Source organism: Microbulbifer sp. MKSA007 (assembly GCA_032615215.1).
Lineage (GTDB): Bacteria > Pseudomonadota > Gammaproteobacteria > Pseudomonadales > Cellvibrionaceae > Microbulbifer.
On the sequence record CP128433.1, the window covers coordinates 3,952,501 to 4,067,843 of the forward strand.

Annotated in this window: 109 protein-coding genes and 1 pseudogene (2 of these 110 only partly in view); 25 read left to right on the forward strand and 85 right to left on the reverse strand. The window is 48.5% G+C overall.

Annotation, left to right across the window (positions count from 1 at the left end):
• The 11 genes from csrA to QT397_20505 all read right to left on the reverse strand — a co-directional run.
• Positions 1-38, reverse strand: the 5' portion of a protein-coding gene (gene csrA, locus QT397_20455) for a carbon storage regulator CsrA (GenBank protein ID WNZ55210.1). Its footprint begins 157 nt before the window's first position; 38 of the gene's 195 nt are visible here — the first part of the coding sequence; its start codon is at positions 36-38; the stop codon falls past the left edge of the window.
• 229 nt (positions 39-267) lie between these two features.
• Positions 268-1,500, reverse strand: a complete 1,233-nt coding sequence (locus QT397_20460) for an aspartate kinase (GenBank protein ID WNZ55211.1) — start codon at positions 1,498-1,500, stop codon at positions 268-270.
• Positions 1,501-1,632: 132 nt separating this feature from the next.
• Positions 1,633-4,242, reverse strand: coding sequence for an alanine--tRNA ligase (alaS, locus tag QT397_20465; protein ID WNZ55212.1), 2,610 nt, complete (start codon positions 4,240-4,242; stop codon positions 1,633-1,635).
• A gap of 72 nt (positions 4,243-4,314) precedes the next feature.
• The gene (locus tag QT397_20470; GenBank protein ID WNZ55213.1) at positions 4,315-4,662 is read right to left on the reverse strand and encodes a histidine triad nucleotide-binding protein; all 348 of its coding nucleotides are present in this window, start codon (positions 4,660-4,662) and stop codon (positions 4,315-4,317) included.
• 4 nt (positions 4,663-4,666) lie between these two features.
• Complete coding sequence (locus tag QT397_20475; GenBank protein WNZ55214.1) at positions 4,667-4,852, reverse strand: Trm112 family protein; 186 nt, start codon at positions 4,850-4,852, stop codon at positions 4,667-4,669.
• 139 nt (positions 4,853-4,991) lie between these two features.
• Positions 4,992-5,825, reverse strand: coding sequence for an alpha/beta hydrolase (locus tag QT397_20480; protein ID WNZ55215.1), 834 nt, complete (start codon positions 5,823-5,825; stop codon positions 4,992-4,994).
• Positions 5,826-5,863: 38 nt separating this feature from the next.
• Complete coding sequence (locus tag QT397_20485) at positions 5,864-6,874, reverse strand: fructose-bisphosphate aldolase class I (protein ID WNZ55216.1); 1,011 nt, start codon at positions 6,872-6,874, stop codon at positions 5,864-5,866.
• Between the two features lie 48 nt (positions 6,875-6,922).
• Positions 6,923-8,401: a glycerol kinase GlpK gene (gene glpK, locus QT397_20490; protein ID WNZ55217.1), complete on the reverse strand. Its 1,479-nt coding sequence runs from the start codon at positions 8,399-8,401 to the stop codon at positions 6,923-6,925.
• Positions 8,402-8,500: 99 nt separating this feature from the next.
• Entirely contained in the window at positions 8,501-8,986 is a 486-nt protein-coding gene (locus tag QT397_20495) for a regulatory protein RecX (protein ID WNZ55218.1), read from the reverse strand.
• Positions 8,987-10,021: a recombinase RecA gene (recA, locus tag QT397_20500; GenBank protein ID WNZ55219.1), complete on the reverse strand. Its 1,035-nt coding sequence runs from the start codon at positions 10,019-10,021 to the stop codon at positions 8,987-8,989.
• 174 nt (positions 10,022-10,195) lie between these two features.
• A complete protein-coding gene (locus tag QT397_20505; GenBank protein WNZ55220.1) occupies positions 10,196-10,708 on the reverse strand; it encodes a CinA family protein in 513 nt (170 codons plus the stop codon).
• 709 nt (positions 10,709-11,417) lie between these two features.
• Between QT397_20505 and QT397_20510 the strand changes: the two genes are divergently transcribed.
• Complete coding sequence (locus QT397_20510; protein WNZ55221.1) at positions 11,418-13,451, forward strand: glycoside hydrolase family 16 protein; 2,034 nt, start codon at positions 11,418-11,420, stop codon at positions 13,449-13,451.
• A 516-nt stretch (positions 13,452-13,967) separates the two neighbouring features.
• Positions 13,968-16,700, forward strand: a complete 2,733-nt coding sequence (locus QT397_20515) for a discoidin domain-containing protein (GenBank protein ID WNZ55222.1) — start codon at positions 13,968-13,970, stop codon at positions 16,698-16,700.
• A 162-nt stretch (positions 16,701-16,862) separates the two neighbouring features.
• Here QT397_20515 and QT397_20520 read toward each other — a convergent pair whose 3' ends face one another.
• Both QT397_20520 and QT397_20525 read right to left on the reverse strand, forming a co-directional pair.
• Positions 16,863-17,150 carry a GNAT family N-acetyltransferase gene (locus QT397_20520; GenBank protein ID WNZ55223.1) on the reverse strand — a complete coding sequence of 96 codons (288 nt, stop codon included), beginning with the start codon at positions 17,148-17,150 and terminating at the stop codon, positions 16,863-16,865.
• Positions 17,147-17,296 (reverse strand): hypothetical protein, encoded by a 150-nt coding sequence (locus tag QT397_20525; GenBank protein ID WNZ55224.1) that lies wholly within the window; start codon positions 17,294-17,296, stop codon positions 17,147-17,149. The genes QT397_20520 and QT397_20525 overlap by 4 nt, the downstream gene beginning before the upstream one ends.
• 31 nt (positions 17,297-17,327) lie before the next feature.
• Here QT397_20525 and QT397_20530 point away from each other — a divergent pair, with 31 nt between their 5' ends.
• Positions 17,328-17,933, forward strand: coding sequence for a tRNA-uridine aminocarboxypropyltransferase (locus tag QT397_20530; protein ID WNZ55225.1), 606 nt, complete (start codon positions 17,328-17,330; stop codon positions 17,931-17,933).
• Positions 17,934-17,975: 42 nt separating this feature from the next.
• On the opposite strand, the gene QT397_20535 is transcribed toward QT397_20530, so the two are convergent.
• Positions 17,976-18,746 carry a sulfite exporter TauE/SafE family protein gene (locus QT397_20535; protein WNZ55226.1) on the reverse strand — a complete coding sequence of 257 codons (771 nt, stop codon included), beginning with the start codon at positions 18,744-18,746 and terminating at the stop codon, positions 17,976-17,978.
• Between the two features lie 3 nt (positions 18,747-18,749).
• The gene (locus QT397_20540) at positions 18,750-19,538 is read right to left on the reverse strand and encodes a TauD/TfdA family dioxygenase (protein WNZ55227.1); all 789 of its coding nucleotides are present in this window, start codon (positions 19,536-19,538) and stop codon (positions 18,750-18,752) included.
• A 550-nt stretch (positions 19,539-20,088) separates the two neighbouring features.
• Here QT397_20540 and QT397_20545 point away from each other — a divergent pair.
• Complete coding sequence (locus QT397_20545; GenBank protein ID WNZ55228.1) at positions 20,089-20,757, forward strand: FecR domain-containing protein; 669 nt, start codon at positions 20,089-20,091, stop codon at positions 20,755-20,757.
• A gap of 270 nt (positions 20,758-21,027) precedes the next feature.
• Here the strand turns inward: QT397_20545 and QT397_20550 are convergent, their stop codons facing one another.
• From QT397_20550 to QT397_20610, 13 genes are all read right to left on the reverse strand, one after another.
• The gene (locus QT397_20550) at positions 21,028-22,797 is read right to left on the reverse strand and encodes a hypothetical protein (GenBank protein ID WNZ55229.1); all 1,770 of its coding nucleotides are present in this window, start codon (positions 22,795-22,797) and stop codon (positions 21,028-21,030) included.
• Between the two features lie 981 nt (positions 22,798-23,778).
• Positions 23,779-24,711 carry a hypothetical protein gene (locus QT397_20555; protein ID WNZ55230.1) on the reverse strand — a complete coding sequence of 311 codons (933 nt, stop codon included), beginning with the start codon at positions 24,709-24,711 and terminating at the stop codon, positions 23,779-23,781.
• A gap of 406 nt (positions 24,712-25,117) precedes the next feature.
• The gene (locus QT397_20560; protein WNZ55231.1) at positions 25,118-25,237 is read right to left on the reverse strand and encodes a transposase; all 120 of its coding nucleotides are present in this window, start codon (positions 25,235-25,237) and stop codon (positions 25,118-25,120) included.
• A 156-nt stretch (positions 25,238-25,393) separates the two neighbouring features.
• Positions 25,394-25,780 carry a hypothetical protein gene (locus tag QT397_20565; GenBank protein WNZ55232.1) on the reverse strand — a complete coding sequence of 129 codons (387 nt, stop codon included), beginning with the start codon at positions 25,778-25,780 and terminating at the stop codon, positions 25,394-25,396.
• Positions 25,781-25,790: 10 nt separating this feature from the next.
• Positions 25,791-26,051, reverse strand: a complete 261-nt coding sequence (locus QT397_20570) for a hypothetical protein (protein WNZ55233.1) — start codon at positions 26,049-26,051, stop codon at positions 25,791-25,793.
• A 198-nt stretch (positions 26,052-26,249) separates the two neighbouring features.
• A complete protein-coding gene (locus QT397_20575; protein WNZ55234.1) occupies positions 26,250-26,549 on the reverse strand; it encodes a hypothetical protein in 300 nt (99 codons plus the stop codon).
• Positions 26,550-27,074: 525 nt separating this feature from the next.
• Positions 27,075-28,439: an IS4 family transposase gene (locus tag QT397_20580; protein WNZ55235.1), complete on the reverse strand. Its 1,365-nt coding sequence runs from the start codon at positions 28,437-28,439 to the stop codon at positions 27,075-27,077.
• 154 nt (positions 28,440-28,593) lie between these two features.
• Positions 28,594-29,139 (reverse strand): suppressor of fused domain protein, encoded by a 546-nt coding sequence (locus QT397_20585; protein ID WNZ55236.1) that lies wholly within the window; start codon positions 29,137-29,139, stop codon positions 28,594-28,596.
• A 166-nt stretch (positions 29,140-29,305) separates the two neighbouring features.
• Entirely contained in the window at positions 29,306-30,862 is a 1,557-nt protein-coding gene (locus QT397_20590; protein ID WNZ55237.1) for an IS1182 family transposase, read from the reverse strand.
• 151 nt (positions 30,863-31,013) lie between these two features.
• Positions 31,014-31,289, reverse strand: a complete 276-nt coding sequence (locus QT397_20595; protein ID WNZ55238.1) for a hypothetical protein — start codon at positions 31,287-31,289, stop codon at positions 31,014-31,016.
• 16 nt (positions 31,290-31,305) lie between these two features.
• Positions 31,306-31,713 carry a hypothetical protein gene (locus QT397_20600; protein ID WNZ55239.1) on the reverse strand — a complete coding sequence of 136 codons (408 nt, stop codon included), beginning with the start codon at positions 31,711-31,713 and terminating at the stop codon, positions 31,306-31,308.
• 67 nt (positions 31,714-31,780) lie between these two features.
• Positions 31,781-32,407: a hypothetical protein gene (locus QT397_20605; GenBank protein ID WNZ55240.1), complete on the reverse strand. Its 627-nt coding sequence runs from the start codon at positions 32,405-32,407 to the stop codon at positions 31,781-31,783.
• A gap of 108 nt (positions 32,408-32,515) precedes the next feature.
• Complete coding sequence (locus QT397_20610; GenBank protein ID WNZ55241.1) at positions 32,516-32,785, reverse strand: hypothetical protein; 270 nt, start codon at positions 32,783-32,785, stop codon at positions 32,516-32,518.
• Between the two features lie 321 nt (positions 32,786-33,106).
• Between QT397_20610 and QT397_20615 the strand changes: the two genes are divergently transcribed.
• Positions 33,107-34,048, forward strand: a complete 942-nt coding sequence (locus QT397_20615) for an IS110 family transposase (protein ID WNZ55242.1) — start codon at positions 33,107-33,109, stop codon at positions 34,046-34,048.
• A gap of 28 nt (positions 34,049-34,076) precedes the next feature.
• Here QT397_20615 and QT397_20620 read toward each other — a convergent pair whose 3' ends face one another.
• The 20 genes from QT397_20620 to QT397_20715 all read right to left on the reverse strand — a co-directional run bounded on the left by QT397_20620 (position 34,077) and on the right by QT397_20715 (position 47,637).
• Positions 34,077-34,343, reverse strand: a complete 267-nt coding sequence (locus QT397_20620) for a hypothetical protein (GenBank protein WNZ55243.1) — start codon at positions 34,341-34,343, stop codon at positions 34,077-34,079.
• Positions 34,344-34,391: 48 nt separating this feature from the next.
• The gene (locus tag QT397_20625; protein WNZ55244.1) at positions 34,392-35,756 is read right to left on the reverse strand and encodes an IS4 family transposase; all 1,365 of its coding nucleotides are present in this window, start codon (positions 35,754-35,756) and stop codon (positions 34,392-34,394) included.
• A 172-nt stretch (positions 35,757-35,928) separates the two neighbouring features.
• The gene (locus tag QT397_20630) at positions 35,929-36,360 is read right to left on the reverse strand and encodes a hypothetical protein (protein ID WNZ55245.1); all 432 of its coding nucleotides are present in this window, start codon (positions 36,358-36,360) and stop codon (positions 35,929-35,931) included.
• A 58-nt stretch (positions 36,361-36,418) separates the two neighbouring features.
• On the reverse strand, positions 36,419-36,775 hold the full coding sequence (locus QT397_20635; GenBank protein ID WNZ55246.1) for a hypothetical protein: 357 nt from the start codon (positions 36,773-36,775) through the stop codon (positions 36,419-36,421).
• 40 nt (positions 36,776-36,815) lie between these two features.
• Positions 36,816-38,165 carry an IS4 family transposase gene (locus QT397_20640; protein ID WNZ55247.1) on the reverse strand — a complete coding sequence of 450 codons (1,350 nt, stop codon included), beginning with the start codon at positions 38,163-38,165 and terminating at the stop codon, positions 36,816-36,818.
• A 167-nt stretch (positions 38,166-38,332) separates the two neighbouring features.
• The gene (locus QT397_20645; GenBank protein ID WNZ55248.1) at positions 38,333-38,767 is read right to left on the reverse strand and encodes a hypothetical protein; all 435 of its coding nucleotides are present in this window, start codon (positions 38,765-38,767) and stop codon (positions 38,333-38,335) included.
• 120 nt (positions 38,768-38,887) lie between these two features.
• On the reverse strand, positions 38,888-39,295 hold the full coding sequence (locus QT397_20650; GenBank protein ID WNZ55249.1) for a hypothetical protein: 408 nt from the start codon (positions 39,293-39,295) through the stop codon (positions 38,888-38,890).
• Positions 39,296-39,401: 106 nt separating this feature from the next.
• Positions 39,402-39,710 carry a hypothetical protein gene (locus QT397_20655; protein ID WNZ55250.1) on the reverse strand — a complete coding sequence of 103 codons (309 nt, stop codon included), beginning with the start codon at positions 39,708-39,710 and terminating at the stop codon, positions 39,402-39,404.
• 152 nt (positions 39,711-39,862) lie between these two features.
• On the reverse strand, positions 39,863-40,162 hold the full coding sequence (locus QT397_20660; GenBank protein WNZ55251.1) for a hypothetical protein: 300 nt from the start codon (positions 40,160-40,162) through the stop codon (positions 39,863-39,865).
• Between the two features lie 262 nt (positions 40,163-40,424).
• Positions 40,425-40,760 (reverse strand): hypothetical protein, encoded by a 336-nt coding sequence (locus QT397_20665; protein ID WNZ55252.1) that lies wholly within the window; start codon positions 40,758-40,760, stop codon positions 40,425-40,427.
• A gap of 130 nt (positions 40,761-40,890) precedes the next feature.
• Positions 40,891-41,103: a hypothetical protein gene (locus QT397_20670; GenBank protein ID WNZ55253.1), complete on the reverse strand. Its 213-nt coding sequence runs from the start codon at positions 41,101-41,103 to the stop codon at positions 40,891-40,893.
• An 84-nt stretch (positions 41,104-41,187) separates the two neighbouring features.
• Positions 41,188-42,552 carry an IS4 family transposase gene (locus QT397_20675; GenBank protein ID WNZ55254.1) on the reverse strand — a complete coding sequence of 455 codons (1,365 nt, stop codon included), beginning with the start codon at positions 42,550-42,552 and terminating at the stop codon, positions 41,188-41,190.
• Between the two features lie 169 nt (positions 42,553-42,721).
• Complete coding sequence (locus QT397_20680) at positions 42,722-43,354, reverse strand: hypothetical protein (GenBank protein WNZ55255.1); 633 nt, start codon at positions 43,352-43,354, stop codon at positions 42,722-42,724.
• Positions 43,355-43,629: 275 nt separating this feature from the next.
• Entirely contained in the window at positions 43,630-44,232 is a 603-nt protein-coding gene (locus QT397_20685) for a hypothetical protein (protein WNZ55256.1), read from the reverse strand.
• A gap of 459 nt (positions 44,233-44,691) precedes the next feature.
• Positions 44,692-45,231: a hypothetical protein gene (locus QT397_20690; GenBank protein ID WNZ55257.1), complete on the reverse strand. Its 540-nt coding sequence runs from the start codon at positions 45,229-45,231 to the stop codon at positions 44,692-44,694.
• Positions 45,232-45,377: 146 nt separating this feature from the next.
• On the reverse strand, positions 45,378-45,662 hold the full coding sequence (locus tag QT397_20695; protein ID WNZ55258.1) for a hypothetical protein: 285 nt from the start codon (positions 45,660-45,662) through the stop codon (positions 45,378-45,380).
• Between the two features lie 99 nt (positions 45,663-45,761).
• A complete protein-coding gene (locus tag QT397_20700; GenBank protein ID WNZ55259.1) occupies positions 45,762-46,313 on the reverse strand; it encodes a hypothetical protein in 552 nt (183 codons plus the stop codon).
• A gap of 74 nt (positions 46,314-46,387) precedes the next feature.
• Positions 46,388-46,750 carry a hypothetical protein gene (locus QT397_20705; protein ID WNZ55260.1) on the reverse strand — a complete coding sequence of 121 codons (363 nt, stop codon included), beginning with the start codon at positions 46,748-46,750 and terminating at the stop codon, positions 46,388-46,390.
• Between the two features lie 27 nt (positions 46,751-46,777).
• Positions 46,778-47,251 carry a hypothetical protein gene (locus QT397_20710; protein ID WNZ55261.1) on the reverse strand — a complete coding sequence of 158 codons (474 nt, stop codon included), beginning with the start codon at positions 47,249-47,251 and terminating at the stop codon, positions 46,778-46,780.
• 86 nt (positions 47,252-47,337) lie between these two features.
• Positions 47,338-47,637: a hypothetical protein gene (locus tag QT397_20715; protein ID WNZ55262.1), complete on the reverse strand. Its 300-nt coding sequence runs from the start codon at positions 47,635-47,637 to the stop codon at positions 47,338-47,340.
• A gap of 210 nt (positions 47,638-47,847) precedes the next feature.
• Between QT397_20715 and QT397_20720 the strand changes: the two genes are divergently transcribed.
• Positions 47,848-48,033, forward strand: a complete 186-nt coding sequence (locus QT397_20720) for a hypothetical protein (GenBank protein WNZ55263.1) — start codon at positions 47,848-47,850, stop codon at positions 48,031-48,033.
• A 78-nt stretch (positions 48,034-48,111) separates the two neighbouring features.
• Here the strand turns inward: QT397_20720 and QT397_20725 are convergent, their stop codons facing one another.
• Positions 48,112-49,320 (reverse strand): transposase, encoded by a 1,209-nt coding sequence (locus QT397_20725; protein WNZ55264.1) that lies wholly within the window; start codon positions 49,318-49,320, stop codon positions 48,112-48,114.
• A gap of 370 nt (positions 49,321-49,690) precedes the next feature.
• Between QT397_20725 and QT397_20730 the strand changes: the two genes are divergently transcribed.
• Positions 49,691-50,770, forward strand: a complete 1,080-nt coding sequence (locus QT397_20730) for an integron integrase (protein ID WNZ55265.1) — start codon at positions 49,691-49,693, stop codon at positions 50,768-50,770.
• A gap of 59 nt (positions 50,771-50,829) precedes the next feature.
• Here QT397_20730 and aroC read toward each other — a convergent pair whose 3' ends face one another.
• Together aroC and prmB are read right to left on the reverse strand one after the other, a co-directional pair.
• Positions 50,830-51,906: a chorismate synthase gene (gene aroC / locus QT397_20735; protein ID WNZ55266.1), complete on the reverse strand. Its 1,077-nt coding sequence runs from the start codon at positions 51,904-51,906 to the stop codon at positions 50,830-50,832.
• 173 nt (positions 51,907-52,079) lie between these two features.
• Positions 52,080-53,003 carry a 50S ribosomal protein L3 N(5)-glutamine methyltransferase gene (prmB, locus tag QT397_20740; GenBank protein ID WNZ55267.1) on the reverse strand — a complete coding sequence of 308 codons (924 nt, stop codon included), beginning with the start codon at positions 53,001-53,003 and terminating at the stop codon, positions 52,080-52,082.
• A 341-nt stretch (positions 53,004-53,344) separates the two neighbouring features.
• Between prmB and folE the strand changes: the two genes are divergently transcribed.
• Positions 53,345-53,887 (forward strand): GTP cyclohydrolase I FolE, encoded by a 543-nt coding sequence (gene folE / locus QT397_20745; protein WNZ55268.1) that lies wholly within the window; start codon positions 53,345-53,347, stop codon positions 53,885-53,887.
• A 54-nt stretch (positions 53,888-53,941) separates the two neighbouring features.
• Positions 53,942-54,286: a 5-carboxymethyl-2-hydroxymuconate Delta-isomerase gene (locus QT397_20750; GenBank protein ID WNZ55269.1), complete on the forward strand. Its 345-nt coding sequence runs from the start codon at positions 53,942-53,944 to the stop codon at positions 54,284-54,286.
• Here QT397_20750 and QT397_20755 read toward each other — a convergent pair.
• The 7 genes from QT397_20755 to QT397_20785 form a co-directional block, all read right to left on the reverse strand.
• Positions 54,283-55,161 carry an alpha/beta hydrolase gene (locus QT397_20755; protein ID WNZ55270.1) on the reverse strand — a complete coding sequence of 293 codons (879 nt, stop codon included), beginning with the start codon at positions 55,159-55,161 and terminating at the stop codon, positions 54,283-54,285. The two genes, QT397_20750 and QT397_20755, sit on opposite strands and share 4 nt — an antisense overlap.
• Positions 55,162-55,282: 121 nt before the next feature.
• Positions 55,283-55,735, reverse strand: coding sequence for a phosphohistidine phosphatase SixA (gene sixA / locus QT397_20760; protein ID WNZ55271.1), 453 nt, complete (start codon positions 55,733-55,735; stop codon positions 55,283-55,285).
• A 125-nt stretch (positions 55,736-55,860) separates the two neighbouring features.
• A complete protein-coding gene (locus QT397_20765; protein WNZ55272.1) occupies positions 55,861-56,343 on the reverse strand; it encodes a DUF4389 domain-containing protein in 483 nt (160 codons plus the stop codon).
• Positions 56,344-56,356: 13 nt separating this feature from the next.
• Positions 56,357-57,388 (reverse strand): NAD(P)H-dependent glycerol-3-phosphate dehydrogenase, encoded by a 1,032-nt coding sequence (locus QT397_20770; GenBank protein ID WNZ55273.1) that lies wholly within the window; start codon positions 57,386-57,388, stop codon positions 56,357-56,359.
• A gap of 246 nt (positions 57,389-57,634) precedes the next feature.
• Positions 57,635-59,554 (reverse strand): molecular chaperone HtpG, encoded by a 1,920-nt coding sequence (gene htpG / locus QT397_20775; protein ID WNZ55274.1) that lies wholly within the window; start codon positions 59,552-59,554, stop codon positions 57,635-57,637.
• Between the two features lie 99 nt (positions 59,555-59,653).
• Entirely contained in the window at positions 59,654-60,856 is a 1,203-nt protein-coding gene (locus QT397_20780; GenBank protein ID WNZ55275.1) for a serine hydrolase domain-containing protein, read from the reverse strand.
• A 240-nt stretch (positions 60,857-61,096) separates the two neighbouring features.
• Positions 61,097-61,699, reverse strand: coding sequence for a peroxiredoxin C (locus tag QT397_20785; GenBank protein ID WNZ55276.1), 603 nt, complete (start codon positions 61,697-61,699; stop codon positions 61,097-61,099).
• 332 nt (positions 61,700-62,031) lie between these two features.
• Between QT397_20785 and QT397_20790 the strand changes: the two genes are divergently transcribed.
• From QT397_20790 to bfr, 3 genes are all read left to right on the forward strand, one after another.
• Positions 62,032-62,244 (forward strand): bacterioferritin-associated ferredoxin, encoded by a 213-nt coding sequence (locus tag QT397_20790; GenBank protein WNZ58573.1) that lies wholly within the window; start codon positions 62,032-62,034, stop codon positions 62,242-62,244.
• Positions 62,245-62,813: 569 nt separating this feature from the next.
• Positions 62,814-64,133, forward strand: a complete 1,320-nt coding sequence (locus QT397_20795) for a DUF2254 domain-containing protein (GenBank protein WNZ55277.1) — start codon at positions 62,814-62,816, stop codon at positions 64,131-64,133.
• A gap of 305 nt (positions 64,134-64,438) precedes the next feature.
• Positions 64,439-64,930 (forward strand): bacterioferritin, encoded by a 492-nt coding sequence (gene bfr, locus QT397_20800; GenBank protein WNZ55278.1) that lies wholly within the window; start codon positions 64,439-64,441, stop codon positions 64,928-64,930.
• Between the two features lie 110 nt (positions 64,931-65,040).
• Here the strand turns inward: bfr and grxD are convergent, their stop codons facing one another.
• Complete coding sequence (grxD, locus tag QT397_20805; protein ID WNZ55279.1) at positions 65,041-65,373, reverse strand: Grx4 family monothiol glutaredoxin; 333 nt, start codon at positions 65,371-65,373, stop codon at positions 65,041-65,043.
• A 317-nt stretch (positions 65,374-65,690) separates the two neighbouring features.
• On the opposite strand from grxD, the gene QT397_20810 reads away from it, so the two are divergent.
• From QT397_20810 to QT397_20830, 5 genes are all read left to right on the forward strand, one after another.
• Positions 65,691-66,875 carry an acetylornithine transaminase gene (locus QT397_20810; protein ID WNZ55280.1) on the forward strand — a complete coding sequence of 395 codons (1,185 nt, stop codon included), beginning with the start codon at positions 65,691-65,693 and terminating at the stop codon, positions 66,873-66,875.
• Between the two features lie 22 nt (positions 66,876-66,897).
• On the forward strand, positions 66,898-67,812 hold the full coding sequence (gene argF, locus QT397_20815) for an ornithine carbamoyltransferase (GenBank protein WNZ55281.1): 915 nt from the start codon (positions 66,898-66,900) through the stop codon (positions 67,810-67,812).
• Positions 67,813-68,619: 807 nt separating this feature from the next.
• A complete protein-coding gene (locus QT397_20820) occupies positions 68,620-71,559 on the forward strand; it encodes a ribonucleoside-diphosphate reductase subunit alpha (protein WNZ55282.1) in 2,940 nt (979 codons plus the stop codon).
• A 412-nt stretch (positions 71,560-71,971) separates the two neighbouring features.
• On the forward strand, positions 71,972-73,216 hold the full coding sequence (locus QT397_20825) for a ribonucleotide-diphosphate reductase subunit beta (protein WNZ55283.1): 1,245 nt from the start codon (positions 71,972-71,974) through the stop codon (positions 73,214-73,216).
• A 312-nt stretch (positions 73,217-73,528) separates the two neighbouring features.
• Positions 73,529-73,915, forward strand: coding sequence for a DUF2750 domain-containing protein (locus QT397_20830; protein WNZ55284.1), 387 nt, complete (start codon positions 73,529-73,531; stop codon positions 73,913-73,915).
• A 152-nt stretch (positions 73,916-74,067) separates the two neighbouring features.
• On the opposite strand, the gene QT397_20835 is transcribed toward QT397_20830, so the two are convergent.
• Both QT397_20835 and QT397_20840 read right to left on the reverse strand, forming a co-directional pair.
• Entirely contained in the window at positions 74,068-74,511 is a 444-nt protein-coding gene (locus tag QT397_20835) for a hypothetical protein (protein ID WNZ55285.1), read from the reverse strand.
• Positions 74,512-74,604: 93 nt separating this feature from the next.
• On the reverse strand, positions 74,605-75,135 hold the full coding sequence (locus QT397_20840) for a redoxin family protein (GenBank protein WNZ55286.1): 531 nt from the start codon (positions 75,133-75,135) through the stop codon (positions 74,605-74,607).
• A 72-nt stretch (positions 75,136-75,207) separates the two neighbouring features.
• Between QT397_20840 and QT397_20845 the strand changes: the two genes are divergently transcribed.
• The gene (locus QT397_20845; GenBank protein ID WNZ55287.1) at positions 75,208-76,146 is read left to right on the forward strand and encodes an alpha/beta hydrolase-fold protein; all 939 of its coding nucleotides are present in this window, start codon (positions 75,208-75,210) and stop codon (positions 76,144-76,146) included.
• An 86-nt stretch (positions 76,147-76,232) separates the two neighbouring features.
• Here the strand turns inward: QT397_20845 and QT397_20850 are convergent, their stop codons facing one another.
• Positions 76,233-77,450, reverse strand: a complete 1,218-nt coding sequence (locus QT397_20850) for a hypothetical protein (GenBank protein ID WNZ55288.1) — start codon at positions 77,448-77,450, stop codon at positions 76,233-76,235.
• A 638-nt stretch (positions 77,451-78,088) separates the two neighbouring features.
• Between QT397_20850 and QT397_20855 the strand changes: the two genes are divergently transcribed.
• Positions 78,089-78,697 (forward strand): class I SAM-dependent methyltransferase, encoded by a 609-nt coding sequence (locus QT397_20855; GenBank protein WNZ55289.1) that lies wholly within the window; start codon positions 78,089-78,091, stop codon positions 78,695-78,697.
• A gap of 137 nt (positions 78,698-78,834) precedes the next feature.
• Here QT397_20855 and QT397_20860 read toward each other — a convergent pair whose 3' ends face one another.
• Complete coding sequence (locus tag QT397_20860) at positions 78,835-81,051, reverse strand: hypothetical protein (protein ID WNZ55290.1); 2,217 nt, start codon at positions 81,049-81,051, stop codon at positions 78,835-78,837.
• Positions 81,052-81,540: 489 nt separating this feature from the next.
• Here QT397_20860 and QT397_20865 point away from each other — a divergent pair, with 489 nt between their 5' ends.
• Positions 81,541-82,212, forward strand: coding sequence for an SIMPL domain-containing protein (locus tag QT397_20865; protein ID WNZ55291.1), 672 nt, complete (start codon positions 81,541-81,543; stop codon positions 82,210-82,212).
• Between the two features lie 68 nt (positions 82,213-82,280).
• On the opposite strand, the gene QT397_20870 is transcribed toward QT397_20865, so the two are convergent.
• From QT397_20870 to QT397_20880, 3 genes are all read right to left on the reverse strand, one after another.
• The gene (locus QT397_20870; protein WNZ55292.1) at positions 82,281-82,949 is read right to left on the reverse strand and encodes a DNA-3-methyladenine glycosylase I; all 669 of its coding nucleotides are present in this window, start codon (positions 82,947-82,949) and stop codon (positions 82,281-82,283) included.
• 305 nt (positions 82,950-83,254) lie between these two features.
• Positions 83,255-85,438, reverse strand: coding sequence for a S9 family peptidase (locus QT397_20875; GenBank protein ID WNZ55293.1), 2,184 nt, complete (start codon positions 85,436-85,438; stop codon positions 83,255-83,257).
• Between the two features lie 84 nt (positions 85,439-85,522).
• Positions 85,523-86,902: an SLC13 family permease gene (locus tag QT397_20880; GenBank protein WNZ55294.1), complete on the reverse strand. Its 1,380-nt coding sequence runs from the start codon at positions 86,900-86,902 to the stop codon at positions 85,523-85,525.
• Positions 86,903-87,299: 397 nt separating this feature from the next.
• On the opposite strand from QT397_20880, the gene QT397_20885 reads away from it, so the two are divergent.
• Together QT397_20885 and QT397_20890 are read left to right on the forward strand one after the other, a co-directional pair.
• A complete protein-coding gene (locus tag QT397_20885; GenBank protein ID WNZ55295.1) occupies positions 87,300-87,896 on the forward strand; it encodes an SLATT domain-containing protein in 597 nt (198 codons plus the stop codon).
• Between the two features lie 74 nt (positions 87,897-87,970).
• Positions 87,971-88,471 (forward strand): TrmH family RNA methyltransferase, encoded by a 501-nt coding sequence (locus QT397_20890; GenBank protein WNZ55296.1) that lies wholly within the window; start codon positions 87,971-87,973, stop codon positions 88,469-88,471.
• Here QT397_20890 and QT397_20895 read toward each other — a convergent pair.
• The 3 genes and pseudogenes from QT397_20895 to purL form a co-directional block, all read right to left on the reverse strand.
• Positions 88,468-89,352 (reverse strand): aldo/keto reductase, encoded by an 885-nt coding sequence (locus QT397_20895; GenBank protein ID WNZ55297.1) that lies wholly within the window; start codon positions 89,350-89,352, stop codon positions 88,468-88,470. The genes QT397_20890 and QT397_20895 overlap by 4 nt on opposite strands.
• A gap of 203 nt (positions 89,353-89,555) precedes the next feature.
• On the reverse strand, positions 89,556-89,879 hold the full coding sequence (locus QT397_20900) for a TfoX/Sxy family protein (protein ID WNZ55298.1): 324 nt from the start codon (positions 89,877-89,879) through the stop codon (positions 89,556-89,558).
• A 394-nt stretch (positions 89,880-90,273) separates the two neighbouring features.
• Positions 90,274-94,138, reverse strand: a pseudogene (gene purL, locus QT397_20905) (phosphoribosylformylglycinamidine synthase).
• A 413-nt stretch (positions 94,139-94,551) separates the two neighbouring features.
• Here purL and mltF point away from each other — a divergent pair.
• Both mltF and QT397_20915 read left to right on the forward strand, forming a co-directional pair.
• Complete coding sequence (gene mltF / locus QT397_20910) at positions 94,552-96,030, forward strand: membrane-bound lytic murein transglycosylase MltF (protein ID WNZ55299.1); 1,479 nt, start codon at positions 94,552-94,554, stop codon at positions 96,028-96,030.
• 94 nt (positions 96,031-96,124) lie between these two features.
• On the forward strand, positions 96,125-96,529 hold the full coding sequence (locus QT397_20915) for a hypothetical protein (GenBank protein ID WNZ55300.1): 405 nt from the start codon (positions 96,125-96,127) through the stop codon (positions 96,527-96,529).
• Positions 96,530-96,554: 25 nt separating this feature from the next.
• Here the strand turns inward: QT397_20915 and QT397_20920 are convergent, their stop codons facing one another.
• From QT397_20920 to sdhC, 16 genes are all read right to left on the reverse strand, one after another.
• Entirely contained in the window at positions 96,555-97,208 is a 654-nt protein-coding gene (locus QT397_20920) for a TIGR04282 family arsenosugar biosynthesis glycosyltransferase (GenBank protein WNZ55301.1), read from the reverse strand.
• Positions 97,201-97,875 carry a TIGR04283 family arsenosugar biosynthesis glycosyltransferase gene (locus tag QT397_20925; protein WNZ55302.1) on the reverse strand — a complete coding sequence of 225 codons (675 nt, stop codon included), beginning with the start codon at positions 97,873-97,875 and terminating at the stop codon, positions 97,201-97,203. The genes QT397_20920 and QT397_20925 overlap by 8 nt, the downstream gene beginning before the upstream one ends.
• The gene (locus QT397_20930) at positions 97,875-99,350 is read right to left on the reverse strand and encodes an FAD-dependent oxidoreductase (protein WNZ55303.1); all 1,476 of its coding nucleotides are present in this window, start codon (positions 99,348-99,350) and stop codon (positions 97,875-97,877) included. Before QT397_20930 ends, QT397_20925 begins: the two co-directional genes overlap by 1 nt.
• 7 nt (positions 99,351-99,357) lie before the next feature.
• Positions 99,358-100,041 (reverse strand): TVP38/TMEM64 family protein, encoded by a 684-nt coding sequence (locus QT397_20935; protein ID WNZ55304.1) that lies wholly within the window; start codon positions 100,039-100,041, stop codon positions 99,358-99,360.
• 32 nt (positions 100,042-100,073) lie between these two features.
• Positions 100,074-101,021 carry an arsenosugar biosynthesis radical SAM protein ArsS gene (gene arsS / locus QT397_20940; GenBank protein ID WNZ55305.1) on the reverse strand — a complete coding sequence of 316 codons (948 nt, stop codon included), beginning with the start codon at positions 101,019-101,021 and terminating at the stop codon, positions 100,074-100,076.
• A 5-nt stretch (positions 101,022-101,026) separates the two neighbouring features.
• Complete coding sequence (mtnP, locus tag QT397_20945) at positions 101,027-101,926, reverse strand: S-methyl-5'-thioadenosine phosphorylase (protein WNZ55306.1); 900 nt, start codon at positions 101,924-101,926, stop codon at positions 101,027-101,029.
• 435 nt (positions 101,927-102,361) lie between these two features.
• Entirely contained in the window at positions 102,362-103,081 is a 720-nt protein-coding gene (locus QT397_20950; protein WNZ55307.1) for a M12 family metallopeptidase, read from the reverse strand.
• A 479-nt stretch (positions 103,082-103,560) separates the two neighbouring features.
• Positions 103,561-104,433, reverse strand: a complete 873-nt coding sequence (sucD, locus tag QT397_20955) for a succinate--CoA ligase subunit alpha (protein ID WNZ55308.1) — start codon at positions 104,431-104,433, stop codon at positions 103,561-103,563.
• Between the two features lie 2 nt (positions 104,434-104,435).
• Positions 104,436-105,602, reverse strand: a complete 1,167-nt coding sequence (sucC, locus tag QT397_20960) for an ADP-forming succinate--CoA ligase subunit beta (protein WNZ55309.1) — start codon at positions 105,600-105,602, stop codon at positions 104,436-104,438.
• 161 nt (positions 105,603-105,763) lie between these two features.
• The gene (lpdA, locus tag QT397_20965) at positions 105,764-107,206 is read right to left on the reverse strand and encodes a dihydrolipoyl dehydrogenase (protein ID WNZ55310.1); all 1,443 of its coding nucleotides are present in this window, start codon (positions 107,204-107,206) and stop codon (positions 105,764-105,766) included.
• 65 nt (positions 107,207-107,271) lie between these two features.
• Positions 107,272-108,471, reverse strand: a complete 1,200-nt coding sequence (gene odhB / locus QT397_20970; protein WNZ55311.1) for a 2-oxoglutarate dehydrogenase complex dihydrolipoyllysine-residue succinyltransferase — start codon at positions 108,469-108,471, stop codon at positions 107,272-107,274.
• A 46-nt stretch (positions 108,472-108,517) separates the two neighbouring features.
• Positions 108,518-111,349: a 2-oxoglutarate dehydrogenase E1 component gene (locus QT397_20975; GenBank protein WNZ55312.1), complete on the reverse strand. Its 2,832-nt coding sequence runs from the start codon at positions 111,347-111,349 to the stop codon at positions 108,518-108,520.
• A gap of 211 nt (positions 111,350-111,560) precedes the next feature.
• Positions 111,561-112,265 (reverse strand): succinate dehydrogenase iron-sulfur subunit, encoded by a 705-nt coding sequence (locus QT397_20980; protein ID WNZ55313.1) that lies wholly within the window; start codon positions 112,263-112,265, stop codon positions 111,561-111,563.
• A 19-nt stretch (positions 112,266-112,284) separates the two neighbouring features.
• On the reverse strand, positions 112,285-114,057 hold the full coding sequence (gene sdhA / locus QT397_20985; GenBank protein ID WNZ55314.1) for a succinate dehydrogenase flavoprotein subunit: 1,773 nt from the start codon (positions 114,055-114,057) through the stop codon (positions 112,285-112,287).
• Positions 114,058-114,060: 3 nt separating this feature from the next.
• On the reverse strand, positions 114,061-114,429 hold the full coding sequence (gene sdhD / locus QT397_20990) for a succinate dehydrogenase, hydrophobic membrane anchor protein (protein WNZ55315.1): 369 nt from the start codon (positions 114,427-114,429) through the stop codon (positions 114,061-114,063).
• Positions 114,423-114,797, reverse strand: a complete 375-nt coding sequence (gene sdhC / locus QT397_20995; GenBank protein WNZ55316.1) for a succinate dehydrogenase, cytochrome b556 subunit — start codon at positions 114,795-114,797, stop codon at positions 114,423-114,425. Before sdhC ends, sdhD begins: the two co-directional genes overlap by 7 nt.
• Positions 114,798-115,236: 439 nt before the next feature.
• Here sdhC and gltA point away from each other — a divergent pair, with 439 nt between their 5' ends.
• Positions 115,237-115,343, forward strand: the 5' end (the start) of a protein-coding gene (gltA, locus tag QT397_21000) for a citrate synthase (GenBank protein WNZ55317.1). Its footprint extends 1,183 nt past the window's final position; only the first 107 of its 1,290 coding nucleotides appear in the window; the start codon lies at positions 115,237-115,239; its stop codon lies beyond the right edge, outside the window.

A 115,343-nucleotide genomic window follows, 5' to 3' on the forward strand; every position in this document is an offset into this window, starting at 1 on the left:
ATCAGCGTTTCGCCAATTCGGCGGGTTAAAATCAACATTACCTACTTCTCCTTGATCATCCTGTGATAAAGAGCAGCCGGCGTTCCCCTGGAACTGCTCTTACTTGGTCATCATAACCGGATGGCGGTGCACAAAAGGCTAAAAACTAACCTTCACACTCTTCAGTATTGACCAGTCGAACAAAATCTCAACAGGTTGCATGCTACGTCGAGCCACTGAATTGTAATTGGTTGTTTTTTCCGCCTGCAGGCCGGCTATAAAATCTCGCTACCTTTCTTTGTCTGAAAGCTCAAATTCGCTATGCAGCGCCCGGACAGCCAACTCTAAATAACGCTCGTCAATAATCACTGAGATCTTAATTTCAGAAGTAGTGATCATTTGGATATTAATATTGTCTTCACCCAGGGCACTAAACATACGACTAGCCACATTTGCATGTGAACGCATACCTACGCCAACAATAGAAACCTTGGCGATCTTGTCGTCTGTGATCACCTCCCGCGCACCAAGTTCCGCAGAAACTCGCTCTAAAACATCACGAGCCTTACCTAAATCATTGCGGTGAACAGTGAAGGTGAAATCAGTCGTGCCATCGACAGCACTGATATTTTGAACAATAACGTCGACTTCGATATTTTCAGCGCCGACCGGTGCCAGGATTCGGCATGCAACCCCAGGGGTATCCGGCACTCCACGAATTGTCAGTTTTGCTTCATCGCGATTAAACGCGATACCGGATACAACTGGCTGTTCCATATCGTTATCTTCCTCATCCAGGCTAATCAGGGTTCCGTTACCCTCTTCAAAAGTTGAGAGTACGCGCAGGGGAACCTTGTATTTACCGGCGAACTCTACGGCGCGGATCTGCAGAACCTTGGAGCCAAGACTGGCCATTTCCAACATTTCTTCAAATGTGATTCGATCGAGTCTGCGTGCACTGTCGACCACTCGAGGGTCAGTGGTATAGACCCCGTCCACGTCGGTATAAATCTGGCACTCGGTAGCATCTAACGCCGCAGCTAACGCCACACCCGTCGTGTCAGACCCGCCGCGCCCAAGTGTGGTGATATTGCCGTCGTCATCCACCCCCTGAAAACCAGCCACAACTATGACTTTGCCTTCATCGAGATCGGTGCGCATTCGCTCCACATCGATACTTTGAATGCGAGCTTTGGTATGAGCATTATCCGTAAGAATTTTTACCTGCCCACCCGTGTAGGAACAGGCGTCATAACCACGCTTCTTCAGAGCCATGCTCAAAAGAGCAATTGTGACCTGCTCTCCTGTGGAAACCAGAACATCCAATTCTCTGGGGTCTGGTTTTTCCTGGATTTGATAAGCGAGATCAATCAGGCGATTTGTTTCACCACTCATGGCAGACAATACGACAACCATGTCATGTCCCTGAGCGCGAAACGCGGCGACTTTATCGGCCACAGCTTCAATTCGCTCAATTGAGCCAACTGAAGTCCCGCCATACTTCTGCACGAACAAACTCATAACTTACTGTGTTTCCTTAGCTCCACAATAAGTACGCTTCCTGCCCAACTCGTGCAGGCGCGCACTTAATCACCAAACCTCTGCGAAATCAACTCAACTACGAATTCAGACCACGAATTTGACAAAACTTAACTAGTTTAAGGATTGCTCAATCCAATTTGGCACTTCTTTCAGCATATTAGGGAGCGCGGACACATCCGTTCCACCACCCTGGGCCATGTCTTTTCGACCGCCACCCTTGCCGCCCAGCTTCCCGGCAGCAAAGCGCATAAGGTCACCCGCAGAAAGCCGATCTGTCAGGTCTTGGGTCACTGCGGCAACCAAAGCCACCTTTTCATCGCCCGGAGCCGCCAGCAGCACCACGCCGCTGCCCAGCTTGTTCTTCATTTGATCCGCCAAATCTCTCAGTGATTTGGGGTCAGCTCCGTCAATAGAGGTTGCCAGCAACTTAAAGCCCGCCAATTCAATAGCCTGAGTGGAAAGGTCTCCACCAGCACCGCTGGCCAACTTGGTTTTTAACTGGGCAATCTCTTTTTCCAGCTTTCGATTGTTAAGCAGCAGCTGTTCAACTTTGTCAGCCAAGGAGTCCGGACGCGCCTTAAGCAGAGTCGCTACATGCTCCAGACGCTGCTGTGCCTGATCGAACAGAGACATTGCGTGAGCGCCAGTAACCGCTTCGATTCGACGCTGGCCGGAAGCAATGCCGCTTTCCCCAACAATGCGAATCAAACCGATATCACCGGTGCGCTTCACGTGAGTACCGCCACACAACTCAACGGAAAAAGCCTTGTCATCGGATTTGCCCATGGAAAGTACACGTACAGTATCGCCGTACTTTTCGCCAAATAGAGCCATAGCGCCCATCGCTTTTGCAGACTCAATATCGGTTTCGTGAGTTTCAACTGGGGTATTTGCGCGAATTTGGCTATTAACCAGGGATTCAATCGCGTGCAGTTGCTTTGCCGTTACGGCTTCGGGGTGGGAGAAGTCAAAGCGCAGGCGCTCGGAGTCCACCAGGGAGCCCTTCTGGGTGACATGCTCGCCCAGCACTTTGCGCAAGGCGGCATGTAATAGATGGGTTGCAGAGTGATTCAGGGCGGTGGATTGACGAACATCTGCTGATACGACTGCCTCAAGGGTTTCGCCCACAGCGATACTTCCCTTCAACAACTTACCAGTATGCAAATGATGCGCGCTCTGCTTGGTGCAGTCGCGCACTTCAAAGCGGGCATCACCGGAACTCAAATAGCCACTATCACCTACCTGACCACCGGACTCTGCGTAGAAGGGAGTCCGATCCAGAACAATTGCACCCTCTTCACCTTCTTCCAAGCGTTCAACCTGCTCACCACCTTTAACGATGGCCAACACTTTGCCTGTTGCCTCGGTCGCGTTGTAACCGAGAAACTCTGTAGCCCCTTCCAGTTCGAGGACATCGGTATAGTCCTGTTTAAATTTACCGGCAGCGCGAGCTCTCTGGCGCTGGGCTTCCATAGCAGCTTCATATCCATCCATATCCAGGGATAGACCGCGCTCACGGGCAATATCCTGGGTTAGGTCTGTCGGGAAGCCGTAAGTATCATGCAGAGTAAATACCAACTCACCGGGGATCTCACTGCCTTCGAGGGAAGCCAGGGCATCTTCTAGCAGCGCCATTCCCTTATCCAGAGTCTTCGCAAACTGCTCTTCCTCTTTGCGCAGCGCATTCTCAATCACCTGCTGCTTTTCACGCAGCTCCGGGTATGCGTCACCCATCTGCTCGGCGAGCGCCTCTACCAGCTTGTAGAAGAAGATATCTTTGTGCCCAAGTTTGTGACCATGGCGCACTGCGCGGCGAATAATGCGGCGAAGTACAAATCCACGGCCTTCGTTGGAAGGCATTACGCCATCGGCAATCAAGAATGAACAAGAGCGGATATGGTCGGCGATCACTCGCAGGGATTTCTCTTCCAGGTCGCTGCAGCCAACCACTTCTCCCGCCGCCTTCAGCAGCGCTTGGAACAAGTCAATTTCATAATTGGAGTGTACTCCCTGCATTACAGCGGCAATACGCTCCAGCCCCATGCCGGTATCCACTGAGGGCTTGGGCAGTGGGTGCAGTTCACCATCAGCGGTGCGCTCATACTGCATAAATACCAGGTTCCAGATCTCGATATAGCGATCAAGGTCGTCATTATCGGAACCGGGTGGACCGCCGGGCACATCGGCACCGTGATCGTAGAAAATCTCAGAACTTGGACCGCAGGGACCAGTGTCACCCATCTGCCAGAAGTTATCCTCGTCGAGACGGGAGAAGCGCTCGGCACTCACCCCCATTTCCTTCAACCAAATATCAGCGGCTTCATCATCGCTGATATGTACGGTTACCCAAAGACGCTCCTCCGGCAAGTTCAATACTTTGGTCAGGAACTCCCAGGCAAAGCGAATCGCCTCGCGCTTGAAGTAGTCGCCGAAGCTAAAATTACCGAGCATTTCAAAAAACGTGTGGTGCCGTGCGGTGTAACCGACATTTTCGAGGTCGTTATGCTTGCCTCCTGCACGCACACAGCGCTGAGAACTGGTGGCGCGATTGTAGGAACGCTTTTCCTGCCCCAGGAAGGTGTCCTTAAACTGTACCATGCCGGCATTGGTGAATAACAGCGTCGGGTCATTGCCCGGAACCAGGGAGCTGGAGGGCACAATAGCATGGCCCTGCTCAGCAAAATAATTCAGAAAGGCGTCGCGAATCTGTGCGCTTTTCATCCGGCGTAATTCCACTTCGTTAGTTGAGTTTTATTTGATTGGCGTCAGTGACACGGTGTCACTTCTGTTCCACTACTGTGCCAGCCCTTGTTCGGGCATTCTTTTTTGGGCAAGCAGGTGAACATGCAGGTGAAATACGGTTTGACCTGCACTTCGACCGTTATTAACTACCAGTCGATAGCCCTCGAGCCCCAGCTTGCGCCCCAGTTCTGCCGCCAGCCACATAAGGTGGCCGAGCAGGGATTTATCCTCAGCCTGAGCAGCGGATAAATTCACTAGGGGTTTGCGTGGGATAATGAGGAGATGGGTCGGCGCTTGTGGCGCGCGATCCTCAATAACGACACATTGGTCGTCCTCGTAGATCATCTCAGCAGGGATATCTCCCGAGATAATTTGACTGAAAACGCTGGGTTCACCCATTGGTTTACTTTTCCAGCTTTTCCTCGGCTGTCAGCTGCCGCGCTTCAGATTCCAGCATTACCGGTATACCGTCCCGCACCGGATAGGCTAGACCGCTGGCCTTGCAGACCAGCTCCTGTGTGTCCTCCCGGTATTCAAGCGGCGCTTTACTCACCGGACATACCAACAGGCTCAGCAACTTTTTATCCATGTTCCACCCCACTATTTTCCCTCGGTAATACTTCCGATGGGCAAAAATGACCGCGTATCATACAATGCTTCATACGCTTTTACACGGTATTCGCCATAGCTTCTGCTGCGCCACCTGCTGGCTTTGCGCTTTTTTACCCTTATATGACAGAAGCAGTCTCTACTGAAACAGAATTGAGATGGCTAAGTAACAGCTCCCGGGCTAAACGCCCCTCCTCTATTTCATTAAATACCTCGTGGTAAGACCTTGAGAAACAGTGCAACTGCTTGTTTTTTGACCCTACCTGTCCAAACCACTTGCGGCTGAGTTCCACATCGACAATATGGTCTGATTCCGGCAATAACAGAAGGTAAGGCATGGATATCCCATCCAACCGGCCAGATAAAAACTCCCGCTCCTGCAAAAAAGTCTTAAACCAGCGCAGAGAGATACTGTGATGCACGAGTTCATCACTGACATACCGCTTGACCACATCCGGACTACGAGATATCCACTGACTATTTATCTGGCTGGAAAGAGCCAACCCCGGAAGCCAGCGAGCCAAAAATAGCGCGAGCCATAACAAAAGGCCTTTTGGCTCACTTTTACCGCGAAAACCCGGTGCGGAAAGATTTAAACTGTCGACAGATTTATATCGAATAGCACAGCCACAGGCGATAACAGCTCCCATACTGTGGCCAAGAAGATGCATCCCAAGCCCGGGGTTTCCACTTTTTACCAAGGAGATAAATTCATTTAGATCCTCACTATAAAGTGCAAAATCCTCAATATCCCCACGCTTCCCATCCGACAATCCGTGGCCATAATGGTCTAGGGCATAAACACTGTACCCTGCTCGATTGAGGTCCTCCGCCAGCTCACCGTAACGCCCACTGTGCTCTCCCAACCCGTGGGATATAACTACTACACCCACGGCTTCTTCTACCCACCAGCGCCGGTAATACAGCGTCACTCCCCTGGTGACAAACTCCATTGCAATCTCCTTATTGATTATTATTTGCTAGCTAATCGCTATTCCAGGGTTTCGCGGTACCTGCCCAGCATGGCCAAATGATTCATGCGGGACCGTTTAAGTAGCGCTTCCTGGGCTGCTTCAACATTCTCCGGGCGCCCCTGCCAAGCAGCGAGTGCTGGCTCTTGTAGTGCGCGCCCATAGGAAAAGCTCAACTGCCAGGGGCCACCACCTTGCTGATTCATTGCATTGAGATTGGCCGTGGCCTCTTCTGGTCCCTGCCCCCCGGAAAGAAAATTAATTCCCGGCACTGCTGCGGGGACCGTTCGCCGCAAGCTGCGCAGGGTGTATTCGGCCACCTGCTCAGGATCAGCCGTTTCCGCCTCCGCACCTGGGGTTACCATACTGGGCTTGAGCAACATCAGTTCCAGTATTACCCCGTGCTGGTGGAGGGCGTGGAACACATAGTGCCAAACCCGCTCATTTACCGCCGCACTGCGCTCTATATCGTGCTCACCGTCCATCAGAACCTCTGGCTCGACAATAGGAACCACCCCTTCGGCCTGGCATACCGCTGCATAGCGGGCCAACATCTCAGCATTTGCGGTAAGCCCCAGGCGCGTGGGGTTGTGATGGCCAATAGGATAGACTTCACGCCACTTGGCGAAGCGAGCTCCTTGCTTTTTATATTGCTGCAAGCGCTCAGACAACCCGTCCAGCCCGTAGGTGATCATATCCCCAGGCGCTCCAGGCAGCGGGCCCTTGCCCTTATCCACCTTAATGCCCGGCACTATCCCTTGTAACGCAGCGACTTGGGGCAAGGGCTGGCCCTCAGTATCTTTTTGCCCCAGAGTTTCCTCGAACAAAATAACGCCACTGATACATTCACCCAACCCCTTACAGGACAGCAGCGCAGCACGGTAGTCGCGCCGGTTTTTCTCAGTGGAATCCACTCCAATCGTGGCAAAGCGCTTTGCAATAGTGCCGCCACTCTCATCGGCAGCCAGGATGCCTCTTTGACCATCGACCAATGTTGCTACAGTTTCCTCCAGCATATCGATATGTGACATCTCTACCCCTCCCTTAGGTTATTACGCTAAGAGGATAGGCGGTCCAGCCTAAAAAGCTTTACAGGCTTTTACCGCCCTCCGCCAACCAGCCAACAACTGCTCCCTCTCCGCCTGAGTCATTGCCGGCATAAAGTCCCGTTCAATTTCCTGCAAACACTCCGGTAATTCCCTTGGTCGCCAGGTTCCACTGCCAATACCAGCCAGCAATGCAGCACCAATAGCCGTCGATTCAATCTGCCGGGGCCGTTCAACACGCAAAGAGGAAATGTCCGCCTGGAATTGCATCAGGAAATTATTCGCGCAAGCACCCCCATCCACACGCATATGGGTAATCGGCAAGCCCAGGGCCTGCTCCATCAAGCGGGCCAGCTCATCACTCTGGTAAGCTATAGATTCCAAAGTGGCACGCACCACCTCAGCTCGACCAGCCCCCCGACTCAAGCCGCAAATAGTCCCCCGTGCCGATGGGTCCCAGTGCGGCGCACCCAGCCCACTAAATGCAGGCACAAGATAAACGCCGCGGGTATGAGGAATACTCTGGGCGATAATTTCGGTATCCACCGCCTGCTGGATCATTCCCATCTCGTCCCGCAACCACTGTATAGCGGAGCCCGCTGTGAAAACTGAACCCTCTACGGCATAGGCCGGATTACCCTGGGCATCACAGGCCACTGTAGCCAGCAACCCCTGGGGTAGCTCCGGGCGATCCTCGCCGGCAAAAGCCAGCATAAAGCAGCCAGTTCCGTAGGTGTTTTTTATACTACCGGGCTCGGTACAACCCTGGCCAAACAGTGCTGCCTGCTGATCCCCGGCAACACCACAAATCGGAGCCGATGTGCCGAGAAAAGCGTGGGGGTCTGTATCGGTAAAGTGGCCAGCCGACGGTAGAATTCTGGGAAGAATGGATTCAGGGCACTGGAAAAAATCCAGCAGCTCACTATCCCAGGCTTTATCTTTTATGTTGTACAGGAGGGTACGACTGGCATTGGTGTGATCGGTGAGATGGGCTTTGCCACCGCTCATTTTCCAGATCAACCAGCTATCTACGGTGCCGAAACACAGGTCGCCATTTTGAGCTCGGGTTAGTAAATCCGGGTTACGGCGGAACAGCCAAGTCAACTTACTTGCGGAAAAGTAAGCATCCAGCAATAGGCCACTGCGCTCTCGCAACCAATCAGACCTGCCGAGTTCCCCCAACTCCCGGCATACCTCCGCCGAGCGCCGGCACTGCCACACAATCGCAGGAAAAACCGGCTCGCCGGTATACCTATCCCAGACGATCGTGGTCTCGCGCTGGTTAGTAATTCCCACTGCGGTGATATCCGACGCGCGAACACCAGCGCGCTGGAGTGCTGCGGCACAGACCCGGAGAGTTACCGACCAAATCTCTTCCGCATCCTGCTCAACCCAGCCAGGCTGGGGATAACGATTGGGAATTTCCGAGTAACTGCGACCAATCAGGTGGCCCTTACTATCGAAGATAAAAGCTGTGGTACCAGTGGTGCCCTGGTCAATAGACAGGATCATAGGGTTCTCGCGCTTATTCTTTTAGTCTCTTTCTGTACCTGAAAAATGGCCGAAACCTATCGACCAGTCATTCAGGTAGTAGTCAGAGTATAAGCCCGATTAATTGCCGTCCAGCGCCCAGCTAATCGCGTCCGTGGGGAAGCCCCGGTAAGCCAGGTATCGCTGGCGCCGCGCTCGCTCCTTCATCCACTGATCCCGTGGAAGCTCTGCGCTCATAGGGGCCCGGTATTTTCTCTGCAGCATCTCCGCAGCCAACTCAAACCAATCCACTTCCAACTGATCCAGTGCCTGGGCAATTAGTTCACCGCGCACGCCGCGCTGCTGTAGCTCCTGGCGAATACGCATCGGCCCCTGACCGCGCTGGACACGGGAGCGGGCAAAAACTTCGGCAAAGCGTTGATCGGATTGATAGTTGAGTTCGCGTAGGCGCTCAAAAAGCGTGTCGAAATCGGCGCTGGGGAATTTTGCCGCGAGCTTTTGCCTCAATTCATGGCGGGAGTGCTCGCGGCGGGTCAGCAGCTCAAGCGCCGCGCTGAAAAGCGCTTGAGCTGGATCAACGGAAAAATCCGCTTTTGAGTACGGCATTTACTCTTCCGGTAATTCCGCAGCCTCTTCAGGGGTCGCAGGCACTAAATCACCGAGCAGCTGCGCACGCAACTGGCCTTCAATCTCGTTGCGAATATCGGGGTTATCGCGCAGGAACTTGGTAGCGTTCGCCTTGCCCTGGCCAATTTTGTCACCCTTGTAGCTGTACCAGGCTCCGGCTTTATCCACCAGCCCCATTTTCACGCCGTAATCGACGACCTCACCAATCATGTTAATGCCTTCGCCATACATGATCTGGAACTCGGTCTGCTTAAACGGAGGAGCGACCTTGTTCTTAACCACCTTCACTCGGGTTTCGTTACCCACCACCTCATCGCCATCTTTAACGGAACCGATACGACGGATATCCAAACGCACAGAAGAGTAGAACTTGAGGGCATTACCACCAGTAGTGGTTTCAGGGCTGCCGAACATAACACCGATCTTCATGCGAATCTGGTTAATGAAGATCGCCAGGGTGTTGGTGTTCTTGATATTACCAGTGAGCTTACGCAGAGCCTGGGACATCAAACGAGCCTGCAAGCCCACGTGGGAATCACCCATCTCACCTTCGATCTCAGCGCGCGGGGTCAGGGCCGCAACGGAGTCTACTACCAGCACATCAACGGCACCGGAGCGCACTAGCATATCGGCAACTTCCAGCGCCTGCTCACCGGTATCCGGCTGGGATACGATCAGCTCATCGACGTTAACACCCAGTTTTTCAGCGTAGATAGGGTCGAGGGCGTGCTCTGCATCCACGAAAGCACAAGTGCCACCCTTGCGCTGGGCCTCGGCAATCACCTGCAAGGTGAGGGTGGTCTTACCGGAAGATTCTGGTCCATAGATTTCAACGATACGGCCACGCGGCAAGCCGCCTATACCCAGGGCCACATCCAAGCCGAGGGAGCCGGTGGAGATCGCAGGAATACGCTCGCGCTCCTTGTCTCCCATACGCATCACAGTGCCTTTACCGAACTGACGTTCAATCTGAGATAGCGCCGCCTTTAATGCCTTGTCTTTATTGGAATCCATGACCATTCCCGTATTTCTGAGCTGAATTGAGTGGTGGCAAGCTTAACGAAGGATTACTGTATAGGCAACCAGTAATTCCATATACTGAGTACCAGCTTCAGACTGAGTGAGCCTCACTTCAAAAAGAAGTCTGAAGCCGGGGCAAACGAACAAAGATTGACCCAGCGGACAAGTTCAAACCGGGTGCTCACGAACAATCCTTAACATTCCCTTCATCGCCTCAACGACCGTCTGCGATTGCACCTCTGCCCGGTTACCACTGAACAGAAAACACTTCGCATCAATCTGCACTGGCTCTTGCCCCTCCGCATGGGCCCAGGCAATCCAAACCGTACCTACCGGCTTCTCGGCAGTGCCACCATCAGGCCCCGCGATACCACTGACCGCAACGGCGAGATTGGCATCCATCATCGCCAGAACCCCACAAGCCATCTGCCGGGCGACCGGTTCACTCACTGCCCCAAACTGCTTGAGATCATCGTTGTCGACACCCAGAACACCGTTCTTGATGCGATTCGCATAGCTCACGATCGATCCATCAAACCAATTCGAAGCACCTGCTATAGAGGTAATAGCCGCCGCAATCGCACCACCGGTGCAAGATTCTGCCGACGTCACACGCCAATCTCTCTTTTCCAGCTCCCCGCCCAACTCTCCGGCAAGCTCAGTTATCTCTCTGTATTCCACCGTTTCTTCCTATTCAACCGCTCCAGGGCCACAACCGAATATTACAGCACAGAAGCGGGCTCTTATTCTGGGTGCCGACCTGCGGCAATCTTGCAAATTCCATTTTAAGTAAGCTGCCCCATACCGAATATACAGCTGCCCCTCAGTGGTGAAGCCGCAACCCCTTTAAAAACTCAATCCACGCCGGCTGCACACCGGCGCCGACACCAAAAGATAAATCTCACGCTGTCGAAGCGCTCGCAAGCGGCGCCAGCACTCTAGAAAATAAAACTACCTATGGGAGCCAGGTTGCCAACTCTAATTTCCGCCGCCGGCCCACCTTCAAATTAGAATTTAAATTTTAAAAGGGGTCTTAAATCAGCAAATAATTTCAAGCGGGCAATCCAATAAGCAACAACAAATTTAAAAATAAAAACGTAAACAATGTAAAAACACATTAATACGCACTGGCTAATTCTAATTTTAAAGCAGAAAAATTTTGTATATGCGATAAGTTGGACCAGTCTCACGATAAAGGGCCCGGGCTTTCCCTATGCAACAATCGGCTTTTTGTTAGTCTGTTACTGCTGTACTGAATATATAAATATCACAATAAAAAAGCAGATAAATCCCCAAGCCCAGCAAGCATTAATCATCGTGGCAGATCACCGCCATTATAAAAACACAATGAAGTTGGCACCCCCATAGATAATTAAAGAAAGACAAAATCATGAATTTAAAAAAATCAGCGATCGCGGCTGCTATTGTAGGCGCCTGTGTGTCCTCACTTGCCAATTCAAAAACTTTGGTCTGGGAAGATAATTTCGACGGCGACAGTATTGATAAGTCCGTTTGGACTTACGATGTGGGCAACTCAGGCTGGGGTAACAATGAACTGCAAACCTACACCGATGATAGCGCCAATGCCTATATCGAAGATGGCAACCTTATTATTCAAGCACTGCAAAACGACGACGGCAGTTTTACTTCTGCCCGCCTGAAATCCCTGGGTCGTATGACTTATAAATACGGCACCATTGAAGCCCGCATTAAATTACCCGACCTGGATGCCGGATTGTGGCCCGCCTTCTGGCAGCTGGGTGGCGACTACGGCCAAGTGGGCTGGCCCGCTTGCGGCGAACTGGATATTCTTGAAGCGGGCATGGCCGACGCGCTCAATGCCGGCACGGTCAACTCAGAAGTTTCCGGCGCTTTCCATTGGTGGCATGAATCCGATGACTACACCGGCCAGGCGGACTACGGTCAATCGAAAAACCTTGTTGATGACTTCGGCTCCAGCACTGACCTCACTGAGGACTACCATATTTTCGGCATGACCTGGACACCGGACAGCATCGTCATGTGGGTCGACGACGAAGCCAATGAAATTATTAGCATCGGCAGTGAAGACCCCGCATTTGACGAGTTCCGTCAACACCACTTCCTGATCCTGAACTTAGCGGTAGGTGGCGTCTTCCCGGAGATTTACGCTAACAGTGAAATCACCGCACCGATGCCCGCCAAAATGTATGTGGACTATGTTCGCATCTACGATAACGACGACAGCAGCTACAGCACAGAAATCTCCCTGGCAGAAGACACTGCCAAAACAGGTGATATCGGCGTATTTTCCGAGGGCAGTAACCTCTCCGAATCCCTGGAGCTCGGCACCGATACCGAGCTGTATGTCTGGAACCAGAACAGCATGTCAGCTACTGTCAGCGCCGAAGCTGCCGAGGGTGATGAAGCCCTCGAGTTTGATATTACCGCTGGTGAATGGTTCGGTATGGGTTTCTGGATGCATTATGACCTAAACCTAATGAACTACGAAAACGGTCATCTCAATTTCAAAATGAAAACCACCAGCAGCCAAACTATCGGCATTGGTATTTCCAGTACTGGTGGCGGAGATGCCTGGGTAGACCTGGTGGATGGTGATGGTACCTACGGCCTGGAGCGCGATGGCGAATGGCATCAGGTCAGTATCCCCCTGAGTAAGTTAGGAGTGGACTTCAACACTATCAGTCAGGCATTTATGATTCGAGGTGATGCCGCCTCTGAAGATTTTGTCCTATCCATTGACGATATCTACTTTAGCGAAAGTGTGGAAAAAACAGCCCCGACCGATGTCTTTTCTCTCTACACCGAAACTACAGAGGCCAATTCAACTTTTACACTGGGAACTGATGGCAACCTGTATATTTGGGGCGATACCCTGTTGGAGGCCACACAAACCCCATTCGAAGGTGAAGAATCCCTCTCCTATTACTCCTCCGGGGCCGGCTGGTTCGGAATGGCATTTACTGCCGACAGCTACTACGATCTATCCGCTTTCGATAATGATACTGCAACGCTGAATTTCGCCCTGAAAACCAGCTCAGAAACCACCTTTAAGATTGGCATGAAGAGCGGTAGCGTCAACGATATTGGCCAGCAGTGGATTGAATTTGCCAGCGGCTCCGATCCTTATGAATTCGCACGGGATGGCGAGTGGCACCAGGTATCAATCCCCGTTTCTGATTTCAGTAGTGAAGTAGATATGTCAAATGTTATCCAACTATTTGAGCTACTGGGCGTCGATGGAGATATCAGCGATATTGAAATTGACGATATCTATTTCTCCGGCGGAAGCTCAGACAGCGATAGTAATGACAACTGTCGTCCACACTCCCACAAGTGCCACCCTCATCATAAAAGGCACAAGCATCGCCATGGAAACTGCACCCCACCTGCACGATGCGCACAGGGACCCCGTAGACATTAAAAAACAAGGGCGCCGCTAAATAGCAGCGCCCTTTTCTTTTTACGCCACCCAACTTTTTCACCAGCATCAAAACCCGCCCTGTCTGCCGGCAGATATTATCTTTTAAAGATATGATCCTGTGTGAGGGAAAGCACAACAACAATAAACCCAGATTAAATTTGCTCGCACTTTTGCCCAACACAGAAAGATCAAAAACAGAATTCCCGCACAAAACACTTGCAAACAAAAACACAAAAAGGAATTTATTTTCTTGTAAAAAAATTACAAGAAAATAATTTTTCAAGTGTATGCGACAAGCAGGACTACAACTACGATAAGGGGGCCAGATTCGCTTTCCTGTGGAACAATCGTTTTGCTAGGCTTTGCCCGTGACCAGCACCTGTTTTTCGCGTGAATTTTAGGCAATTACAATTTAAGTAATCTGCATTCATTAAATCCACAAGCAACATTTGACTGAGTCACACCATTCCTATCAGGCATTTTATTCTTATAAATAATTAACAACGAAAGAAAATTATGATTATTAAAAAATCAGCGATAGCCGCAGCTATTGTCGGCACCTTTGTGTCCTCAATAGCCAATGCAAAAACTTTGGTCTGGGAAGATAATTTTGACGGAGACACTATCGATACCTCCGTCTGGACCTACGATGTTGGCAACTCCGGCTGGGGTAACAACGAGTTACAAAATTATACCGATGATAGCGACAACGCTTATATCGAAGACGGCAACCTGATTATTCAGGCCGTACAGGAAAGTGACGGCAGTTTTACTTCTGCTCGCCTAAAGTCGCTCGGGCGTCTGTCCTACAAATACGGAACCATTGAAGCTCGAATTAAATTGCCGGATTTGGATGCGGGACTATGGCCAGCATTCTGGCAACTGGGCAGCGACTACGGTCAAGCCGGTTGGCCTGCCTGTGGCGAACTGGATATTCTCGAAGCGGGTATGGCCGAAGCGCTAGAAGCCGGCGTCGTAAATTCTGAAATTTCCGGAGCCTTCCACTGGTGGCACGAGTCCGACGACTACACCGGGCAAGCAGATTATGGTATATCGCAAAACCTGGTTGAGGACTTCGGTTCCAGCTCCGACCTCACTGAGGATTACCATATCTTCGGCATGACCTGGACGCCCGATAGCATCGTTATGTGGGTGGATGACGAATCCAACCAAATCGCAGCTTTGACGGATACCAGTGATTCCGCATTCGATGAATTTCGCCAGCATAACTTTTTAATTCTCAACCTAGCAGTAGGTGGCATCTTCCCGCAGATCTATGACAACAGCGAGATCACTGCCCCAATGCCCGCAAAGATGTATGTTGACTACGTACGTATCTACGACAACGATGACAGCAGCTACAGCACCGAGCTCTCCCTGGCTGCCGATACCGCCAAAAGTGGCCACCTGGGCGTGTTCGGGGACAGCAGCGATATTTCCGAATCCCTGACGTTTGGCACTGATATCGAGCTCTACGTCTGGAACAATATGGAAAGCCAATCCAGCGTCGACGAGAGTGATGCCCTGGAGTTCCAAATCGATACCGGCGAATGGTATGGCATGGGTGTATGGATGCACTACGACCTGAATTTGATGAACTATCAAAATGGTCACCTGAACTTCCGCATGAAAACCACTAGCGAAGAGACTATCGGCATCGGTATCAACAGTACCAGCGGTGGTGAGTCCTGGGTGGACCTGAGCGTAGAAGGCGATACTTTTGGCCTGGAACGGAATGGGCAATGGCACGAGGTGAGTATCCCCCTGAGCAAATTTGGGGTGGACTACAACACCATTAGCCAGGCATTTATGGTACGCGGCGATGGACCGTCAGAAGCCTTTACCCTTTCCATTGACGATATTTACTTTAGTGAGAGCGTTGAAAAAACCACGCCAAGCGGCACCTTCTCCCTATACAGTGAAAACACCGAGGCCGACTCCAGTTTCGAACTGGGCACTGATGGCAATCTGTATATCTGGGGCGAAACCCTGATCGAAACTTCTCCTTCCCCTTACGAAGGATCTGAGTCCCTGTCCTACACCTCCGCAGGTGCTGGCTGGTTTGGCATGGCTTTCACTGCTGACTATTACTACGACATGTCAGCCTTCGACAACGATACCGCCACGCTCAATTTTGCTTTGAAAAGCAGCTCCACCACGACCTTTAAGATCGGCATGAAGAGCGGCAGCATTGACGATGTAGAACAAAAGTGGATTGACTTTGCCAATGGCGCCGATCCCTACGGTTTCGCACGGGATGGCCAGTGGCACCAGATATCTATCCCCGTAAGCGACTTCAGTGACGAAGTAGACATGTCTAACGTGGTTCAACTATTCGAGCTTCTAGGCGTAGATGGAGAAATCAGCGATATCGAGATCGACAATATCTACTTCTCTGGCGGTACTGGCGGCAACGATGACTCCGGTGACGATTCCGATAGTGGAGGCGACGAGGACGACGGCGAAGGCTCTGGCGATAGCGGTGAAGCTGGCAGCCAGGACCTGATTGCACAGGCTACCGTCACCGCCAGCAACGAAATCCAGCCCATCGCAAATGCAGTTGATGATAACAGCAGCACCCGCTGGGAAAGCGCCCATGGCGGTGACTCAGTATGGGTACTACTGGACCTAGGTGAGGCAGAAGCTCTGAACACCCTGACAATCGACTGGGAAACAGCCAACGCTGCGACCTATACGGTACAAGGCAGTAACGACACTATTTCCTGGACCACACTGGCCAACTTTAGTGGTGGTAGCGCCGGAGAGAGAACCGATGAGCACTCCCTGAGTGGAAGCTATCGATATGTGCGCCTGTACTTCACTGAGCGCAGCACAAGCTATGGCTACTCCATCTGGGAGCTGGGCTTAACTGGTGGCGACGGTCAGGCTTCAAGTATCTCTGCAACCTCTGAACTGCAAAGTGCTGAACTGGCAATCGACGGAGATAGCAATACCCGCTGGGAGAGCGCCCACGGTGTGGACAATGTCAGCCTGACTTATGACTTGGGCTCTGTACAGTCCATTGGCACCCTCAATATCGACTGGGAAACTGCCAATGCGGCTGCCTACACTCTGCTCGGCAGTACCGATGGCAGCAACTGGACAACTGTTGAGTCATTTTCTGGAATGGGAACCGGTGGACGCACCGACGCAATCACCGTAGAGGGAAACTACCGTTACCTGAAGATTGACTGCACCGAACGCAATACCGTGTACGGCTACTCCATTTGGGAAATTAACACTTATTAATTACAGCTGGTAGTAGCAACTTGGGCAGTACTTCTACAGTGCTGCCCTACCTATAAACTGTCCCCGAAGGAACTAAAATTCCAAAGCTAGAGGTGCTACACACCTTTGCACAGTAATTCTTTCTAATTCAAATCCAACCTGAAAATAATAATCTTCTCAAGGCTAGCGGTAGACCATCGCAAGAATCGAGCGCCCCTGCTTTACGTAACTACGGAATAAATCCCCAACAGGACCACTTAACTCATTCACTTCAACCCTCTCAAACCCCAAAGAGGAGTAAAAAGGCTCCAGGTGGTCGTAGGGAAATGTATAGGTGTCACTATCAAAACGTTCAGCAAGGAGCATCAACAGCTGCCTTGCAACACCCTGCCCTTGATGATCTGGTGCAACAGCAACTCCGGCCAGGAGCTTAAAGCTCTCATAGCGCCGCAAATAACCGCAGGCAATCACCTCCCCCGTTCGCCGCGCACTATCCCGCAGTCCTCATGGCGTTTGGCTTTGCCACGAAATCCATACATGCGATAAAATTTGTTCGCTAGCGGAATCTCTATATCTGCCAGCCACTGAACACTATTAGAAGGCTGCGTTTTCGCCATAAACCTGCCCCTGTACCCCTGAAGTAGAAAAATGCCCAGAGAGACCTGTAGCACCTGCCTGCGCCCGCCCAATGTCTGTTATTGCAGTGCGTTGGTGAGCCTGGCTAATACCATAAAAGTGGTGATCATACAGCACCCACAAGAAGAGAAGCACCCGTTCAATACCGGGCGTATGGCGCACCTGTGTTTAAATAACAGCGAAATGCTTATCTCTGAAACCCTTCCTAATCATCAGCTGGACAGGCTACTCGATACACCCAGCGCTCTACTCTATCCGTCACTATCATGGCTACCCCAAACACCCCAATTAGCTGAAGGGAACAATACCCTTAGCCACCAGAATCAGCTGGAAAAGATTGAACAGCTAATTGTTATAGATGCGACTTGGAAAAAATCTAAAAAGATTCTTCACCTGAACCCCAAGCTACAACAGCTTCCAAGAGTCAATCTCAGTGGGGACTTGAAATCCAACTACGCAATTCGGAAAACCACCGTTGCGGATGGTCTGTCAACCATTGAAAGTATTGCCTTGGCTATGACTCGACTTGAAGATAAAAATGAGTATTCCAAGCTTCTGCAACCATTTGAAAAGATGATTAGCCTGCAACAGCAGAGCTATTCAGCAGAGCCAACTTAGGGCATTTGATACTCACAGTCAGTGAGGCCTCAAGCAAAGAACCTAAACAATTACTCCATCAGGAAATATCAAATTGGAAACCCCCTGATAGGTTAGCACGCACATAAAAATTGATAAGGCATATCGAATAATCGATCGATATCGCTCTTCATCAATCCTCGATTGAAGCTTAAATCCAATAATTAGTCCAAAATATGCAAATACGGTAATTGCAGATAGCGACATCAACTCCAAATCATCAAAACTCAAGTAAACTGAAAGTACAGAAAGCTGTATCAGCTTGCCAATCAAGAAACAAATATTGGAAATAAGGATTACTTCCTTTGATGATCTGGCAACTTCCAATAAGTAAATCATCAGTAGAGGCGCAATCGCATTAGTCGCGCCACCAATCACCCCAGCCAAGCCGCCCATAATGACAGGAAAAAGTACTGGCTGACTGGAGAATTTAGACAAATAACCCCTTAAACGATTGGAGAACAGGTAAATTAAGATTGATACCGCCAGTAACAACTTGAGAATATCCGGATTTGCCCAGGTTAACAGCCATGTTCCGGTAAGGCTTCCAAGAGACACCAGTAATATTACTAAACTATATTTAGAAAAATTAATCCTATAATCTCGACACTTATAAAGACTGGATATAATTACCAAAAGCGACGGCAGGATGGTTAACACCACTGCCGTTTTCAAATCATAAGCAAGTGCCAGAATAGGCGTCGCAAGCATTGGGAAACCAAACCCCAATGCTCCGTGAGCCATACCTGCTACCAGAATAAGCAACAATCCAACTATAACTATCTCTATAACCACCCGTTAAGCAACCCTCGATATAGCAGGCATATTAAAACGTATTCGTTTAAGGTGCCTTTTCCTATCCTTAATTCCTGTTCTTGCGTGAAGGTATCGTCGATTATCCAATAACAATATCTGGTTATTATTCAACCTAACCTTAAACATATTATGTGGCAAAGATATTTTTAGCTCCAGCTCACGTAAAGCATCAAGCTCATCTGAAGAGCAATACTCACGCTCGATAATATCATACCTGTATCTGAAACCATGGCTCTCATCAATTAAGGATGCCTCTATAAACTCAGACGACTTGCGAAACTCTTCAGGAACACGCAGTTTAAACTTACTACTTGAAAGTACCTGGAAAGTTTTATCGGAGAGGCTCTCGATTATCCTGTCGGCACAGACAAGAATATTTTCTCCGCCTCCATGCATATCAGCGTGCACAACGAAGAGACCAAAGTAGCCAGGCATCTCCGATTCAAAAGCACCGTCATTGTGCAAGAAGAATTCTCTATCACTATGAGATATAGCCAATGCCTCATCGCCTGTCTCACCACCAATTCTCACATCCCAAACCGTTCGCCCCATAGAATCATGCTCATGTACCAACCCGATGGTATTGACAATATCCTCCATCACTTCAGCAGAATCATCAGAAAATTTGAGATGGATAAGCGCAATCCCCTTTTTAAACAGGGCTATCTTATAACTTTCATACTCTATGTCCGAACAGGACCCAAGTTCAAAGCAGCAGTAACTTGGGACTCTAAGTGGCATGGCATGCGATGAAAAATAGAGTGACGACATTTTCAGCTCCCTTGATGAACAATTCCTTTACGATTCCCACAATATGAACTTCTACCCACAAGATAAAAGGAGCAATCTTTATGCCAAATATCACATATGTACCAAACTCCTACGTCTCCAACTTTAGTCCCTGATGGCGTTTAAAGCTCTTTAACACCGAAAACCAGTGGAAACTCTCTGAATCGCCTATCACAAAGTAACCCAGGCCATCCTAATAAGGCCTTGTATATTTCACAAAACAGCAACAATCTACCCGTTCAGGCCAAGATAATCTACCTCCAAACAGATAAAATTTATCGTAGTGCGGCAAAACCACAGCGAAATAGCTCTCTAGTCATGACCATTTAATAAAACCACAACAAATACCCCTTAAAAAAGAAAAGAAAGCATCGCAAAATAAGAGCCAATATCGGGGACAAGCATTCCCTATTAATTCCCCACTCAGGTGGAATAATAAAAAGTCAGGCGCTAACAATAGAATATATAAAGCGGACCAAGGTCACACCTATAAGGACCAATTCTGCCATCGAGCCAAGCCGAGGGGAAAAGTATGGAAGATTTAAAGACACGGGAGCCATTTAAATGCCGTTACCAAACAGCCCCCAAGGAAATATCTAAACAAACCCTACCTGATGGCAGCCATATAAAGTTGAGTGCCACAACTAAAGTACTCGTCAATTATTCAGAGACACGCAGACGCATACGTCTATTAAATGGGGAGGCCCAAATAAGCACTTGTAAAGAGGTAACCTGGCCTTTTATAGTAGAATCACGACAAGCATTGATCCGTACACATAAAGCCACTTTCAATATTGACCAGCGATATGGAGTAACAGAAGTCACTGTTCTCGAAGGGAATATCACTGTCAGCCCAGTAAAACAAAATAAAAATCGCGCCGAAATAAAGAAAGGGGAGATGCTCAAAGTAACTGAGCACAACACCGGTGCAATCAAAGGTTTTGAGGTTTCCAGCTATAAGGATTGGGGAAGCGGATTTACAAAGGCTGATAACATCAGATTAACAGAACTCCTAATATCGCTAAATCGCTTTACAAATACCCCGCTTGTGACGAGAGACCAGAACACTAGTAGACTACTTGTTAGTGGGGTTTATGACCTGAATCATATAGAAGATACCGTCCTCTGTCTGAGCAAATCTTATAACCTGAAAGTCACAAAAGAAGAGTCTCACACAGTGTTAGAGCTGCTTCCAGAATAATAACCTAGCTTGTTAAATACCAACAAAAGTCGTCTTGTGTACCTAACAATAAAGATAAAACAGTACTTTTCTGTAATTCTACCAGCAAATACGGTCAATCTTAGGGGCTCAGTATTACTAAAAATACGTAATTTGCTAGCCTAGTACCCTCAGCTGGCAAGGGGTACCAGGAATTCTCTTTCTGGTCCAGAGACTCCGAACCTTGCCAGCTTTTTTTATCACTTTCACTCAAAGTAAGTGACAGTAGAGCCAAAGAAAAGGCTGTAAATCCTACTCAACCGTGTCCTTATCTTCTTGCCTCAAATAACCAGCCGCATTTTCATCTTGAGCTAATTGTCCCTGTTCTGTCATTGGCAGAGCGCGACTTTGCTGATTAATAGCATGAATATTCGAAGTGTTTTCCAAGTCTCTGCTGCTTGTAATGGAGGCAATAGACTCTCTATCTTTCAAGAAACTAATTACGTCATCCCTGATTTCAGATAAGTCGCGTTCAGACTTGTGCATTTCAAGTATATGCCTTGGATACTCCAAGTTTCTCATGCCAGATGCGGCAAATGTACTTGAGACAACCCTGGTTACTATCACCCAAGGCGTAATCGAACTTCTGACTAGTACATTTTCAGAACGAGTACTGTCGTGTATTCCAGTGCCCGTTGAGATCTTAGATTCAGTGAATGTCCCTTCGCATTTAAAATACACCAATAGTGATTCAAACTGCATCTCAGCAAAGAAGATATGTGCCGCATTGACCAACAAGCGAGCAAATATATTAAGAATAAATCCTATCAATAGCAAGTGAATTAGCGTCATACAGAGAGCGCCGCCTGCTGAAATATACTGTTCTAGCAGAGCTAAGCGGCCAGCTTCCTCGTCTAAGGTGCCAAACTCCTGTTTAATGGCTGTAAGAGATTCTGGCTGAAAGAAGTGAATAACATCAATCAAAGAGTATGCCAGCCAAATAGCTAGCGCAGTAACAACGATATAGAGCGCATTACCTGCGAAAAGACTAATATCACGAATCAGCTTGAATTTTTCACCCAAATCAACAGGACGAACGGTAGGTTGTACTTCCTGGATCATTTCCCCATTGAATGAACCTTTACCATCCACTTGCTCTTCAAGTTTTGGATCAAGCTCTCTGTAAATACGATTGGGCACTTCCTTATAACGACGATTTGCCATCACAAGGTTATCCAGGTTTATAAAGATTTCCTTCGGGTGAACCGATTCCTGCCAGTTATCCCTTAATTCAGAAACCTCAGTGACCGGGTTTGCAATTTCGCTTCTAAAGCGCAGCATATAGACAACCGCGAAACTACAAGCAGCGCCTACAAATATAACCCCAAGAATATACAAGAACGGGCTAAAGCTCGGTAAAGCCTGAGTCAATACACCGGACACACTGATTATTTCATCTAGGGAAGAGGTACCTTCCCCCTTAAAAGCCTCAACGCCTAAACTTAACCCCAATCCTAGCAACAGAGGCACCACAATCGAGAATAATATCGTTTTTGCAATACTTCCCCCCGTAAGGCTCGCTACACTTTTCTGGGCTTCCCGTGAAATACCTTTACTCGCAGAGTGCCATACAATCAATGTATAAAGTAAAGCGATGGCAGAGTACATCGGGAATAGCTTTTCTCCCATATCACCAGCAAAACCACTGAGACAAATAAAAGCGACAATGACATAGGAGAGCAAGACAGTTAATGTACTTACCCATGCGCCAAACTGTGCCTGAGCCATATTTCGAATGGGGTATGGCATATAAAGCAATTTAGGGAAGATACTGTGTAATACCCGAGCCAAGAAGCCCTTAGGCTCTAGAAAGGTTGGATTCTTACGGCCAACTAACATCTCTTCTAAGCCGGAAGCGGTATAAGCCACTTCATTTTTCTCTTCTGATGCCGTACTCGTTTCAGATTTAGAATGGTTAAAAGCTAATGATACCGGATGATTTCGACCGACAAAGAAGCGCAATAAGGCCAAAATACCGCCTGATAGAGCCCTTATACCGCCGACCAGCAGGATTGCCCCCACTAAGACAAGCACCCAACCACTTACGGGGTCCGACTTCACTTGGCCAGCAGCGATAAACAGCAAGATTAGGGCAACAATGAACTGAACTCCCCCCTAATTGCGGTAACCCGGCCTTCTTTCTTAAAAGGGTTCTTCAGGCCCAAATCAATCGAGCCGTAATCAAACGCCATAGAGTATCCCCTTAGTACTGGTACTTATGCCTAAAGCCTTAATCTGCTAAAAGAAGATGTACTTCTCAATTCAATGCAGCTTAAGGCTTTCCTGACTGTTTTTCACTCACTTTCTATAAAGATACTTGCTATGCACTAGCAAGCTAATTGCAGCCCTCTATGTGCTGCATGTATTTCTGTATAACTGGGTATTCTTGAAGGCTTTGATAGGGAGTTATAGGCTGCTCGCATATGGCCTGCACAACGCCTAGCCGATAAGTTACCTATACCTGTTCCCAGGCCAGAACATAGAATCGAGTTAATTCTCTCCGGGGAGTTTGATCGGTTAAATAGCTGCACAGAGTTTAAGATTGCTCGAAAAGCGTAATATGCATTTAGCGTACTGGAAACATCTTCCGGCACGCGCGTAGTTGGAGCTGATATTAAATATGGCCAATTTTCATGGGAGGTAGCTACTAATACAGCTGATCCTATCGGGAGTTCTACATGAAAGTCGGATTTGATCCGTGCTTGCACCCGATCCTCTACTTGAAAACCGAGCCTACCCATAATTGGCAGATCCAACCCTCCATCCCTAATTCCGAAGCTATTGGCAGGGCTAACCATTGCGTCAACTGGCTTGGAAAAAAATTACCCTCGAAAACGCCTACAATTTCAATATCTTCAAATACTGGACTCCAAGCTTCCACAAGCTCCTTGGACTTATCAATTAAATAGATTTAATCTGGCAGCATAGGCAGAACCTAATATTAAATAACACTCATGTCATATTTAGAAGATATTATACACGAGCCTATTATCATATACCCAACTAAAGTCCCTCACTCATTGTTTCACGACATAATCTTACATACTTATCAGCTTTACAATGAATATATTTATCATCACTATTTTTTAAAAGAGAAACCAAATCAATAGAAGTATATTTAAACCCAACTGGCCGTCCAATTTCATCGATTAATTTGTTACACAGTACGGCAATACAAGATAATCTAACCCAAAGAATTGGTGTATCTTTGAGACAAAACCCAGACATGACATCAACAAGGGGCGAAAGTTTATTCACAAAATCAATATTCACAAGCTCGTCAGAAAATTCTGAAAAAGACATACATCGCATTATTGATTGACCTTCATGAACAACTAGAGCATTACCAATATTCGACAGTACATCAAAAAATATATGTTCTTTTTGTGTTTTCCAATTAGCCTTAGGATGATGGCAAATCACTTTTGAGCCAGACAGCATAACAAACAAAGACTTCTTAAATTCTAGTAACTTAATCGATGAATCATCTACAGCAAAATCAGCATACGCGACCTTGCTTTCTATAAGCTCTGAAAGACAGAGAAGTCTAGCCAAACGATATATGGTACTTTTACCATAATGCCCATCCAAATTAATACTATATGGATTTCTTGGCATCTCTGACACCCTTACTTTAAAGTCTCGAGCAGCCAACAAAAGCTGAAATTTCAATGGCCCAATAGCGTGATAAAGACGAGCCCTGGCCTCAAAATTATACTTAATATCTGCGTCATGCTGTTTTAAATATAGTTCAACATCTTTCCTAACTTGACCATTTTGCTTACCTTTAAATGCATCAAGTGATTTTTCAAGCTCAACCCTATGAACTTGCAAATCTTTTTTAAGCCGATGAGAAACAAGTAATTTTGTTAGCCAGACAGCAGCAAAAGAAGAAACCCCCAATGAAGAAATAAATGTAACTATGTCTACTTCCATGACTCAATATTTCCATACTTAATCTAACTAAAGATGCTACCGACTGTAGCATCTATCTTATCTTTTATGCTGACCATCAGAGCTTATCATTCATTGTGATAATAAAAAATCAATAAATCCACAAAGGCCCTTCCAGGCATACCAAAATGAAAATTTTATCAATTAAAAAATCTTTAAACTCTAAGTAGTATAACTACTGATATATCGAGTGTATCAGGTACACTCTTCGTGAACTATATAGGATAGAGGCCTTTATCAAGGTAACGTTACCTCTTAACGGACGTTAAATACGTCCTTTTTATTAGTAAACCTCAGCTATTTATCACTTTGAATATTCAATATGATCCATGCCATTGAATTACATATCAAATAGCCTCTTAAAATAAACTTGCCAGATACAATTTTACTACGCACTGACGCCTAGCTCTCGCGCCACAGAAGCCGTTGTTGCTCCAGGCTTTTCCGCTTTCTTAACTGCTTCTCTACGGAACTCCTCCGTATACGCCTGAGTTCTTTTCTTACCCATGATACACCTCCGTGTTAGGCCTAAACCTAACTATACAGGGTGTCTACTAAACGTGGGTAAGTCTTAGCTATAACGCCGCAAGCAACGGCCGTATATAGCAGCGAAGCTGCGAAATGGAGGTCCAGCCCACGTAGTGGGCGATGTTGCCTTACATTGTTAAGCATTTTCCTCATACCTAACTTTAGTGAAACCCGCAGCATTTAGAATACTGAATAACTGGGAAAAAATAACCTCATCACGTGAAAGCCTATTTTTGCCAAAGATAGCCTCAACAAATGACCTCTTCTTGGTGATCATAACCCTCCACTCACCCAGATTGGATGAGTCGTTTTCGGGAAGCCCGCCAACTCCCAGATAGTAACCACTGCAATCTATTTCCCAACCCCAGTCTTCCTGGTAGATATCAGACACTTCAATACCACTATTTTCGAGGTGAGGTTTTAACCAATTGGCAAAATCTTCACCAAAGCAACCTGGATTAATAAAATGATCATGCTCTTTTGTGAGATTAAACTGGTCAGTTTCGAAAAATATAGTACGCATGATCTAGTGCTTAACGTTGCCAGCAAGGGCAGCCGAAGCTAAGCGTAGGCTGTCCAGCCCAGCCACCGGCTGGGCGATCTTGCCTGGCCTGGTTATAGCTGGCGCGCACTGAACAACCTACCTGCTCTCTCTGCCAGCCACCTTTGGCTGGCCACTGCCCGATAAATTTACTGGGAAAAATACCATACTTTCCCCAACGGTTAACTAACTGACTGGCACTCCACAATGCTGCAGCTAGCTTGCAGAGCTTGTTGGCTTTAAACGAAGGCACTTGAACGGAACTGCGGTGCCAACTTGCAGGAAAACTCTCTGGAGAAATGTGCTCAGGAAGAGATTGGTGCTTGCAGCAACTTCAAACTACCTAAAAAATGACCGCCACAATAACGCCTAGCACACGGGCGGCCGAAGCAAAGCGTAGGCCGTCCAGCCCACATATTTTGTGGGCAATCGTGCTGCTTTTTGTTATGCATTAGCCTCTCCGCCAGTCTTTAATAGTTGCAATAAGTAGAGCTATGAAAATTACTAGAAGGAAAAAGGCAACACCATAGCCCACGGCACCATCTACTTTAGCTCCTTTGGCCTCCCAATGCCCATAGGTTATAAGCTGATATAGCATTGCAAAAGATATGAAGCCACTAGTAAATACAGCTAGTAACATATGCCGCAAATTGAAAAGCTTTTTCCCAAAAGCAAGCTCCCCCCATGAAGGAGTCTCGATTTTTCTATCGAGGCCTTTTCGACGCCATCGGCGGTCTTTGAGATTAGACATAGTTTTTATTCATAACGCCGCCAACACGCGCGAGCAACTTGTTGCGAGTCCAGCACGCGCAGCGTGTATAAGTGATTGGCCTTGTTATGCTGGTTAACCATATGTATACAAAGCGGCAGGTATAAATGTTGTTATGGTTGCCAGCCAGAATATAAGTGCATGTGTTTTAGGGATTCCTTTCTCTGCAGGGATATCCCTGAAAAAGTAATAAACCACGAAATAGTAAGATATTGGTAAAGCAAGAAGTAGAAATAGTGCCGTATACATTATCAAATGAGGAGCACTATCTATGTCGATAAAGTATGTGAACGTTAACCAAAATAAACCAGTGGCCCAAAAAAACACATGAACTGTAAATCTGTACCATAGATTAAGGTGGTATTCGTAACCGCAATCTGGACATGTAGTCGTTGAAAACTGAAACATCATCTTTTCAGAAATGTCTTTCGACTTACACTTAGGGCATTCTATTGCCACTGCATTATTCCTTGTGCTGCATAACGCCTTGGCTGTGTTTTATACACATCATTTAAGTTCATTTAAAGCCTCTGCTGCCTCCATATAATGGAGAAGTTTAGTGTACCCCTGCCAAACGGTTTTAACTCCAGGCTCACCATCGCCGCTCCGCCCCAGAAAGCCTCCAAGTCCTGCCAACATACGAGTTATATCTCTCATACTTGGAGCTTCATTTGGTGGGGAGGTTTTAGCTTGCATTATCCATATCATACGCCACTCTTTTTCAGAGTAGACTTTCGTACACGACGTATCAGGAAGCGTTCGTGCCCGTGTTGTCATGGAGTGTAGACGCCACCCAATAATCATATAGATTGCAATACAGTTCAGCATTCGCTGCTCGGTTCTAAAGCGATTACTTTCTATCTGGCATCCGCCTTTCACCACTCTAAAATAGGTTTCAATTTCCCATCGACTTCGATACCACTCAATAATGATCCTCGCTTGCTTAAAGTCCTCAACTGCAAGATCGGTCAGCAGCATCCATTCAATACCTTTTTCCCCTTCTGGTGGGCTTAATTCCTTAGCAAAGACTGCGTAGAGAGAAAGAGGTCGTTTTGATTTTCCTTTTCCCTGCAATCTTACTTCTGCAATGGATACACTGACCTTAGCTTCCCTTTCTGGCTGTCCATTCCTTTTGGGGATACCTACTGAGTATTTCCCGATGGACTTCTGCTTGGTCATATAGTCCCAAAGTAAAGTCGTATCTTCTCCTTCGATCTCTAAACTACGATTAGCCTTGGCTCGAATAATATAGCTTGCACGCCGCTGTTCATTTTGATCTTCAGCTAATTGAAACCACTCATGAATATCCCCCTCTCTATCCGCGATGCTCACAATCGTGGTTTCAGGGCAGCGCTCTTGTATCTCACAAGCTGATTCATAATGGTCTAGCCAGCGTCGACTCTCTTTATCTTGTATCGACTTGGTATAGCGAGAATTAGCACTGGATTCTTTATCTCGCTGCCACATGCTACCCTCAATAATGCCCAGATTATCTCTGGATGGTGTTATAGCAATAGAGGTATGTAGGAGCTGCTGATTAGTCTCTTTGCGTCGGAGTGTTCCCATTTCTTTGCTTTCTAAATCGGTAGCAAAATTTAGGAAAGTGGTATCCTGAGGGATAAGAACAACTGGTTGAACCTTGATTCTTTCAAGAGTGGCTGATTTATGGCCACTCATAATCGAGTCAAAGCTGACTTTATCATTTTCGATAAATCGATAGGCTGCAAAGGTTTCTGCCCAAGACTTGTTTGCACAGGGAATACTACTCTTTGGGTCAGAACTTAAATTACTGAGAATATTGGACAAGCGCTTATTCAATCGTGTGTCACCCATAACCTGATTTTTCACTTCGTCCCTGACCCAGTCCTGCATAATTATCTAGCCAAATTTGTAGTTCCTATAACGTACAAACTGTAACTCATTGATTTTTATAATAAAACTGAAAAAACTTGTGTATAAAACTTAGCGCCGCGCTTTGCGGCTGGTTTGGAGCGCAGCAGAAAACCAGTCCGCCAACAGCGCTTTGTTAAACACTCGAACTCCGATGCCAGTCTAGAACGTTGATATTATTTTGCTCCCAAAGATTCTCAAGGGCAGAAACCCCTTTTTGAGAAATAAAATCTAACTCTTCGTTGGTAATACCAACAGCTAATAGTGGATAAATATATCCTTGTTCAAGCTCAACTTTGGATAAGGCCTCACCCCATTGGTATTGAGGAACAAATAATAAATGCTTAAGCTCTAGTTCAGGGTGATATTCCGATACTAAGGTTTCAAATACCGCACCAGGCTTTATTTTCCAACCATCTTTCATGATGAAAAACGCTGCCATCGAAATGATATTTTCTAGTTTTACATCCTCACTAGTGGAATCCATCAGTATTTCAGTTGGCGGCTCATGCTGAACATCCATTAGACCAATGGTGGCACAGACTTTACCGCCTTCTTTAAGTACCGTGAGCACATGAATAGAGGTAGCCTCTTGCTCATCGTAGTAATTTGCAACAGACTTGTAACCACCAGTTAGAGTGGAAACTATATTGGCCCATTCCTTGTTTGATTTACTTGGCACGATACTTCCTTTGGTGTTTAACGAGGCTGTAGAAAAACAGTTTTAGAAAAAGCTGTCATTCCTCAGGTTCCTCCAAACAAAAATTTCGGTCTAAATTTAGCGATACCACTAAATTTCTTTCATTGTATTAAATTTAGGCGCCTTGATGCCCCTAATTTATACTCAATCAATGGATACTGCCATATCTCATCAACTTTTCTATATTATGTACCAAGCAGAACATCTGCCATTGTCCCTGAACCTTACTTTTTCCTCGTAGCGAGAAGCGATTCAATCGCTTGTTGGTACCAATGTTCCCGAACACTGGCTCGACAACAGACATTCGATGTCCATAAATGGTCTTGCCTTCGATACTATCAACCCGCTTTTTCATCCAGTCAGTGGCTGTCCGTCCGTTTGTCCAAGTTAGGGATACTTGCCTTCCATGTCCTTTTCGAGAGCTGGCAGATTCCGGGTTTCGCATACACTGATTTTTAAGGCTGCATTCCCTGCAGTCAGTGAGGCGCCCTTCGAACAATAGCTTTTTCTTACCTTCACTAACATGCTCTTCCTTTAATAAAAGCATAGATTTTCCTGCCGGACAGATACAGGTTTTCTTTTTCTTATTGAATGTAAATTCACTAGCAGGGAAAGTCTGCTGGACATTAGCCCTACCTTTTTGTTTACGCTTGCCATACTTGGCTTTTTGCTTAGCAAAAGCTTTATCACGTGAACGGAATTTATTGTCAGGTATGTAGGCATTGATGCCGCTCTCTCGCAGGTAGCTGTAGTTAGCGTCGTTGGAGAACCCAGTATCAGCAGTAATGATGACCTGTTTGGCCAAGATGTCTTCATCTATTCCTATATGCTGATAATGGCAACTGATGCCATCGAGAATAGGCTTCAATGTATGATGTTCTTGCCCCTCACCAAAGGCCTGTGCTTCAACAACTATCTGATGCTTCCTATCAACTGCGGCAACGCCGTTATAGCCCTGGATGGTTCCCTTGCTGGTAGTCATCTTGGCTGACTCATTGTCTGTGATATTACTTTTTACTTCTTTAGGGTTTTTACCTTGTCCCATCCTGGGGGAGTGATTCTTTAAGAACTGATCAATTTTATCAAAGTGTTTCTGAAGAGTATCCGCCGCTTTAGCTACCGCTTGTTTTCGCTCTTTTTCATTAGGCTTCCTGCCATCAAGCCTCTTGTGCTCTTTGAGACAATATTTGATCTTCTTGAGAATTTTTTCCTGCTTCTGTTCTAGTTCTTTAAAAGTTCCCGAATGTTCTTTGCTGGCATTGGATGGCATCTTGCATCCATCTATTGCGAAAAGTTCGTTGCCAAGCAGCCCCTGCTGATCGCAGACCAGTAACACTTGCTCAAACACCGACTCAATCGCATCAGGATAACTGCTTACGAAACTCGCAATACTAGTAAAATGTGGAACGGTATCGCATGACAGTGCTTTGAAGAGGATATTGTTCTCACATTGCCATTGAATTTCACGGCTTGAGGTAATGCCTTTTGAGTAAGCAAACAATATGATTTTCAGGAGGATAGCTGGATCATAAGCGGTTCGCCCGCCGCTATCATTTTGATATTTTTTATGGAAGACAGAGAGGTCGATATGGTCATCAATCAGATGATGAAGTGTAAACTCAAAGGTTTCAGGTTGTAGTTGCTCTTCGAAATTGATGATTACCATTGCATCTTGGTTGTAATCGTAACGTTTGAAATTGGGCATATGGATAATCTCGACATCAAGACCTCCATTTTAACAAAAAAGCTACCTTTTAAGAGTTTTTCTACAGCCTGAACGTTGCCAACAGGGGCGGCAGAAGCAAAGCGTAGGCCGTCCAGCCCAGCTGTCAGCTGGGCAATCCTGCTTGGCCTGGTTAAGAGGCATTTTTATTGCGATGCCACAACAAAAATAACAATATTAGAATTAGTGTATAAGATACCCCCATAACAACTACACTTCCCTCCAACTTACTTTGTGAACGACCTAAATAATCATACAAAGTGAATGGCACTGCAATGGGGCTAAAAAATAAGGCCATACTTTCAAAGTGGCTTTCTGAATGCTGGATAAGACTAATAGCAACACCAGATAAATACCAACCAAATGCTCCAATTAAGTACCAGGTTACACTATATTTAATCAGTCTCAAATTTGCCTCTTAACGTCTAAAGCAGCGGCTGCGGTTTTCGCAGTCCGATGCCTTTACTTGTTAGGTGATATGCTATCAGAAAATGTGCCAATATAAATGCTACCAATAAAGTGAAATCACCATGTTTTACAGATTCTATTAATGGCACATCCAGGTTTGCTAAGAACAACATAAAATCAAAGAATAAGACACTAAAGGTGCAAGACAAATACATTCCTTTTCTGCGCAGCCCAGAGATTAAACTAACGAGGAAAATCATTAACCCAAGACAGACTAAGAAGCTACTATCACTTCCACTACTCAGAAGCTCATTGCTAAAAATGACTCTTCTTTCAACTTGCACCAGTAAGCCGCCAAAATAAACGTGCAAGCCGCCACATATTAATAATGCAATTGACAAAATTATAGTAATAAGTCGATCCACGATTTCACCTAACGCCCAAAGCAGCGAGCGCCGCTTTTTGGCGTCCGCTGCCTTTGTTTGTTAACAGTTACTGCTCTAGGTAGCTGCATTTAGAACAGTGCAATTTTCCCAAACTAAAACCTGCCGGAAGTTTACTTAGATACACTGGCTTTGATGGAGAAGTACAGTTTGGGCACACCGGTTTATCTGGGTCAACTTTAACCGCAGCCGAAAAATTGGGGTTACCGGACTCACAATTCTCTTTCCACTTTTGAATTGCACCATTTAATGCTTTATCCATGCACCAACTAGCTTGCGTGAAATCGACCTCATGGACAAACGCATTCATTACTCCTCGATCGAAAACACCTCGTGACACACCTTTATGATGCAAGATCATTATTGGCAGTGATTTGGAGTATGCCAAAGCTGCCTCAATATGATTCCACTCAGTGGGCAATGATAAGGGAGAATCTATGTCGAAATCTTTGATTTTCCCCGACTCCATGATTAGTTGAGGATAACCAAGGATAATAGCTCCTTGGCATTGATCCATTATCTCTAGAACTTCATCAAGAGGGGCTTTACTTGGGTAGTCGGTTGAACCCAAAGTTCTTGGACTTAGTCCTAAGTTGGCTAACGACATTAGAAATATTTTGAGCCCTTCTTCAAACTCAGGAGAAACCCAAGTGGGGCGACTTAAAAATATATGCACGATCTCTCCTATGACTGTTAACGCCGTGCTAAACGGCGCGCGCTTTTTGCGCGTCCAGTGGAGGCCGCTTTCGGCCGGAACGGTGTTTGAGCACCTTGTTATAGGCCTTCAGTCTGCAGCCCTACCTACAATTTTAAGCTGTATACCACTAGCTATTTCTATGATTGAAGAAAGACTTACTTGAAACCAATACTCATCTCCAGCTTGGTCATAAAAGCTAAAGCAGAACTCCTGTTCATCTGCATCAAAGCCACCACGAAAAGAATCTGAGTGAAACATATCATCGGATTCGATTTCAGACCACTGGGAGATTGAATACGATTTGGCTTTAATTTGCTTACAGATTTTTACGAATTCTTGGGATATAGGTACTTCCATTATTCGAACCCTGCTGCTCTATAACGCCGGTAGCAAAGGCGCGCGTTTTTTGCGCGTCCAGCCCACGTTTTTTGTGGGCGATTTTGCCTACCCTTGTATGGTTGTTCTTGATCGATTCTGATGTTGAAAATCCTTTTCGCTAACGGGTAAATTGAGACCCACCTTCGGCGGCCACCGAAGGCCTTGTTTATCACAGTTCGCTGCCTGGCCGGTTCGTAAAAGACCGATAACAAGTATGAACGCGATAAGCACTCACTAGGCATAACTCGGATAGTCATGTGGGCCTCGAGCCCGAATAGCAAGGCGGAGATAGCTTATCTTATGGAACCTCAAGAGATCAATGTCGGTATCGATACCAGCAGTAAACAACTCGATATTTATGTGAGACCTACTGGCCAATTCTTTAGTGTTGCCAATGATAAAAATGGCATTAAGAATGCCATTAAAAAATTACAACCTCTTAAACCTCAAAGAGTATTAATAGAGTCTACAGGAAGACTTGAATTAGAGTTTGTTTGCGCCGCTGATAAAGCAGGATTACCTGTTGTTGTTTGCAACCCTTCACAGATAAGAAGCTTCGCTAAATCCACAGGGCGCCTCGCCAAAACTGACAAGCTAGATGCAATAGATATTGCACATTTTGGTGAGGCCATGAAGCCAAGGCTGTCGGTGCTAAAGCCAGAAAAGCTTAGAGAGATCAGTGACTTACTGGCGGTAAGAAGTCAGTGTTTAGAGATGAGTACAATGCAAAAGAATCGGCTTCAGAGAATGCCGAAATCAGTACACAAACCTATACGGACCATTCTAAACACCATCAAGAAAGAGCTACAAGGTATCGACAAGCAACTAGATAAACTGGTTAACAGTGTGTCTGAGTGGCGGCAAAGGCGCGACTTATTGTTGAGTGCTAAAGGGGTCGGAAATGTATTGGCTTATACGTTGATGAGTGAACTTCCCGAGCTAGGAAAATTGAACCGTAAAGAAATCGCTGCACTTGTCGGTATCGCCCCGATGAACCGTGATAGCGGCAGCTTCCAGGGAAAGAGATATATTCGGGGTGGAAGGCATCGTGTACGAACGGTTTTGTTTGTTTCCATCATGTCGGCCATACAGCATCATCCCAAACTAAAGCCGATGTACAAGCGATTAGTCGACGCTGGCAAACCTAAAAAGGTCGCTCTGGTTGCCTGCATGAGAAAGCAGATTACGATCCTGAATACAATGGTGAAAAACAACACCTACTGGGATGAAAGTATGGCTTAAAAACTTGACGAGCAACCATAGTCACTTGTTATGTGTTTTGTTGTTTAAGGTAAGAAGTGATTTCATTGAAAACATCCTGCCCCATAGTTTTAACAACCAATTCGTTTAACTCACCAGACATAAAGCCGGACCAAGACGTACTAATTGCCCCTGATGAGTGAGAGAACCTACCAGAAGTACACCACACCTTTTGATCATCGGAAATATACGCCCCGTACAGCTCTCCATCGGGAACATCATTTTTCCACTCCTGTATTTTTTGGGGCGGCTTGTATTTTCCCGCTTTATTAATCATCTCTTTTTCTCTCGTGACACATAACGCTCAGCCTGTGTTTTATACACATCATTTAAGTTCATTTAAAGCCTCTGCTGCCTCCATATAATGGAGAAGTTTAGTGTACCCCTGCCAAACGGTTTTAACTCCAGGCTCACCATCGCCGCTCCGCCCCAGAAAGCCTCCAAGTCCTGCCAACATACGAGTTATATCTCTCATACTTGGAGCTTCATTTGGTGGGGAGGTTTTAGCTTGCATTATCCATATCATACGCCACTCTTTTTCAGAGTAGACTTTCGTACACGACGTATCAGGAAGCGTTCGTGCCCGTGTTGTCATGGAGTGTAGACGCCACCCAATAATCATATAGATTGCAATACAGTTCAGCATTCGCTGCTCGGTTCTAAAGCGATTACTTTCTATCTGGCATCCGCCTTTCACCACTCGGAAATAGGTTTCAATTTCCCATCGACTTCGATACCACTCAATAATGATCCTCGCTTGCTTAAAGTCCTCAACTGCAAGATCGGTCAGCAGCATCCATTCAATACCTTTTTCCCCTTCTGGTGGGCTTAATTCCTTAGCAAAGACTGCGTAGAGAGAAAGAGGTCGTTTTGATTTTCCTTTTCCCTGCAATCTTACTTCTGCAATGGATACACTGACCTTAGCTTCCCTTTCTGGCTGTCCATTCCTTTTGGGGATACCTACTGAGTATTTCCCGATGGACTTCTGCTTGGTCATATAGTCCCAAAGTAAAGTCGTATCTTCTCCTTCGATCTCTAAACTACGATTAGCCTTGGCTCGAATAATATAGCTTGCACGCCGCTGTTCATTTTGATCTTCAGCTAATTGAAACCACTCATGAATATCCCCCTCTCTATCCGCGATGCTCACAATCGTGGTTTCAGGGCAGCGCTCTTGTATCTCACAAGCTGATTCATAATGGTCTAACCAGCGTCGACTCTCTTTATCTTGTATCGACTTGGTATAGCGAGAATTAGCACTAGATTCTTTATCTCGCTGCCACATGCTACCCTCAATAATACCCAGATTATCTCTGGATGGTGTTATAGCGATAGACGTATGTAGGAGCTGCTGATTAGTCTCTTTGCGTCGGAGTGTTCCCATTTCTTTGCTTTCTAAATCGGTAGCAAAATTTAGGAAAGTGGTATCCTGAGGGATAAGAACAACTGGTTGAACCTTGATTCTTTCAAGAGTGGCTGATTTATGGCCACTCATAATGGAGTCAAAGCTGACTTTATCATTTTCGATAAATCGATAGGCTGCAAAGGTTTCTGCCCAAGACTTGTTTGCACAGGGAATGCTACCCTTTGGGTCGGAACTTAAATTACTGAGAATATTGGACAAGCGCTTATTCAATCGTGTATCACCCATAACCTGATTTTTCACTTCGTCCCTGACCCAGTCCTGCATAATTATCCAGCCAAATTTGTAGCCCCTATAACGTACAAACTGTAACTCATTGATTTTTATAATAAAACTGAAAAAACTTGTGTATAAAACTTAGCGCTCAGCACACGGGCGGCCGAAGCGTAGCGTAGGCCGTCCAGCCCGCGCTTTTTGCGGGCGATCGTGCTGCTGCTTGTTAAGCACTTTGCCATTCATAAGAAAAAGGCTGCTCCATGTTTTGTGTCCAAGTTACCAGCTTTTTACCAAGGTTGTTTAGTTCTTGGTTAGATATACTGGAAAAGAAATGAGCAATCGCCGCAGATTCGTCTTTATTTTCGGAGTTGTTATTGGTACGAATTTCTATATTTAGTTCTCCGAGTTTTTTGTAAGTTACTTTGCACAAAACATAAGCGTAGTAATTTGATACCTCTGAACCGTACTCCAGTATAACCTCACCTTTGCCAAGCTTCGGAAAGAAATTTTCAAGCTGCTTTGCGAAGGCAGAAAAGTCATCTGGATAGATATAAAAATCTTGTGTTGTAGCTAGGAGACCATTAGAGGCTGCTAATTCTAGTTGCAGCATAGAATCATCATCTTCCCAAACCTTTTTAAATTTTATGAACGCCATACTCTTGTGTACTTAACGCCCCAAGCTGCGGCGCGAAGCGTCCGACAGCCTTGGCTTGTTATGGGTTGGCCCATATATTTAAAATACTGTCTAGCGCTTTGATAACTTCCTCACGCTTGGCGCCTTTATTTATACTCTTAGGCAGTTTTGAATACCAGGGATGCCAATAATGTTCTAACTCGTGACCCTTTTCCCGAGTAGAAGGGTGTACAGACTTTGAAAAGTAATCCTTACACTCTAGTACTTGGTCAATGCTCGCAAACTGGAAAATGAAATTGCATACGTCTGCAAAGTAAACCCATTTTTCAATTAGATTATCTCTTGAAGCTTCAACTGGTACACCACCTTCGTTTCGAGTGCTCATGTAGTCAATGTGCTTTTTGGGGTCTGCGATCTCTCTCCATACTTTGCTCATACTTTATGACCCATAACGCCGCGTCTGTGTTTTATACACATTATTTAAGTCCATTTAGAGCTTCTGCTGCCTCTATATAATGAAGTAGCTTGGTGTATCCCTGCCAAACGGTTTTAACCCCTGGCTCGCCATCCCCTTTACGCCCCAAAAAACCTCCTAAACCTGCCAACATACGGGTTATCTCCCTCATGCTTGGGGGTTCATTTGGTGGAGTAGTTTTATCTCGAATCATCCATATCATACGCCATTCTTTTTCAGAGTAGGCACTTGTACACGGTGCGTCAGGAACTCTTCGTGCATGCGTAGTTATCGAATGTAGCCGCCATCCAATAATCATATAGATCGCAATGCAGTTCAACATGCGCTGCTCTGTTCTAAAACGGTTACTTTCTATCTGGCATCCGCCTTTCACCACCCGAAAATAGGTTTCAATTTCCCACCGGCTTCGATACCACTCAATGATGACCCTTGCCTGCTTAAAGTCTTCAACTGGAAGATCAGTTAACAGCATCCACTCAATGCCTTTTTCACTCTCTGGTGGGTTTAATTCTTTAGCCAATACAGCATAGAGAGAAAGTGGTCGTTTAGATTTTCCTTTCCCAAGTAGCCGTATCTCAGTAGTGGATACGTTGACCTTGGCTTTTCTTCCAGGCTCTCCATTCCGTTTGGGAATATCTACCGTGTATAGACCGACAGATTTCTGCTCATTCATATGATCCCAAAGCAAAACCGTTTCTTCTCCATCGAGCTCTAAAGTGCGATTGGCCTTAGCTCGAACGATATAGCTCGCCCGCCGCTGTTCACTTTGATCTTCAGCCAGTTGAAACCACTCATGAATATCACCCTCTCTATCAGCAATACTCACAATTGTACTTTCAGGGCAGCGCTCCTGTATCTGACAAGCCGTTTCGTAATGGTCTAGCCAGCGTCGACTCTCCTTATCCTTTATCGACTTGGTATAACGGGAATTAGAGCTTGATTCCTTGTCTCTCTGCCACATACTACCCTCAACAACACCCAAGTTAATTCTTGATGGCGTTATAGCGATGGAGGTGTGCAAGAGTTGCTGATTGGTCTCTTTCCGCCTAAGTGTTCCCATCTCTTTACTTTCTAAGTCAGTGGCAAAATTTAGAAAGGTGGTATCTTGAGGGATAAGAACAACGGGCTGCGCCTTGATTCTCTCAAGAGTTGCCGATTTATGGCCGCTCATAATAGAGTCAAAATTGACTTTATCATTTTCGATAAAGCGATAAGCTGCAAACGTTTCTGCCCAAGTTTTGTTTGCACAGGGAATGCTATTCTTTGGATCTGAACTTAAACTACTAAGAATATTGGACAAGCGCTTATTCAAGCGTGTATCACCCATAACCTGATTTTTTACTTCGTCCATGACCCAGTCCTGCATAATAATCCAGCCAAATCTGTAATTCATGCCAGGTCAAACTGTAACTTATTGATTTACATAATAAAACCGGAAAAACTTGTGTATAAAACTTAGCGCCTTGTAGCGACGAAGGAGCGGAAATGCGTTCCGACAGCCTGCGATTGTTATAAGATTCACTGCTCAAAAAAAGTAAACTCCTTAGGCGAGTCGATCGGAACTGTGAGTGTATTTTTATGTGGAAAGTTATTTGCGTAAGCGATAACGACATCTTTCTCAATTTCCACTTCCGTAAAAACCTCACTGCTTTCAAGGTGGATTATCCACTGAAGTTTAGTCCCTTTTTTCAAAGCGACAAAACCTTCACCTTCATATGAGCCTCCTCCTACAATAGCGACGAACTCTCCTTTCCTAGCCTCTTCTTGAGCTATTGTTGTGAACCACCAATCTTCACCATTCTCAGTTACCAGCGAAGATAAGGCCTCCAAATTCCCCGGGTAGTAGCCACGCTTTGAATCAAAGTAAATTCGGTGACATTGATCAGTAGTAAAAAATATACCTGATTCAACTCTACAAAGCCCATCATTGTACTTTTGTTCAATTTTGTTCAATTTTGCTCACGATCTGCTCTTATAACGCCCGCAGCTGCGGACGACTTGGAGCGCAGCGAAAAGGCGTTCCGACAGCCTGCGCTTGTTATGTGCTTTAATTTTAACCTTTCGTGCCATGCCTCAATCTCTGATCGAGACTAAATTTATCGCAATCGGAAAGTTTAGCTTTTCGGCATCATATTCAATTTCAACCCAATCCTTCTTGCGCCATTCATTTACGACCCTTTTGTAGATAGAAATCGTTGAAGAATAATCGATTTCTTTTGCCCCGCCTTGGTTGGTAGACATATAACTTGTTAATCCTCCCCCGATTACATCAGCCTGAAGAGGTGACAAACAATGCTCAAGAATATGCTCTTCAATAATTTCTCTAGGAAAAATATCTTGAAGCTTGTAGTCATCTGTAGAGAATTTACTTAGGCCAAAAACAACTTCATCACAAAAATCATATGTTGGCTGATAATGCTTTATGTAGAAGTCAGCCCTTTCTTTGAGATGATTAATTAACTCATCGATACCTGAAGTCATATTCTATCTCTAGGTTGCCATATTAGAACCGATGTGGGGCACATAACGCCCGCAGTTGCGGCTGGTTTGGAGCGCAGCGAAAAGCCAGTCCGACAACCTGCGCTTGTTAAATGTTTTTCTTCATGTACTGCTTAAGGTCGTCAATGCTATCGGCGATCTTATCAGCATACTGTGATTCCATACCGATGGATGGAATTGTAAATACTTCCCCTTTTGCATTTACTGCCAATATTTCGTTGCTTCCGCTGTCCCCGAAGCCAGTGAATTCTGGAGCATATTCTGAGAATTGATACTCTTTATTGAACTGATCAATTTCTTCAGGCTTCCAGATAATGTACCAAAGCGGATCAATCTCAAGTTCGCCTTCTACGTAACCTTCATTGATTAATTCTTTAACTTTTTGCTTGATATCCATGATGACATTTAACGCCCGCAACAGGGGCGACCAATGCTATGCATATTTTGTGCGAAACTGGGAGCGAAGCGATCCGCACAAAATGTGCATAGCGTTGGGCGTCCCGCGGAGGCCCGAAGGGCCGGAGCATCCTGCTTGCGTTTGTTATGAATTTAGCACGCCACTTCACGAATCTCTTCAATTGCAGGTAACCCAGAAAAAATGCCGACTAGCCCAGACACATAGGTAGTCTTACCAATACAGCCTTCCATCTCGGAGTGAACGCTGCCATTTCTAATTGCTGTGTCGGAGAATAACAGTAAACTCAATACGTTAGCTGGAGGCTGTGTCTGTAAATTAATATGATCTTTTGATGGAATTAATACTAAAACATTGCCTCTAGGCGGTTTGTACATATAACCGACAACTTGAACATGCTTGCCATAGTAATTTTCAAACATACCGACAACCATAGGCACATCTCCTCGCATAAACCCACTGGACGGCTTATTACTACAAGCGGTCAGCCCCAAGAGAACTAGTAGTAGTATTGATTTAGTATTTCTCATGAATTCATAACGCCGCGCTCAGCCGCCGGAGGTAACTGCCGCCTTTTGTGCGGGTTTTATGCACAAAAGGTGACATTTGCCGGAGGTCGGTTGCAGCGCCTTGTTATGTGGGCTTTATCCAGCTGCCACATTATTGTAAATGCCGTTTTGGCATAATATAAATATTTTAGCAGTTAATGCATCGTTCCCACTCGCCAGCTAATAAACCACCAGCATCTAATACCTCATCCTCAGCAACTATACCGCCTCCATCGCTTACAGTGAAACATAGTTTTACACGAGGCTCTTCACCGTAAAAGTCTATCGAAAAATCAATTTGATTATTTATTAAATTATATTCACCTTGAAGATTTCTGCTATTTGTAATTTTATTTAATGGTGGATATTCATCAATCAAGTCGCTTACATCCCAAAATACATGGCCACTTGACGAGAAGTAAAAATAGTAATAATCATACCCACCTCCATTCCAAACAATTTTCCTAAATAAAGACGGGATCATAACTAATCTCTTAGATTGGAGCGAGTGAACACATAACGACTACAACAGGGGCGGCTGGAGCGTAGCGTAGGCCGTCCCGCGAAGGGCCAAAGGCCCGCAGCAACCTGCTTGTATTTGTTATGTTTTGCACTTAGTTAAACCTTTGGGTAAGGCCAGCAACAATCATAATGGATAACAAGCCAAAGCCAATTAGCCTGAGAGAAGTTTTAACACCGCTATTAGCCATAGCCTCCATTGTATCATCGGCTTTATATATTCGATCAACTCTACTCATTTTTTCATAGACCATCTCAAGACCGACAGCCAGGATGATAATTAGTATAACGTATAAAAATGTAATCAATTAGGCCCCCGAAATCCAAGTAAGTTAAGAGCGTGAATCTAGAAACTTTCTTAATCATAACGCCCGGCCTGTGTTTTATACACATCATTTAAGTTCATTTAAAGCCTCTGCTGCCTCCATATAATGGAGAAGTTTAGTGTACCCCTGCCAAACGGTTTTAACTCCAGGCTCACCATCGCCGCTCCGCCCCAGAAAGCCTCCAAGTCCTGCCAACATACGAGTTATATCTCTCATACTTGGAGCTTCATTTGGTGGGGAGGTTTTAGCTTGCATTATCCATATCATACGCCACTCTTTTTCAGAGTAGACTTTCGTACACGACGTATCAGGAAGCGTTCGTGCCCGTGTTGTCATGGAGTGTAGACGCCACCCAATAATCATATAGATTGCAATACAGTTCAGCATTCGCTGCTCGGTTCTAAAGCGATTACTTTCTATCTGGCATCCGCCTTTCACCACTCGGAAATAGGTTTCAATTTCCCATCGACTTCGATACCACTCAATAATGATCCTCGCTTGCTTAAAGTCCTCAACTGCAAGATCGGTCAGCAGCATCCATTCAATACCTTTTTCCCCTTCTGGTGGGCTTAATTCCTTAGCAAAGACTGCGTAGAGAGAAAGAGGTCGTTTTGATTTTCCTTTTCCCTGCAATCTTACTTCTGCAATGGATACACTGACCTTAGCTTCCCTTTCTGGCTGTCCATTCCTTTTGGGGATACCTACTGAGTATTTCCCGATGGACTTCTGCTTGGTCATATAGTCCCAAAGTAAAGTCGTATCTTCTCCTTCGATCTCTAAACTACGATTAGCCTTGGCTCGAATAATATAGCTTGCACGCCGCTGTTCATTTTGATCTTCAGCTAATTGAAACCACTCATGAATATCCCCCTCTCTATCCGCGATGCTCACAATCGTGGTTTCAGGGCAGCGCTCTTGTATCTCACAAGCTGATTCATAATGGTCTAACCAGCGTCGACTCTCTTTATCTTGTATCGACTTGGTATAGCGAGAATTAGCACTAGATTCTTTATCTCGCTGCCACATGCTACCCTCAATAATACCCAGATTATCTCTGGATGGTGTTATAGCGATAGACGTATGTAGGAGCTGCTGATTAGTCTCTTTGCGTCGGAGTGTTCCCATTTCTTTGCTTTCTAAATCGGTAGCAAAATTTAGGAAAGTGGTATCCTGAGGGATAAGAACAACTGGTTGAACCTTGATTCTTTCAAGAGTGGCTGATTTATGGCCACTCATAATGGAGTCAAAGCTGACTTTATCATTTTCGATAAATCGATAGGCTGCAAAGGTTTCTGCCCAAGACTTGTTTGCACAGGGAATGCTACCCTTTGGGTCGGAACTTAAATTACTGAGAATATTGGACAAGCGCTTATTCAATCGTGTATCACCCATAACCTGATTTTTCACTTCGTCCCTGACCCAGTCCTGCATAATTATCCAGCCAAATTTGTAGCCCCTATAACGTACAAACTGTAACTCATTGATTTTTATAATAAAACTGAAAAAACTTGTGTATAAAACTTAGCGCCCGGCTTATCGGCGAGCCGAAGGCGAGTCCGGTGGAGGCGCTGAAAGTGCCGGAACGTAATACAGCCGCTTGTTAGGTTTCATTTAGACACCTTACCAGACAGGTTACCATTGTTTGATTGGACTTTTTTCCGTAAGCATCAATTTCTCGAATTACCTTAAGCCAATCTACTACTAGGGATTTGTCCTTCTTTACCTTTTCTTTGTCAGAATTCCACAGCGCTTGATATTGACGCTCTTTATCTAAGAGTTTATCTAGTTTTTCCTGGCACTTTGAACACCTAGAAGGAATCCACCATACAAACCTTTTCTGTATTTCATATGCTTCTTTTTGATCCTGGGCTGAGAAAACACATGAACAAGAGCATGTACGGCAGCTGTAAGAGATATTTTCGTAGTGAGTCGCTCTACTATCATAATGACCACCAGAAGACTTCTGGCTTGAATCTGACCACTTAGATTTGTCGATTTCAAATTCCATTTTATAACTAGAGCCCGATGCTTGTGGGAAACCTAACGCCGCTAGCAAGGGCAGCCGAAGCAACGCGTAGGCTGTCCAGCCCAGCCCCGAAGGGGTTGGGCGAGCTTGCCTAGCCTGGTTATGGTTGGCGCGCTCGGGACCGGCTACCAGCACTTTGCCAGCCATAGTTTGGCTGGCCGCTGCCCAATATTTACGAGGAAAGAATACCGCACTTTCCCCAACCAATTCCTATTTTACTGGCACTCCACGAAATTGCAGCAGACTGCCCACCTCTACCACACTTGAGCAAATACCCTAGGAACGAAACTGCTTGAATAGCAACCAGTAAAAAGGGCTCAATATCGGCTGCAATTTAGTGGCACTAAAGCTTCAGTTACTACGAAAAATCAATAAAATCGACCGCCACAATAACGCAGCGATAATCGGCTGGCGCTGCATAGCAGCGGCAGTCCGGTGGAGTCCTGTAAGGCCGGAACGAAATTCATCGCCTTGTTACACATTCAGCACCAGTAGTTGAAGTCGGTACCATCGATGTCAATGCAATCACCAAAGTCAGATATTTCGAAATCAGTGATCTCTTCCTTTGTATTTTCTGAGAAGGAGAACAAGCGCTGAGATAGCAGTGTAGGTTCGATTTTTTGATCCGATTTAGTAATAGTGTTTGCAGCTTTCAGCAAAATTCCATTAATGTCGTCTTCGCCAGACTCTTCTACTGCATCATGGTAAGAATCGAAATCAACGATTTTTGGATATATAGCCTGGAACTCCGCTGATACCTTAAATAGATCTTCAGGCTCACAGATATTGCAGACAGACTCACCTTTATTCCAAATTTTCAATACAGGGCTTCCATCTGGTAGAAACAGCGAATAACCGACACATGTTTTAGAGCTAACTTCCTCAAGAAATTCATCAAGCACAAATTCATCATATGTATCTTCATCAAACACACACTCAAATATATGATTGTTCGCACCGTCAGCTTTGTAAGAACGCACCATAAAACGAAATTCAGATAACCCAATACTTTCTGACCCGTAGTCGAAGATCATATCTTTCAGCATTTCCGGTGTAGTATCTGACATTATTACTTGTGTTGACATAGTCCTTTACCTCTGAGGATTGTTTATCTTGTGTAACGTTGCCAGCAAGGGCAGCCGAAGCGGAGCGTAGGCTGTCCAGCCCAGCCTCCGGCTGGGCGATCTTGCCTGGCCTAGTTATAGCTGGCGCGCACTGAACGACCTACTTGCTCTCTGCCAGCCAACTTTGGCTGGCCACTGCCCGATAAATTTACAGGAGAAAATACCATATTTTCCCCTCCGGATAACTATCCGATTGGCACTCAACGATGGCCTAGCAGGCTTGTAGGGCTTACTGACTGAAAGCGAAGGCACTGGAACGGAACTGCGGTACCAACTTGCAGGAAAACTCTCAGGAAAAGTGTGCTCAGATAGAGATTGATGCTTGCAGCAGCTACAAAACATCTAAATATTGACCGCCACAATAACGTTGCGAGCAGTTGGCGCGTCTTTCGCGTCCGCTGCCTTGCTTTGTTAAATGTGCTATTGCTCTGCATATTGAAACAAAAGTTTATATGGGTACTTAAAACCCGAAATTTCAGATTTTATTTTTGTGTGCTCACCGATTGGGTTAAAGCTATCTATATCTACCGCCCCATAATAATGTAATAGCGTGAACGGCATACCTAAATCATAGATAGATACACATACCATCTTTTTAAGATCTAGCTCTTTGCAAGAAACCTCATCCTTACCCCTTGAAGATACTGAAAGATACCTAAATTCCCTTAGGCCCTGCCTCCATTGCCACTCTGAATATGCATATGTGACATTGTCAACAACTATCAACGAAGCATCAATTTTCGCATTGAGAGGAGCAAAACCAATTGTTACGGAATTATCAAAATTAACGTCGAACTCCACACCATTGTCACTTTTCCATTTCAGAAAGGTATCGGCATGATCTTCTCTAGCAAAGATCGTGAAGGCTCCGACTTGATATTTGCTTGGTCCAAAAACAATGTAGAAAATCTGACTGTACTTAGAAAACAGCCAAATATTTACAATGGTTAGTATGAGCATGGACGCTAATATTTTTTTGATACTGACACGCTAGTGATCACCATTTAACGCTGAGCTAACCGGCAGCCAGTGCGAAGCACGCTTTTGGCAGTCCGACGGAGGCCGCTTGCGGCCGGAGTGTAGTTGAGCGTTTTGTTATGTGTCTGCTACTCATCATCTAATGTATCCTGCGCTGATTCCCTTAGCCATTCATCAGCTTGCTTTTCTTGCAGCAACCATTTAGCAAGAGGCTTCGTTAGCGGATGATTTCGAATGCTCAGTTTGCCTAGTGCGATAGTTGCACAATTTGGCTCTGAGACATAATCCTTTATAAGAGCCACCAGAGTATCATCTGAAACTGCCTTCCAATCAGGCTCTGACGGATATAAAAACTGAATCTCATTTGCCTCTGAGAGATTTAGATCCCTCACATTTATCGTTTCAAATTTCATATCTGGTTTTGCACATAACGACTACAACAGGGGCGGCCGGAGCGTAGCGTAGGCTGTCCCGCGAAGGGCCAAAGGCCCGCAGCAACCTGCTTGTACTTGTTAGCCTTGCGATGCATCATAAGACATTATTGCTACAAGTTTAGAGTTGGGTTGGTTAGAAAGAGTTATAACCCACTGCTCCATTAATTTGGCTCCACGAAATATCTTGTATGAAGTGGTTTCCAATGGGCCAGATTTAGAAACGATTTCTTTTTTATAGCTGAAGCCTGACCCTTTAGGCGGTAACCATGCCTCCATGCTGGCCATAAGTTTCTCTGGGCTACCTTGATGAATAAAGACTGAACACAACCCTCTATCTTGAGCAGCAATAGCGAAATTGCCATGCTCATTTTTGGAAACCCAAGCTTTTCCTTTGTGGCCTTGTAGATATTGGTTAGCGAGCTCCCTTTTAGCTTCGGTGAACCCCATTTCTTTGGCTTGGCTTTCTACTTTGGCAGGCTGAGCACGAGTAACGACACAGGCACCCATATAAAGTTGAATTGGATATGACTTGCGAAGAGCCAATGATTCAGCACTATCTTGAGATGCTTGCGATACAGACGAGATAATAGCGATCAAAAGGGCTGCAAAATATTTCATCATCTCTCTCATGTTTTAGAGCCTAACGCCCGCAGTTGCGGCTGGTTTGGAGCGCAGCGAAAAGCCAGTCCGACAACCTGCGCTTGTTAAATGTTTTTCTTCATGTACTGCTTAAGGTCGTCAATGCTATCGGCGATCTTATCAGCATACTGTGATTCCATACCGATGGATGGAATTGTAAATACTTCCCCTTTTGCATTTACTGCCAATATTTCGTTGCTTCCGCTGTCCCCGAAGCCAGTGAATTCTGGAGCATATTCTGAGAATTGATACTCTTTATTGAACTGATCAATTTCTTCAGGCTTCCAGATAATGTACCAAAGCGGATCAATCTCAAGTTCGCCTTCTACGTAACCTTCATTGATTAATTCTTTAACTTTTTGCTTGATATCCATGATGACATTTAACGACCGCCGCAAAGGCCGACCGAAAGGGAGGTCCAGCACCATGAAATGGTGCGATTTTGCCGGCGCTTGTTAGGCATTTTTAATCTCCAAACTCGGAAGCTTTACTTTTGGTATCGGCTGACCCGGCCTCCAATCAGGAGGTAATCTCGGGCCTCTGAGCTGGAACGGTTCTTTTGGAAAGGTGCTTTCTATAAATCGCTTATTTGTAATATTTTCACTAGGACACACTTCGATGACTAAATGCGTAGCTGTTACTGCAAAAGGAGAAATATGTATCCACTCTGGGTACCAACCTTTTTCATTTAGAAGTGTATCAATCACTTTCTCAGACTCTACAAACAATCTAGTATTAGGCAGCTTAACTTTACCTAGCCCAGGCTCCCACTCCTGATCATCAATATCAAAAACGCGATAAAACAAAAGCTTATCTGGAAGTGGACCGATGCACGACTCTTCATTACATCTTTTTACGCAGCGGGTGACCTCTTCTAGAAACATTTCTAGAAAAGCTTCCTTCGTAAACGTTTCTTCAATTAGTTTCATAGCTTTACGCCTAACGCCCAGCACACCGGCCGACTGAAGCGCAGCTGAAGGAGGTCCAGGCCGAAGGCCGAGGGTGCTGCTGCTTGTTAACTGTTTGTGCCAAAACCATAACTATATAACTCCGGAAAAAGAACCCCAAAACCAATTAAAACCAGAACAACGACCAAACCAATACAGATTGCTTTAGCTGGATGCAACTCTTTGCCACCTGGATTATCGATAGCGCCCGGCATGTTTTCTGGCATATGGATTATTTCACCAAACACACCCAAACCAGCAACAATGATAAGAGACAGATAAAAGCTCGCTCCGAAGAAGAACGATATAGCAATGACGAACGCTGCAGCCAGTATAGTTCTTATTGCAATTCCTTTAGCTTTACTCATGGCTCAGTGAATACAGTTAACGTTGCCAACAGGGGCAGCCGGAGCGTTTGCGTGCGAAGCGCGCCGCGTAGGCTGTCCAGCCTAGCCCCATAGGGGCTGGGCGAGCCTGCTTGGCCTAGTTATGGGGCCCCATTGTATAATAAGTAACCCTGAATTATCCCATAAAATAACACGCCCACCACAACACTACTTGGAACATAGTAACGAGCGTTGTTTACCGGTAAAGCCGCCGTCAATAATGCTGAACAAACTGCTGAAACCATAGCAACACCAAACCAGTTTCCCTTTAACCCTGGTGAAACTGCCCAAAGTACATATGCCATGGGAATCAAGCTTGAAGCAAAAAGACAAACCATGAATTTCCAAAGATATACACTTAATTTTTGGTCTTTGTGAATTTGGCTCAATTTCTAGCCCTATAACGCTTAGATAACCTGCACTGCAGGCGGTAAAAAAAATGACCTGGCATTGAATTTAGGCCGAACTAAAGAGGCCCATTCCTGCAGTGTCTGGTTCATCGCCATGTTGTACATTCCCGCCGGCACTATCTTGCCGAGCCGCCCCCTTTATAAAGGAAATTCCTTTTTTCGCCTTAGACCACACTCGGCCAGTCAACTTTGTAGATTCATGGCACTGCCCACACTCTACCATCAGATCTTGGATTTGCAATCCAGCTGGGAGTCGTTGATCTTTCATTAAACCCACTTGATTACTACATAGATCGTGCTTTTTCTTATTGCACCCAGCATATAATCCATAACTCCGTACCATGTGTTTTCCTATTGGAGGTATGTGCTGCAAGACACGTCTTAAGAACTCCTGAGGCTTTAACCGAAGTTGCTTACGTCGCTGGTCACGGTGATCAAAATAACGAAAATCCAGCCCCTTATGATCCACGTTTAATATCTGCTTTGGCTTAAGCGGGCCACCTTTGATGTAGCGTGAAAAATACAGCAGAACGCCTTGACCATGCTCATACCGTTCTTGAATACGAACCGACCATTCCTTGCGATAGCAAGCTTTAAAGAGGATATCAAACTGGCCAATTGACCAACTGGGAGGAAGCTTGAGTAACCCGGCACGATACTGTTCTAATAAAAGCGCTTGAAATTTTCCCCTATAAAGACTCTTAACCACTCGCACAGGCAATAAATATTCACCTGTTTCTTTCCATTTTTCCCTTAAAGTCAAGCCGCCAGCAGTTATCAAACAGTGTATATGGGGATGTAAAGTTAACTGTCTTCCCCAAGTATGCAGAGCCATAAGCATCCCGGGAGTTACTCCGTGATAGTCTTTACTCGCCATTAATTCAAACAGGGTTTCTTTACTCGACAAAAAGAGTATATCTGTAAGCTTCTCTTCGTTGTATTGCCATAACGGCAGATACTCATGAGGTATAGTAAAGACCACATGAAAATGTTCTGTATCAAATAATTTACGACGCTGCTGATCAACCCACTGGAGCTGTTTTCTGCCTGAGCAGAGGGGGCAACTTCTATGCCTACAAGAATGATGCTGTTCAGTGACATGGTTGTGCTTACAACGATAATAACTGCTTCCCATCGATTTTGTACGGCATTCTTGTATCGAGGAGATAGCCTTTAAATTTTTTAGTGGTTGCGCAGTTTTAGATAAATAACCACTGTACGCAGAAAATATATTTTGCAATACCCGGTTATGCATTTTCTAAAATGCCTCTTATAATTTAAAAGTGGCACCACTCCCGCGCAGCGGGTTTGTACAACAGTTAATTCAAAAGAAGCGTCTTTATATCACCCTTCTATATAATTCTACTCACTTCTTTCAAGATAACCTCAAAAATCCAATAATATCAAAAAGTTAAGAAATTTGGCATATTTCTCTACAGGTAGATATATAGCAGCCGCTATATATCTACCTGCTTTTTCTGCTCTTTATAACATTACCACCCCTATAAAAATCAAAGAGATAGATCGTTACCTCCAGAAATAGGAGAAGCTTCTCTTGAATTCTGATATTGACAGCAGGACAAAAGAGTAAATACTGTATATAAAAACAGTCTAAGGGCAATATCATGGACGACATTCGCCACAAAATCCCAGGTAAGCCTGAACGATTTATGGACAATCTGCGATTTCATATTCGAAAGCAAGGACTATCGTACCGAACAGAGCAAACTTACACCCATTGGATTAAACGTTTTATTCATTTCAACAAAAAGAAGCACCCTGCTGATATGGGAGCTGTTGAGATTGAGACATTCCTCTCTCATCTTGCAGTTCAGGGCCTTTGCTCAGCAAATACACAGCGAATAGCTCTGAACGCTTTGATATATCTGTACAAGAGATTCTTAGGTAGGGATATTCAGGCTCTGGACTTTAAACTGGCAAAACAACAAAAGTTCTTGCCCGTGGTTTATAGCCGTAGAGAAATATCAGCAATTTTGGATCACCTTGAAGGCACCTACAGATTACAGGTTGAGCTAATGTACGGTAGCGGCCTTCGCAGCGCCGAACTGCTTTCTTTGCGTATAAAGGATATAGACTTCGACAGCAATAATATTTTTGTTCGAGGTGGTAAGGGGGATAAGGATCGCACTACGATATTACCTAATGGGTTAATTGTGCAGCTACATAGGCAGGTGGAGTCTGTTTCCCTATTACACCAACAAGATCTTTTGGCTGGTTTTGGTTCGGTTTATTTACCTAACGCTTTGGAACGAAAGTATCCAAGTGCAAGCCGACAACTGGCTTGGCAATACCTTTTCCCTTCCAGCACCATCGGCCAATGTCCTCGCTCCGGTGAAAACAGAAGGCACCATATGCACGCGTCAACTTTAGCGCGCCAGGTTCGTATAGCTGTCAAGCTAGCGGGAGTCAACAAACCGGCTCGTTGCCATGCATTTCGCCATAGCTTTGCGACTCACTTGCTCGAAGCGGGTTATGACCTGCGCACGATTCAGGAACTGCTAGGGCATTCAGATGTTAGTACTACTGAAATTTATACCCATGTCGTAAATCGGGGAAATAAAGGCGTTTTAAGCCCTTCAGACCGACTGCGCAACATTAATAAAATTGAGGAGGCTGGAGCTAACTATTTTGTTGGGAGCAAGGTGGGGGAAGCCCAGGGGCTTGGCTTATTGGCTGCATCTTAGTAGCGAAGAGATTGGATACCGGGCTTTCGCCGGTATCCAATAGAAAAAAGCCGATCGAATTATCCCGGTGTTACATCTCCGTTTTGCGCGCGGTGGCGCAGTGCGTGATCGATCAGAACCAGGGCCATCATGGCTTCGGCGATAGGCGTTGCTCGAATACCAACACAGGGGTCGTGGCGGCCTTTGGTAACGACTTCAATGGGATTGCCGGAGCGGCAAACGCTGCGGCCGGGAATGCGCAAACTGGAAGTCGGCTTCAGGGCGATATGGGCAATGACGTCCTGGCCACTGGAAATACCACCCAAGACACCCCCAGCATTATTCGACAGGAACCCCTCTTCTGGAGTGATTTCATCTCGGTGCTCAGTGCCCTTCTGCTCCACGCTGTCAAAGCCAGCTCCAATTTCCACGCCTTTTACCGCGTTAATACTCATTAAGCCGTGGGCCAGATCTGCATCCAGGCGATCAAAAATAGGTTCACCCAGTCCGGCTGGGACGCCGCTGGCGTGTACTGAGATACGCGCACCGATGGAGTTCCCCTCTTTGATCAGCTCCTGCATATAGGTCTCCATGTCGGGGACCCGATCGGCATCCGGGCTAAAGAAGGGGTTTTGTTCTACCTGGTCCCAATCCAGTTTTTGTACTTTGATCGGGCCTAATTGTGAGAGATAACCGCGCACTTCAATGCCGTACTTTTGTTTCAGCCATTTTTTGGCGATGGCCCCAGCGGCAACCCGCATGGCAGTTTCACGGGCGGAGGATCGGCCACCCCCACGGTAGTCGCGAATGCCGTATTTTTGCCAATAGGTGAAATCGGCGTGGGCAGGCCTTACCTGTTCAGCGATATTGCTGTAGTCCTTGGAGCGCTGGTCGGTATTTTCAATCAACAGACCAATAGGCGTGCCGGTGGTTTTTCCCTCGAAAACACCGGAAAGGATTTTTACCTGGTCGGGTTCGCGGCGCTGGGTGGTATAGCGGGAAGTGCCGGGCTTGCGGCGGTCCAGCTCTCGCTGAATTTCTTCTTCACTAATCTCCAGACCCGGAGGGCATCCATCGACGATACAACCGAGCGCGGGGCCGTGACTTTCGCCAAAGGTGGTGACACAAAACAGCTTGCCAAAGGTATTGCCCGACATAGACGACTTTTCCAGCTAATAGGTGGTAAAACAGGATGGCCCACAATAGGGGCGCGCATTATAAATGATCTGCCCGCCCCAGTGCGCAGACTGGGGCAAAAAGCACAAGTGTCCGCAGAACCGGGCTTGTACCCATAACCCGGCAACCGAGATTGCCGGGGAGGCAAAAGGAATTATTCCTTTTCGAAGTAGGGTTGATAGGCGAGTAGCTCTTCCCGGCTGATGGCAAAAACACCGTGGCCACCATCCTCAAACTCGGGCCACATAAACGGCACCTCCGGGAAGGCTTTTTCCAGGGCTTCCCAGCTATTGCCCACTTCGCAGATCAACAGGCCATCGGGCTGTAAGTGGTTGGCAGCCTCGCGCAGCAAGCGGCGGGTAAAATCGAGACCGTCATCGCCAGAGCCCAGGGCTATATCCGGCTCAGCGTGGTATTCCTTGGGCATTTCGGCCAGATCGCGGGCATCGACATAGGGCGGGTTGCACACGATCAATTCGTAACTCATACCGTGCAGGCCGGAAAATAGGTCCGACTGCACTGCGCGCACGCGTTCGTTCAACTCGTGACGATTGATATTGATCTGTGCAACTTCGATCGCGTCCTCGGAAATATCACTCACATCGACACGCGCTTCCGGGAAGGCCTCGGCACAGGCGATACCGATACAACCGCTACCACAACAGAGGTCCAGAATCGCCAGGGGCTCAACATTGAGCCAGGGCTGGAAATTGTGGCGAATCATCTCGCCAATCGGTGAACGGGGTACCAGTACCCGCTCGTCCACATAAAATGTCATATCGCAGAAATGCGCTTCCTTCGTCAGGTAGGCCGCCGGTACCCGCTCGCTAAAGCGCCGCTCCAGGATAGTGAGTACGTCGCGGCGCTCCTCCATGGTCAAACGGGCCTGGAGTATCTCCGGCTTACTGTAAGGGGGGAGATGCAGGGCGTGGGTTACCAGCAAAACGGCCTCGTCCCAGGCGTTGTCGGTGCCATGGCCGTAGTAGAGGTCGGCCTCATTGAATCGGCTGGTCCCCCAGCGGATATAGTCCAAAACCGTGGTCAGTTCGTGGAGGCTTGTTTCACGCCTTTCTATCATCAATCTATCCTTAAGTGCTTTGTATCTTGTCGGGGCCCACTGTCACCTGCGGGTGCCCTCTGTTGTTGCTTCAGAGGGGCCAATCAATGCCCGGGGAGTGTAGTTTGCTCACACCAAATAAGCGACGAGTAAGGTTAAGTGGCCATTTTACAGCTGCTGCCTAAAGGCCCTAAGCCATTTTTCCGCCCAACTTCCTCTGCCCTGCTAACAAAACAGCCTTCGCCAGTGGTCGTCAAATAACAGCTAACAGGCTTCTGGGGCCGCGTGGATCTTTACTCTCGGGTTACAAACGCTTAGGGTAGCGCACCCGCCCTTCGGGCTGAGATGTTGGAAAGAGCAGCATGAACGAACATTACGCGCGAATTATTGAAGCAATCGGCGAAGATCCGCAACGCCCTGGGCTCAAAGACACCCCGGAGCGCGCCGCCAAAGCCATGGAATACCTGACACGCGGCTATAAACAGACCGTGGAAGATGTAGTCAACGACGCGCTCTTCCCGTCCGACTGCAGCGAAATGGTGCTGGTTAAGGATATCGAACTCTACTCCCTGTGTGAGCACCACCTGCTGCCGTTTATCGGCCGCGCCCACGTAGCCTATATTCCCAATGGCAAGGTCGTTGGCCTGTCCAAGGTAGCACGCATTGTGGATATGTTTGCGCGCCGCCTGCAGATCCAGGAGCAGCTGACCGTAGAGATCGCCGAGACCCTGCAAAACGTTACCGGTGCTGCCGGTGTCGGCGTGATCATCGAAGCCAAGCATATGTGCATGATGATGCGCGGTGTGGAAAAACAGAACTCTGTGATGAAGACTTCGGCTATGCTCGGTACTTTCCGCAGCAACCAGGCCACCCGCAACGAGTTCCTCTCCCTGCTGCGCCAGTAAACGCCACAGGTACCCAGCGGCCGCCAGGGCCGCTTTGACCGAGGAGTGACCGCTATGCCTCACCTGATCATAGAGTATGCGAAAAATCTGGAAGAGAAGATTTCTATCGCTGCACTGGTCAGCTCGGCTCAGGAGGCGATGCACCGTTCCGGTTTATTCGCCTCTCACAATATCAAGACTCGCGCCAAGTCCTACGATCAGTTTATCGCTGGGGACAATGGCAACAGCTTTATCCACGCAGAGATCCGCTTGCTTGAAGGGCGCTCTACGCGGGAAAGGGAAGCATTGAGCTCGGCGGTTTTTAACAGCCTGTGCCAATTTGCCGAGGGAGTTCCCGCAGTCTCGGTAGAGGTGCGGGAGATGGATGCCAGCTGCTATTCCAAGCGGGTTCCCTTCTAAGCGGTTTCACCGCGCAAGAAAGGCCCAAACCACTCTGCAATCGCCCGGGCACCACTCTCCTCCAGGTGCAAGTGGTGGCTTCCGGGAATCTCACGTGCCTCAATACCCGGAAACTCTTGCAGCACAGGGCGCAGGCGCTTGAGCATATCTGCGATACCATTTTCAGCGAGAACCAGCTGCACCGGCATTTTCAATCGGGATAAGTAAGCTTTAATCTGTGGCTCATTGAGCTTGGCCGTGGAAGCCGCCATCAGCCGGGGATCATTACTCCACATATAGCCACCCTCCACTTCCCGGGTGCCTCGCTCGGTCAATACCTGCGCAGCCCACTCAGTTAGCGGAAACATGCCATTCTTGCGCGCTTCGACAGCCTCTTCGAAGGTACCGTAAACCCGCAGCTTGCGCGTGCCGTAACGGGCTCTCTGGGCAATAGCTTTGGCCAGGTTCTCCGGAGCCTTTTCATCTTCGGTGGAGGGGGGCACCAGGCCATCGATCAGTGCCAGGCGCTTTACCCGATCGGGAAAAGCACCAGCGGTTATCACCCCGGCGATAGCACCTCGGGAGTGCGCCACAATGGAGAACTTGCGCCAGCCAAGCGCGTGCACCGCCCCCAAAATATCTTCCGCCTCTTCCCAGATGTTGTAGTTGGCATCGAGTGAGCGGTGATAGCTGCGTCCGTGGCCCGGCATATCTATCGCTACCAGATTAATTCCGCTCAGCAGGGGAGCCAGCCGACTGAAGGTGGCACAGTTATCCAACCAGCCGTGAAGAGCAATTACCGGCTCTCCCTCCGGATCGCCCCACTGGCGTGCGGCAATCGACTTGTGATCAAACTCAAGGGTGATTTCACGGGGAGTGATTTGATTTATCGCCAAAGTGATATCCACCGGATAGTGACTAAAACAGGTGGTGAAATGGTGCGGCCCACCAACAACATCCGCAATGACAGTTGTGATCAGCGCAATAGGGATTTACTGGCAGACACGACCGGAAAAATTACTCTGCGTGCTGCAACCACTCCAGGTCAGCGCAACCATTAGCCCATACATCCGCAATGACACAGGCGAGGCTGGAAGTGCCCATCGGATGTTCATTACCGCTGCCACAGAGGCCATTGAGCAGGCTGCCCACCAGAGGCTGGTGACTAACCAGGAGAAGCGGGAAGGTATCCTGGGTTTGCAAATGGTCGAGCAGTTGCTGTGGGTGGGTATTGCCGATCAACAGCGGTTCGGTAATAACGGGCAACCCCAGTTGAGCGGCAGCAATCTCAGCGGTTTCCTGGGTGCGTACAAATGGGCTGGCCCAAATAGCCTTTACCGCCGCCAGTTCCTCGGCGCGCTTTTTACAAACCTGTGCAACCTGCCTGCGCCCGCGCTCTGTCAGGGCTCTCTCTGCATCATTGGCGAGCATGGGCTCGGCTTTACCGTGACGCAAAATAAACAGCTGCATGGGGCTTCCTCAAGGGTAGGTTGTTACTTTGTTGATATCTGCGGGATTATTCGTAGGGAGGGCAGCAGATATTTATCCGGTGCCCACGGATAAGGCACCGGATAAATTAGCGATAGGAAAAGCAATTAGTTCTTGTCGACAGGTTTGTCAGCGTCGTCGGCACTTTCCTCAACCAGCTCGGGCTTTTCACTGCTCTCGGGCTCGGAGCTACCCAGGATAATGGCATCCTCGGCTTCGTCTTCAGCCTTGTCCTTTTCACGCTTTACTTCCGTAGAAACCACTTCTGCAGAAACATCTTCGGCGCCCTCGTAACCAGACAAATCCTCTACTTCAGATTCAGGCCACTCGGCAAACGGGAAAGGCTTTTCGTCGGAGTTGTAGATCAGGAACTGGATCGCCTGGTAAACATAGGAGGCGAGCTGATCGCCAAAGCGACGCAGATTATCGTTGGATTTCCCGCTGATAATCGAAAACAGGAATTGCAGTATCACTACCGCCATCAGTAACCACGCGGCAACCTGAAGGCACACTGCAAACAGCACCATATAGATAAGGCGCACCCACTGGTTGCCGGAAGTAAGATTGCGCTTTAGATCGTCATTTTTCATATGAGGCTTCCATTTAAGGCTTGGCCGAGTAGGCCACATCAAAAGTTTGCGCGCCCGACATCAAATTACGAATCACCTCAGGAATCGGCCGCTGTTCAAATAATATGGCGTGAATCGCGGAAACCAAGGGCATGTAGACACCCATTTCGTCGGCTTTCTGTTTAATCAGACGAACCGTATTCACACCTTCGGCCACCTGACCGATTTCTGCGACAGCCTGATCGAGCGGCTTGCCTTTACCGACCATATACCCCACCCGGTAATTTCGGCTGAGATCTGAGGAACAGGTTAGAATCAAGTCGCCGACACCGGCGAGGCCGATAAACGTCATAGGATCGGCACCCATCGCTTCGGCAAAGCGCATCATTTCTGCCAGGGAACGGGTGATCAATAAACTGATGGTATTTTGCCCGCGCTCCAGTGCCGCAGCCATACCAGTGATGATCGCGTAGATATTTTTTAGCGCACCGGCAAGCTCTACTCCAAACACATCGCTACTGGAATAAACCCGGAAAGTCTCCGAGTGCAGTGCCGATTGAATCGCTTTACAAAGTGCCTCGTCTTCACTGGCCACCACCGTTGCAGTGTAGTGCCCCGCAACAATTTCTTTTGCAAAATTTGGTCCGCTCAAGACCCCGACACGCATGTCGGTGGTTTCCTCGCGCAGGATATCGCTCATTAAGTGGAAGTTGTCGTGCTCGATTCCCTTAGTGGTGGAGATCAGCATGGTGCCCGGCGCCAACAAAGGGGCTACTTTTTTTACCACCTCGCGAAAGGATTTACTGGGTATCGCGACAAAAACGATACTGCAACCATCGACCGCTTGCTCCAGGTCGCTGGTAAGCTGTAATTCCGGATGCAGGGGCACGCCGGGCAGGTATTTATGGTTTTCTCGAGTATCGCGACACTCAGCCGCCGTCTCCGCGTTGCGCATCCACTGGCGGGTGTCGTGGCCGTTACCCGCCACAATGTTAGCAATCGCGGTTCCGAAACTGCCGCCGCCCAATACGGCAATAGCGAGGGGGTTGGAAGTTTCTTTTTGCATTGTCACACCGATAAAGCTTCTTATAAGACTTGCGGATTATAGAGGCATGACCCGCTGAGCCCAATGGGGTCAATTTGTTTTAAACTTCTGCCAATTGTGCGAAACGGCACAGTAAATAGCAAAAACGGCCCTCTGCCTTGACCAACCGATAAAACACCGTTCGATCCGGCAGGGGCCGCTTCTGGGACCAGCAAAGTCTAAAACAACTCCACTGGCCGTCGCTTAGCACCAATCAATAGCGCTGACTTAGTCGTGCATTTCCAGCAACAGCGTGTTCAGGCGGCGCACATAATCCGCCGGGTCCGCCAACTGGTTACCGGCAGCCAGATTAGCCTGGTCCATCAGGATATTGGTGAGATCCGCAAAGCGATCTTCATCCGCTTCCTGGTCCAGACGCTGTACCAGTGGGTGGGACGGATTGATTTCAAAGATCGGCTTGGCATCTGGCAGGGCCTGGCCGGCCTGTTCCAGGATGCGGCGCATTTGCGGGCCCATATCCTGTTCGCTCACCACCAGACACGCTGGGGAGTCCACCAGGCGAGTGGTTGCGCGTACGGATTCAACGCGACCTTCCAGAACTTCCTGTACCCGCTCAACCAGGGCACCGGACTCCTGCTCAACTTTTTCGCGCTCAGCCTTGTCCTCATCGCTCTCGGCTTCACCCAGATCCAGCGCACCTTTGGCCACGTCTTGGAACTGCTTGCCGTCGAACTCGTTCATATGGCCCACGAACCACTCGTCCACCTGATCGGTGAGCAGCAGCACTTCGATACCCTTCTTGCGGAATACTTCCAGGTAGGGGCTGGACTTGGCCGTAGCGAAGTTGTCGGCACACACGTAGTAGATCGCCTTTTGGCCATCCTTCATGCGACCCACATAGTCTTCCAGGGATTGATCCTGCTTCTCGGTATCGGTATGGGTGCTGGCGAAGCGCAGCAGCTTGGCAATTTTCTCTTTGTTGGAGAAATCTTCAGCCGGACCTTCTTTCAATACATTGCCGAACAGATCCCAGAACTTCTGGTATTCATCGCCATCTTTCTTCGCCAATTTATCCAGCATATCCAGAACACGCTTGGTCAGTGCGCTCTTGATCGCATCAGTATTGCGATCTTTTTGCAGGATTTCACGGGATACGTTCAGCGGCAGATCGTTGGAGTCCAGAACACCTTTCACGAAACGCAAGTACAGCGGCAGGAACTGCTCCGCATCGTCCATGATAAAAGTGCGCTGCACATACAGCTTGAGGCCGCGAGCGGCATCGCGCTGGTACAGATCAAACGGTGCGCGCGCAGGGATGTAAAGCAGGCTGGTGTAATCCTGTTTGCCCTCTACGCGGTTGTGGCTCCAGGTTAAGGGATCGTCGAAATCGTGGGAGATATGCTTGTAGAACTCCTTGTACTCCTCAGATTTCACATCGGAGCGGGGACGAGTCCACAGGGCCTGGGCAGCGTTTACTGCTTCAAACTCAGGCGCCTTCTCTTCTTTCGGCTCTTCGCCCTCTTCCGCCGCCGGCATTTCCTCTTTCAACATCTCCACCGGAATGGCGATGTGATCGGAGTACTTTTTAATGATGGAGCGCAGGCGCCAGTTATCGGCAAACTCTTTCGCTTCTTCTTTCAGGTGCAGAACCACCCGGGTGCCACGCTGGGGCCATTCAACAGTCTCTACGGAGTATTCCGCTTCACCGTGACACTCCCAGTGCACACCCTGGTCGGAATTCAAACCGGCGCGACGAGTGAATACGTCCACTTTGTCAGCGACGATAAAGGCGGAGTAAAAGCCCACACCGAACTGGCCGATCAGGTGCGCATCTTTTTTCTGGTCTCCGGTCAGCTGCTGCATAAATGCAGAGGTGCCGGAGCGGGCGATAGTACCGAGGTTTTCGATAACTTCATCGCGGCTCATACCAATACCATTATCGGTAATGGTGAGCGTTCCCTCTTCCTTGTCAAACTCGATGCGAATACGCAGGTCTGCATCTTCGCCCAGTAATTCGGGCTTGGACAGCGATTCAAAACGCAGCTTATCGGCGGCATCAGAAGCGTTGGATACCAGCTCGCGCAGGAAAATCTCCTTATTGGAGTAGAGCGAGTGGATCATCAGGTGCAGTAGCTGCTTGGCTTCCGTCTGGAATCCATGGCTCTCTTTTTGGGCCTCAACGGTCATCTATTCGGTCTCCCCGTAAACGTCAATCGGAACAGGGAGCAAATATTGGGATCAGCCAACAGGTTTCAAGGGGGAAGGACAATCACTTACCAGTGGAGATCAGCGATCTCCACTGGTTTGAGCGGTAGCGAGATTACCTTTGCCGGTAATATCGATCACGAAATTGGCAGTGAGATCTGAGATCACACGGGACTCCGCATTCATCAGGATGGCAATACCCACTTTCAACTTTTCCGAATAGGCCACCGCCGCACGGAAGCCCGCAACCCAACCGCCGTGATAAATAATGCGGTCATCACCGATGGTGTAGAGGCGCCAGCCCAAGCCGTAGCCTGCATGAGACAGGTAGTCTCTCCAGATACGATGGCGCATATGGCGCTGGGTAGCGACTCGCTCTGTAGTCATATCGGCGATCACTTCCGGTGACAGTACCTTCGGGTAGTAGCCCATCTGGGCTTTCAGCCACTGGGCCATATCAGAGATACTGGCATTCACTCCCGCCGCCGGTGCAGCAAAGTAGTATTCCTTCTCCACTTTCACTGGGCGCCAACCACTACCAGTCTGGATATGGGGTGCCGCACGGTTGTCGGAGGCCATAAAGCTCTCCCAGCCAACCGATGCATTCTGCATTTTCAGCGGGACAAAAATTCTCTTCTTAAGCTGGCTGGCAAAGGAAACCCCGGTCGCCTCAAAAATCACATCCTCAATAAGGCTGAACAACACATTCTGGTAGCCGTAGCATTTTCCCGGCGTGCAGCGCGGATCGATATTGGCAAACTTGGGCAATATCTTGCTGAGAGGCTTGTTGTCCTCAAGGTAGTTGTCGTAGGCGTTGGGGGTCAGGCCCGAGGAATGGCTGAGCAGGTGCTCCACCTGAAGCTGGCGAGACAGTGAAGGCGTCTTAAAGCTCAGGTCCGGCACATAGTTGACCACCTTGTCATCCCATTTGAAGCGATCTTCATGCTCCAACATAGTGGCCATACTGGCAGCGAAGGTCTTGGATACCGAGGCCAGACGGAACACCGTGTCCTGATCCACCTTGCCGGATTTACCCCTGACCCTGACGCCATAGGTATCCATCGCGACCACCCGGTTGCCATCCACGATGACATAGGCGCCGCCGGGTATAGATTTACCCGCCATCATCTGTTTGAAGTATCGGCCAAACTGTTTGGCCCTGTCGTCTATATCAGCCGCTTGCGCAGGCAGGGACAGACTCCCCAGAATCAACAGGAAGAGAAATAAACGTGCCATAGAGGCGCGCATGACGTAGACGATATTTGAAAGAATTGCAGGTCTCATAAGCAAATCGAGCCGCCAAAGCAATCCGGTAGTTGCAGATAAGACTAGCAGCCAGCGGGCAAAAACTCTATTTAGGCGCCACGCAGGACTGACTGCTGAATTCTAGTCTGCACTTTTCTCCGGCGCGCGGACGGCCATGCCAATCAGCGCAGGTCAGCGCAACAAGGCTTGTACAAACAAAAAAACCGCCTTGCGGCGGTTCTTCTTTTGGGGTCCGGAGACCCCAGCGCAAAAAGCGTCTTACAGCTTCTCAGCGTTCTCGCTCAGGTAAGCCGCTACACCTTCCGGAGAAGCGTTCATACCTTTGTCGCCTTCCTGCCAGCCGGCGGGGCAAACTTCACCGTGCTCCTGGTGGAACGCCAGAGCGTCAACCATGCGCAGCATTTCGTCAACGTTACGGCCCAGCGGCAGATCGTTAACTACCTGGTGACGTACATTGCCTTCTTCGTCGATCAGGAAGGAACCGCGGAAAGCAACACCAGCGTCAGCTTCTACGTCGTACGCCTGGCAGATTTCGTGCTTAACGTCTGCAACCAGGGTGTACTTAACCGGGCCGATACCACCGTCGTTGACGGAGGTGTTACGCCATGCGTTGTGAGAGAACTGGGAATCGATGGATACACCGATTACCTCAACACCGCGCTTTTCAAACTCAGCGAAACGGTGGTCGAAAGCGATCAGCTCAGAAGGACATACGAAGGTGAAGTCCAGCGGGTAGAAGAAAACTACAGCCTTCTTACCTTTGATTGCTTCTTTCAGGTTAAAAGTATCGACGATCTCGCCGTTACCCAATACCGCTGCAGCGGTGAAATCCGGAGCCGGCTTGCCTACCAGAACTGCCATGAAAACCTCCTCAATCCAATGATGGGTTGTTGATGATACGTAGAGTGTTCAATTTATGAGCAACTGCTATAAATCGAATGGGAATTAATAGTGGGCCGCTATGATACACACCCACTTATTTCAGGCCCATAAATTTTTTAAATCAGGCTGATAGCAGAACGGCTATGCGTGAACTAACACCCAAAATAGGATGACCTACCCGCAAAAATGTACAAATAGCAAACAAAGAGGGCGAAATGCAACCATTTCGGAATCTTATTGACACTCATTCTCAATTGCAATAGGATTCCTACCTGACTACTATTGAGTAAGAGTTGAACAGAGCCACCGCCATGTATGTATGTATTTGTAAGGGCATAACTGACCGCCAGATTAAAGAGGCGATCTATGATGGCTCCACTTCGGTGAAGGCGTTAAGACGCCAGCTGGGCGTTTCTTCTCAATGTGGACGCTGTGCCGAGCAGACCAAGGAGATCATTGATGAGACCATGAGCGGTGGGATGGTATCCTCTGCCAACAACGGCCTCTTCTACTCCGCCAGCTGATTTTGGCTTTTGACCTGCGATCGTGTCCCTGGCGATCGCCTCCCCTCTTCTTATATCTCAGCTTTCACTCAACACCTGCTAGTTATGTCAAGCTCCTTCCTTTAACGGCTTAGCGCGGTTCAACTGAAATTCAAAAACGGTGCCGCAGTTTCCCTGCTACGCACAAAAACGATTGTATTTAGATATAGCAACATTCCTAATCCATACATTTTTGTACCGCCCACTGACAACAACAAGTGCAGTGAACTGAACCAGAAATATGTATTTGTAAGTGCTTAGCAAACCGCCAGATCAAAGAGATAATCTATGATGGCGCTATCTCGGTAAGGGCCTTGGGGCACCAGTTGGCGGTCTCATCCCTGTGTGGGAGGCCGAATAAACAAATTAGCTTATCGAATAGACCATGAACGGGAGTATGGTCTACTCAGCTAACTACCGCCGATTCTACTTCACCAGCTGACCCCGAATCCCGGCTACCATAATCTATAACCACTAAGTTACCTTCCCGAATGCTCCCTCTAAAGCTCATAGGCTAAGCTGATAGCACGCTGGCGTGCCTTTCTCCATCTATGAAGCAGTATCTTATACACCTCTATGAACGCCTCCACTCCAGTTTCTGGAGCGTCCCGCTGATTATGATCCTAGCGGCGCTAGCGCTCTGCGCCTTTACCGTTCACCTGGACACAGCGCTTCCTGCTCCTCCCCTTTTATTCCGGGGCAGTTTGCAATGGTTTAGTTTGGGTAATACCGAAAATGCTCGAGCCCTTTTGTCAGTCATTGCTGGCTCCACTATCACGGTAGCCGGAACGGTATTCTCAATAACAATGGTTGCCCTCTCCCTCGCCTCTAATCAATTCGGCCCCCATTTGATCAGAAATTTTATCCGGGACCGAGCGACCCAGATATCCCTCGGGATTTTCCTGGCGACCTATGTCTATGCCATTGTCACTATGCGTTCGATTGGCACAGCGGAAAACGAAATAGCTAGCTATGGCATTAGCGTGCTCACGGCTTTGGTACTGACTTTAATCAGTGTTATCTACCTTATTTACTTTATTCACAATGTCGCACAGTCAATTCAGGTCGATAACATTACCCACCGTATTAATCTCGAGTTTCAGCAGGCGATAGAGCGTGAATATCCAGATTGCCATGAATCTACGAACAAAAAAGTATTCGATGCTAAACGCCTGGACCTCGGCTCAAGTTGGATCGACATCCCCACCCCAAAGGGCGGTTATGTCCAATTTATCGATAAGCAAAGAATTACTCGCACAACCCAGAAATTCCAGTGCTGCCTAAAGCTGAACTGCCACCCGGGAAGCTACCTGCATCACTGGGAGATGATCGGCCAGGTTTATCCGGCAAATAACCCAGAAAGAATAATTCCTGCAATTCAGTCTGCAATACAGATCGGCACCCAGCCAACGGCAGAACAAGATGTGGTCTTTTCTATCCAGCAGCTTTCACAAATTGCTGTGCGAGCTTTATCTCCAGGCATTAATGACCCATTTACTGCTTATTCCTGCGTTGATCGCCTGATTGAGGGGCTTGGTACTGTATTATATCGACCTGAGCCCGCAAATTGTTTTACCGACTCATCGGGGGAATTGCGAATAATTTGCAGTAAGCTTGAGTTTTCTCAACTGCTCCAAGCTTCTCTCGACGAAATTGTCGAACACGGCAGATCAAGTAGTGTATTTATGTGCCATTTACTCAACGCACTAGAAACACTTGTTGAGGTTTGCCATAGGAAAACAGATAAACAGGCATTAAAGGACTATTTAAAGCGCCTGAATGACGACAACTCAGTTTTTATAAAAAGCAAAATCGATCAACAAATCATTAATGACAAATTAGTTTTTATTAGAGAAAAACTAAAAAGCTGAAATATTGCCCTACAACCTAAATGAGAATTATTTTCGTTGCCATTTTCGGCTAAATTTGCGTTAAAACCCTTGTTTTTCCTGCATTCCGCAAGAAAAATTTTTTCTTGACTTGCCGCAAATCGCAACGCAAACTCAGCCCCGATTGCAGCTGAAACCCTAAAATAAAATTAGGTAAATCAGGCAGCCGCAGACTTTAGTGACTAATAAACTTTAGTAACTAAAAATATCAACTAATCTCTAGCGACTAACAAATAGGAACTCTCTGCAAACCTTATTGAGTTGGCAGGGCTTCAGGAGCACAGGCTATGAAAGGCGACCCCAAGGTAATTGAGCATTTAAATAAAGTACTGGGTAATGAACTGGTAGCTATTAACCAGTATTTCCTACACGCCCGCATGTACGACAATTGGGGTTTAAAAGAGCTGGGCAAACAGGAATATCACGAATCCATTGATGAAATGAAGCACGCCGATTGGCTGATCGAGCGCATTCTTTTCCTCGAAGGTATTCCCAACCTGCAGCACCTGGGCAAACTTCTGATCGGCGAAAATACCGAAGAGATGCTCAAGTGCGACCTGAAAATTGAATCCAAGGCCATTCCCGACTTGCGTGAAGCCATCGCCTATTGCGAGTCCGTTCGGGATTACGGCAGTCGTGAATTGCTGGAGAAAATCCTCGAGTCTGAGGAAGAGCATGTAGATTGGCTGGAAACCCAGCTGGAGCTGATCGACAAAGTTGGCATTCAAAACTACCTGCAAACTCAAATGGAAACTGCAGCCGGCCACTCTGGCAAGTAGTTTAAGTCCTCTCACAGGCATAAAAAAACCGCAGCTTCCGCTGCGGTTTTTTTGTTTCTACAGTATGCCTACCATCTATAGCAGCAGACATATTGGAGCAAAAGCGGAAATTAATCCTCGCCTTCGCTCTCCGCTGATGCCTCATCAATCAAGGTTTTCAGCTCACCGTTCTCATGCATTTCCATAATGATGTCACAGCCACCGATCAGCTCGCCCTTAACCCACAGCTGGGGGAAGGTCGGCCAGTTCGCATACTTAGGCAGCTCAGCGCGGATGTCCGGGTTAGCCAGAATATCAACGTAGGCAAAGCGCTTACCGCAAGCCATCATCGCCTGGGAGGCCCGCATGGAAAAGCCGCACTGGGGGGCATTAGGGCTACCTTTCATATAAAGCAGAATGGTGTTATCAGCGATCTGCTGCTTGATGTTCTCCAGTGTATCCATAAGCGTGAAAAACCTCAGGTGGTCGAAGCAAAAAGTAAGTGTACAGGCACCATACCATCATCTGATATAGCGCACCGGCATCCATTGTACCCCAGTGGGGCCGGCAATAAGTACACCATCCCCTCGATGAAAGCAAAAACCGCAGATCTACAACACCGGATACCATGTTGAAAATTCAGCCAGCCAGATAGCACACAGCTTATAAAGGCTGTGTTACCATTGCTCCAATCGATATAAAGTGCAGATTAAAAAGCTTAAACAGAATTTTCTGCGGAAAATAAACAATCTAAATAGTCAATATTTAAGGAGATGCCCCGGTGGCCACCCCGACACTCATGCAAAACTATGGCGATCGAACCCTCACACTGGTGCGGGGTGAAGGCAATTATGTATGGGATGATCAGGGCCGACGATACCTGGATGCAATCTCTGGAATCGCCGTCTGCGGCCTTGGCCACTGCCACCCCAAAGTGACCCTGGCCCTGCACGAGCAGATTCGGACCCTGTTACATGTATCCAATCTCTACAATATCCCTGCGCAGGAGAAACTGGCAGACAAGCTGGTACAGCTATCCGGTATGGACAATGTGTTTTTCTCCAATTCTGGAGCTGAGGCCAATGAAGCAGCGATTAAATTAGCCCGGCGGCTAGGCAATAGCCGCAACATTGAAACCCCTCAAATCCTGGTAATGGAAAGCGCTTTCCACGGCCGCACCCTGGCTACCCTGACAGCAACCGGCAATGAAAAAATCCAAGAGGGCTTCGGCCCTCTGCCCGAGGGTTTTTTGCGTGTGCCGTTTAACGATACCGCAGCCATCGAAAAGCTCGCAGGTGAGCGCAACGATATTGTCGCAGTGCTGGTTGAGCCGGTTCAGGGAGAGGGCGGTGTACGCGTGCCCACTTCCAACTACCTGGGACAATTGCGCGAAATCTGCGATCAACATAACTGGCTCCTGATGCTGGATGAAGTGCAAACCGGAAACGGCCGCAGCGGCAAAATGTTTGCCTACCAGCATGCGGACATATTGCCCGACGTGGTGACCACTGCCAAAGGACTGGGTAACGGTGTCCCCATCGGAGCCTGCCTGGCCAGGGGAGTTGCCGCACAATTATTTTCTGCGGGCACCCACGGCTCCACTTTTGGCGGCAACCCTCTAGCCTGCAGTGCCGCACTGGCTGTAATCGATACGCTGGAAAGTGAATGGCTGTTAGAGCGCGCCGAGGCATTGGGGCAACGCCTGCAGCACCAACTCAAACAGCAGTTATCCGATTGCGACCAGGTCAAAGAGGTGCGGGGCTTGGGGCTGATGATCGGAATAGAATTGCAGCAGCCCTGTGCCAAACTGGTGGACATAGCCCGCGAGCGCGGATTGCTGATAAATGTTACCGCCGGCAATGTAGTGCGCCTGCTCCCCCCACTCACACTCAGCGACGACGAGTGCCATCAATTGGCAAACGATGTCAGCTCACTGATTCACCAGTTTGCACTGCAAGCAGTCTGATGCAAAAAAAGGAGAACAGCTTATGGCGATCAGACATTTTCTCACCCTGACAGACTTGTCTTCGGAAGAGCTCAAGCAAATTATTGAGCGCGCGATCGAACTCAAAACACTGCGCACTCAAGGAATAAATACTGACCTTTTTCGCGGCAAAGTGCTGGGGATGATTTTTGAAAAATCCTCTACTCGTACCCGCGTTTCATTTGAGGCCGGTATGGCACAGATGGGAGGCAGCGCCCTCTTCCTGTCTCCCCGCGATACTCAGTTAGGCCGCGGGGAGCCCGTTGAAGACAGCGCCCGAGTAATTTCCAGCATGGTGGATATGGTGATGATTCGCACCTTTGGCCACCAGGTACTGGAGCGCTTCTCAGAATATTCAAAGGTACCGGTGATTAATGCCCTCTCCGACAGCTACCACCCCTGCCAGCTGCTCGCAGATATCCAAACCTTTGTGGAGCACCGCGGCAGCCCTGAGGGCAAGGTGGTCGCCTGGGTCGGCGATGGCAACAATATGTGCCACTCCTATATTAATGCTGCCCGCCTGTGCAATTTTGAGCTGCGTATAGCCTGCCCGCCCGGCTACGAGCCCAACGCCAATATCCTCGCTTCGGCAAGTGATCGGGTCACCGTAGTACACGATCCGGTGGAGGCTGTTAAAGGGGCCGATTGGGTGGCCACCGATGTGTGGGCTTCCATGGGACAGGAAACTGAACAACAGATCCGCCTGAAAGCCTTCGAGAGCTTCCTGGTGGACCATGAGCTGATGGGCCACGCCAATAGCGATGCCATCTTTATGCACTGCTTGCCCGCCCACCGTGGAGAGGAAGTGAGTGCCGAACTTTTAGAGGATGGCAATATCTCGGTGGTATGGGATGAGGCTGAAAACCGCCTTCACGCGCAAAAAGCCCTGATGGAATTCCTCCAAGACCACAGTCGATAAACCCTAATAGGGTACAGCCACTCCTGCGGTTGTACCCTGCTACCTGTACTCACTCCCCTGCGCCTCTCCTCCCGACAACGTATAAAAGATGCGATTGGCGACAAAAAATCCAAGAGATCACTAAATTTAGCAATCGGCGCCAACGACTAATTTACAGCCAGCCAAGATGTCAGAATTAAATAAGCGTCAGTAAATTGAGCAATTGAGTACCACTTTGCTCAAAGAGCAGCCATTTGCAAATGGTTATTGCCGTTGTTAATTTACAGCGCTCTAGCTATTAAAAAAAATTGTAAGACACTGTACCCAGCGTTCTTTCCCGGCACCCACTCCTTTGCAGCCCAGGGCTGGCGGGCTCTGCCGCGAAAGTGGCTACTGACTCAGCACCTCTACCCACAATTTATCCACAAACAACTACATAGTTATTCGCCTTGAACTGACCCGCCTACCGCATTATCTTGTAGCGCACTCGAGGCCGACCCCCTATATATTGGGGTAGAGGCTCAAGAGCACCCCCATTATGTGGGGCAAATTCCGGCGCACCACCACACTTTTTGGCGGTGGGCGTCAGGCGCTGCTTTTTTCAAAGCAGAATCAGAGGTAAGCGGGCGGAATGGAATTTCCGCCACAGGCAGCAGCTGGCAAACCTTTTCAGATAGCCGGTGACAAGCCGCCTGTTTCCAGTGTCCACAGCTGTGGATAAACACTGGCAAAGCGAAGGACACGCTCCGCCATGCCACACAGTCATGTGGCCGCCGTTCTTTTGAACGCACGCGGACAGACAACAGAACAAACCTTTCGGAGATTTACATGCACACAGAGACAGGGCGCTCTCAAGCCGTGCCTGCGGAAAAATCAGGCACCTCCAGCGACCAGGCGACTGGCGGCACGACTCTGGCCGCTACTGCACCGGGCCAGATCCGCGTAATCAAGCGCAATGGCACCGTTGTACCCTACGACGACAGCAAAATTGCCGTCGCCGTCACTAAAGCCTTCCTCGCTGTTGAAGGCGGCACCGCCGCTGCTTCCAGCCGTGTCCACGAGCAAGTTGAAGAACTGGTCAGCCAGATCAGTGCCACTTTCAAACGCCGCATGCCCTCTGGCGGCACTATCCACATTGAAGAGATCCAGGACCAGGTAGAACTGGCCCTGATGCGCGCCGGTGAACAAAAGGTTGCCCGCGACTACGTACTCTACCGCGAAGAACACGCCCGCCTGCGCGCAGAGAAAGAAAAAACTGCTCAAATTGCCGAGCAAGCCGTCGATGCCCACCCCAGCATCCGTGTAAAGCAGGACGATGGCAGCCTTGCACCTCTGGATATGGAGCGCCTGCGCACCGTTGTCAAAGAAGCCTGTGAAGGCCTGAAAGATGTCGACAGCGCGGCAATTCTTAACGAAGCCCTGAAAAACCTGTACGACGGTGTTTCCGAAAACGATATCAATACCGCGCTGGTAATCACTGCGCGCACCTTGGTTGAGCAGGAGCCCAATTACACCTTCGCTACCGCCAGCCTGCTGCTGGACAAGCTGCGCTCCGAAGCTCTGCGCTTCCTCGGTGTTGCCGAGCGCGCCACCCAGCACGAGATGGAAAAGCTGTACGCCTCTACCCTGCCCACTTACGTGAAAAAGGGTATCGAGCTGGACCTGCTGGACCCTGCGCTGGCCACCTTCGACCTGGAAAAACTCGGCGAAGCTCTAAAAGGCGAGCGCGATCACCAGTTCACTTATCTGGGCCTGCAGACTCTGTACGACCGCTACTTCCTGCACAGCGACGATATTCGTTTCGAGCTGCCGCAGATCTTCTTTATGCGCGTCGCCATGGGCCTCAGCATCAATGAAGAGAACAAAAACGAGCGCGCGGTAGAGTTCTACAACCTGTTGAGCTCTTTCGACTACATGAGTTCCACCCCGACCCTGTTCAACGCCGGCACCCTGCGCCCGCAGCTGTCCTCCTGCTACCTGACCACGGTACCGGACGACCTGCACGGCATTTACGGCGCGATTCGCGATAACGCCATGCTGTCCAAGTGGGCAGGCGGTCTCGGCAATGACTGGACGCCAGTGCGCTCCCTGGGTTCCTATATCAAAGGCACCAACGGCAAGTCCCAAGGTGTTGTGCCCTTCCTGAAAGTGGCCAATGACACCGCAGTGGCCGTCAACCAGGGCGGTAAGCGCAAAGGCGCTGTCTGTGCCTACCTGGAAACTTGGCACCTGGATATCGAGGAATTCCTCGAGCTGCGCAAAAATACTGGTGACGACCGCCGACGCACCCACGATATGAACACCGCCAATTGGGTCCCCGACCTGTTTATGAAGCGCGTGTTCGAAGACAAAGAGTGGACCCTGTTCTCCCCGGCCGATTGCCCGGACCTGCACGACCTTTTCGGCACCGCATTCGAAGAGCGCTACAACCACTACGAGCAACTGGCTGCCGAAGGCAAGCTGCGTCTGTTCAAGAAGATCCGCGCACTAGACCTGTGGCGCAAGATGCTAGGCATGCTGTTCGAAACTGGCCACCCCTGGATCACCTTTAAAGACAGCTGCAACCTGCGCAGCCCTCAGCAACACGCCGGTGTGGTTCACAGCTCCAACCTGTGCACCGAGATCACTCTCAACACCAAGGCCGACGACGAAATCGCCGTGTGTAACCTGGGCTCCGTCAACCTGGCTCAACACATTGGTGAGAACGGTGAACTCGACCGCACCAAGCTGGCCACTACCGTAAAAGTTGCAGTGCGTATGCTCGATAACGTTATCGACATCAACTACTACGCAGTTGAAAGTGCACGTCAGTCCAACATGCGTCACCGCCCTGTGGGCATGGGCCTGATGGGCTTCCAGGACGCGCTGTACAAAGCCGGCATCGCCTACGCCAGCGATGAAGCCGTCGCCTTTGCCGACAACACCATGGAAGCGATCAGCTTCGAAGCCATCTCCGCTTCCAGCGACCTGGCTGCCGAACGCGGCAAGTACCAGACCTACGAAGGCTCCCTGTGGAGCAAAGGTGTTCTGCCACTGGATTCCATCCAGATCCTGGCTGAACAGCGCGGCCAGCAGTTTATCGAACAGGACACCAGCTCCACTCTGGACTGGGACGGCCTGCGCGAGAAAGTAAAAGCCCAAGGTATGCGCAACTCCAACGTGATGGCGATCGCTCCTACTGCGACCATTGCCAATATCACCGGAGTTTCCCAGTCGATCGAACCGACCTACCAAAACCTGTATGTGAAATCGAACCTGTCCGGCGAATTCACCGTAGTAAACCCCTACCTGGTACACGATCTGAAAGATCGCGGCCTGTGGGATCAGGTCATGGTTAACGACCTGAAATACTATGAAGGTTCTGTACAGAAAATCGATCGCGTACCGGAAGACCTGAAAGCAAAATACCGCACCGCGTTTGAAGTGGAGCCGCGCTGGATCGTGGACGCTGCCAGCCGTCGCCAGAAGTGGATCGACCAGGCCCAGTCCCTGAACCTGTATATTGCCGGCGCCGACGGCAAGAAGCTGGACCTGACCTATCGCATGGCTTGGTTCCGCGGCCTGAAAACCACTTACTACCTGCGCGCACTGGCTGCCACTACCACAGAGAAATCTACGGTAAATAGCGGCACCCTGAACGCGGTAAGTGCACACGGCGGTAGCAACGGAATGGCTGCGGCAGCACCTGCCGAGCAAGCTGCACCCGCACCGGCCGCAGTGCCTCAGGCCTGCTCACTGGACGACCCGGATTGCGAGGCCTGCCAGTAAAATTTAAGCCCCTTTTTATAGGGGCTGCACTGACTCTCGGGGGAGAGCGTCGTAACCGCAAGTGCGGGCATGACCATGCGCAGCGACCCCGGTCCACCCATTATTTTAATAGTGGGTAATACCATAGGGACCGGGGATCGGCTGCGGCTTATTTTCCCGAGAAAACCCAGTGCAATTGCCAGCGAAAATTCAGTGCAAATAAATGCACAAAAGCGCAGCAAAAATTGATCTGGCACAGGATTTTCTGTGCCCAGGCGAGTTAAAAATACGAGCCTGTAATGAATTATTACCGGTAAAAAATATCACCGGTATGTCATCCCTGGTTGCACACAATTAGTGAGTAATACACCAGGAAGATTTAAGAATTTTTTTATCGAACTTTCGATAGTGAGACCGATCAAAAGGGCCAACTATGCTGAGCTGGGACGACATCGACACCAAGCCCCAACAACCTGAAAAAGCAACCGAACCGCGACCGACGCCGGAGGCCCAGGCAAAATCCGTGCAGGAGCCCAGCGCTTCCTACACAGCCGCTCCGGCGTCGCCTGCGGCCCAAAGCGGCTCCACTGCCGTTGATGCCGCACGTGCCGCAGTTGCTAATATGGACCCGGCTCCCGGCCTGGAAGAACTGGAAATGGGTGCGGCCCGCATTCAGGTGGATGAAAAGCGCATTATTAATTGCCGCGCTGACCTCAATCAGTTGGTTCCCTTTAAATACGACTGGGCCTGGCAAAAATACCTGGACGGCTGCGCCAACCACTGGATGCCCCAGGAAATCAACATGAACAAAGACGTATCCATGTGGAAAGACCCCAACGGTCTGACCGAGGACGAGCGTCGCATCGTGGAGTACTCCCTGGGCTATTTCTCCACCGCAGACTCCCTGGTTGCTAACAACCTGGTATTGGCGATCTACCGCCATATCACCAACCCTGAGTGCCGCCAGTACCTGCTGCGCCAGTCTTTTGAAGAAGCCATTCACACCCACGCCTACCAGTACTGTGTAGAGTCCCTGGGTATGGACGAAGGTGAAGTCTTCAATATGTACCGCGAAGTGCCTGCGGTTGCCAAAAAAGCGGCCTGGAGCCTATCCCACACCCAGGCCATCGGTGATCCCAACTTCAAAACCGGCACCGTTGAATCCGACCAGGAGCTGCTGCGCAACCTGATCGCCTTCTACGCTGTCACTGAAGGTATCTTCTTCTACTGTGGCTTCAGCCAAATCCTGTCCATGGGTCGCCGCAACAAAATGACCGGTGTTGCCGAGCAGTTCCAGTACATCCTGCGCGACGAGTCTATGCACCTGAACTTCGGCATTGACGTCATCAACCAGATTAAGCTGGAAAACCCACACTTGTGGACAGCGGAATTCCAGCAGGAAGTCACCCAGATGATTCTCGAGGGTATGGAGCTTGAAGTAGCCTATGCCCGCGACACTATGCCCCGCGGCGTACTCGGCATGAATGCGAATATGATGGAGGAATACCTCCAGTTTATCGCCAACCGCCGCCTTAGCCAGCTGGGCCTGAAAGAGCAGTTCCCTGGCGCTCAGAACCCATTCCCGTGGATGTCTGAAATTATGGACCTGCGCAAAGAGAAAAACTTCTTTGAAACCCGCGTTATCGAATACCAAACCGGCGGCGCACTGCAGTGGTAAGCGCTTCCTGGTTAGCGAATTACTAAAAAGGAGAAAGTAGTCGCTCACAGGAAGAGAAGTATTCAAAACGGGCTTAATGCCCGTTTTTTTTATTTTGAGCATTCCAGTTTCCTCTTCACTCTAACCATAGACTTAAGTTCTATAGAAACTCTTTCTCTCCCCCTGCCGCTGACCATCTCGGCAAAGCATTTGGATAGCGGCTTGTATTCGCGCATAATGCCCCGCATTAATTGGTATAACAGCTATGCCTCTAGATGAGCAGGCCTTCAGTTATCCCTACTCGCCTATTACCTAGCTACAATGAATTGATATATGAGCACCCCAGATTTAAGTGAAATAACTAATCTCAGCTGCGAAGATCGCTACGAGTATTTTCTGAGCATAGCCGGAGAAGAGCGGGAGATCTGGATACTGATCGATAGCCAAAATTGCTTTCTTAAAATACACACCGATGAAGATGGTGGCTTTGAATATCTGCCAGTATGGCCAAGCGCTGAATTTGCCCAAGCCTATGCTGAGAATGGAACGGGCCTCACCCCTAAAAGCATTCCCTTACCACAGTTTTTAAAGAAATGGCTTTCTGGCTTAAAAGGTGACGGCATTGAAATAGGTGTGTTTCCTGCGCCGGATAAAAGCGTATGGATTACTAGCTCAGAGGAACTAGAGATCGATCTACGGGAAGAGCTGAACAATTTCTAAATAGGCTATTCACGTTGAAGCTATCGCTTCAAAAATCCAACAAAGAAAGTTCAGCTCTATTGAATAAAAGTAAGATAACAGGGTAAACACCTGTTATCTTACTTGGGTAATATACAATTACAGATTCGCCGCCTGATATTTATATATACTATTCACTTGAGGCGTTGCAATGAAAACCAGGAATAAAATAAGTTTCGACGCCACCAAAAACTATAAGGAAGAGAAAGATATAAAGCCGGCCTTGCCCGCTTATAGCAGCGCAGTCGCCAGTGCAAAGCATTCGGAAAAGAAAAGCAAATAGTATCCGGTTGGATAACTTTCACGTCATCTAAATCTCCCCATAAGTCGATATCCGAACTCAAAGCAAAATCCAAAACTCTTCCTCTAGAGAGTAGGTAGATATTAACTCCCTGATCCAGAGACCACCAATCATGTAGGATAACTAACACTTTATCGAGAAATTGGTATTGAGCAACAATCTCTCTACTATAAACGGGTATAGCTCTTTGGCTGGAGCCATCAATTAATACGACTTTACTATTATCAATTGGATTAAGCTTGAAGTTATTCACCTCAGAGAGAAAAGCGTTTGTCACTACCCTCCCCCTTAAATTCCAGACCTCTAACTTTACTACAAACTTATGATCCAAAATATAGTTCCCTGAATTAGCAGGGTATTTAAAAAAATCTTAATATGTTCCCCTAATTGGGTAATGGTTATCAGGATTTCGGATAAACTCGATACCCACCAATAGCGTTTGTAAGTCAGGCCTCGCAAAAGGTGCATTGGAAATGTCGACTATTTGCAGCCTTCCAGATTCGTTGATGACAAAAACACCCGGTTCAGCAAAGGGCCTATCTGTTTCTTCAGGGGAGCGGGGTTTTGAAATATAGAGCCCAAGCTGCTGCATTTGGGGTATTGATAAACCGTAACCGATAGTAAATCCCGGCTGGATTGTTTCCATATGCAGAGAAGCTTTTTCCTCTGTATCGGCAGAGACAGCGACCACATCAATACCCTCCGCGTGATAGCGGGGTAGTAGCACACTCAATACACGTAAATACTTGGTACAAAGAGGGCAGTGCTTACCTCGGTAAACGACTACCATCTGCCAAAGGAAACTACCTTCGGGTTTCCCCAGTACCAACTCACCTCCACCAAGTCGCTTTACTTCTATTGCAGGAAAATCGATACCAGCAGCAAGCTTTATATTGCTCATTAGCACCCCACTTGAGAATATAAGAAGAGACTTAGTCAACCAATGAATCCCACCGTTAGTATAGGAGACTCGATGAAAAAGCCCCTTATTCGTTTTCTATCAACGCTATTAGCAGCCGGACTGCTAGGTGGCTGCCCTGCTAACCACCAAAGTAACTCTTCTCCTGAAAGTCATTCCCAGCCTCTTGAGTTCTTACCTGCCCTGAAAGGGGACTACTTTAAGCTGGATTCAGCGATTATTGGGCGCCCCTACCATATCTATACTCGCCTGCCTGAGGGCTATAATCCAAACGAGGATACAACCTACCCGGTCATTTATCTCCTCGATGGGGATTCACTGTTCCCAATTTTGGCTACTAATCACCTGTTTATGCATTACGATGATTACGCCCCCGAGGCGATTATCGTAGGTATTGCTTACGGCTCATTTAAACCCGAGATCAATCATCGCAGTTTTGACTTTTCACTACCCGATGACAATGACAGTGACAGTGACAGTGACAGTGACACACTTAAGTATGGCGGTGCACCTCAGTTTCTCAACTTTCTAGAGCAGGAGCTCTTACCAGCAGTTGAAAGCCGCTACGCGGTAGACCCTCAGCAGCGAGTTCTCTTCGGTCAAAGTCGAGGGGGATATTTTGTGCTTTACACAGCATTTTCTAAGCCCGACTTGTTTAAAGGATTGATAGCCAGCAATGCCACCTTCCTACCACAACAGGAATTTTTCTACAGGGAACCTGTACAAGCGACAAGAGAGGATCTGACTCTGGTAGTAACAAGTGGCTCCAAAGACATGCCAAACCTGCGCAAAGATGCACTCTCCTGGCATAAGCACTGGAAAGAACAAGAGACCACTCCCTGGCGCATTGCATTTACAACGATTCCAGGCGGTACCCATGCGACAAATAGTACTGACAGTTACCGTTTCGGCATCCACGAGATTTTTGCAGAAGAGATCGAAATATCTCGTATGAAAGCAGAGAACAATTTGCAAGTGGTAGAGGATCACTAGAGCTAAAAACTAATAGAAGTAAATATGTGATTCCCGCAAACTAAAAAGCCCGCTTTTAAGCGGGCTTTTTTAAAACGATGAGCCAATTACTCTGTACAGGCAGCAATACGACCAGCCGTATTTTTACCGGCACCACAGTTCAGGCCATCGGGGATACCCGTGTAGTCTGGGGCCATAATACCGCCGTTACGCTGAGCGTCATGATCGGTATAAATACTCGCCAGGTTATAGGAACGCGCTGTCCCCTTATTGTCATTATCGCAGGAGAAGATAGCGCTTCCGTAAGCAATACCCAGAAAGGTCTTGTATTCCTTCAGGTTTGACCACAAGTTGCGCTTAGCTGAACCAGAGCAGTTCATCTGGGAAGCCAGATTGATGTAACCATCGTCTTCACCGCCCAACAGCAAAGAGCTAGCACTCTCAATACCAGGGAAACCGGCGTAGCCTCCAATGGTATAAACCGGTGCAGCCAGGTTGGTGCCGACATAGTTGCGCACAGCATAGACATCATTAGTCTGCAGGTAACGTACTGCTGCGCACTCGCGACCGATAAACCAATCGTTGATCAAATCTTCGATCCAGCTACCGTTACACAGTCGATCAACCCCCTCAGTACCGGTGATTGCACCACCAGTAGTAAAGATTGCCGCGATACCGCTAATAGCAGTGTCAAAGTCCACTTCAACCGCGTAACTATCATTCAGGCCTGCGACATTAACGGTTTCGGTTTTCGTCTTACAGCTTTTCCAGAACCAGGAGCCAGTACAAACCTTCGAGGTTTCGGTCACAGTATTGGAATCCAGCTGGTTGTAAGCACGGTTATAGTAAGGGGACCCCGGTACGGCATTGCCTGCGAGGTACATCATCTGGGTGGCGCCCTGACTGTGGGCAATCACATAGAAAGTGTCATCGGCAGCACACTGGTTTTCATGCTCATAATCATCGCCTTCGCCATTGCGAATAGCGATTATCTGCCGAGCGATTTCACCCGCTGTGCCGTCATGCCAGTAGGGCATCTCGCCCTCATCGGTGGAGTTGTAACCAACCACACCGTAATTGCCGCCATTTACACGCAACTGTTCAATAAAGTCACTACCCGCGTATTCATCGAAGTAAGCCTCACTCCAATAATCTAAAGCCGGCTGCTCAAGATTACCCTGGGAGTTAGTACGCTGCTTAATATGGCCCTCAGTACCATGGCCATGAACCAGGATGTAGCAGTTATCCGCACTAGCAGAGGCTGATCCCAAAAGCCCCGCTAATAGTAAAGAGAAGCTCGCACCCAATCGTTGATAAAGTGTCATTGTGATGTCCTTTTATTTTTGCTCGGGCTTGATCCCAATTTTTTAAATTGTCTTTTTATGTTGCCGAGACTGTTTTATGGCTTGCGAAAGGTATCTGGTTAATTAGTGCCAAGAATATGACTAATAGCGCCAAACAGAATCTTAGGGCGACAAGCAATATGACTATTTAGTCATAAAGAGAAGGAGGCTTAGGTGAATGTGACATAGTTCGCAAAAACTAAGAACCGCGACTTCGCTCTAGGTCACAGTATTGATGAAGCTAAAGGTGAGTGAGCACTTCTAAAAAACTTTTGGAGCAAGCTATCTTTTCGAAGAAATAACTTACGTAAAGAAAAGGTTGAAATCGTTTAAATTTTGATCAACCCCTATCGTAGCACACAAGTATCGTAGCCACTTTTCTATCGATATACCTATGACACGTTATGCACCCTTTCCATAAAAAATTGTGGCACTAAATTAAAACATGCAGCAAGAATTACAAGGTATAAATATATGAGCACCTCTACGGAGATAATTTTTAGAGTCTAACGATTCGGGAAATATACTACATATACTTAAAATCAAAAGGTAATCATCTAGTAGTAGATTATCCGCCGACCGAATGCATACTCATTGAACATCTACGGTAGGAAGGAAAAATGATAGAGCCAAAAAAGTTTTGGGATAAAACTGCAGCGCGCTATGCCAAAAGCCCTATAAAAGATTTAAAAAGTTACAAGAGAAAACTGGCTATAACACAAGAATATTTTCAGGCAGACTGGTCTGTACTGGAATTTGGATGCGGCACCGGCAGCACCGCTATTCATCACTCTCCCTATGTGAACAGTATAACTGCTACTGATATTTCCGAGAAGATGCTGGATATTGCTAAGCAAAAAGTAAAAATCGCTTCCATAAAAAACATAAATTTTAAACAAGGCACCTTAGGTTCACTAAAATTCGAACCAGATAGTTTTAACGCCATCTTAGGGTTAAATATATTGCACCTTATCGAGGATATAGATGGTGCTATCGCGCGAGTTTACAATTTATTGAAATCCGGGGGCATATTTGTATCAAGCACTGTATTAGTTAAGAAAAGCAATTGGCGATTCTTGATCCCAGTGATGCAACGCATAAACCTGGCCCCTTATGTCCACAAAATTGACAGGCAGGAGCTTTTAGACAAGCTTACACGAGTTGGTTTTCTTATTGATCAGGAGTGGCAGCCTAGTAAGGAATCAATTTTTTTGATAGCAAAAAAGTAAGTTCTTTATTTCCCATATACGTGGCCATATTTCAGACATCAGGACGAATTCCAGTAGAAAAACCAGGAGAGCGGTAAGGAGGAGCTCCCTTACCAAATTTATCTCCCAGTATCATTACAACAGTTCAGGAGAAAAAATTAATTAACGCTATTTGAGTGGTAAATCATCGCCTGCCAAATATTTTTCTGACCACTCACATAGTTATCGTAGGTGGGGTTTTTAATATAAGTCCAAGCTACTTTTCCATCACCTAAGTACATAGGCTCATCCAAACCACCCCATCCATAATTAGGTAACTCGATTGGCCCTTCAAGTACGTTTAGATCTGCATCGACTTCCATTACATAATAAGCTTTTGGTACTAATAACCGTTTAGAGCCGCTGTCGGCATAAATACGGTTATAGGACAAGTTATCAGAAATACACTGGAATTTTGCATACCCAAACAAGTAGCGTCCATTTTTTAAATCAATAAGTTGTGGATCACTAATTTGGCAATCATCATCCTCAACCAACCAATTAAAACCCTGGCCTTCCATACTACCGGTAGAGCTGACCTTGGCGATGCCAATACGGGTTAAAGAGCTGGAGTCTAATGCATCACCAGAATAAAGTCCCTGTCTTGTTATTGTGGAGAAACTATCGTCATCTTCCCAATAGTTATAACTCATATAGGACAGGAAACAGTTTGTGGTGTCGTAATCTGCACAATCTTCATCAAACGGACCTTCCCCAGACGGATCAATACCGACTTCATCCTGGAGAAAGCGATCCATATCCGCATCTTCAATATATTTAGGCGAGACGATCAAAGAAAGGTTCGTATTGGCATCCACTGGTACAACAGTATGACCGCCACCATTAGATACCATCGCAGACGTTGATGGTACGAAGTGATTAAAGCGCCCTTCTGTAGACGAACTGGAAGTTTCCATTTTCACTGCAATGGTACCCAGTTGCCCATGAGTGCTACCTATCCAGTCGTTCCAATCACTGGTGCAAATTGCACCAAACATCTCATTGTCTGGATTATAGAATGAGCGAATATTTACTACGTGACCATCGCCGCAGGCCCAATACCAACCGCGATTATCTGAGCTGCTCATATCCAGGGACCAATTATTACGGTCAATAACCGTTAAGCCTGCCGAATAGTGAGAACTCCCATTTCCATCAAATACCCGTGCAGAAACTGAGAAACCATAGCTACTACGACCCTGGCTGTCATCCTCAACATAAATCAGCTCTTGTGCGCCAAGATGAGTTCCACCGTGCATTTTATTTACTACGTAAGCATCAGGAACTTCACTTAAAGGCTGATTTTCCCACTCTAGCAGCCAAATTTGCTCGTTATAGCTGTAACTGGCATCTCGAATGTGCTGCAGTAAATCGTCATAGTCGCCAGAGGAAAGGCTGGAAATAATATACTCCATCTCCTCTTGCATATCGGACCCTTTAATAGTGGTAAAGGATGGCGAATCCCCAAAATCAGTATCCGGGAAGTTTGCCTCCAAACCGGCAAGGAAATCGTCAAACGTAAGCGTAGGGTGTTCAGTAAAAAAGTCGATATATTTACCGTGATTGGTCGCAACCAGAAGACCAATTTCATTCGCAATACGGGATTCAATGGTGGCAATGTTATCTTCCATTTTCATCCACGTTGAACCGTATTGCTCAACAAGGTCAGCTTCAACCTCATAACGCTCATTGGCTTGATAATCTGTATTGCATAGAACTGCTACTGTGGAGCAATCAGAGCTTACAGCCACACCGTGGGATTCATAACACTGATTTAACAGCGTTGCATTACCTGTTGCCTCAAAACTGGAAGTATCCGGATCATACTGTAGCTCATAAATAGAACCGTGAGTTGTATCCGCAGCAGTGTCCCCCTCTGACAAAGTAGTGGAAACAAACATTCTCGGAGTATCGGTATCTGTTGCACAGGTCGCAGTATAACTACGAATCGGGATATCAATATCCTCTTCATCCTGCTCCCCGTCAGTTCGTGCTATATAGTGTGCCATCTGGTAAACCTCACGGGCATTGTTCATACCTTCTGGCAAAGTTACGTCAATGGCAGTCAATGAGGCGAAGCCTAAATCTGTATGCTCTACGTCTCCCACCACAACTGTAGTGCCCACATTATCCGAGATCGGATTATCATCACTGCCGGACGAACCCTGATCGCTACCACTACCGCTACCGCTACTGCCACTATTATTACCACTACCGCTACTATCTGAAGAGGGGTTGTCCGAATCCGAAGAGGAGCTCCCTCCACCACCTCCACACGCGGCCAGCAATGCCGTCAAAGAAAGCGCTATTAACTTCTTATTTATCAGTAAACCCATCAGCTCTGCCCAACTCGTATGTCACTAAGATAATTTGTTATTGCTTGCCGTCATCCATTGAATTTTTATCCTCAATTGATGACCAAGTGCGCACTTTAAAGTGATGCAATCGATTGTCTGTGAACTGGTTTTAGAACCTGGCTGAGACCGATAAGTGGTAATTTTGCAGCGATAAACGGTACTAAAATACCAAAGCAGAAATAGTCGCATCATGAATGGTAATTGGGCGATACTTTGCGAATATACAACTACAACGAACGGTTTCAGCTGCAACAATTGGATAGAAACTAGGAAAGCCGATATAGTGCTATTGATCGGCAATAAGCCAGTTTCCTGATAGATTGTCATTTATTCACAGTTTGGAAGTGTCAATATGAAAAGACTTGCTCTTTTAGCTTCGCTACTCATTCCCAGCCTTTCAATGGCAACCCCAGAGATTAAAGGCTCCCCCAGGACTTACGCGACCTAATTTACCCAATATCAAGAGTTGTGACTCTCCACGGCAGTGCAAAAGAAACGGCTTATTCAGACCAGGCTATAGTCAATATTATTGTCACCACTGAAGAGCCCCTCCTATCAGACGCCATTGCTAACAATAGTTCTTTGCGTGAACAATTAACCGAGAGCTTAATAAAGGCTGGCATAGACCGAGCTAAGATTAAAAATTCAAAATTTTCATCTTCCCCACAATTTGGTTGGCTAGGCAAAAATCCTTCCAGCTATAAAGTTATTAATAGGGTCGCAATAACTATTAACAAGGAGGGACATTTACAGTCTATCGCAAGGCTAACCGATGAAAATAAAGAAATAGAAATAGTGAGTACTTCTTTTGAGCATTCAGAAGTATCTGAATATACAAAAAAGGTCCGATCTAAGGCACTAGCCAAAATCATGGAACAAAAAGCTGACTATGAGAGAACCCTGAGCATTCAGTTAACACCAGTTAATGTCCGTACAAATAATATCGGCTATCATGGGACAGCGGGAGCTGGAGCAATAGAAGAGGTTATCGTTACTGCTTCCAGAACTCGAAAAAGCAAATTTGAAGATAGCTTTTCAGAAGCATATATAGAAACAGAGGTTAGTTCCTTCGACGAAGTTCAGTATGAGGCTTCGTTGTCCGTGGATTTTCAGGTTGTGCCGTCAGCTACAACCGATTAACTTTTGATTAAGCATTCAGGTTGGTAGGAGTGAAATAGATACTTCTACCAACTAAATACCCCAGTTGTTTAACCTACCGAAAGTGATAATATCTGGCTAATCTCATTCAAACTACGATTTGACTGAGACTGCCAAGTTTCGATGGCTGCTTTTAGTGCAGCCCAGTCTTTCTTGGAGGAGGGAGACTTGTCGACAACCCCTTCTCGGATTAAGGCTCGAATGGTATCACTTGCAAAAACCAAAGTATCAACTCCCATTCGTCTTAGAAATACTTGGGCAGTCTTACCGCCGAGTCGATCACCACCTTTACGCAAGTACAGAAGATTCTCAATATAGTTGTCTGTATTCCAGCTAGAGAAATACGCTCCCAAACTTCCATGCTCATTAGATAAATGCCAAAAGAAGTCTGCATTTCTCTGAATGGAGCGAGTTTTAGTCCAGTGCTTGATCATACCTTCCTGCCGCATTAGGTCATCTAACGCCTCTTCCGGTAAGTAACGACAGAACGAAACATCAAAGCCGTAAAAGATCTTCTCTATATCCGGCCACTTTTTTTCAACAACCTTCCAACTAAAACCGGCTTGAAAAACAGCCCGGGATGCCGATGACAACCACTGACTGTCATGTATCTCTCTCAAGAGCTGCGCAGGCTTTGGCTTCACCAGCTTCGACTGAAGTCCATCTAACCCTCCAAATCGATCAATCACAGGTGCCTCAATGGCGGCGAACTCACGCATAATTCAGACCTTCCAGTAAATCTATCTCCATTCTACGCCTATAAATAGAAATTCAAAGTATTTGGATTTTTAGCGGAACACTAAAAAGGTGGTGCGTGTTTTTCCTACCTAAACAACGCAAAAAGCCAACTAATTCTAAAAGTTTATATTTCAGAAAACTGAAATATAAAAGGATATTTCAATTTCCCCAATAAATAAAGGGGAGCTAGCTCCCCTTTATTTACATGATACTTAAGTAGAGATATAAAAAATAATTAGCTACCCATAATCAGACCTATATCTCTAAAATAAGCATAATATATTTATTACTTAACCTTCTTATCAGTCTCTCCAGTTTTGTACCCAAGTAAATCGAGGTAAAATGCATACTGTAAAGCGGTCTCCTTATAGCGACGGAAACGACCCGAAGAGCCACCGTGACCTGCTTCCATATTGGTATTGAATAACAACTGATTTTCATCGGTCTTCAATTCACGTAACTTTGCCACCCATTTCATTGGCTCAAAGTATTGCACCTGGGAATCATGTAGCCCAGTGGTTACCAACATATTGGGGTAATCCTGAGCTTTCACCTGGTCATAGGGAGAATAGGAAAGCATATATTCATAACTATCCTTATTATTAGGGTTTCCCCACTCGTCATACTCATTAACAGTCAGGGGAATTGACTCATCAAGCATGGTAGTTACCACATCAACAAATGGCACCGCCGCAGTAACTCCCCTGTACAAATCCGGCTCCATATTGACTACCGCGCCCATCAACAGCCCCCCGGCACTACCACCTGAAGCAAAGATCTTATCAGGGGCCCCATATTTTAATTTCCCCAACGCCTTGGTAACATCGATAAAATCAGTGAAAGTATTCTTTTTATTGAACATCTTTCCATCTTCGTACCAAGCACGTCCCAGTTTTTGGCCTCCACGGATATGGGCAATAGCAAATACAAAGCCTCGATCAAGTAAGGACACCACTGAAGAGCGGAACCAGGGATCAACGGTGCTGCCGTATGAGCCATAGGCATATTGCAGTAATGGATTAGAGCCATCTTTCTTAAACTTATCTTTACGATAAACCAAAGATACCGGCACCTTAACACCATCTCGTGCCGCTACCAGGATACCCTCGCTCTGATAGTGCTCTGGGTCAAAACCACCAAGAACTTTGTCTTGCTTAAGCAATTCCAAATCGCCACTATCCAGCTTGGCTTCATAGATACTATTTGGTGTCGTTAAACTCGAATAAGACACTCGAACACTCTCTGAGTCCAAGTTTGGATTTGAACTCAAGCCCAGCCTGTATACTGGATCATTAAACCCGACTTGAAGATCCTTATTATTCTCTAAATTAATGAGTCGGAGACCTGTTTGCCCCGCTTTTCGTTCTATTACTGCCAGATGATGATCAAATAAAGTGAAATCTTCCAACAAAACCTCACTACTATGAGGTATGACTTCCTGCCAATTAGATTTATCTGCAGCATCCTCCATGGCAACCTTCATAAGGCGGAAGTTTTCAGCTTGCCAGTTAGTCATGATATAAAAATCATTCCCTAACTTTAGCGCTGAATACTCATGGTCCTGTTCCCGGGGGTATAAGGGAGCAAAATCAGCGAGAGGGGTGTTTGCGTCCAGGATTGACTGGCCACTGCTAGTTGTAGAACTGTGGTGAATGCGTATCAGCTCTCCATCCCGGGATTTGGAAATCCACGTATAGAAAGCCTTATCCATCTCTTCGTAAACAACAACATCTTCACTCTGTGGCGTGCCCAACTTATGGCGCATTACCTGATAGCCGAGCAGAGTTTGATGGTCTTTATTGATATAGAAGACAGTTTGGTTATCGTTTGCCCAAACCGCAACTGGTGAAGCATTTTCCAATTTATCTGGCAGCATCTCACCAGTCTTTAAGTTCTTGAAGCGAATCGTGTAAACACGGCGCCCAACGCTATCTTCAGGATATGCTACCAATTGATTACTGGGAGAAACGGCCAGGCGCCCTACACTAAAGTAGCCGTGGCCTTCAGCCAGTGCATTCACATCCAGCATAACCTCTTCATCTGCTTCCTGGGTACCTTTACGTCGCGCGTGGATCGCGTATTCTTTCTCGGGAAGATAGCGGCTGTAATACCAATAACCATTATAATAAACGGGGACCGTTGATTTATCTTTCTCCAGACGGCCAGTCATTTCCTCAAAGAGTAATTCCTGTAACTCTTTGGTGTGGTGCATTACCGAATCGGTATAAGCATTTTCTGCTTCCAGATGAGCAATAACATCTGGCGCCTTACGTTCATCGTCGCGCATCCAGTAGTAATTATCGATGCGCTCATGGCCATGCATAACCATTTTATGGGGCACCTTCTTGGCTACAGGAGCGGAAGCCTGTTCGCTAAAAAAGGTTTTGTTCTCTGCTACTTGGTTATTTTCTGTCTCGCCACACCCTACTAAACCAAGGGTGAGCAACAGTGTTGCTGTGGTTTTATTCATCGAACTCTATCTCCCCTATCTATTTTTCTTTTATCCATTCGCCTGCTTATGCACATCTCACGCTGGCTATGATATAGACAAACACTAACCAGCCAGGATCAACCAGCTCATCCCCGCTATTATCAGCGATGCCGTCACACTAAGTATCGCGCCCTCTCGAACCATATCCTGTATACGTACTTTACCGGTTCCATACGCAATCGCATTAGGCGCTGTAGCTACAGGCAACATAAATGCACAACTGGCACTCATCGCCGCAGGTATCATCAGCACCATGGGCTCAAAACCCGCTGAAGTGGCGGCTACAGCTAAAATTGGCATAAGTAGGGTTGCCGTAGCTGTATTGCTGGTTATCTCTGTCAAGAAGGTCACACTAAGGCATAGAATTACCAACAACAACCACAGTGGCATCGCCGTCAGGAAAGAAAGACCGTTGCCGAGCATATCGCTCAGTCCGGAACTGGAGAAACCTTTTGCTAGCGCTATACCACCAGCAAACAGTAATAGCATTCCCCAGGGGATCGTCTCTGCCGTCTGCCAATCCAGCAAGCGCCCTCCCTTACCGTTGGGCACTAGAAACATAGCGACAACGGCTGCTAGAGCCACGGTTCCATCACCGGCAGCATCAATACCTATCAATTCGCTCCAACCACCAAACGGTGCATTGCGAGTAACCCATAGGAGAATTGCCACACCGAAAACCATTAAAGTTCGCTTTTCCTCTTGCCTCCACTCTCCCACTTGAGGGGGCTCAATATCATTTTTCAGATGCACATGACGGGTCAGCCAGAGGGCCATTATAGGCAGCGTCACCAAAGCAACTGGGACTCCTATTTTCATCCAGCCCAGGAAGCTAAACTCTCGTCCGGTTACTTCCTCGTATATTCCCATAAAAATAACATTGGGCGGCGTGCCCAGAGGAGTACCTACCCCACCCAGACTTGCGGCATAGGCAATACCCAGGATCAGGGCAATACTTAAGCGCTCGTTGTCGATCTTACTGAGAATTGCCAGGGCTATAGGCAGCATCATCAATGTGGTAGCAGTGTTGGAAATCCACATGCTCAGGAAGCCTGCTGCCAGCATAAATCCGAGCACCAGCCTGCGGCCGCTGGAGACGCCCACAATACGCAACATATACAGGGCAAGGCGCTCGTGGGCCCCACTTTTCTCCAGGGCCTTGGACAAAATAAAGGCCCCCATCAGCAACAGAATGACATGACTTCCCAAGGAAGCTGCCACCTCCCGATGATCCGCTACTCCAAATAGAGGCAAGAGGACAAAAGGCACCAGTGACGTTGCGGGGATTGGAAGTGCTTCCGTTATCCACCAGATCACAGTTAACAAGGTAATTGCAGCAGTTACTGCCGGTAGATACTGCATCCCCAACGCTGATAAAAAGAAATAGAAGGCCACAGCAAAAAGAGGCCCCAAAACTATAAAGCGCTGCCGCGCGATTGACATACCTGCCCCCAACTACTCAAGGGTTTAATTTTTATAAGTTTGAATCTTGGGAGGGGGATAAACTCCTCGGTCAAGATGGCCGATAAAAATACAAGAAACTGGTCCTTTTGCGCAGCTCTTTTTATTCCTAGAGTAAAATTCCCTCATGGAATTGGGTGTTACACCGTTGAATCCCTTAAATAGCTGATGTTCAGTGATCAAATAGCAATCTATGTAACTGAAGGCATTTCGAGCAGCAAGGGTATGCAATCACTTACGCGAACCCCAAAATATGGACATACCTGACTATCAAGACTGAAAAACTAGCCCTTTGTACCATCACTTTTGTACATCTCGCTGGCATCCGTCAAACTATCGCCCACAATAGCTAGTAGTAGAATGAGGGCGGAAAGGAATCATGAGCAATATACCCAACACTGTGGAAGTCCTGGAGAAGCTCCGCTGGAATGCCCACCTGTGCAAACACAGCCACTTCCGAGCCTCCATGAAGGGGCGCAATTTGCATGTGCTTTGCGGGGTGCCCATCGTTGTCGTCAACCTGTTCCTCGGTTCGCTTTTCTTCTCCCTGATCAATGCAGAGCTGCCTGATTGGACCAAGTGGAGTGGTGCGGCGCTGGCCCTGCTGGCCGCGCTATTGGGCGGCGTGCAAACTTTCTTCAATTTTAAGAAAAACTATGAGGGACATCGGCAGGTAGGCAACGAGTACCTGGCAATCGCCAGGGAGTGCGAGCGGCTGATCGCCCTTTACTTCGACGATATCCTGGATCTTGAGCATCTATCCAAGAAGATCTCAGAACTGAATACACGCTACAGTGAAATCAACCAGCGAGCGGAAGAGTTTATTGTCTCAGATAAGGTATACAGGCAAGCGGTGCATATCCAGAATCAAAAGGCCAACCGGGAGCCCTCTCTGGTAGAGCAGATGCGTAATCGCCAGGCCACTGCGCAAAGAGTCGCCGAGGAGGCTCTCGAAATCGCAGAGAGCAGTCACTAACTCCCCCATCAATACCGCAACATTATCCTGGGGAAGTGGAAACTTCCCTACTTCCTATAGTAACAAATCGAAAAATGCAGACAGATCACAGTAGTCATCAACCCAGTAAAAACACTTACCCATTATGCTATTTAGCCACCGATATCGGCACACCGAGCAATGTCGGCGGCCTATTTCGTATCGCCGATGCACTCGGCGTAGAGAAAATTTATTTAACCGGTGAAAGCCTGGTTCCACCTAATTCCAAAATTCGAAAAGTTTCCCGGTCTACAGAAAAGTACGTTCCCTACGAATATCACTCATCTGCAGTCAATATCGCGCAAACCTTAAAAAATAAGGGCTATCGATTAATTTGTCTGGAGATTGCCTCAAACAGCGTCGAACTCAAAGATACCCCCGTTTCCAAAGGGGATAAAATATGTTTGGTATTGGGCTCTGAAAAGGATGGAGTTACCCCTGAACTCCTTGAACTGGCAGATGCTGTGGTACACATACCTATGCAGGGTATCAATTCCTCAATGAATGTTACTTCCGCCTGCGCTATAGCGACCTATGCTTTGTTGGAAAAAATTTAATCGGGCACTTTGACCATTATATTTTTCTGATTAACATAATCGGGATCACCGCCCAACCTTTTATTGCAGTTCAATCCATTAATTGCCTGGATCTCCGCATTGCTCAAATTAAAATCAGATATTAAGAAGTTATTGCGTATGTGATCCAGGCTTTCCGCCTTGGGAATAACTATGCGATGCTGCTGGATATTCCACTTAAGGATAACCTGCCCCGAAGTCACCCCATGATTATTCGCAATGTCCACAATTACTGGATCTATGAGAGGTTTTTCATGAGCCTCGACACCGCTCCATGTAGATCCCGACCCCAAAGGAGACCAGCTGCAAATCGCAATTTTATGGAACTGGCAATAATCTACTAAAGGCTGCTGAGTAAAATAGGGATGCAGTTCAATTTGATTACAAACAGGGCGCACTTCCGAGAAAGTCGCCAGTTGTTCAATATCAGATTTACGAAAGTTTGACACCCCCAGGGCCCGCACTTTTTTCTGCTGGTAAAGCGCCTCCATTGCACCCCAGGTCTCCCGGGTATAGGCCGGCATGGGCCAATGGATCAGATATAGGTCCAGGTATTCCAGCTGCAAACGCTCTAGGCTACGGGCAAATGCATCGTGAGTTTTATTGGTTCCCTGCTCCGTATCCCAAACTTTACTGGTAATAAAAAGCTCTTCCCTCGCTAGGCCGGATTCTTTGATCGCTCTTCCCAGAGCTCGCTCATTTCCATAGACCGATCCTGTGTCAAAATGACGATATCCCACTGACATGGCTTTCAAGATAACTTCTGTTACATACTCATCATCCTGCTGCCAGCTGCCAATCGCAGCCATTCCCATGCCGAGCTGAGGTATCTCTACACCGTTATTCAATTCGAGAAAATACATAATCAATATCCTTTCAGACTACTGAGCGGTAAATCAGCAAGGACCAAGAGGGAATAGAACCGGGGTCACATTTATTTCGCTGAGTGTAGGCCGTACAGAAGTCAACGCGTAGAAAACAGCGAACTCACGCCAACTCCTGACTGCTAATCACTCACCATGCAATAAAAAGAAACTAATTTGCTAAGTTCAGTGAATATAAGCGATTATTTTGGAGGAAGTGAGCCCGCAAATACCGCTCCACGACTGACCCAGTTATCCAAATCCTCTGCGACAGCATCTTCTTCCACATACACCATGCCTTTTAAGGGGCGCCCGGTGTAATCCATAGGCCGGGTATAGCGTTCGGCCAACGCAGTTTGATACTCATCAGGCCCAACCCGGACCATCAACTCCTCTCCAACAACCCCACAGGCCATATTGCCATTCAACATAAAAGCGAGACCTCCAAACATCTGCTTTTCACTGAGGCCTTCATTTCCCTGAAGTAATTTGCGCACTTTTTCAGCCAGAGTTTCGCTGTACGCCATAGTTTTCTCCTTAATCACTTTTACCAGGCAGGAATACCCCCTCAGAAACTGCTTTTTTCTGAAAAGGTTAAAAACGATGAAATTTGAAAAGAATCGAGCGGAATTAAATGTGAACCCTAATCCCAGCAAGACATTGGATGGAGCAATGAGCAAGTAAACTGCAAATACAACAGATAACTGCACCATAGCAAAAACGTTATTTCGAATAATCGTTTAAGTATAGCAGTAGCTGAAGTTTCTACTTTAAGGAAGGGAAAAAATACGCCAGGAAATGAAAGGGCTGAAAAAAATTACAGAAATATTTCTATATTTGCTAAAGATTGTGGTGACCTGAAACGGCCACCACAATCTTTACGTGTACCTCGGCAGGCAAAAACCGAGGGAATGACTTGTCTTAGTCGACAAACACCCGCGCGTTACGGAACAAGCGCATCCAGCCGGAATCTTCTTTCCACTCATCTGGATGCCAGCTATTGCTGACAGCTCGAGCAACACGCTCAGGATGCGGCATCATAATAGTCACGCGGCCATCCTCAGAACTCAGAGAGGTAATACCATTTACCGAGCCGTTGGGGTTGGCCGGATAAGTTTGGGTAATTTCCCCTTTGTTATTCAGGTAGCGCATCGCGATAGTGCCGGAAGCTTCACACTTCTCGAGCGCCTGCTGGTCAGCAAACTCCACTCGCCCCTCACCATGAGCAACGGCAACCGGCATGTAAGTACCCGCCATACCTTTAAACAACACGGAAGGTGAGTCTTCAATGCCTACCAGTGCGAAGCGCGCTTCATACTGCTCAGAGAGGTTGCGCACAAAGCGCGGCCAGTGATCAGCACCTGGTATCAGCTCTTTGATCACCGAGAACATCTGGCAACCGTTACACACCCCCAAGCCGAAGGTATCGTTGCGATTGAAGAAGCCCTCAAACTGATCGCGGGCACGATCGTTAAAGAGGATGGTTTTAGCCCACCCCTCACCAGCACCCAGTACGTCGCCGTAAGAGAAGCCACCACAGCCCACCAAACCTTTGAACTCATCCAACGCTACACGGCCAGACAGGATGTCACTCATATGTACGTCGACAGCGTTAAAGCCAGCGCGGTGGAAAGAGTGCGCCATTTCCACTTGGCTATTCACGCCCTGCTCTCGCAGTACAGCAACTTTCGGGCGAACACCTTTAGCGATATAAGGTGCGCTGATATCGTCGTTGATATCGAAAGTGAGGTTTACTGTCAGGCCCGGGTCTTCTTTGGCTATTGCAGCGAATTCCTGCTCGGCACACTCGGCGTTATCGCGCAGGGACTGGATACGGTAGCTGGTTTCCGACCAGATCTGCTGCAATTCAGCACGGGAGCGCTTGAAGATTTCAACACCGTTATTAGTGATGCACAGGTGTTCGTTATTGTTCAGGTAACCGATCTTGTGGGTGGGTACACCCACAGCGGCAAAGCGCTGTACCAGCATATCCGCTTCACAGGCGGGAACCTGCAATACCGCACCCAGCTCTTCACTGAACAGCGCCGCAATCGGGTCTTCACCCAATTCGTAGATTTCCACATCCATACCCACGCGGCCGGCAAAGCCCATTTCCGCCAGGGTTGTAAACAGACCGCCGTCAGCGCGGTCGTGGTAGGCCATGATCAGGTCTTCATTCAGAGCCTGCTGTACCACCTCGAAGAAACCTTTCAGCTTCTTGGCATCGTCCAGGTCTGCGGGCTTGTCACCCAGCTCGTTGTAGACCTGCGTCAGACAGGAGCCGCCCAAGCGATTTTTGCCGGCACCCAGATCGATAAACAGTAACTCACTCTCACCTTTATCGGTGCGCAGCTGCGGTGTCACTGTCTTGCGGACATCAGTTACCGGAGTAAAGGCAGAAATTACCAGAGACAGCGGTGCAGTAACCGATTTCTGCTCGCCCTCTTCCTCCCAGGCAGTGCGCATAGACATGGAATCCTTGCCCACCGGGATGGTAATGCCCAATTCAGGACACAACTCCATACCCACCGCTTCTACGGTTCGATAAAGTTTTTCCTCTTCACCCGGATGGCCCGCAGCACACATCCAGTTGGCGGAGAGTTTGATATCGGACAGTTGCTTCACTGGGGTACAGGCGATATTGGTAATTGCCTCACCCACTGCCAGGCGGCCCGAGGCCGGTGCATCCAGCAATGCCACCGGGGTGCGCTCACCCATAGACATGGCTTCGCCGGCGTAGCTGTCATAGGCAACGGTAGTTACCGCGCAATCAGCCACCGGCACCTGCCAGGGACCGACCATCTGATCGCGGGAAACCTGACCGGTTACAGTGCGGTCACCGATAGTGATCAGGAAGCTCTTGCTAGCCACTGTGGGCAGGCGCAGCACCCGCTCAGCCGCTTCATTCAGGTCGATATCTGCTGTGGAAAATGCCTTACTTTCCACCTGGCGAGTTTCTGCTTCACGGTGCATGCGCGGCGGCTTGCCGAACAACACCGACATCGGCAGGTCTACAGGCTTGGATTCAAACTTCTTGTCATTTAACAGCAGGTGCTTGTCTTCGGTAGCTTCACCGACAACGGCGTAAGGCGCGCGCTCACGCTCACAGATTTGCTCGAAGCGCTCCAGGTCTTCCGGCATCACTGCCAATACATAGCGTTCCTGGGATTCGTTACACCAGATTTCCAGCGGGCTCATACCCGGCTCATCACAGGGCACATTGCGCAGTTCAAAATTACCGCCGGTACCGCCATCTTTCACCAACTCGGGGAAAGCATTGGACAAACCGCCCGCACCCACATCGTGGATAAAGGCAATGGGGTTGCTCTCACCCAACTGCCAGCACTGGTCGATCACCTCTTGGCAGCGACGCTCGATTTCCGGGTTTTGGCGCTGTACTGAAGCGAAATCCAGATCTTCAGAGCTGGAGCCGCTGGCCATACTGGAGGCTGCACCACCACCGAGGCCAATCAACATCGCCGGGCCACCCAGCACTACCAGTTTTGCGCCAGGGGAAAACTCGGGCTTGTCTACATGCTCTTCGCGGATATTGCCGTACCCACCAGCCAACATGATCGGCTTGTGATAGCCGCGACGCTCGCCATCGAAATTTTCTTCAAAGGTACGGAAGTAACCGCAGATATTCGGGCGGCCAAACTCATTGTTAAATGCTGCACCACCGATCGGGCCTTCGATCATAATATCCAGAGCGGTAACAATACGCTCAGGCTTGCCATAGTTGGCTTCCCAAGGCTGCTCCCAGCCGGGAATGCGCAAGTTGGAAACCGTAAAACCGGTCAGGCCCACTTTTGGTTTGGAGCCACGGCCAACTGCACCTTCATCACGAATTTCACCACCGGCCCCGGTACCAGCACCGGAGAAAGGAGCAATCGCGGTAGGGTGATTGTGGGTTTCCACTTTCATCAGCAGATGAATGGCTTCAGTGCTGAAACCGTATTCCTTGCTGTCAGGATCCGGGTAGAAACGCCCCGCTTCGCTACCAGTAACGACGGCTGCATTATCCGCATAGGCGGACAACACATTGTCCCCCCTTCTGGTAGGTATTCTTGATCATGCCGAATAGGGAGTGCGGCATTTCTTCGCCGTCGATGGTCCAGGAGGCATTGAAGATCTTGTGGCGGCAGTGCTCGGAGTTTGCCTGGGCAAACATCATCAGCTCTACATCTGTGGGATTGCGCTCCAGCTCTTGGAAACTGGTGAGCAGGTAATCAATCTCATCTTCGGCCAAGGCCAAGCCCAAGGTGACATTGGCATCTTCCAGAGCTTCGCGACCGCCCTCGAGAATATCCACACCGCGCAACGGGCGCGGCGCTTCTTCCACAAATAATTGCTCAGCTTGAGCAAAATCGGTGAATACCGCTTCAACCATACGATCGTGTAAGCGGGAGGCCAGCACAAGGCGTTCAGCTTCGGTTAACTCGACACCAGTAACGTAGTAGGCGATGCCACGCTCCAGGCGATGAACTTTGTTCAGGCCAGTGTTATGAGCAATGTCAGTAGCCTTGGAAGCCCAGGGAGAAATTGTGCCCGGACGCGGCACTACCAGGATCAACTCGCCTTTCGGCTCGTGCTTTTCCTCGGTTGGGCCGTATTGGAGCAGTCGCTCCAGCAGGGCCATCTCCTGGTTATCCAGTGAGTCGCTGTCTGCAAAGTGAACGAACTCAGCGTAGAGATCGTCGATGGTCGGTTGCAGCGCGCGCAGTTGATTGAGCAGGTTTTTATGGCGGAATTTCGACAGTGCAGGAGCACCACGCAGAACTAACATTGCGGGAGATAGCCTCTTGTCTAAATGAGAAAGATTGCGCGAATGGGATTTCGCACAAGGCCCCGGAAATTTGAGAGGCGCAATTGTACCTGAAGCATCGCTACTCCAACACACCCGCCCGACACTTGGGTACACATGAACTAATTAGTAACCTGAATGTTCAAAAGACCAGCAAGCTTGGCTGTAAATAAACCAACTTTGTATCAAAGTCAGGCTCGCCTACCTAAGTCTGTAATGCTTTGCAAGCGCGCAGATCACAGTGTTCAAAAGACAAACTGGGCAGATTGTCGTCAAATAATGTAAAATTGGCGGACTGCGTCAAATTTTGCCCTCGTACTTGAGAGCGAAATCGACATACAGGGCCTTAGGCACAACAGCAAATAAACCAACGGACTAGCTAGAGAGGACAGCCTATGATGATGAAAAGCCGTATGCTGCGCTACGTCCGCCGTGTGTGCAAAGGGATCGCCTTGTCCTGCTGCGCCTCCCTGCTGGTTGCCAGTAAAGCACCGAATACACTCGAGCGTGTCAAAGCCACCGGTGAATTGGTTGTCCTGTCACAAAACGGCCCCACCACTTATTACGAAGACGCCTCCGGCAACCCGACGGGCTTTGAATACGGCATGCTGCGTGCATTTGCTGAGGAGCTGGGGGTGAAATTGGTAATTCGCGACGTGCACGATCTGGACGAAATGTTCGATCAGCTGCGCGACCCGGAGGGTGGTGCGCACTTCGCGGCTGCCGGCCTCACGGTAACTCCAGAGCGTCGCGAACAAGTCCGCTTTACCCCATCCTATTTTGAGATTCGCCAACAGGTTATCTACCGAGTTGGCGAACAGCGGCCGCGTAAAACTAGCGATCTCGAAGGAAAAAAGGTCGCCGTCATTGCCGGTAGTGCTCACGCAGAAGAAATGAAGAAACTCTCCACCCGCTATACCGAGTTGGATTGGGAGGAAGTCTCCGACGTGGACGCCATGGAATTGGTGGAGATGGTGCAGGAAGGAAAATACAATTATGCAATTGTGGATTCCAACGCTTACGCAGTTCACCGCGGCCTTTACCCAAACACTGCAGTTGCGTTCAACCTCACCCAATTCCAACCGGTTTCCTGGGCCTTCCCACAAAGTGATGACGACAGCCTATATCGCAGTGCACGCCGCTTTATGTTGCGCGCCAATACCAATGGCATGATTGCCCAGTTGCGGGAAGAATTTTTCGGCCACGTCAGCGACCTAAATGTGGGCGGCGCCAAAGCCTTTGCCAAGCGCAGCCGCGAGCGCCTGCCCCAGTGGCGCGGCACCATGCAAAAGGTTGCCGACCAATATGACCTCGACTGGCACTTACTCGCGGCCCTCAGCTACCAGGAATCCTATTGGAATCCGCGTGCCCGCTCTCGCACCGGTGTACGCGGCCTGATGATGCTGACTCTGAACACCGCAAAAGATCTCGGTGTAAACCGCCTAAACCCCGAAGAGAGCATTGAGGGTGGTGCCCGCTATATCGTACAAATCCGCAACAAACTGCCGGATCGCATTCGCGAGCCCGACAGAACCTGGATGGCACTGGCTGCCTACAACGTAGGCTATGGCCACCTTGAGGATGCCCGGGTACTGACAGAACGAATGGGCGGCAATCCAGATCTTTGGCCCGATGTGCGCGAACACCTGCCCCTTCTGGCCAAGCGTCAGTATTACAAGACCACCAAACACGGCTATGCCCGAGGCTGGGAACCGGTGACTTATGTACAGAATATCCGCCACTATCAAGCCCTTCTGAGCTGGAGTAGCCGCATTGAGGAACAACGACTGGCCGCAGCCAATGATGAAAACGGCGGGATCCTTGCTGAGAACAGCGCAGTGAATTCCGAAGCCAGCGCCGCCCCCGCTCTCTAATCCCCCTCTAGGCCAGCTTAGCCTGGCCGAAGAAAGCCCCAAATATCTCCACCTTAATCTATATTCATCTGGTCCCGGTTGGAGTGCCTGAGCGATGGATAATCCAGATACGGTAAGAGAGATCGAGCAGTTTATTGACTACCTCGTGCAGGCCGGGGTGTACTGCAGAGAAGACGAACTGGAAAGTGTCTACCACCGGGAAATGGAGGTCTTCATACTAGATCCTTCGGACCGGGTCACGGTGGCAGACAAAACGGCCTTCATCAATATGTTTAAAGCCAAGCGTGACGCGGGTGAACTACCTCTCAACGACTGGAAAAAAATTCACCGCATAGTGGCAAATGAAAACAGTGCTTTAGTAATCTTCTCGCGAAAAAACAATTTGGCTGGCCAGGAGCAACTGTTAAAACTGGCGATAGATTTGGTGTATGAAAATGGGCGCTGGCAGGTCACGAGGGAAGTTATATTCCTAGAGCCAGCACTTCCTGGTTCAAGCTAGAAATACTCCTTACTCTCAATTGCTTTTAATCTGCTTCCCGAAAATCTGCCAGATTCATCGAAAGAGCTCTAGGTAAAAACTGCAAATCCTCAGGTTCATCAATATCCGCAAGCACATCCAATTGCTGACAGCGCATATCACATTCCAGTAATCGCTCCAGGGTTTGCTGGGCAACGACTTCAGTACTCCAACATATATCTTCAAACAAGCGAGAATGCAGGTACTTCAAGCCCAACAGGGTGTAGCCACCATCATTTGCGGGATACATAACAGAGTCCGTGTGCACTAGCGCCACAGCTGCGGCTCGGATTCTTTCTGCATTTAATGCCGGACAATCTGTCCCCAATAAAAAGAGCCCCTGGCCAGCGGCATAAGAACTTTTCGCTGCCCGCCACAAGCGCTGACCGAGATCACCTTCTGACTGGCTGTATAGCTTTACCCCCTGAGGCAACTTGAACTCCTGCCAAAAAGGGTGCCTGGAGTTAGGCGCAACATGCAGCTCGACAGGGCCCAGATTCGCCTTAACCGCTTCTGCCAATGTATCCTGCAATAACTGTAATGCGAGAGCGGCTGCGCCCTTCTCTCCCAAAGTAGGAATTAGCCGAGTTTTTGCATACCCTGGCAACGGAGCCTTAGCCATCACTACAAGACGCATGGGCGGCAATAGAAAACTACTCATAGCGTTTTGCCAAACTCTCTGCTGATACGCCCCGCCAGTAATCAAAACGCAATCGCCACATCAATAAAATGGTTCTCAATACGCCGTACTTTTCCCAGCGACGCCCTGAGGTTTCTACTTTTTCACGAGAACAATAGGGCCAGTAATAACTGCGCAAACGGCGACTCAGCTCAATATCTTCCATCAACGGCTGCGCAGGGAATCCACCGATAGTTTCGAACAAACCACGGCGCACAAAAATGGCCTGATCCCCTGTAGCAATACCACTAAAACGAGAGCGTAAATTAACTAAAGTCGCAATCAAGGGAAACCAAAAACTGTGTCCGACAATTTGAATATTAAAACGCCCCCAGTGGGCATTCTCCTTTTCGAGGTTTGTGATGGACTTGAGGGCATCTGCGGGTAGACGGCTATCGGCATGCAAAAACACTAACCACTGACCTTTAGCCATTAACGCACCGGCATTCATCTGAACCGCCCTACCCCGAGTGGCGTGGACCAGCTGCAAACCAGACTGCTCTAGGGTCTCAACACTACCATCGGTACTGCCGCCGTCTACGACAATAACCTCACAATCTTCCTGCACGCTCAATTGCTGCAAGTGCTCCAGTAAAGAGGCTATGTGTTCCTTTTCATTTAATAGAGGAACTATCACACTGAATTGCATTAGTTGCGCCTCCAGCGGTTAAAAACCTCTAAGAAACGTAAAATAGCTGCTGGTGCGTGAGCACGTTTCCAATTGCCCGCGACAAATTTATTGGCTTCACTCATGGTCGGATAGATATGGATGGTTGAGAGAATTTTATTCAACCCCAACCCATGCTTCATCGCTAAAATAAACTCCGCAATTAGTTCTGCAGCATTTTCCCCAACAATAGAAACACCTAGTATTTTATCTTTTCCCGGCACCGTAAGGACTTTGACAAATCCTCGCCGCGCACCATCGACTATAGCTCGGTCCAAATGCTCGATATCATAGCGGGTTATCTCGTAATTCACTCCCTGCTCACTAGCAGTTTTTTCAGAAAGGCCTACAGTCGCCACTTCCGGATCGACAAATACAGCACTGGGAACCAGAGAGTAGTCTACGGCAAATTTTTTAATGTCACCGAAAAGGGCATTTACCGCTGCATACCAAGCTTGGTGTGAGGCCATATGGGTAAATTGGTATGGCCCTGCCACATCCCCAGCTGCAAGGATATGTGGATAGCGAGTTCGCAGGTAGCCATCAAGTTTCAACCTGCCATTATCCAGCAAGTCCAGGTTCTCGAGACCTTCGTCGGTTACTTTCGCCTTTCTGCCGAGAGCTAGTATCACCTCATCAAACTCGAGCTTAACCCTATCGCCCTTATTTTCTACAATGAGTATGCCTCCTTCTCGATCAGGAACACCTTCAAACTCAACAGCTTCGTGGTCTGTCAAAATTTTAACGCCATCCAGAGTAAGCGCCTCAGCGACGGCCGCAGATACGTCAGCATCCAACTCCAATAATATAGTGTCGGACCTCTCCACCAGAACCACTTCCGAACCCAACCTGGCCATGGCTTGTGCCAGCTCACAACCAATAGCTCCCCCACCCAGTAATACCAGCCTGTGGGGAGGGGTTTTTAACTGAGAAAACCGCTCCCATAAAGTATCACTGGTGAGGTAATTCACTTGATCGAGCCCAGGAAAAGGCGGAACACTCGGCTCGGCGCCAGTGGCTAGTACAATAGCCCTTGCCGTCAGGATTTTCTCCCCTCCACTATTTAATTGGGTTTTAACTGTCCAGGGATCGATAAGCTCTGCAGTTCCCTTGAGCACTTCAACCCCCAGCTCGTTATAGCGCTCCACACTATCATTGGGTTCAATAGTTTTAATCGACTCCTTGATATGTTGCATAACCCGGGGAAAATTAATTGTTGGCTCATGGAGTACAACCCCAAACTCACCCGCACATCTTGCCCTATGGGCCTGTCGCGCACACATAATCAATGCTTTACTGGGTACACAGCCGGTATTGAGACAATCTCCCCCCATTTTACCTGCTTCGATCAAAGTGACTCTTGCTTTTATCGCCGCAGAGATGTAAGCCGTAACCAGGCCCGCCGCACCACCACCAACGACAATTAAGTTACGATCAAACTTCTTAGGTTTCTGCATAATTAGATCATCCAGCCTGACGCCTGCGCTTAAGCCAGTTGAGCGCATATTTTGCAATTAAGGGAAACACACCCAATAGAACAAAAGACAATAACAGTGGCAAAGATAAAATATCCTTGAGATTTTCCACTCTCATCAACTGGGTGCCGGCATTTACGTAAACTATCGTACCCGCCAGCATTCCGAGCTGACTAACCCAGTAGAAAGTCCAGGCTTTAATATGGGTGAGCCCCATCAGGATATTAATTAGGAAAAAAGGGAAAGCCGGCACCAATCGCAGCGCAAAAAGGTAAAATGCCCCCTCCCGCTCAATTCCCTTATTGACGACTTGAAGCCGCTCGGAGAAACGCCCCTGAATATAGTCCCGGAATAAATATCGAGCCATTAAAAAGGCCAGGGTGGCACCGATACTGGAAGCAAAAGAAACGATTACAGTACCCCAGAAAAGACCGAACAATGCGCCGGCTGCAATAGTTAGAATTGCCGCCCCGGGAAGTGATAAGCCAGTCACCAAAATATAGAAGACCAGAAACAAAAACTCGACTAAAAGCGGTGACGACATCTGCCAGCGCTTAAAGTCCTCCGCTCCATCCTTTAACTTTTCCAGGCTCAACCAATGGTGTAGATCAAGCAAGTAGAAAGCCACCACCAATACGACAATAGCGGCTACCAGCAGGATTTTTTTACTCATCGTTTTCAGGTTCCATCTGCGTTAACAGAAAGTTAGAGAGCCCCACCACAACTACTTCCCTGCCCGGCTGTACAACCGTAACAGTGATCTGCAACGCAAATTGCCGCCCCCTTTAGATCTATCTCGATTAAATCTCGCAAATGTAATCGGCCGGGAATAGGCATGTTGAGCTGTTGGTTAAAATCGCAATCAAATAGGTTTCCCTGCCAATCGACACTAACCAAGCTGCGACACATAACATCAGCGAGATTATCCGCACTGTAACTGTCTTTAAGTAGCGCCATATAATCGTGAAACTGCCCCTTGGAAACCAACATGGAACCAAAACGCTTGATTGGCATATTGGCGAGAGCGAACAAATGATTAAATTTAATGGAAAAGTGGTTCGCCAACTCTCTTCGGTAGTCCGCCTCCAAAGCACTTTGCTCCGGGGGTAAAAAGGGTCCTTGGGGGTTATAGACCAAGTTGAGCTCTAAGCCACTGCCGGGCTTGCCATAGCCCAATGCATTTAATTTTTGTAGCGCCGCAATGCTCTTATCGAATACTCCTTTACCTCGTTGCTTATCGACATTATCGATTGAGTAACACGGCAGGGAGGCAACGACCTCAACCTGGTTTTCAGCGAGGAATTCAGCGGTATCTTCCTGGCCCGGCTCAAAAAGAACTGTCAGGTTACAGCGATCAATTACATGTACTCCGCGCTCTCGCGCCCCTCTTACAAGGGATCGAAAACCCCAGTGCAATTCCGGGGCCCCACCAGTCACATCCAGCACACGGGGTTTACGGACCGTAAGAACTTCCAATAACAGCGCCAAATTGTCGTCCGACATCATCTCGGTTCGATTAGGCCCAGCATTGACGTGGCAGTGTAAACAGCGCTGATTACAACGGTAGCCAATGTTGACCTGCAAGGTCTCAATGGCCCCTCGGTGCAGAGAGGGGAAGTCCGATAGCTCCAGCAGAGGTAAGGTCTCACGCATCGATATCACTGCTCCATTTCTTCAAGCTCCGGTTCTGTCGGAGCGAGCAGTGGTTTTATTACAGCTTGTGTTTCCTCAGGCATAGCTTCGAGGGGAGTCACCAGACCGCTCAACAGTGCTGTATGAGCGGAGGACTCCGGTTGCTCAGCCCCTAAAATACGTATGGTTTCCATCGCAATTTGCTGCGCGCGCGTGGCATTTTGCTGAAGATTCGCAATCGCTACCTCTGCGGTTACCGCCTCCTCACGAGGGTGCCAACAATCATAGTCAGTAGCCATAGCCAGCGTGGCGTAGGCAATTTGTGCCTCCCGGGCCAACTTGGCCTCAGGCATATTGGTCATGCCGATAACCGACGCCCCCATACTGCGATACCAGTGGGACTCGGCACGGGTGGAAAACTGTGGGCCCTCGATACAGATATAACTGCCGCCTCGGTGTAACTCAATTGGCTGCCCTGCCTGGGTCTGCGTGAAAGCACGCGCCAAACTATCAGCGACAGCAGAGCATACTGGATCGGCCATGGACACATGGGCAACCGCGCCATCTCCAAAAAAGGTACTCTGCCGCCGGCGAGTCATATCAATGAACTGATCGGGGATTAACATATCCAGCGGCCGTACCTCTTCCTGTAGGGAGCCCACAGCCGAGAGAGACAGGATGTAGCGCACGCCGAGCTGGCGCAGGGCATGGATATTTGCCCGATAAGGCACTTGGGAGGGGATCAGGTGATGATTGCGACCATGACGGGCCAGGAAAGCTACTGATACACCTGCGAGCTTACCGCAGACAATGGCGTCCGAAGTCCTGCCAAAGGGAGTGTCGATATGGACCTCCTCCACCTCAGTCAGCCCCGGCATATCGTAAAGGCCACTTCCTCCAATCACCCCAATCAATGCCCTGGTCATATTCGCTCCTAAACAATTGGTTTTCGGCAGTATAGGAGTGGGGGCAAGTCGTGTATATCACCAGCTACGAGAAAGGAAAATTAGAAAAGCATTGGCATCTATATTACCTATACCCCTGGCCGCTAAAATTTGACAGGTAAGCTAGAGTTACTCTTCAGAATTTAGATCAATAGGGCGCCACGATTTACAGCTTACGATAATAAATTTTTATCCGCCACATTAAGAGCTGACAGTTAATAATCATCGACACCGAAAGGCAATATTCTCCTAGTAAAACCCAGCAAATTCTTTTCTTAATTGATAGATATGAAATTGAATTTTAAAGAGGCCACTACAGCTCAGCCCGACACCATGTAGCAACATAAAAAAGGGAGCAAAAAACTCCCTTATTTTTATTCCAATAAAAATAACCGCATCGCACCCTAGCTCTTTTGGCTACATCAAAGGCCCGGCAAAAGATCTCGGCAGAGTCTGACGATTGCCATCATAGAGATATGAAAGCATATCAAGATCCCCAGCACTGGGATTCCAGGTAGAACTATTCACCTGATTGGCCGATATTTTACAGCCTCCCTCACGAGTGTTTTTTACAATCCCCAGTGCCCTTGCCTGGTCGTCATACATCATGATGGAGTTTCCATCAAAAGCAGAATTGTGTGTTAAAAACCTGGTGAGGGTTTGCACCCGAGTTTGCTGCTGCAGGGAGTCAAGTGTGTTCTTCACTGACAGAGGGGCGTCGGCACGCATGTGTTCGTGGGCCAAACCCAGTGTATGACCGATTTCATGGGGAAGGGAGGCAATCGCTGCTCTATTAGTTTTCCAATCTACACCACAATATTGATCGGTTTTATTGGTAAACCCTACCGTCGCACTACTGCGGTCGTCCTTAATTGTAACCACTCCACGGCCTGCCGCTCCAACCTGCAGGAACTTAATCGCTGCAAATCTGAACTTTCGATAAATGCAAATTTCCCAATGAGACATAGCCTTTTTTACCGAATTAACATAACCGGAATCTAAATTGGAGGGCACATAATATTTCACCACACCATTCGGCCAAACCCCACCTACCTCTTCATTCCTATCCAAAGAAAATCCACCAAAGTCTATCTTATAGGATATTTTTCGAATATTTTTATCTATAGCTAGCCCCATGCTGACGCACCTCCTGAAAAGTTATTTTCGCTGCCATAACGAGAACCAACACTGCCGCACCAAATTCGGCAAGTCAAAATTCACCCGACAGAAATAGAAAACAAAAAGAGGGAAGAGATCACAAAAAACCTTTCCCAAACACCAAAACCAAAATCGATTCCTGTAATAAAAAATATTCAAATATTTTCAGCAAGCAACCAAAAGAACTAGGAACCACAAGAAAAGCCTTACAAAACGCAGACTTACGTGACCTATAGATAGAAGTACAAAAATGAAGAGAGAATGAAAATCAACTTTCAGCGATAAAAAGAAAACTTAACAACAGATAAAACTGTAAACACCATGAAAATGTAAAGATAGGTAAAACTATTTACTGGGGGAGCCCAGCGCAACTCTGCCTAATCTGACCCGACTTTATACAGCCATAAAAAAAGCCACCCAATGGGTGGCTTTTTTGAAAACTAAAAGTTGGCAATTACTTACCAGCCAGTAATTTCCTTCAGAGCGTCGCCGATCTGAGCCAGGGAGCGCACGGTTTTAACACCAGCGTCTTCCAGAGCAGCAAATTTCTCATCGGCGGTGCCTTTACCACCAGAGATGATCGCGCCCGCGTGACCCATACGCTTGCCGGGAGGAGCAGTTACACCAGCGATGTAGGAAACTACAGGCTTGGTAACATTTTCCTTGATGTAAGCAGCTGCTTCTTCTTCAGCAGTGCCACCGATCTCACCGATCATAACGATTGCTTCGGTCTGCGGATCGTTCTGGAACATTTCCAGGATATCGATGAAGTTGGAACCCGGGATGGGGTCACCACCGATGCCCACACAGGTGGACTGGCCAAAGCCGTAGTCGGTGGTTTGCTTAACCGCTTCATAGGTCAGGGTACCGGAACGGGAAACGATGCCCACTTTACCCGGCTTGTGGATGTGACCTGGCATAATACCGATCTTGCACTCACCCGGAGTGATAACACCCGGGCAGTTCGGGCCGATCAGGCGCACGCCCAGCTCGTCGCACTTCACTTTAGCGTCGAGCATATCCAGAGTCGGAATACCTTCGGTGATACAAACAATCAGCTTGATACCAGCGTTGGCCGCTTCCAGGATGGAATCCTTACAGAAAGGCGCAGGTACGTAGATTACGGAAGCTTCAGCGCCGGTCTTCTCTACCGCTTCTTTAACGGTGTCGAATACTGGCAGGCCCAGGTGAGTCTGGCCGCCTTTACCCGGAGTTACACCACCAACCATCTTGGTGCCGTAAGCAATCGCTTGCTCGGAGTGGAAAGTACCCTGGGAGCCGGTGAAGCCCTGGCAGATTACTTTAGTGTCTTTGTTAATCAATACTGACATGATTATTTACCCTCCGCAGCTTTAACCACTTGCTGAGCCGCATCGGTCAGACTGGTAGCCGCGATAATGTTCAGGCCACTGTCGCTCAGAACCTTGGCGCCCAGATCTGCGTTGTTACCTTCCAGGCGAACAACAACCGGTACTTTAACGCCAACTTCTTTTACTGCGCCCACAACGCCTTCGGCGATCATGTCACAGCGAACGATACCACCGAAGATGTTGATCAGTACGGCTTTTACGTTCTCGTCAGACAGGATGATCTTGAACGCTTCAACAACGCGCTCTTTGGTCGCGCCGCCGCCAACGTCCAGGAAGTTAGCTGGCTTGCCGCCGTGCAGGTTTACGATGTCCATGGTACCCATGGCCAGACCAGCACCGTTTACCATGCAGCCGATGTTGCCATCGAGAGCTACGTAGTTCAGGTCGAACTTGGCAGCGTGCGCTTCACGGGAATCTTCCTGGGAAGGATCGTGCATTTCGCGCAGGTCAGCGTGGCGGTATAGCGCGTTGCTGTCGATTACCACTTTGGCGTCCAAGCAGTGCAGGTTGCCTTCGGTGGTGATTACCAGCGGGTTGATTTCCAGCAGGGCCAGATCTTTTTCCTGGAACATTTTTGCCAGGCCGAGGAAGATCTTGGTGAACTGCTTAACCTGAGTCGGGTTCAGGCCCAGTTTGAAAGCCAGCTCGCGCGCTTGGTAAGGCTGAGCGCCTACCAGCGGATCGATAGTGGCTTTCAGGATTTTTTCTGGAGTCTCTTCCGCTACTTTCTCGATCTCAACGCCGCCTTCGGTGGAAGCCATGAAAACGATACGACGGGTGGAGCGGTCAACAACGGCGCCAAGGTACAGTTCTTGGTCGATGTCAGTGCAGCTTTCAACCAGGATACGGGAAACCGGCTGGCCATTTTCGTCTGTTTGATAAGTTACCAGACGCTCGCCCAGCCACTTCTTGGCAAACTCTTCAATCTCTGCCTTGGAATCTACCAGCTTTACACCGCCAGCCTTACCGCGGCCACCAGCGTGTACCTGGGCCTTTACTACCCACTTATCACCGCCAATTTCGTCAGCCGCTGCTGCTGCCGCTGCCGGGGTTTCCGCTGCAATGCCTTTGGAAACCGGCAATCCGTATTCCGCAAACAGTTGTTTGCCCTGATACTCATGCAAGTTCATAGTCAATACCAATTCACATATAAAATGTGTTTACTAATTGCAGATCACTCTGCACCTGAAAGAGAAATTTAAAATTTCCGTCGTTGCAAATTTCAAATTCCACAAATGAAACCGGGGCGCTAATTAATCAATAATTAGTGCCCCGAAATCGAAAAATATTCTTACTTGCGCTTCTTGCGATTTACGGTGTGAATCGCATGGCCGTTCACTCCCAGCGCCGCTTCTTTCACAGTTTCGGAAAGAGTCGGGTGCGCAAATACCGTCATACCGATGTCTTCAGCACTGGAGCCGAATTCCATCGCGATCGCCACTTGCTGAACCAGGTCTGCGGCAGACGGGCCAACAATATGGGCACCCAGTACGCGGTCAGTTTCCGCGTGAGCAATGATTTTCACAAAGCCCTGGGTATCGTTGGCGGCCATAGCGCGGCCGTTGATAGCAAACGGGAAGCTGCCTACGTTGTAGGGCTCGCCATCGGCCTTCACCTGCTCTTCGGTGCGACCAACCGCAGCGATTTCCGGGTGAGTGTAAATAACGTTGGGGATCACGTCGTAGTTCATCATCGGCTTCTGGCCAGCGATGCGCTCGGCAACCACAACACCTTCTTCTGAGGCCTTGTGTGCCAGCATTGGGCCGCGCACCACGTCACCAATCGCCCATACGCCCGGTGCAGAAGTCATGCACAGGTCATTGACATAGATGAATCCACGCTCGTCCATCTTCACACCGGCATCTTCAGACAGAAGGCCTTCGGTGTAAGGACGACGACCAACGCAAACGATCAGCTTGTCGAAAGTTTCCTGGTGCTCTTTACCATCTTTGTCCTGGTAAGTAACAACCACTTCATCGCCTTTCACTTCGGAGCCGGTTACGCGGCAAGCGAGGCGGATATCCAGGCCCTGCTTCTTGAAGATCTTCTGGGACTCTTTGGCAACCTGTTGGTCCATGATCGCCAGGAATTTATCCATCGCTTCCAGAACAACCACTTCAGAGCCCAGGCGGTTCCATACAGAGCCCAGCTCCAGACCGATAACACCGGCACCGATAACACCCAAACGCTTTGGAGTTTCAGTGAATTCCAGAGCACCAGTGGAATCGACAATAATTTTGTTATCTACCGGAGCGGGCGGAATATTTACCGGTACAGAACCGGAAGCCAGAATGACGTTTTCAGCTTCGTAGACGGTGCTGTTGCCTTCGTCGTCGGTTACTTCCACTTTCTTGTTCGCCAGCAGTTTGCCGGTGCCGAAAATGGAGGTTACTTTATTGGCTGTGAACAGACCTGCTACACCACCGGTCAGCTTCTTAACGATCTCGCCTTTGCGCTCGATCATCTTGCTCACATCCATCTTGACCTTGCCGACTTCAATGCCGTGCACGTCGAGAGCATCTTTGGCTTCGTGGTATTTCCAGGAGCTGTCCAGCAGTGCCTTGGAAGGAATACAGCCAACGTTCAGGCAGGTACCGCCATTTACGTATTTACCTTCCTTGTTTTTCCACTTTTCGATACAAGCCGTTTTCAAGCCCAACTGAGCGGCACGGATGGCAGCGACATAACCACCAGGACCGGAGCCAATTACGATTACGTCAAATTTTTCGGACATGATCAGTTCCAGATATTTCTAATGCAGTGTGATCGAGGGGGCCCGCAGGCCCCAAGATTTATTGTTTAAACTTCGAGCAAGATACGCGCTGGATCTTCGATCATTTCCTTGATCGCTACCAGGAAGCCAACCGCTTCCTTACCATCGATCAGACGGTGGTCATAGGACAGCGCCAGGTACATCATCGGCAGGATTTCCACCTTGCCATTTACCGCCATCGGGCGCTCCTGGATTTTGTGCATACCCAGAATTGCAGTTTGCGGTGGGTTCAAAATCGGAGTGGACAGCAGGGAACCGAAGACACCACCGTTGGTGATGGTGAAGGTACCGCCAGTCATCTCTTCGATAGACAGTTTGCCATCGCGGGCGCGAACACCCAGATCGCGGATATTGTTTTCCATATCCGCCAGGCCCATGTTCTCCGCATTGCGCAGAATCGGCACAACCAGGCCTTTCGGAGAGGAAACCGCTACACCGATATCCTGGTAACCGTGGTAAACGATATCGTTGCCGTCGATAGACGCGTTCACTGCGGTGTAGCGCTTCAGCGCTTCTACTGCAGCTTTTACGAAGAAGCCCATAAAGCCCAGGCGAGTGCCGTTGTGGGTCTTCTCAAACAGGTCTTTGTAGTTCTTGCGCAGGTCCATAATCGGCTTCATGTTCACCTCGTTAAAGGTGGTGAGCATGGCGGTGGACTGGGAAGCGTCCAGCAGGCGCTCAGCGATACGCTTGCGCATACGGGTCATGGGAACACGCTTCTCTACGCGCTCACCCGGAGCAACCGCAACTTCAGCAACAGCGGCGGCAGGTGCAGCAGCGGCAGCCGGCGCAGTGCCCGCTTTCATTACGTCTTCCTTGAGAACGCGACCACCCTTGCCAGTGCCTTCAACACCCGCCAGGTCTACGCCCTTCTCAGCAGCCATTTTCTTGGCAGATGGCATGGCAATTTTGTCGCCAGCCGCAGGAGCTGCGGCTTCGGCAGCCGGAGCTTCTGCTTTTTCTTCCGCCGGGGCAGCAGCTGCGCCAGCGCCCGCTTCAAACTTGGCAATCACCTCATTGGAGAGAACGGTATCGCCCTCACCCTTGATGATTTCAGTCAGGGCACCATCGGCAGGTGCAACAACTTCCAGCACAACTTTATCGGTTTCGATATCCACGATCAGTTCATCGCGGGACACAGCTTCACCGGGTTGTTTATGCCAGGTGGCGACAGTTCCGTCCTGAACTGATTCAGGGAAAGTTGGCGCTTTAATCTCGATCGTCATTTTTTCTGTTTCCTGAGATTGACTCTTCACTTATTACTGCCGCCGGTTATTTGACGGTCAGCGCCTCGTTGATGAACTTATTCTGTTCTTCAAGGTGCGTGGACATATAGCCCGCCGCAGGTGCTGCGGATGGGGCGCGGCCCACATATTCCAGATCCAGCTTCGGATGGGTTTCCGACAACAGGCGACGCAAGTGGTGCTGGCTGGAGTACCAGGCGCCCTGGTTCATGGGCTCTTCCTGACACCAGGCAACACTCTTGATCTTCTTGAATGCGGAAACCGCTTCCACAAACTCTTCGTCCGGGAATGGGTACAGCTGCTCGATTCGTACGAACGCCACATCTTCCTGTTCGCGCTCCATACGGGCTTCCAGCAGGTGGTAGTAAACCTTGCCGGAACACAGAACCACACGCTTCACTTTGTCTGGATCTACGCCCTGGTCCTGGATCACGTTGTGGAAGCGACCTTCTGCCAGCTCTTCCAGGCTGGAAGTGGCCAGCTTGTGACGCAGAATCCACTTTGGACTCATAATCACCAGAGGACGACGCATGGGGCGCACAGCCTGGCGACGCAGCAGATGGAAGATCTGTGCCGGGGTAGTGGCGTTACACACCTGGATATTGTGCTCCGCACACAGCTGCATAAAGCGCTCGAGGCGCGCAGAGGAGTGCTCTGGGCCCTGACCTTCATAGCCGTGCGGCAACAGCATTACCAGGCCGCACATACGGCCCCACTTGTGCTCACCGGAAGTGATGAACTGGTCGATCACAACCTGGGCACCGTTGGCGAAGTCACCAAACTGGGCTTCCCACACCACCAGGGACTTTGGTGTCGTGGTGGCGTAGCCGTATTCAAACGCCAACACCGCCTCTTCGGACAGCAGCGAGTCGTAGATATAGAAAGGCGGCTGGTCTTCAAACATATGCTGCAAAGGCACGTAGCTCTGACCGTCTTTCTGGCTGTGAACCACCGCGTGGCGGTGGGAGAAGGTACCGCGACCCACGTCTTCACCGGTAAAGCGGACCATAAAGCCCTCTTCCAGCAGAGTACCGTAAGCCAGGGTTTCCGCCATGCCCCAGTTCAGAGGCAGGGCGCCACCGGCCATTTTGCGGCGGTCTTCATAAATTTTGGAGACCTGGCGCTGCATTACCACGCCGTCGGGCACGTTGGTCATGCGAGTAGCGACATCCTGCAGCTTCGGCAGCGCATAGCCGGTATCTGCAGGCACCTGCCAGTCGTGGCCCAGGTAGGGGCTCCAGTCAACAAACATGGAGGAGTCCGGCTTCTTCACAAGACCGGTAGCAACGTCTTCACCGGCATCCAGTTTGTCGCGGTAGTCGTTAGCCAGCTTGTCTGCGGCAACCTTGTCCAGGATGCCCTCGCCCACCAGCTTCTCGGAATAGAGCGTGCGGGTAGTCTTGTGCTTGCGGATAGTCTGGTACATCAGCGGCTGGGTACCAGAGGGGTCATCGGTCTCGTTGTGGCCGCGACGACGGTAGCAGACCAGGTCGATAACGATGTCTTTCTTAAATTCGTAGCGGTAGTCCACCGCCAGCAGCGCGGCCAATACGACCATTTCCGGGTCGTCGCCATTTACGTGCAGCACCGGCGCATCGATCATCTTAGCGGGATCGGTGGAGTACTCGGTGGAGCGGGCATCTTCGCGCTTGCTGGTGGTAAAGCCCACCTGGTTGTTCAGTACGATGTGCACAGTACCGCCGGTGTAGTAACCGCGGGTCTGGGACATCTGCAGGGTTTCCTGCACCACACCCTGGCCGGCAAAAGCCGCGTCGCCATGGATGTTGATCGGCATTACTTTCTCACCGGTCGCATCTTTGCGGCGATCCTGGCGGGCGCGTACGGAACCCACTACCACAGGCGCACTGATTTCCAGGTGCGACGGGTTAAAGGCCAGGGCCAAGTGCACTTCCCCACCGGGAGTCATCACGTTGGAAGAGAAGCCCTGGTGGTACTTCACGTCACCGGAAGTATCGAGGGTCTTCTTGCCTTCAAACTCCTGGAACAGATCCGCAGGGTTTTTACCGAGGATATTAACCAGGGTATTCAGGCGGCCGCGGTGGGCCATACCGATCACCACTTCCTTCACCCCGTAGGTGCCGGAGCGACGGATCAGGGCATCCATCATCGGGATCAGGCTCTCACCACCCTCTACACCGAAGCGCTTGGTGCCGGGGTACTTGGAGTCCAGGTGGCGCTCCAGGCCTTCAGCGGCGGAAAGGCGCTGCAGGATTTCAATCTGGATGTCGGTGCCGAAGTTGGCTTTAGACTGGCTGCGCTCAAGGCGCTGCTGGAACCACTGCTGCTCTTCCAGGTTGGAGAGATGCATGATCTCCGCACCCAGATTGCCACAGTAGGTATTCTCCAAACCCTCGACGATTTCACGCAGGGTCGCCTCTTCTTTACCGAGGAACAGGCTACCGGTATTGAAAGTGGTATCGAAATCACCTTCAGTCAGGCCGTGGTAGCTCAGTTGCAGGTCGGGCACTTGTTCGCGAGCCATCAAACCCAGGGGGTCGAGGGTCGCTTTTTTATGGCCGCGATGGCGGTAGGAATCGATCAGTTGCAGAACTTTAATCTGCTTGCGCTCGTGCTCAATATTGGCAGAGCCGGCCGCACCGGGAGCGGCCACCGGACGCGCGCGGTGTTTGCTGAGCAGCTCAAAGTGCTGGCGAACAGCGGCGTGGGAAACATCGCTGCTGCCCTCAACGCGGGGGAGGCTATCGAAATAATTGCGCCACTCCTCGGGGACACCGTTGGGGTCGTGCAGATAGGTCTCGTAAAGCTCCTCCACGTAGGCAGCATTGCCCCCGGAGATATGGGAGCTACGCCACAGCTGCTCCATGGTACTTTCGTGCATGTTGATGCCTACCTCAATTGCAGTGTGCTTATCTTCTCTTGAGCCACTGCGCTTTCCTTTCACTCACAAAAGGGGAGGCGCACAAAGCCACCTCCCCTTTTCAGTTTTTTACCGGTTAGAACCGGCTTTTTGTCGTTTGCTTGGCACCCTACCTGGCACCGGGTTCGCAGAGCGCGAACCCCAGCGGGCCGATAACCGGCCGCAGCATCCCCTACACGGCGCGGGTCAGCAGCATATTGCGGATATGGCCGATCGCGCGCGTCGGATTCAGTCCTTTCGGGCAAACATTGACACAGTTTTGAATACCGTGACAACGGAATACGCTGAAGGGGTCATCCAGATTTGACAGGCGCTCATCAGTAGCCAGGTCGCGGCTATCTGCCAGGAAGCGGTAAGCCTGCAACAAACCAGCTGGGCCGATAAACTTGTCCGGATTCCACCAGAAAGACGGACAGGAAGTGGAACAGCAGGCGCACAGGATACACTCGTACAGACCGTCAAGCTTTTCGCGATCTTCCGGAGACTGCAGACGCTCGATGGCCGGAGCCGGGGTATCGTTTTGCAGGTACGGTTCAATCTTCTTGTACTGCTCGTAGAACTGCTCCATATCCACAACCAGGTCGCGGATAACAGGCAGGCCCGGCAGCGGACGCAGAACCAGTTTACCCTTGGGGGCAGCTTCAGACAGTGGCGTAGTGCACGCCAGACCATTGCGACCGGAAATGTTCATACCGTCGGAGCCACAAACGCCCTCACGGCAGGAACGACGGAAAGACAAGGTCTGATCTTCGGCTTTCAGCAGTTCCAGAACGTCCAACACCATCAGGTCCTTGCCCTTGGTGTCCAGTTCATAGTCCTGCATATAAGGCGCTTTGTCGGTTTCCGGGTTGTAACGGTAAATGCTTACTTTCAACATACTCTATTCCGCTCCCGAATCAGTAAGTCCGAGCTTTCGGTTCAAAGGCTTCCATAGTGTTAGGCGCGAAGTTTACTGCACGCTTGCCAACACGTTTTTCCGTGGGGAAATACATAGAGTGGCACAGCCAGTTTTCATCATCGCGCTCCTGGAAGTCCTCACGGGCGTGAGCACCGCGGCTCTCAGTACGGGTCTCTGCAGCAACTGCAGTGGCCTCGGCAACTTCCAGTAAGTTTTGCAGCTCCAGCGCTTCAACACGGGCGGTGTTAAACGCGCGGCTCTTGTCTTCGAGGCGCACATTTTCAATACGCTCGCGCAGATCTGCAAGCTTCTTCACACCTTCGGCCATAAAGTCGCCGCGACGGAATACGCCGAAGTGGTTCTGCATCACGCCCTGCAGCTCTTTGCGCAGGTCGGCAGCCTTCTCACCCTTCTCATTGGTTTCCAGGTGATTCAGGCGAGCCATAGCGGCTTCGAGATCAGACTCGGAAGCTTCGCGGTGCTCGATACCTTCGCGCAGGGACTTCTCAATAAACAGGCCAGAAGCGCGACCGAATACCACCAGATCCAGCAGGGAGTTACCACCTAAGCGGTTGGCTCCGTGTACGGACACACAGGCAACTTCGCCACAGGCGTAGAAGCCATCAACAATCTGGTCGTTACCCGCAGCGTCCTGGGTCAGAGCCTGACCGTGAACGTTGGTGGGAATACCACCCATCATATAGTGACAGGTAGGTACTACCGGGATCGGCACCTTAACTGGGTCGGCGTGGGCGAAGGTCTTGGACAGCTCACAGATACCGGGCAAACGGCTGTTGAGCAGCTCTTCACCCAGGTGATCAAGCTTCAGGAATACGTGATCGCCTTCCGGGCCACAGCCGCGGCCGTCGAGAATCTCGAGAACCATAGAGCGAGCCACAACGTCGCGGGAAGCGAGGTCTTTGGCGTTGGGCGCATAGCGCTCCATAAAACGCTCACCATCTTTATTGATCAGGTAGCCACCCTCACCGCGACAACCTTCGGTCACGAGTACACCGGCACCGTAAATACCAGTGGGGTGGAACTGCCACATCTCAATATCCTGGACCGGCATGCCAGCACGCAGGGCCATACCGACACCGTCACCGGTATTGATGTGTGCGTTGGTGGTGGAAGCGAAGATACGACCGGCACCGCCGGTAGCGAATACAGTCGCTTTGGATTTGATATAAACCACTTCGCCATCTTCGATGCACATGGCGATCACACCCACAACAGCACCGTCCTGGTTCTTCACCAGGTCAATCGCAAACCATTCGTTCAGAAATTCGGTTTTGTGCTTAACGTTGTTTTGATAGAGGGTGTGCAGCAGTGCATGGCCGGTACGGTCAGCAGCAGCACAAGTACGTGCAGCCTGGCCACCGCGGCCGAAATCTTTAGACTGACCGCCGAAGGGGCGCTGATAAATACGACCTTCCTCAGTACGGGAGAAAGGCAGGCCCATGTGCTCCAGCTCAAATACCGCTTCCGGACCTACGGAACACATATATTCAATAGCGTCCTGGTCACCGATATAGTCGGAACCCTTAACGGTATCGTACATATGCCAGCGCCAATCATCGTTGGGATCTGAACTGGCAATTGCACAGGTAATGCCACCCTGGGCAGATACTGTGTGAGAACGAGTCGGGAATACCTTGGTAATAACCGCAGTTTTATAGCCGGACTGGGCCATCTGCAGGGCAGCGCGCATACCGGCACCGCCTCCACCAATTACAATCCCGTCAAATGAAATAGTACGCATGTTCGCCATTGCTTATACACCCCAAAGAATTTCAATGCCCCACACCGCGTACAACACGGCAACGGCAGCCAGAATCACTTCTACGAACAAGCGCAGAACAGTGGCTTTACCGCCCATCATCCGGTTGGTGATGTAGTCAGTTACCACGGACCAGAGGCCAATCCAAGCGTGAATAATGGTGGACAGCAAGGCAACCAGGCTGAAAACACGCATCCAGCGCTGGGCGAACAGTTCGGACCAGGCTTGGTAGCCGAAGTCTTTACTAAAAAAGATAAAACCCACTATAAAGAGGGTATAGGCGAGCAATATTACCGCAGTGACTCTCTGGTAGAGCCAATCGAAAGTACCGCTACGGCCAAAGCTTGTTACTGTTTTTACCACAACCATACTCCCGCCAGAAGAATAAGGATTACAGCCAGCACCAGCACTGACACAGCGCTGCGACGGCCGCCTTCGAGACTTTCACCTACTCCCATATCCATAAACAGATGACGAACACCTGCCAGAATGTGGTAAATAAGTGCCGCCAGCGATGCCCAGAGAATGAGCTTGGCAGGGATACTGTTAAATACCGCTGCAATTTCGGCGAATCCCTGCTCGGATTCCAAACTGACATCGAGCATCCACAGTAGTAGTGCAACAACAACGAAGAGCACTACACCGGAAATACGATGCAAAATGGAAACCACAGCGGTAGCGGGAAGCTTTATAGTGGAAATGTCTAAATTGACAGGTCTGTTTTTGTTCACAGGAAAAACACCTTGTTGCCCTGAACGACCGGGCGCCCGTTAGCTTTTCAATGGAGGGACGAGCTGCTTGCTGATTACTTTGCACTCGACCTGATGAAGCCTTATACAAAGTAGCCGTACCATGGCGCAAGCCGCGCGGATTATAGGCATTCACTAGTCAAAACACAACGAACGCCTGCGATTACGCCGGGTTCCCACCAGTATCGCGCAGTAAATCGGGAATCGCGGGATTTCCTCAGACTTTCCTGTGCATTATCTAGACAAATACTCTAAGAGTATGGAGCGGAACCGGATATCCTGTCGCCAATAGACTGGTCGTCCATTCCTTTTGGTTTGACAATTTGCGGCGCGGCACTTAAGTTTGGCCCCGCTCAAAAGGCCGCTAGCTCCCGAAAACAGCGGGAAAAGGCCGGCATAAGAACATTTTTAGGAGTCCGCAATGTCCGATAAAAAAGCGCACCTCACAGTCGATGGTATCGACGGCGCCCTTGAGATGCCAGTTCGCTCCGGCACCCTCGGCCCCGATGTTATTGATGTCGGCGGTCT

Bases quoted from the DNA above. Each gene is read 5' to 3' on its own strand.
- QT397_20460 (WNZ55211.1), bottom strand. From the start codon at position 1,500: ATGAGTTTGTTCGTGCAGAAGTATGGCGGGACTTCAGTTGGCTCAATT.
- alaS (WNZ55212.1), bottom strand. From the start codon at position 4,242: ATGAAAAGCGCACAGATTCGCGACGCCTTTCTGAATTATTTTGCTGAG.
- QT397_20470 (WNZ55213.1), bottom strand. From the start codon at position 4,662: ATGGGTGAACCCAGCGTTTTCAGTCAAATTATCTCGGGAGATATCCCT.
- QT397_20475 (WNZ55214.1), bottom strand. From the start codon at position 4,852: ATGGATAAAAAGTTGCTGAGCCTGTTGGTATGTCCGGTGAGTAAAGCG.
- QT397_20480 (WNZ55215.1), bottom strand. From the start codon at position 5,825: ATGGAGTTTGTCACCAGGGGAGTGACGCTGTATTACCGGCGCTGGTGG.
- QT397_20485 (WNZ55216.1), bottom strand. From the start codon at position 6,874: ATGTCACATATCGATATGCTGGAGGAAACTGTAGCAACATTGGTCGAT.
- glpK (WNZ55217.1), bottom strand. From the start codon at position 8,401: ATGATCCTGTCTATTGACCAGGGCACCACTGGTACCACAGCTTTTATC.
- QT397_20495 (WNZ55218.1), bottom strand. From the start codon at position 8,986: ATGCCGTACTCAAAAGCGGATTTTTCCGTTGATCCAGCTCAAGCGCTT.
- recA (WNZ55219.1), bottom strand. From the start codon at position 10,021: ATGGATTCCAATAAAGACAAGGCATTAAAGGCGGCGCTATCTCAGATT.
- QT397_20510 (WNZ55221.1), top strand. From the start codon at position 11,418: ATGAATTTAAAAAAATCAGCGATCGCGGCTGCTATTGTAGGCGCCTGT.
- QT397_20515 (WNZ55222.1), top strand. From the start codon at position 13,968: ATGATTATTAAAAAATCAGCGATAGCCGCAGCTATTGTCGGCACCTTT.
- QT397_20525 (WNZ55224.1), bottom strand. From the start codon at position 17,296: ATGGCGAAAACGCAGCCTTCTAATAGTGTTCAGTGGCTGGCAGATATA.
- QT397_20530 (WNZ55225.1), top strand. From the start codon at position 17,328: ATGCCCAGAGAGACCTGTAGCACCTGCCTGCGCCCGCCCAATGTCTGT.
- QT397_20540 (WNZ55227.1), bottom strand. From the start codon at position 19,538: ATGTCGTCACTCTATTTTTCATCGCATGCCATGCCACTTAGAGTCCCA.
- QT397_20545 (WNZ55228.1), top strand. From the start codon at position 20,089: ATGGAAGATTTAAAGACACGGGAGCCATTTAAATGCCGTTACCAAACA.
- QT397_20555 (WNZ55230.1), bottom strand. From the start codon at position 24,711: ATGGAAGTAGACATAGTTACATTTATTTCTTCATTGGGGGTTTCTTCT.
- QT397_20560 (WNZ55231.1), bottom strand. From the start codon at position 25,237: ATGGGTAAGAAAAGAACTCAGGCGTATACGGAGGAGTTCCGTAGAGAA.
- QT397_20565 (WNZ55232.1), bottom strand. From the start codon at position 25,780: ATGCGTACTATATTTTTCGAAACTGACCAGTTTAATCTCACAAAAGAG.
- QT397_20575 (WNZ55234.1), bottom strand. From the start codon at position 26,549: ATGTCTAATCTCAAAGACCGCCGATGGCGTCGAAAAGGCCTCGATAGA.
- QT397_20580 (WNZ55235.1), bottom strand. From the start codon at position 28,439: ATGCAGGACTGGGTCAGGGACGAAGTGAAAAATCAGGTTATGGGTGAC.
- QT397_20590 (WNZ55237.1), bottom strand. From the start codon at position 30,862: ATGCCCAATTTCAAACGTTACGATTACAACCAAGATGCAATGGTAATC.
- QT397_20610 (WNZ55241.1), bottom strand. From the start codon at position 32,785: ATGGAAGTACCTATATCCCAAGAATTCGTAAAAATCTGTAAGCAAATT.
- QT397_20615 (WNZ55242.1), top strand. From the start codon at position 33,107: ATGGAACCTCAAGAGATCAATGTCGGTATCGATACCAGCAGTAAACAA.
- QT397_20620 (WNZ55243.1), bottom strand. From the start codon at position 34,343: ATGATTAATAAAGCGGGAAAATACAAGCCGCCCCAAAAAATACAGGAG.
- QT397_20625 (WNZ55244.1), bottom strand. From the start codon at position 35,756: ATGCAGGACTGGGTCAGGGACGAAGTGAAAAATCAGGTTATGGGTGAT.
- QT397_20630 (WNZ55245.1), bottom strand. From the start codon at position 36,360: ATGGCGTTCATAAAATTTAAAAAGGTTTGGGAAGATGATGATTCTATG.
- QT397_20635 (WNZ55246.1), bottom strand. From the start codon at position 36,775: ATGAGCAAAGTATGGAGAGAGATCGCAGACCCCAAAAAGCACATTGAC.
- QT397_20640 (WNZ55247.1), bottom strand. From the start codon at position 38,165: ATGGACGAAGTAAAAAATCAGGTTATGGGTGATACACGCTTGAATAAG.
- QT397_20650 (WNZ55249.1), bottom strand. From the start codon at position 39,295: ATGACTTCAGGTATCGATGAGTTAATTAATCATCTCAAAGAAAGGGCT.
- QT397_20655 (WNZ55250.1), bottom strand. From the start codon at position 39,710: ATGGATATCAAGCAAAAAGTTAAAGAATTAATCAATGAAGGTTACGTA.
- QT397_20660 (WNZ55251.1), bottom strand. From the start codon at position 40,162: ATGGTTGTCGGTATGTTTGAAAATTACTATGGCAAGCATGTTCAAGTT.
- QT397_20665 (WNZ55252.1), bottom strand. From the start codon at position 40,760: ATGATCCCGTCTTTATTTAGGAAAATTGTTTGGAATGGAGGTGGGTAT.
- QT397_20675 (WNZ55254.1), bottom strand. From the start codon at position 42,552: ATGCAGGACTGGGTCAGGGACGAAGTGAAAAATCAGGTTATGGGTGAT.
- QT397_20685 (WNZ55256.1), bottom strand. From the start codon at position 44,232: ATGTCAACACAAGTAATAATGTCAGATACTACACCGGAAATGCTGAAA.
- QT397_20690 (WNZ55257.1), bottom strand. From the start codon at position 45,231: ATGCTCATACTAACCATTGTAAATATTTGGCTGTTTTCTAAGTACAGT.
- QT397_20695 (WNZ55258.1), bottom strand. From the start codon at position 45,662: ATGAAATTTGAAACGATAAATGTGAGGGATCTAAATCTCTCAGAGGCA.
- QT397_20700 (WNZ55259.1), bottom strand. From the start codon at position 46,313: ATGAGAGAGATGATGAAATATTTTGCAGCCCTTTTGATCGCTATTATC.
- QT397_20705 (WNZ55260.1), bottom strand. From the start codon at position 46,750: ATGGTGCTGGACCTCCCTTTCGGTCGGCCTTTGCGGCGGTCGTTAAAT.
- QT397_20710 (WNZ55261.1), bottom strand. From the start codon at position 47,251: ATGAAACTAATTGAAGAAACGTTTACGAAGGAAGCTTTTCTAGAAATG.
- QT397_20715 (WNZ55262.1), bottom strand. From the start codon at position 47,637: ATGAGTAAAGCTAAAGGAATTGCAATAAGAACTATACTGGCTGCAGCG.
- QT397_20725 (WNZ55264.1), bottom strand. From the start codon at position 49,320: ATGCATAACCGGGTATTGCAAAATATATTTTCTGCGTACAGTGGTTAT.
- QT397_20730 (WNZ55265.1), top strand. From the start codon at position 49,691: ATGGACGACATTCGCCACAAAATCCCAGGTAAGCCTGAACGATTTATG.
- aroC (WNZ55266.1), bottom strand. From the start codon at position 51,906: ATGTCGGGCAATACCTTTGGCAAGCTGTTTTGTGTCACCACCTTTGGC.
- prmB (WNZ55267.1), bottom strand. From the start codon at position 53,003: ATGATAGAAAGGCGTGAAACAAGCCTCCACGAACTGACCACGGTTTTG.
- folE (WNZ55268.1), top strand. From the start codon at position 53,345: ATGAACGAACATTACGCGCGAATTATTGAAGCAATCGGCGAAGATCCG.
- QT397_20750 (WNZ55269.1), top strand. From the start codon at position 53,942: ATGCCTCACCTGATCATAGAGTATGCGAAAAATCTGGAAGAGAAGATT.
- sixA (WNZ55271.1), bottom strand. From the start codon at position 55,735: ATGCAGCTGTTTATTTTGCGTCACGGTAAAGCCGAGCCCATGCTCGCC.
- QT397_20765 (WNZ55272.1), bottom strand. From the start codon at position 56,343: ATGAAAAATGACGATCTAAAGCGCAATCTTACTTCCGGCAACCAGTGG.
- QT397_20770 (WNZ55273.1), bottom strand. From the start codon at position 57,388: ATGCAAAAAGAAACTTCCAACCCCCTCGCTATTGCCGTATTGGGCGGC.
- htpG (WNZ55274.1), bottom strand. From the start codon at position 59,554: ATGACCGTTGAGGCCCAAAAAGAGAGCCATGGATTCCAGACGGAAGCC.
- QT397_20780 (WNZ55275.1), bottom strand. From the start codon at position 60,856: ATGAGACCTGCAATTCTTTCAAATATCGTCTACGTCATGCGCGCCTCT.
- QT397_20785 (WNZ55276.1), bottom strand. From the start codon at position 61,699: ATGGCAGTTCTGGTAGGCAAGCCGGCTCCGGATTTCACCGCTGCAGCG.
- QT397_20790 (WNZ58573.1), top strand. From the start codon at position 62,032: ATGTATGTATGTATTTGTAAGGGCATAACTGACCGCCAGATTAAAGAG.
- QT397_20795 (WNZ55277.1), top strand. From the start codon at position 62,814: ATGAAGCAGTATCTTATACACCTCTATGAACGCCTCCACTCCAGTTTC.
- bfr (WNZ55278.1), top strand. From the start codon at position 64,439: ATGAAAGGCGACCCCAAGGTAATTGAGCATTTAAATAAAGTACTGGGT.
- grxD (WNZ55279.1), bottom strand. From the start codon at position 65,373: ATGGATACACTGGAGAACATCAAGCAGCAGATCGCTGATAACACCATT.
- argF (WNZ55281.1), top strand. From the start codon at position 66,898: ATGGCGATCAGACATTTTCTCACCCTGACAGACTTGTCTTCGGAAGAG.
- QT397_20820 (WNZ55282.1), top strand. From the start codon at position 68,620: ATGCACACAGAGACAGGGCGCTCTCAAGCCGTGCCTGCGGAAAAATCA.
- QT397_20825 (WNZ55283.1), top strand. From the start codon at position 71,972: ATGCTGAGCTGGGACGACATCGACACCAAGCCCCAACAACCTGAAAAA.
- QT397_20830 (WNZ55284.1), top strand. From the start codon at position 73,529: ATGAGCACCCCAGATTTAAGTGAAATAACTAATCTCAGCTGCGAAGAT.
- QT397_20840 (WNZ55286.1), bottom strand. From the start codon at position 75,135: ATGAGCAATATAAAGCTTGCTGCTGGTATCGATTTTCCTGCAATAGAA.
- QT397_20845 (WNZ55287.1), top strand. From the start codon at position 75,208: ATGAAAAAGCCCCTTATTCGTTTTCTATCAACGCTATTAGCAGCCGGA.
- QT397_20850 (WNZ55288.1), bottom strand. From the start codon at position 77,450: ATGACACTTTATCAACGATTGGGTGCGAGCTTCTCTTTACTATTAGCG.
- QT397_20855 (WNZ55289.1), top strand. From the start codon at position 78,089: ATGATAGAGCCAAAAAAGTTTTGGGATAAAACTGCAGCGCGCTATGCC.
- QT397_20860 (WNZ55290.1), bottom strand. From the start codon at position 81,051: ATGGGTTTACTGATAAATAAGAAGTTAATAGCGCTTTCTTTGACGGCA.
- QT397_20870 (WNZ55292.1), bottom strand. From the start codon at position 82,949: ATGCGTGAGTTCGCCGCCATTGAGGCACCTGTGATTGATCGATTTGGA.
- QT397_20875 (WNZ55293.1), bottom strand. From the start codon at position 85,438: ATGAATAAAACCACAGCAACACTGTTGCTCACCCTTGGTTTAGTAGGG.
- QT397_20880 (WNZ55294.1), bottom strand. From the start codon at position 86,902: ATGTCAATCGCGCGGCAGCGCTTTATAGTTTTGGGGCCTCTTTTTGCT.
- QT397_20885 (WNZ55295.1), top strand. From the start codon at position 87,300: ATGAGCAATATACCCAACACTGTGGAAGTCCTGGAGAAGCTCCGCTGG.
- QT397_20890 (WNZ55296.1), top strand. From the start codon at position 87,971: ATGCAGACAGATCACAGTAGTCATCAACCCAGTAAAAACACTTACCCA.
- QT397_20895 (WNZ55297.1), bottom strand. From the start codon at position 89,352: ATGTATTTTCTCGAATTGAATAACGGTGTAGAGATACCTCAGCTCGGC.
- QT397_20900 (WNZ55298.1), bottom strand. From the start codon at position 89,879: ATGGCGTACAGCGAAACTCTGGCTGAAAAAGTGCGCAAATTACTTCAG.
- mltF (WNZ55299.1), top strand. From the start codon at position 94,552: ATGATGATGAAAAGCCGTATGCTGCGCTACGTCCGCCGTGTGTGCAAA.
- QT397_20915 (WNZ55300.1), top strand. From the start codon at position 96,125: ATGGATAATCCAGATACGGTAAGAGAGATCGAGCAGTTTATTGACTAC.
- QT397_20920 (WNZ55301.1), bottom strand. From the start codon at position 97,208: ATGAGTAGTTTTCTATTGCCGCCCATGCGTCTTGTAGTGATGGCTAAG.
- QT397_20925 (WNZ55302.1), bottom strand. From the start codon at position 97,875: ATGCAATTCAGTGTGATAGTTCCTCTATTAAATGAAAAGGAACACATA.
- QT397_20930 (WNZ55303.1), bottom strand. From the start codon at position 99,350: ATGCAGAAACCTAAGAAGTTTGATCGTAACTTAATTGTCGTTGGTGGT.
- QT397_20935 (WNZ55304.1), bottom strand. From the start codon at position 100,041: ATGAGTAAAAAAATCCTGCTGGTAGCCGCTATTGTCGTATTGGTGGTG.
- arsS (WNZ55305.1), bottom strand. From the start codon at position 101,021: ATGCGTGAGACCTTACCTCTGCTGGAGCTATCGGACTTCCCCTCTCTG.
- mtnP (WNZ55306.1), bottom strand. From the start codon at position 101,926: ATGACCAGGGCATTGATTGGGGTGATTGGAGGAAGTGGCCTTTACGAT.
- QT397_20950 (WNZ55307.1), bottom strand. From the start codon at position 103,081: ATGGGGCTAGCTATAGATAAAAATATTCGAAAAATATCCTATAAGATA.
- sucD (WNZ55308.1), bottom strand. From the start codon at position 104,433: ATGTCAGTATTGATTAACAAAGACACTAAAGTAATCTGCCAGGGCTTC.
- sucC (WNZ55309.1), bottom strand. From the start codon at position 105,602: ATGAACTTGCATGAGTATCAGGGCAAACAACTGTTTGCGGAATACGGA.
- lpdA (WNZ55310.1), bottom strand. From the start codon at position 107,206: ATGTCCGAAAAATTTGACGTAATCGTAATTGGCTCCGGTCCTGGTGGT.
- odhB (WNZ55311.1), bottom strand. From the start codon at position 108,471: ATGACGATCGAGATTAAAGCGCCAACTTTCCCTGAATCAGTTCAGGAC.
- QT397_20975 (WNZ55312.1), bottom strand. From the start codon at position 111,349: ATGCACGAAAGTACCATGGAGCAGCTGTGGCGTAGCTCCCATATCTCC.
- QT397_20980 (WNZ55313.1), bottom strand. From the start codon at position 112,265: ATGTTGAAAGTAAGCATTTACCGTTACAACCCGGAAACCGACAAAGCG.
- sdhA (WNZ55314.1), bottom strand. From the start codon at position 114,057: ATGGCGAACATGCGTACTATTTCATTTGACGGGATTGTAATTGGTGGA.